The organism is Methyloversatilis discipulorum, assembly GCF_018780585.1.
Classification (GTDB): domain Bacteria; phylum Pseudomonadota; class Gammaproteobacteria; order Burkholderiales; family Rhodocyclaceae; genus Methyloversatilis; species Methyloversatilis discipulorum_B.
This window is the reverse complement of record NZ_JADMJL010000012.1, coordinates 1-114,437: the sequence shown is the minus strand read 5'-3', so window position 1 is coordinate 114,437 and position 114,437 is coordinate 1. Positions and strand designations below refer to the sequence as shown.

Annotated in this window: 103 protein-coding genes (1 of these 103 running past the window's edge); 48 read left to right on the top strand and 55 right to left on the bottom strand. The window is 67.1% G+C overall.

The window, feature by feature from the left end:
• The 12 genes from IV112_RS05195 to IV112_RS05140 all read left to right on the top strand — a co-directional run.
• Positions 1-311, top strand: partial view of an aliphatic sulfonate ABC transporter substrate-binding protein gene (locus tag IV112_RS05195; protein WP_020164551.1) — the 3' end only. Its footprint begins 682 nt before the window's first position; only the last 311 of its 993 coding nucleotides appear in the window; its start codon lies off the left edge, out of view; it ends in the stop codon at positions 309-311.
• Positions 312-315: 4 nt separating this feature from the next.
• Positions 316-1,155 carry an ABC transporter permease gene (locus IV112_RS05190; RefSeq protein WP_020164550.1) on the top strand — a complete coding sequence of 280 codons (840 nt, stop codon included), beginning with the start codon at positions 316-318 and terminating at the stop codon, positions 1,153-1,155.
• Between the two features lie 10 nt (positions 1,156-1,165).
• Entirely contained in the window at positions 1,166-1,894 is a 729-nt protein-coding gene (locus IV112_RS05185) for an ABC transporter ATP-binding protein (protein ID WP_020164549.1), read from the top strand.
• 38 nt (positions 1,895-1,932) lie between these two features.
• Entirely contained in the window at positions 1,933-2,904 is a 972-nt protein-coding gene (locus IV112_RS05180; protein WP_304001486.1) for an aliphatic sulfonate ABC transporter substrate-binding protein, read from the top strand.
• Between the two features lie 10 nt (positions 2,905-2,914).
• A complete protein-coding gene (locus IV112_RS05175) occupies positions 2,915-4,144 on the top strand; it encodes an acyl-CoA dehydrogenase family protein (RefSeq protein WP_304001484.1) in 1,230 nt (409 codons plus the stop codon).
• 9 nt (positions 4,145-4,153) lie between these two features.
• A complete protein-coding gene (gene ssuC / locus IV112_RS05170; protein WP_304001481.1) occupies positions 4,154-4,945 on the top strand; it encodes an aliphatic sulfonate ABC transporter permease SsuC in 792 nt (263 codons plus the stop codon).
• 11 nt (positions 4,946-4,956) lie between these two features.
• Positions 4,957-5,781, top strand: a complete 825-nt coding sequence (locus IV112_RS05165) for an ATP-binding cassette domain-containing protein (protein WP_304001479.1) — start codon at positions 4,957-4,959, stop codon at positions 5,779-5,781.
• 11 nt (positions 5,782-5,792) lie between these two features.
• Positions 5,793-6,014 carry a TOBE domain-containing protein gene (locus tag IV112_RS05160; RefSeq protein WP_304001477.1) on the top strand — a complete coding sequence of 74 codons (222 nt, stop codon included), beginning with the start codon at positions 5,793-5,795 and terminating at the stop codon, positions 6,012-6,014.
• 19 nt (positions 6,015-6,033) lie between these two features.
• Positions 6,034-6,702, top strand: a complete 669-nt coding sequence (locus tag IV112_RS05155; RefSeq protein ID WP_029143675.1) for an RBBP9/YdeN family alpha/beta hydrolase — start codon at positions 6,034-6,036, stop codon at positions 6,700-6,702.
• A gap of 114 nt (positions 6,703-6,816) precedes the next feature.
• Complete coding sequence (locus IV112_RS05150) at positions 6,817-7,452, top strand: peroxiredoxin (RefSeq protein WP_020164543.1); 636 nt, start codon at positions 6,817-6,819, stop codon at positions 7,450-7,452.
• 180 nt (positions 7,453-7,632) lie between these two features.
• Positions 7,633-7,914 carry a DUF2325 domain-containing protein gene (locus IV112_RS05145; RefSeq protein WP_020164542.1) on the top strand — a complete coding sequence of 94 codons (282 nt, stop codon included), beginning with the start codon at positions 7,633-7,635 and terminating at the stop codon, positions 7,912-7,914.
• Positions 7,915-8,036: 122 nt separating this feature from the next.
• On the top strand, positions 8,037-9,413 hold the full coding sequence (locus IV112_RS05140) for an FAD/NAD(P)-binding protein (protein ID WP_304001470.1): 1,377 nt from the start codon (positions 8,037-8,039) through the stop codon (positions 9,411-9,413).
• A gap of 17 nt (positions 9,414-9,430) precedes the next feature.
• Here the strand turns inward: IV112_RS05140 and IV112_RS05135 are convergent, their stop codons facing one another.
• The 9 genes from IV112_RS05135 to IV112_RS05095 form a co-directional block, all read right to left on the bottom strand.
• Complete coding sequence (locus IV112_RS05135; RefSeq protein WP_304001467.1) at positions 9,431-10,387, bottom strand: PEP-CTERM sorting domain-containing protein; 957 nt, start codon at positions 10,385-10,387, stop codon at positions 9,431-9,433.
• Between the two features lie 120 nt (positions 10,388-10,507).
• Positions 10,508-10,654: a hypothetical protein gene (locus tag IV112_RS05130; RefSeq protein ID WP_304001466.1), complete on the bottom strand. Its 147-nt coding sequence runs from the start codon at positions 10,652-10,654 to the stop codon at positions 10,508-10,510.
• A gap of 84 nt (positions 10,655-10,738) precedes the next feature.
• Entirely contained in the window at positions 10,739-11,707 is a 969-nt protein-coding gene (locus tag IV112_RS05125; RefSeq protein ID WP_304001464.1) for a HEAT repeat domain-containing protein, read from the bottom strand.
• Positions 11,708-11,710: 3 nt separating this feature from the next.
• Positions 11,711-12,559, bottom strand: coding sequence for an ABC transporter ATP-binding protein (locus tag IV112_RS05120; RefSeq protein WP_304001462.1), 849 nt, complete (start codon positions 12,557-12,559; stop codon positions 11,711-11,713).
• On the bottom strand, positions 12,556-13,425 hold the full coding sequence (locus IV112_RS05115; protein ID WP_304001460.1) for an ABC transporter permease: 870 nt from the start codon (positions 13,423-13,425) through the stop codon (positions 12,556-12,558). Before IV112_RS05115 ends, IV112_RS05120 begins: the two co-directional genes overlap by 4 nt.
• 17 nt (positions 13,426-13,442) lie before the next feature.
• On the bottom strand, positions 13,443-14,861 hold the full coding sequence (locus IV112_RS05110; RefSeq protein WP_304001458.1) for an ABC transporter substrate-binding protein: 1,419 nt from the start codon (positions 14,859-14,861) through the stop codon (positions 13,443-13,445).
• Between the two features lie 73 nt (positions 14,862-14,934).
• Positions 14,935-15,180, bottom strand: coding sequence for a 4Fe-4S dicluster domain-containing protein (locus tag IV112_RS05105; protein WP_008059591.1), 246 nt, complete (start codon positions 15,178-15,180; stop codon positions 14,935-14,937).
• An 11-nt stretch (positions 15,181-15,191) separates the two neighbouring features.
• Entirely contained in the window at positions 15,192-16,931 is a 1,740-nt protein-coding gene (locus IV112_RS05100; protein ID WP_304001454.1) for a fumarate reductase/succinate dehydrogenase flavoprotein subunit, read from the bottom strand.
• A complete protein-coding gene (locus tag IV112_RS05095) occupies positions 16,924-17,706 on the bottom strand; it encodes a GntR family transcriptional regulator (RefSeq protein WP_304001451.1) in 783 nt (260 codons plus the stop codon). Before IV112_RS05095 ends, IV112_RS05100 begins: the two co-directional genes overlap by 8 nt.
• 300 nt (positions 17,707-18,006) lie before the next feature.
• On the opposite strand from IV112_RS05095, the gene IV112_RS05090 reads away from it, so the two are divergent.
• The gene (locus tag IV112_RS05090) at positions 18,007-18,843 is read left to right on the top strand and encodes a hypothetical protein (RefSeq protein WP_304001449.1); all 837 of its coding nucleotides are present in this window, start codon (positions 18,007-18,009) and stop codon (positions 18,841-18,843) included.
• 25 nt (positions 18,844-18,868) lie between these two features.
• On the opposite strand, the gene IV112_RS05085 is transcribed toward IV112_RS05090, so the two are convergent.
• From IV112_RS05085 to IV112_RS04995, 19 genes are all read right to left on the bottom strand, one after another.
• Positions 18,869-20,647 (bottom strand): ABC transporter ATP-binding protein, encoded by a 1,779-nt coding sequence (locus IV112_RS05085; RefSeq protein WP_304001447.1) that lies wholly within the window; start codon positions 20,645-20,647, stop codon positions 18,869-18,871.
• Positions 20,648-20,765: 118 nt separating this feature from the next.
• Positions 20,766-21,512, bottom strand: a complete 747-nt coding sequence (locus tag IV112_RS05080) for an ABC transporter permease (RefSeq protein ID WP_020647621.1) — start codon at positions 21,510-21,512, stop codon at positions 20,766-20,768.
• A complete protein-coding gene (locus IV112_RS05075; RefSeq protein WP_020164537.1) occupies positions 21,512-22,744 on the bottom strand; it encodes an ABC transporter substrate-binding protein in 1,233 nt (410 codons plus the stop codon). Before IV112_RS05075 ends, IV112_RS05080 begins: the two co-directional genes overlap by 1 nt.
• 28 nt (positions 22,745-22,772) lie before the next feature.
• Entirely contained in the window at positions 22,773-23,588 is an 816-nt protein-coding gene (locus IV112_RS05070) for an ABC transporter ATP-binding protein (RefSeq protein ID WP_304001444.1), read from the bottom strand.
• The gene (locus IV112_RS05065; protein WP_304001441.1) at positions 23,585-24,682 is read right to left on the bottom strand and encodes an acyl-CoA dehydrogenase family protein; all 1,098 of its coding nucleotides are present in this window, start codon (positions 24,680-24,682) and stop codon (positions 23,585-23,587) included. Before IV112_RS05065 ends, IV112_RS05070 begins: the two co-directional genes overlap by 4 nt.
• Positions 24,679-25,239: a carboxymuconolactone decarboxylase family protein gene (locus IV112_RS05060; RefSeq protein ID WP_304001439.1), complete on the bottom strand. Its 561-nt coding sequence runs from the start codon at positions 25,237-25,239 to the stop codon at positions 24,679-24,681. The genes IV112_RS05065 and IV112_RS05060 overlap by 4 nt, the downstream gene beginning before the upstream one ends.
• Positions 25,240-25,388: 149 nt before the next feature.
• Positions 25,389-26,681 (bottom strand): lipase family protein, encoded by a 1,293-nt coding sequence (locus tag IV112_RS05055; protein ID WP_304001437.1) that lies wholly within the window; start codon positions 26,679-26,681, stop codon positions 25,389-25,391.
• A 69-nt stretch (positions 26,682-26,750) separates the two neighbouring features.
• A complete protein-coding gene (locus IV112_RS05050; protein WP_304001435.1) occupies positions 26,751-28,103 on the bottom strand; it encodes a metal-dependent hydrolase family protein in 1,353 nt (450 codons plus the stop codon).
• A 46-nt stretch (positions 28,104-28,149) separates the two neighbouring features.
• Positions 28,150-30,630 carry a TonB-dependent receptor plug domain-containing protein gene (locus tag IV112_RS05045; RefSeq protein ID WP_304001432.1) on the bottom strand — a complete coding sequence of 827 codons (2,481 nt, stop codon included), beginning with the start codon at positions 30,628-30,630 and terminating at the stop codon, positions 28,150-28,152.
• Between the two features lie 62 nt (positions 30,631-30,692).
• Positions 30,693-31,964: an acyl-CoA dehydrogenase family protein gene (locus tag IV112_RS05040; RefSeq protein ID WP_304001430.1), complete on the bottom strand. Its 1,272-nt coding sequence runs from the start codon at positions 31,962-31,964 to the stop codon at positions 30,693-30,695.
• A 125-nt stretch (positions 31,965-32,089) separates the two neighbouring features.
• Complete coding sequence (locus tag IV112_RS05035; protein WP_304001428.1) at positions 32,090-34,018, bottom strand: dipeptide ABC transporter ATP-binding protein; 1,929 nt, start codon at positions 34,016-34,018, stop codon at positions 32,090-32,092.
• Positions 34,015-34,875, bottom strand: a complete 861-nt coding sequence (locus tag IV112_RS05030; protein WP_304001426.1) for an ABC transporter permease — start codon at positions 34,873-34,875, stop codon at positions 34,015-34,017. The genes IV112_RS05035 and IV112_RS05030 overlap by 4 nt, the downstream gene beginning before the upstream one ends.
• Complete coding sequence (locus IV112_RS05025; RefSeq protein ID WP_304001424.1) at positions 34,872-35,984, bottom strand: ABC transporter permease; 1,113 nt, start codon at positions 35,982-35,984, stop codon at positions 34,872-34,874. The genes IV112_RS05030 and IV112_RS05025 overlap by 4 nt, the downstream gene beginning before the upstream one ends.
• On the bottom strand, positions 35,984-37,534 hold the full coding sequence (locus tag IV112_RS05020) for an ABC transporter substrate-binding protein (RefSeq protein ID WP_304001422.1): 1,551 nt from the start codon (positions 37,532-37,534) through the stop codon (positions 35,984-35,986). The genes IV112_RS05025 and IV112_RS05020 overlap by 1 nt, the downstream gene beginning before the upstream one ends.
• 431 nt (positions 37,535-37,965) lie before the next feature.
• Positions 37,966-39,522 carry an ABC transporter substrate-binding protein gene (locus IV112_RS05015; RefSeq protein ID WP_304001420.1) on the bottom strand — a complete coding sequence of 519 codons (1,557 nt, stop codon included), beginning with the start codon at positions 39,520-39,522 and terminating at the stop codon, positions 37,966-37,968.
• Complete coding sequence (locus IV112_RS05010; RefSeq protein ID WP_304001418.1) at positions 39,519-41,084, bottom strand: ABC transporter substrate-binding protein; 1,566 nt, start codon at positions 41,082-41,084, stop codon at positions 39,519-39,521. Before IV112_RS05010 ends, IV112_RS05015 begins: the two co-directional genes overlap by 4 nt.
• 14 nt (positions 41,085-41,098) lie before the next feature.
• The gene (locus IV112_RS05005) at positions 41,099-42,295 is read right to left on the bottom strand and encodes an LLM class flavin-dependent oxidoreductase (protein WP_304001416.1); all 1,197 of its coding nucleotides are present in this window, start codon (positions 42,293-42,295) and stop codon (positions 41,099-41,101) included.
• Between the two features lie 42 nt (positions 42,296-42,337).
• Positions 42,338-44,965 carry a TonB-dependent receptor gene (locus IV112_RS05000; protein WP_304001414.1) on the bottom strand — a complete coding sequence of 876 codons (2,628 nt, stop codon included), beginning with the start codon at positions 44,963-44,965 and terminating at the stop codon, positions 42,338-42,340.
• Between the two features lie 306 nt (positions 44,966-45,271).
• Complete coding sequence (locus tag IV112_RS04995; protein ID WP_304001411.1) at positions 45,272-46,468, bottom strand: LLM class flavin-dependent oxidoreductase; 1,197 nt, start codon at positions 46,466-46,468, stop codon at positions 45,272-45,274.
• A 361-nt stretch (positions 46,469-46,829) separates the two neighbouring features.
• Here IV112_RS04995 and IV112_RS04990 point away from each other — a divergent pair, with 361 nt between their 5' ends.
• Both IV112_RS04990 and IV112_RS04985 read left to right on the top strand, forming a co-directional pair.
• Positions 46,830-49,070: a TonB-dependent receptor gene (locus IV112_RS04990; protein WP_304001410.1), complete on the top strand. Its 2,241-nt coding sequence runs from the start codon at positions 46,830-46,832 to the stop codon at positions 49,068-49,070.
• A gap of 82 nt (positions 49,071-49,152) precedes the next feature.
• Complete coding sequence (locus tag IV112_RS04985; RefSeq protein WP_304001408.1) at positions 49,153-50,406, top strand: acyl-CoA dehydrogenase family protein; 1,254 nt, start codon at positions 49,153-49,155, stop codon at positions 50,404-50,406.
• A gap of 235 nt (positions 50,407-50,641) precedes the next feature.
• On the opposite strand, the gene IV112_RS04980 is transcribed toward IV112_RS04985, so the two are convergent.
• From IV112_RS04980 to IV112_RS04930, 11 genes are all read right to left on the bottom strand, one after another.
• Positions 50,642-51,808, bottom strand: a complete 1,167-nt coding sequence (locus IV112_RS04980) for an LLM class flavin-dependent oxidoreductase (protein ID WP_304001406.1) — start codon at positions 51,806-51,808, stop codon at positions 50,642-50,644.
• 4 nt (positions 51,809-51,812) lie between these two features.
• The gene (locus IV112_RS04975) at positions 51,813-52,784 is read right to left on the bottom strand and encodes an LLM class flavin-dependent oxidoreductase (protein ID WP_304001405.1); all 972 of its coding nucleotides are present in this window, start codon (positions 52,782-52,784) and stop codon (positions 51,813-51,815) included.
• A 38-nt stretch (positions 52,785-52,822) separates the two neighbouring features.
• Positions 52,823-53,686, bottom strand: coding sequence for an ABC transporter ATP-binding protein (locus IV112_RS04970; RefSeq protein WP_304001403.1), 864 nt, complete (start codon positions 53,684-53,686; stop codon positions 52,823-52,825).
• Positions 53,687-53,726: 40 nt separating this feature from the next.
• Positions 53,727-54,509, bottom strand: coding sequence for an ABC transporter permease (locus tag IV112_RS04965; RefSeq protein ID WP_304001401.1), 783 nt, complete (start codon positions 54,507-54,509; stop codon positions 53,727-53,729).
• The gene (locus IV112_RS04960; RefSeq protein ID WP_304001399.1) at positions 54,506-55,249 is read right to left on the bottom strand and encodes an ABC transporter permease; all 744 of its coding nucleotides are present in this window, start codon (positions 55,247-55,249) and stop codon (positions 54,506-54,508) included. Before IV112_RS04960 ends, IV112_RS04965 begins: the two co-directional genes overlap by 4 nt.
• A 35-nt stretch (positions 55,250-55,284) precedes the next feature.
• Positions 55,285-56,427 (bottom strand): ABC transporter substrate-binding protein, encoded by a 1,143-nt coding sequence (locus IV112_RS04955; protein WP_304001397.1) that lies wholly within the window; start codon positions 56,425-56,427, stop codon positions 55,285-55,287.
• Positions 56,428-56,928: 501 nt separating this feature from the next.
• Complete coding sequence (locus IV112_RS04950; RefSeq protein ID WP_304001394.1) at positions 56,929-57,270, bottom strand: thioredoxin family protein; 342 nt, start codon at positions 57,268-57,270, stop codon at positions 56,929-56,931.
• Between the two features lie 143 nt (positions 57,271-57,413).
• Complete coding sequence (locus tag IV112_RS04945; protein ID WP_304001392.1) at positions 57,414-58,505, bottom strand: LLM class flavin-dependent oxidoreductase; 1,092 nt, start codon at positions 58,503-58,505, stop codon at positions 57,414-57,416.
• Positions 58,506-58,539: 34 nt separating this feature from the next.
• The gene (locus IV112_RS04940) at positions 58,540-59,664 is read right to left on the bottom strand and encodes an LLM class flavin-dependent oxidoreductase (RefSeq protein WP_304001390.1); all 1,125 of its coding nucleotides are present in this window, start codon (positions 59,662-59,664) and stop codon (positions 58,540-58,542) included.
• Positions 59,665-59,880: 216 nt separating this feature from the next.
• Positions 59,881-62,415, bottom strand: a complete 2,535-nt coding sequence (locus IV112_RS04935) for a TonB-dependent receptor plug domain-containing protein (protein WP_304001388.1) — start codon at positions 62,413-62,415, stop codon at positions 59,881-59,883.
• 448 nt (positions 62,416-62,863) lie between these two features.
• Positions 62,864-64,120, bottom strand: a complete 1,257-nt coding sequence (locus tag IV112_RS04930) for an LLM class flavin-dependent oxidoreductase (protein WP_304001386.1) — start codon at positions 64,118-64,120, stop codon at positions 62,864-62,866.
• A 294-nt stretch (positions 64,121-64,414) separates the two neighbouring features.
• On the opposite strand from IV112_RS04930, the gene IV112_RS04925 reads away from it, so the two are divergent.
• Both IV112_RS04925 and IV112_RS04920 read left to right on the top strand, forming a co-directional pair.
• Positions 64,415-65,482: an ABC transporter substrate-binding protein gene (locus IV112_RS04925; protein WP_304001384.1), complete on the top strand. Its 1,068-nt coding sequence runs from the start codon at positions 64,415-64,417 to the stop codon at positions 65,480-65,482.
• An 89-nt stretch (positions 65,483-65,571) separates the two neighbouring features.
• Entirely contained in the window at positions 65,572-66,798 is a 1,227-nt protein-coding gene (locus IV112_RS04920; RefSeq protein WP_304001381.1) for a sigma-54 interaction domain-containing protein, read from the top strand.
• A 152-nt stretch (positions 66,799-66,950) separates the two neighbouring features.
• On the opposite strand, the gene IV112_RS04915 is transcribed toward IV112_RS04920, so the two are convergent.
• Together IV112_RS04915 and IV112_RS04910 are read right to left on the bottom strand one after the other, a co-directional pair.
• Positions 66,951-68,042 (bottom strand): ABC transporter substrate-binding protein, encoded by a 1,092-nt coding sequence (locus IV112_RS04915; RefSeq protein WP_304001378.1) that lies wholly within the window; start codon positions 68,040-68,042, stop codon positions 66,951-66,953.
• Between the two features lie 75 nt (positions 68,043-68,117).
• On the bottom strand, positions 68,118-68,849 hold the full coding sequence (locus IV112_RS04910) for a class II aldolase/adducin family protein (protein WP_304001376.1): 732 nt from the start codon (positions 68,847-68,849) through the stop codon (positions 68,118-68,120).
• A gap of 523 nt (positions 68,850-69,372) precedes the next feature.
• Here IV112_RS04910 and IV112_RS04905 point away from each other — a divergent pair.
• The 11 genes from IV112_RS04905 to IV112_RS04855 all read left to right on the top strand — a co-directional run bounded on the left by IV112_RS04905 (position 69,373) and on the right by IV112_RS04855 (position 80,622).
• Complete coding sequence (locus IV112_RS04905; protein ID WP_304001373.1) at positions 69,373-70,191, top strand: energy transducer TonB; 819 nt, start codon at positions 69,373-69,375, stop codon at positions 70,189-70,191.
• 27 nt (positions 70,192-70,218) lie between these two features.
• Complete coding sequence (locus IV112_RS04900) at positions 70,219-70,977, top strand: MotA/TolQ/ExbB proton channel family protein (protein WP_304001371.1); 759 nt, start codon at positions 70,219-70,221, stop codon at positions 70,975-70,977.
• Complete coding sequence (locus IV112_RS04895) at positions 70,977-71,393, top strand: ExbD/TolR family protein (RefSeq protein ID WP_304001369.1); 417 nt, start codon at positions 70,977-70,979, stop codon at positions 71,391-71,393. The genes IV112_RS04900 and IV112_RS04895 overlap by 1 nt, the downstream gene beginning before the upstream one ends.
• Positions 71,390-72,652, top strand: a complete 1,263-nt coding sequence (locus IV112_RS04890) for an MFS transporter (RefSeq protein WP_304001366.1) — start codon at positions 71,390-71,392, stop codon at positions 72,650-72,652. The genes IV112_RS04895 and IV112_RS04890 overlap by 4 nt, the downstream gene beginning before the upstream one ends.
• Before the next feature lie 35 nt (positions 72,653-72,687).
• A complete protein-coding gene (locus IV112_RS04885) occupies positions 72,688-73,275 on the top strand; it encodes a malonic semialdehyde reductase (RefSeq protein WP_304001364.1) in 588 nt (195 codons plus the stop codon).
• A 32-nt stretch (positions 73,276-73,307) separates the two neighbouring features.
• A complete protein-coding gene (locus IV112_RS04880) occupies positions 73,308-75,071 on the top strand; it encodes an ABC transporter ATP-binding protein (protein WP_304001362.1) in 1,764 nt (587 codons plus the stop codon).
• Between the two features lie 4 nt (positions 75,072-75,075).
• Positions 75,076-76,956, top strand: coding sequence for an ABC transporter ATP-binding protein (locus tag IV112_RS04875; protein WP_304001360.1), 1,881 nt, complete (start codon positions 75,076-75,078; stop codon positions 76,954-76,956).
• A 404-nt stretch (positions 76,957-77,360) separates the two neighbouring features.
• Positions 77,361-78,389, top strand: coding sequence for an ABC transporter substrate-binding protein (locus IV112_RS04870; RefSeq protein WP_304001355.1), 1,029 nt, complete (start codon positions 77,361-77,363; stop codon positions 78,387-78,389).
• Between the two features lie 69 nt (positions 78,390-78,458).
• Positions 78,459-79,055, top strand: a complete 597-nt coding sequence (msuE, locus tag IV112_RS04865; protein ID WP_304001352.1) for an FMN reductase — start codon at positions 78,459-78,461, stop codon at positions 79,053-79,055.
• 188 nt (positions 79,056-79,243) lie between these two features.
• Positions 79,244-79,924, top strand: a complete 681-nt coding sequence (locus IV112_RS04860) for a class II aldolase/adducin family protein (RefSeq protein ID WP_304001349.1) — start codon at positions 79,244-79,246, stop codon at positions 79,922-79,924.
• Between the two features lie 98 nt (positions 79,925-80,022).
• Positions 80,023-80,622, top strand: coding sequence for a nitroreductase family protein (locus tag IV112_RS04855; protein WP_304001346.1), 600 nt, complete (start codon positions 80,023-80,025; stop codon positions 80,620-80,622).
• A gap of 194 nt (positions 80,623-80,816) precedes the next feature.
• On the opposite strand, the gene IV112_RS04850 is transcribed toward IV112_RS04855, so the two are convergent.
• The 5 genes from IV112_RS04850 to IV112_RS04830 all read right to left on the bottom strand — a co-directional run bounded on the left by IV112_RS04850 (position 80,817) and on the right by IV112_RS04830 (position 85,577).
• Positions 80,817-82,718 (bottom strand): family 2A encapsulin nanocompartment cargo protein cysteine desulfurase, encoded by a 1,902-nt coding sequence (locus tag IV112_RS04850; protein WP_304001343.1) that lies wholly within the window; start codon positions 82,716-82,718, stop codon positions 80,817-80,819.
• A 1-nt stretch (position 82,719) separates the two neighbouring features.
• Entirely contained in the window at positions 82,720-83,649 is a 930-nt protein-coding gene (locus tag IV112_RS04845; protein ID WP_019918395.1) for a family 2A encapsulin nanocompartment shell protein, read from the bottom strand.
• A gap of 118 nt (positions 83,650-83,767) precedes the next feature.
• Entirely contained in the window at positions 83,768-84,061 is a 294-nt protein-coding gene (locus IV112_RS04840) for a helix-turn-helix domain-containing protein (protein ID WP_304001340.1), read from the bottom strand.
• Positions 84,058-85,023 carry a serine O-acetyltransferase EpsC gene (gene epsC / locus IV112_RS04835; RefSeq protein ID WP_304001338.1) on the bottom strand — a complete coding sequence of 322 codons (966 nt, stop codon included), beginning with the start codon at positions 85,021-85,023 and terminating at the stop codon, positions 84,058-84,060. Before epsC ends, IV112_RS04840 begins: the two co-directional genes overlap by 4 nt.
• A 59-nt stretch (positions 85,024-85,082) precedes the next feature.
• Positions 85,083-85,577: a rhodanese-like domain-containing protein gene (locus IV112_RS04830; RefSeq protein WP_304001336.1), complete on the bottom strand. Its 495-nt coding sequence runs from the start codon at positions 85,575-85,577 to the stop codon at positions 85,083-85,085.
• Positions 85,578-85,880: 303 nt separating this feature from the next.
• Here IV112_RS04830 and IV112_RS04825 point away from each other — a divergent pair, with 303 nt between their 5' ends.
• From IV112_RS04825 to IV112_RS04775, 11 genes are all read left to right on the top strand, one after another.
• Positions 85,881-86,030, top strand: coding sequence for a hypothetical protein (locus IV112_RS04825; RefSeq protein WP_304001334.1), 150 nt, complete (start codon positions 85,881-85,883; stop codon positions 86,028-86,030).
• A 34-nt stretch (positions 86,031-86,064) separates the two neighbouring features.
• Positions 86,065-86,871 carry an EAL domain-containing protein gene (locus IV112_RS04820; protein WP_304001332.1) on the top strand — a complete coding sequence of 269 codons (807 nt, stop codon included), beginning with the start codon at positions 86,065-86,067 and terminating at the stop codon, positions 86,869-86,871.
• Between the two features lie 79 nt (positions 86,872-86,950).
• Complete coding sequence (locus tag IV112_RS04815) at positions 86,951-87,955, top strand: sulfate ABC transporter substrate-binding protein (protein WP_304001330.1); 1,005 nt, start codon at positions 86,951-86,953, stop codon at positions 87,953-87,955.
• Positions 87,956-87,975: 20 nt separating this feature from the next.
• The gene (locus IV112_RS04810; RefSeq protein WP_304001328.1) at positions 87,976-89,091 is read left to right on the top strand and encodes a sigma-54 interaction domain-containing protein; all 1,116 of its coding nucleotides are present in this window, start codon (positions 87,976-87,978) and stop codon (positions 89,089-89,091) included.
• Positions 89,092-89,424: 333 nt separating this feature from the next.
• Positions 89,425-91,617, top strand: coding sequence for a pyruvate kinase (locus IV112_RS04805; RefSeq protein WP_304001327.1), 2,193 nt, complete (start codon positions 89,425-89,427; stop codon positions 91,615-91,617).
• On the top strand, positions 91,614-92,585 hold the full coding sequence (locus IV112_RS04800; protein ID WP_304001326.1) for a sulfotransferase family protein: 972 nt from the start codon (positions 91,614-91,616) through the stop codon (positions 92,583-92,585). The genes IV112_RS04805 and IV112_RS04800 overlap by 4 nt, the downstream gene beginning before the upstream one ends.
• Positions 92,582-93,313, top strand: coding sequence for a TSUP family transporter (locus tag IV112_RS04795; RefSeq protein ID WP_304001324.1), 732 nt, complete (start codon positions 92,582-92,584; stop codon positions 93,311-93,313). The genes IV112_RS04800 and IV112_RS04795 overlap by 4 nt, the downstream gene beginning before the upstream one ends.
• Positions 93,314-93,325: 12 nt before the next feature.
• Complete coding sequence (locus IV112_RS04790; protein ID WP_304001321.1) at positions 93,326-93,937, top strand: HD domain-containing protein; 612 nt, start codon at positions 93,326-93,328, stop codon at positions 93,935-93,937.
• 2 nt (positions 93,938-93,939) lie between these two features.
• Positions 93,940-94,878, top strand: a complete 939-nt coding sequence (locus IV112_RS04785) for a hypothetical protein (protein ID WP_304001320.1) — start codon at positions 93,940-93,942, stop codon at positions 94,876-94,878.
• A 385-nt stretch (positions 94,879-95,263) separates the two neighbouring features.
• Positions 95,264-97,387: a carboxy terminal-processing peptidase gene (locus IV112_RS04780; RefSeq protein ID WP_304001318.1), complete on the top strand. Its 2,124-nt coding sequence runs from the start codon at positions 95,264-95,266 to the stop codon at positions 97,385-97,387.
• Between the two features lie 31 nt (positions 97,388-97,418).
• The gene (locus tag IV112_RS04775; RefSeq protein WP_304001317.1) at positions 97,419-97,958 is read left to right on the top strand and encodes an RBBP9/YdeN family alpha/beta hydrolase; all 540 of its coding nucleotides are present in this window, start codon (positions 97,419-97,421) and stop codon (positions 97,956-97,958) included.
• A 12-nt stretch (positions 97,959-97,970) separates the two neighbouring features.
• On the opposite strand, the gene IV112_RS04770 is transcribed toward IV112_RS04775, so the two are convergent.
• Positions 97,971-98,978 (bottom strand): methyl-accepting chemotaxis protein, encoded by a 1,008-nt coding sequence (locus tag IV112_RS04770; protein WP_304001315.1) that lies wholly within the window; start codon positions 98,976-98,978, stop codon positions 97,971-97,973.
• A gap of 288 nt (positions 98,979-99,266) precedes the next feature.
• Here IV112_RS04770 and cysT point away from each other — a divergent pair, with 288 nt between their 5' ends.
• The 4 genes from cysT to IV112_RS04750 are packed head-to-tail and all read left to right on the top strand — an operon-like array spanning position 99,267 to position 103,018.
• Positions 99,267-100,100, top strand: a complete 834-nt coding sequence (gene cysT / locus IV112_RS04765; RefSeq protein WP_020164505.1) for a sulfate ABC transporter permease subunit CysT — start codon at positions 99,267-99,269, stop codon at positions 100,098-100,100.
• Positions 100,100-100,987 (top strand): sulfate ABC transporter permease subunit CysW, encoded by an 888-nt coding sequence (gene cysW / locus IV112_RS04760; RefSeq protein ID WP_304001313.1) that lies wholly within the window; start codon positions 100,100-100,102, stop codon positions 100,985-100,987. The genes cysT and cysW overlap by 1 nt, the downstream gene beginning before the upstream one ends.
• Positions 100,984-102,048: a sulfate/molybdate ABC transporter ATP-binding protein gene (locus IV112_RS04755; RefSeq protein WP_304001311.1), complete on the top strand. Its 1,065-nt coding sequence runs from the start codon at positions 100,984-100,986 to the stop codon at positions 102,046-102,048. The genes cysW and IV112_RS04755 overlap by 4 nt, the downstream gene beginning before the upstream one ends.
• A 37-nt stretch (positions 102,049-102,085) precedes the next feature.
• Positions 102,086-103,018 (top strand): CysB family HTH-type transcriptional regulator, encoded by a 933-nt coding sequence (locus IV112_RS04750; protein WP_304001309.1) that lies wholly within the window; start codon positions 102,086-102,088, stop codon positions 103,016-103,018.
• A 344-nt stretch (positions 103,019-103,362) separates the two neighbouring features.
• Here the strand turns inward: IV112_RS04750 and IV112_RS04745 are convergent, their stop codons facing one another.
• On the bottom strand, positions 103,363-104,307 hold the full coding sequence (locus tag IV112_RS04745) for an AEC family transporter (protein ID WP_304001308.1): 945 nt from the start codon (positions 104,305-104,307) through the stop codon (positions 103,363-103,365).
• Positions 104,304-105,656 carry a DNA recombination protein RmuC gene (locus IV112_RS04740; RefSeq protein WP_304001306.1) on the bottom strand — a complete coding sequence of 451 codons (1,353 nt, stop codon included), beginning with the start codon at positions 105,654-105,656 and terminating at the stop codon, positions 104,304-104,306. Before IV112_RS04740 ends, IV112_RS04745 begins: the two co-directional genes overlap by 4 nt.
• Positions 105,657-105,840: 184 nt before the next feature.
• On the opposite strand from IV112_RS04740, the gene IV112_RS04735 reads away from it, so the two are divergent.
• The 5 genes from IV112_RS04735 to IV112_RS04715 are packed head-to-tail and all read left to right on the top strand — an operon-like array spanning position 105,841 to position 108,986.
• Complete coding sequence (locus IV112_RS04735) at positions 105,841-107,124, top strand: sensor domain-containing phosphodiesterase (protein WP_304001305.1); 1,284 nt, start codon at positions 105,841-105,843, stop codon at positions 107,122-107,124.
• A gap of 52 nt (positions 107,125-107,176) precedes the next feature.
• Positions 107,177-107,506 carry a hypothetical protein gene (locus IV112_RS04730; RefSeq protein ID WP_304001303.1) on the top strand — a complete coding sequence of 110 codons (330 nt, stop codon included), beginning with the start codon at positions 107,177-107,179 and terminating at the stop codon, positions 107,504-107,506.
• Between the two features lie 41 nt (positions 107,507-107,547).
• Positions 107,548-108,246 (top strand): hypothetical protein, encoded by a 699-nt coding sequence (locus tag IV112_RS04725; RefSeq protein ID WP_304001302.1) that lies wholly within the window; start codon positions 107,548-107,550, stop codon positions 108,244-108,246.
• Between the two features lie 40 nt (positions 108,247-108,286).
• Positions 108,287-108,595, top strand: a complete 309-nt coding sequence (locus IV112_RS04720) for a heavy-metal-associated domain-containing protein (protein WP_232416012.1) — start codon at positions 108,287-108,289, stop codon at positions 108,593-108,595.
• Between the two features lies 1 nt (position 108,596).
• Positions 108,597-108,986 carry a hypothetical protein gene (locus IV112_RS04715; protein ID WP_304001299.1) on the top strand — a complete coding sequence of 130 codons (390 nt, stop codon included), beginning with the start codon at positions 108,597-108,599 and terminating at the stop codon, positions 108,984-108,986.
• An 18-nt stretch (positions 108,987-109,004) separates the two neighbouring features.
• Here IV112_RS04715 and IV112_RS04710 read toward each other — a convergent pair whose 3' ends face one another.
• The 6 genes from IV112_RS04710 to mbhE form a co-directional block, all read right to left on the bottom strand.
• A complete protein-coding gene (locus IV112_RS04710) occupies positions 109,005-109,397 on the bottom strand; it encodes a Na+/H+ antiporter subunit G (RefSeq protein WP_304001298.1) in 393 nt (130 codons plus the stop codon).
• Between the two features lie 28 nt (positions 109,398-109,425).
• Positions 109,426-109,704 carry a K+/H+ antiporter subunit F gene (locus IV112_RS04705; protein ID WP_304001296.1) on the bottom strand — a complete coding sequence of 93 codons (279 nt, stop codon included), beginning with the start codon at positions 109,702-109,704 and terminating at the stop codon, positions 109,426-109,428.
• Positions 109,701-110,195 (bottom strand): Na+/H+ antiporter subunit E, encoded by a 495-nt coding sequence (locus IV112_RS04700; RefSeq protein WP_304001294.1) that lies wholly within the window; start codon positions 110,193-110,195, stop codon positions 109,701-109,703. Before IV112_RS04700 ends, IV112_RS04705 begins: the two co-directional genes overlap by 4 nt.
• Positions 110,192-111,904 carry a monovalent cation/H+ antiporter subunit D gene (locus IV112_RS04695; RefSeq protein ID WP_304001292.1) on the bottom strand — a complete coding sequence of 571 codons (1,713 nt, stop codon included), beginning with the start codon at positions 111,902-111,904 and terminating at the stop codon, positions 110,192-110,194. The genes IV112_RS04700 and IV112_RS04695 overlap by 4 nt, the downstream gene beginning before the upstream one ends.
• Positions 111,901-112,245 carry a Na+/H+ antiporter subunit C gene (locus IV112_RS04690; protein ID WP_008059261.1) on the bottom strand — a complete coding sequence of 115 codons (345 nt, stop codon included), beginning with the start codon at positions 112,243-112,245 and terminating at the stop codon, positions 111,901-111,903. Before IV112_RS04690 ends, IV112_RS04695 begins: the two co-directional genes overlap by 4 nt.
• Positions 112,245-114,437: hydrogen gas-evolving membrane-bound hydrogenase subunit E (mbhE, locus tag IV112_RS04685; RefSeq protein ID WP_304001289.1), on the bottom strand; the 2,193-nt coding region annotated here is incomplete at its 5' end. The genes IV112_RS04690 and mbhE, both read right to left, overlap by 1 nt.

Below are 114,437 nucleotides of genomic sequence, written 5' to 3'. Positions count from 1 at the left end.
ACCCGCAGCAGGTGAAGACGGTGATCGCTGCCTACGAGCGCGCCCGCCGCTGGGTCATCGCCAATCCGGACGACGCCGCAAAGCTGCTGGCCGAGGAAGCAAAGCTGAACCTGGCCGTGGCCCAGGCGCAACTGAAGCGCACCGATTTTTCGAACCCGCGCATCGGCCGCGAACACCACGACGCGCTGCGCGCCGCAGCACCCATCCTGGTCGAGGAGGAACTGGTGCGCAAAGGCACCGACGTCGCCAAGGTGGTGACCGAACTGATCGACCCGACCCATGCCGCCGCCGTGGTCGCGGCCAAGGACTGATGCCATGAACACCGCTGCCCGCACCTCCTCCCTTCAGGCGACGGTGTCGTCCGCGCGGCCGGCCGTCCCCGCCGGTCGCGCCGGGCGTCCCCACCCGGCCCTGGGCTGGGTCCTGCCCGCACTCGCGCTGCTCGCCTTCGAGGTGCTGGTGCGCAGCGGCGTGCTGGCCGCCCACCTGTTCCCTGCGCCGAGCGAGATCGTGCGCACGCTGTTCGACCTGGGCAGCGGCCTGGCATCGCATATCGGCGTCAGCATTGCCCGCGTCGCCGGTGGTTTCGCGATCGGCGCCTCGCTGGCGGTGGTTGCCGCAGTCGTGGTCGGGCTGGACCGTCGCGCCGAAGCGCTGCTCGATCCGACCTTCCAGGCACTGCGCGCCGTGCCCAGTCTGGCCTGGGTGCCGCTGCTGCTGCTGTGGCTGGGCATAGACGAAACGCCCAAGATCACGCTGATCGCGATCGGCGCCTTCTTTCCGGTCTATCTGAATCTGCTGTCGGGCCTGCGCAATGTCGACCGCAAGCTGGTGGAACTGGGCGAGGTATATGGCCTGAGCCGCTCCGCGCTGGTGCGTCGCATCCTGCTGCCGGCTTCGCTGCCCAGCCTCTACACCGGCCTGCGCGTCGGCCTGAGCCTGGCCTGGATGTTCCTGGTCGCCGCCGAACTGATCGCCGCCACCCGCGGCCTGGGTTACCTGCTGACGGACGGCCGTGAAACCTCACGACCGGACATCGTGCTCGCCGCCATCCTGCTGCTGGCCGTACTCGGCAAGCTGTCGGACAGCGTCCTCAAATCACTCGAGAGGCGCGCGCTGGCCTGGCGCGACGCGCTAGAGAGCCGGCTGGCCTGAGGAGCGCACGATGACTGCATTGCTCGATGTGCATGTGCGTGCCAAACGCTTCGGCGACCGGCTCGTGCTGGACAACTTCTCGCTCGAACTGGAGGCCGGCGAAATCGTCAGCCTGGTCGGCGCCAGCGGCTGCGGCAAGAGCACGCTGCTGCGCATCGTCGCCGGCCTGGACCGCGAACACGATGGACAGGTGCGGCTCGACGGTCAGGCGCAGCACGGCATCCACCGCGACATCGGTTTCATCTTCCAGGAGCCGCGACTGCTGCCCTGGCTCACCGTCGCGCAGAACGTCGGTTTCGACGCCGACGCCCGGCGCGCCAGTGACCCGCACGTGTTCACGCTGCTGGAGGAAGTAGGCCTTGCACAGGTGGCCGACGCGCTGCCGAAGGCGCTGTCCGGCGGCATGGCGCAGCGGGTGGCGATCGCCCGCGGTCTGTTCAACCGGCCGCGCCTGCTGTTGCTCGACGAGCCCTTCAGCGCGGTCGATGCCTTCACGCGGATGAAGCTGCAGGAGCTGCTGCTGGCCATCGCCCGCGAACACGGAACCACGCTGCTGCTGGTGACGCACGACGTCGACGAGGCAGCCTGGCTGTCCGACCGCGTCGTGGTGATGGGCAACGGCCGCGCGCTGGACGAAGTGACCATCACGGAACAACGACCGCGCCACCGCCGCTCACCGGCGCTGGCCGATGCCCGCAACACGATTCTCGAAATTCTCGAAGGCGCTCACGTCGTCTGACGTGCGCCACACCCCACACACAGAAAGAGGGCTTCGCCATGAGCACACATTTCACTCTTCGCCGTAACGCCTTGAAGGCATTCATCGCCCTGCTGCCGGCGCTTGCACTCGGCAGCGCCGCCGCACAGGACAAGCCGACTACCGTACGCATCGGCTACCAGAAGTCATCGACACTGATCACCGTGCTGAAGACCCGCAGCACGCTGGAACAGAAGCTTGCGCCGCTGGGCGTCAAGGTGAGCTGGCACGAGTTCGCCAGCGGTCTTCCGCTGCTCGAGGCGCTGAACGTCGGCAGCGTCGACGTGTCGGCCGACGTCGCAGACACCGTGCCGGTGTTCGCACTGGCCGCCGGTGCCAACCTGACCTATGTCGCGCAGGAGGCGCCCTCGCCCACCGCGCAGGCCATCGTGGTCAAGGCCGATTCGCCGATCAAGAGCGTGGCCGACCTGAAGGGCAAGCGCGTCGCCTTCGCCAAGGCCGCCGGCGTGCACTACCTGCTGATCGCCGCGCTGGAGAAGAACGGACTGAGCTTCAAGGACATCCAGCCCGCCTATCTCGCGCCGGCCGACGGCCGCGCCGCCTTCGAACGCGACAGCGTCGACGCCTGGGTGGTGTGGGACCCCTTCCTGTCCGCGGTGCAGCGCCAGGCCAAGGTGCGCGTGCTGGCCGACGGCACGAATCTGGCGCAGTACCAGCGCTACTACCTCGCCTCCACGCCCTTCGCGCAGGCGCGGCCGGACGTGATCAAGGTGATTCACGACGCGCTCACCGAAACCGGCAAATGGGTCAAGCAGAGCCCAAAGGACGCTGCCGCCCTGCTGGCGCCGGTGTGGGGTCTGGATGAAGCCACGGTCGAACAGGCCAACGGCCGTCGCAGCTACGACGTGCGTCTGGTGCAGCCGGAGCGGCTGCAGGAGCAGCAGGCCATCGCCGACACCTTCACCCGCGAGGGCCTGCTGCCGCGCAAGGTGAATGCCACTGCGGTGCCGGTCTGGAAACCGTCTCTGTAAGGCGACCGCAATGAATGCTCCGGACACCACACGCCAGCTCGAACGCCGCGAGGCCGCGCACCTGTTCGACCGCGACTTCGGCCACCATACCGACGCGGTCGAGCGCACCGCACGCGGGCTCGAAGCCACCGCCGCCGAGCGAGACCGCGCCGGCGGTACCGCCTGGGCCGAACGCCAGCTGCTGCGCGACAGCGGCCTGCTCACGCTCGCGGTACCGGCGGAATTCGGCGGCGCCGAACTGCCCTGGCCGCAGATCTACGCCATCATCCGCCGCTTTGCCGAAGCCGACAGTTCGCTCGCCCACCTGTTCGGCTTCCAGCACCTGCAAGTGGCCAGCGTACGGCTGTTCGCCAACCCGGCGCAGCAGGCCCGCCTGCTCGGCGACACGGTGGAGAAAGGCTGGTTCTGGGGCAATGCCACCAACGGTCTGGACACCCGCATCCGGCTCACGCCGGAGGGCGACCACTTCGTGCTCAACGGCGTGAAGTCCTTCTGCTCCGGTGCCACCGGCGCCGACATGCTGAACGTGACCGCACCGCGCGGCGATGACCCGGCCGACCGGGTGTTCATCAGTCTGCCGTCCGACCGCGCCGGCATCACGGTGCACGACGACTGGGACAACCTCGGCCAGCGCCAGACCGACAGCGGCACCGTCACCTTCGATAACGTGCGCGTCGAGGCGGACGAGATACTCGGGCCGCCGGGCACCCGCGGCACGCCGCGGGCGACGCTGCGCACGCTGGTGTCGCAGCTCATCCTGACCGAGATCTATCTCGGCAACACGCAGGGTGCGCTGCGCGCCGCGTGGAACTACGTGCAGCACGAAGCGCGCCCCTGGTTCTCCAGCGGCGTGGCCCGCGCCGCCGACGACCCCTACGGCCAAGTGCGCTTCGCTGAACTGTGGATCGCCTATCGCGGCGCGCTGGCGCTGGCCGTCCAGGCGGAGCAGGCGCTGCAGCAGGCATGGGAACATGGCGACGCACTGACCGCGCGCGAACGCGGCGAGGTCGCGCTGCTGATCTGGCAGGCCAAGATCGCCGCCGGCCGCGCCGCACTCGACGTGACGTCGCGCGTGTTCGAGCTGATGGGCGCACGCGCCACCGCCGCCCGCTACGGCCACGACCGCTACTGGCGCAACGTGCGCGTGCACACGCTGCACGACAACCTCGACTACAAGCTGCAGGACATCGGCCGCTGGGTGCTGGACGACCGCGTGCCCGAGCCCTCCATCTATTCCTGAAGACATGACATGAGTATCCGGAAAAATACCTCGCTGCCGCATCTGTGGCAGAAACTGCTGCCGTGGAGCCTGCCGCTCGCGCTGGTCGTGCTGTGGCAGATCGCTGCGCAGACTGGCTGGCTGTCCAGCCGCGTGCTGCCGGCGCCGCTCGACGTGCTGAAGGCCTTCTGGACGCTGGCGGTCAGCGGCGAACTGTGGCGCCACGTGCTGGTGAGCGCGCAGCGTGCTCTGAGCGGCTTCGCCATCGGCGGCGGCCTGGGCCTGCTGCTTGGCCTCGCCACCGGCTCGTGGAAACGGGTCGAAACCCTGCTCGACACCACCGTGCAGATGATCCGCAACATCCCGCCGCTGGCGCTGATCCCGCTGGTCATTCTGTGGTTCGGCATCGACGAGACGGCCAAACTTTTCCTGGTGTCGCTGGGCGTGTTCTTCCCGGTCTATATCAACACCTTCCACGGCATCCGCTCGGTGGACGCCGGTCTGATAGAGATGGGCCGCTCCTACGGTCTGCGCGGCTGGGCGCTTTACCGCGACATCATCCTGCCGGGCGCGCTGCCCTCCATCCTGGTTGGTGTGCGGTTCTCTCTCGGTTTCATGTGGGTCATCCTGATCGTGGCGGAAACCATTTCGGCGCAGGAAGGCATCGGCTACATGACGATGAATGCGCGTGAATTCCTGATGACCGACGTGGTGCTGGTGGGCATCCTGCTGTACGCCCTGCTCGGCAAGCTGGCCGACCTGCTGGCCCGCTCGCTGGAACGCGTATGGCTGTCCTGGCACCCGAACTACCAGACGCGCTGAGGAGGCCGACCATGTACTTCTCACCGGAAGAGAACAGCAAAGTGAGCGCCGCCGAACGCGTGATCAACGGCGCGGCCGTCACGCTGCGCGGCATCGGCAAGGCCTTCGGCGACCGCCAGGTGCTGCACGGCATAGACCTCGATATCCGTCCGGGCGAATTCGTTGCCATCGTCGGCCGCAGCGGCTGCGGCAAGAGCACGCTGCTGCGCCTGCTGGCCGGCCTCGACCAGGCCAGCGAAGGCGAACTGTCGATAGACGGTAGCGCCGACGACGTGCGCATCATGTTCCAGGAAGCGCGTCTGCTGCCGTGGAAGCGCGTGCTCGACAACGTGTCACTGGGCCTCACGCCAGCCTTCCGCCGCCGTGCCCGAGAAGTGCTGGCGCGTGTCGGCCTGGCCGACCGCGAACGCGACTGGCCGTCCCAGCTGTCCGGCGGCCAGCGCCAGCGTATCGCGCTGTCCCGCGCACTGGTGCATTCGCCGCGCCTGCTGCTGCTCGATGAACCGCTGGGCGCGCTCGACGCGCTCACTCGCATCGAAATGCAGCAATTGATCGAGTCGCTGTGGCTGGAACAAGGCTTCACCGCCATCCTGGTCACGCACGACGTACAGGAGGCGGTGGCGCTGGCCGACCGCGTGCTGCTGATCGAGGACGGCGCCATCGCGCTCGACCTTGACGTCCGTCTCGCCCGCCCGCGCGAGCGCGCCAGCAACGGCTTCTCTGCCTACGAGGCGCGCATCCTGTCGCGCGTGCTCAGTGCGCCGCCCATTGAATCCTCCGCGGCGTCGACCGACGCCTGGACACCGGGCATTGCCCATATTTCGTTCGCAATCTGAAAGGAAACAGCATGGCCATCACCGCAATCAACGTACGCAACCAGTTCAAGGGAAAGGTAAGGGAGATCGTCCGCGGCGACGTGGTCAGCGAGGTCGATGTCGACACGCCGGCCGGCATCGTCACCTCGGTCATCACCACCCGTTCGGTCGATGAGTTGGGCCTGAAGCCGGGCGTCGAAGTGGTCGCGCTGGTGAAATCCACCGAAGTGTCGATCGCCCGCATCGGCAGCTGATCGCGAGCAGCGCATCGCCATGACGTCCACCGTCCTCATTATTCCCGGGCTACAGGGCATGCCACCGGGACACTGGCTGTCATGGCTCGAAGGCGAACTTCCGGAGGCGCGCCGCGTGCCGCACGACGAGTGGAGTTCGCCGGTGCTGGCACACCGGACGGGTCGCGTGAAGCAGGCAATCGCCCGCTCGGCCGGCCCGGTCTGGCTCATCGCGCATGGCTTCGGTTGCCTTGCGGCCATCATGGCCGCCTCCGACCGGACCGATCGCGTCGCCGGCGCGCTGCTGGTGACACCCGTCGACCCCGAACGCTACGGTGCCGACGGTCCGCTGATCGAGGGTGAAGAGACGATACCCCGCAAGCCGTCGATCTCGGGACTGCTGCCGCAGACGACATTGGGCTTCACCTCCTTGGTGATCGCCAGCGCCGACGATCCGGACATGCGTCTGGTCACCGCCAGCCAGTGGGCCGACAGGTGGGGCAGCCGACTGCTGCTGACCAGCGCACTGGGCAATATCGACCCGACCGTTCATCAGGGCGCCTGGCCGCAATGCCTGCGCCTGTTCCGACTGATGCATCATGCACAACGTGACCTTCCGCTGGGCAGCTTCGCGGAAGGAAACGAACCGGCCCCGCGCCGGCACGGCTGGTTGGCAAAGCTTCGACGCCAGTCGCGGGCGACGCTCTGATGCCGCTGCACGCCGAAGTATCCGGACTAGCATTGATGCTCGCAGTCCCCCGACGACCGCGACAGACTCCCGACGCCAGCAGACCCTGCACTTCTTGAATGAAAGGACCACATCATGACTCTCAGACTGGGCGACATCGCCCCCGACTTCGAACAGGACTCCAGCGCGGGCCGCATTCGTTTTCATGAATGGCTCGGCAACAGCTGGGGTGTGCTGTTCTCGCATCCGGCGGACTTCACGCCCGTATGCACCACCGAACTGGGCCTCACCGCCAAGCTCAAGAGCGAATTCGACAAGCGCGGCGTCAAGGCCATCGCACTGTCGGTCGACCCGGTGGAATCGCACACGCGCTGGATCGCCGACATCAACGACACGCAGAACACCACGGTGAACTTCCCCATCATCGCCGACGGCGACCGCAAGGTGAGCGAGCTGTACGACATGATCCATCCGAACGCGAATGCCACGCTGACCGTGCGCTCGCTGTTCATCATCGATCCGAACAAGAAGGTGCGCCTCATCATCACCTACCCGGCGAGCACCGGTCGCAACTTCGACGAGGTGCTGCGCGTGATCGACTCGCTGCAGCTCACCGACAAGCACTCGGTCGCTACGCCGGGCAACTGGAAGCACGGCGACGACGTGGTCATCGTGCCCTCGCTGCAGGACCCGGACGAGATCGCGCGCCGCTTCCCCGCCGGGTACAAGGCCGTACGGCCCTATCTGCGCCTGACGCCGCAGCCGAAGTAAACAAACGGCCACTCCGGCATCGAAACGCCCGGCTCCGGCCGGGCTTTTTTTCGTCCACCGTCGGGCTGCACATAGGCTTCATCCGGCAAAGCTGTGCAGAAGAAGCTGCGCAGAACAATTCAGTTCCCCCGGCTGCGGGCAGTCCGTAAGGTCGAGCCATCGCAATCCGGAGTACATCAGATGGCCATCCTTGTCGTCGGCGGTGACCACCCCAACCAGTTCGCTGACTCGGCACGCGAGGCCGGCATAGACCGCCTGCATCACTGGAGCGGCCGACGCGCCGCCGACCACCATCAACCGCTGCCGCGCGACCTGCGCGGCATCGTGCTGCTGATCGATCACGTCAATCACGGCATGGCCGCGCGCGTGCGCAGGCTTGCCAGCCAGCACGGACTGCCGGTCGTCTACAGCGCGCGCAGCCGCTCGCAGATACGCAACGCACTGTCGCAGCTGGCGGCCTGAGCCCGGTCGGGAACTGCATCACGGCCGCGGCCTGCGCCGCGGTTCCGAGTCACGGAAACGCAAGGCGGCGGGCGCTATAGTCGCCGGGTACGCCGGAGCATCCATCTGCTTCGGCCCTCCTGGTGAAAGGTTTCCGCGTGCGCACGCTCGTCATCATCGGTGCCGGCTTCAGCGGCACGGCCTGCGCCTGTCAGTTCCTCGCCCGCTGCGGCGATGGCTGGCAGGTCAGCCTGATCAACGCCTCCGGTCCGGTCGCCCGTGGTCTGGCCTACGGCACCCGTTCGCCGCTGCACCTGCTCAACGTGCCGGCCGGCCGCCTCGGCATGGATCCGGCGCAGGAAGGCGATTTCGTCCGCTACCTCGACGAGACGGGGCATCGCTACCGCGCCAGCGCCTTCGTGCCGCGCATGCTGTACGGCGAGTATCTGGAACAGCGCCTGCGCCAGGCCGCCGACGCCCATCCGGGCCGCCTCGACATCCGAACGGCGCGGGTCGATGCCATCGAGCGGCGCCTTGCCGGCGGCTTCCGTCTTCACCTGTCAGGCGACGCGACGCTGGATGCCGATGCCGTCATCCTCGCGATGGGACACCTGAGTCCGGTCGCGCCACTGCCGGGTGTGGATGCGCTGGGCGCCGCCTACATCAACGACCCGTGGTCGGGCGCCGTCGAGCACATCGGCACCGACGAGCGCGTGCTGATACTCGGCAGCGGCCTGACCATGCTCGATGTGGTGGTCGACCTCGCGCGGCGCGGCCATCGCGGTCCGATCACCGCGCTGTCGCGCCGCGGCCTGCTGCCGCGCTCGCACCGCGCGCAGGACGCACCTCCGGCCACCATCCCGCTCGACCGCGAAGCGCTGCTGCAGGCGCGCAGTGCGCGTGCGCTCACTCGCCTGGTGCGCGCCGCGGTCGCCCAGGCCGAGCGAGCCTGCGTCGACTGGCGCGACGTGATCGGCTCGCTGCGTGCCCTGACGCCGGCGCTGTGGCAGAGCCTGGACGAGCGCGAGAAGCGGCGCTTCGTGCGCCACGTACGGCCGCACTGGGAGGTGCTGCGCCACCGCACCGCTCCCGAGCCCTTCAACGCGATGAACGCGCTGCTGCAGGACGGTCGCCTCACCGTCGGCGCCGGACGGCTGCGCGCTGCCGCAGCTGATGAGGGCGGAGTGACCGTACGCTGGGATGACGCCCGCCGCGGTCCGCAGGCACAGCAGTTCGACCGCGTCGTCAACTGCACCGGCCCGGGTCACCGCATCGACGCCCAGCGCGCACCGTTGCTGCACCGTCTGCTGGAAAGTGGTCTGATGACGCAGGACCCGCTCAAGCTCGGCCTGATGGTCGACGCCAGCTGCCGGGCCACCGACGCGCGCGGCCGCAGCGTGGACGGGCTGTACTACGTGGGCCCGCTGCTGCGAGCCCAGTTCTGGGAAGCCACCGCGATCCCCGAGTTGCGCAAGCACGCCGCGGTGGCAGTGGACAGCCTGCTCGCCGCTGGCGGTTGAGCGTCAGCCGCGATCGATCAGTCGACTTCACGGCGGCGCACGCGGCCGAGGACAGCCACCATTCCCAGTCCCGCCGCCATCAGCGCCCAGACATCAGGTTCCGGCACCGGGCCAACGACCGCGCGTCCGCCGCTGCCATAGAGCGCGGCACCGGCCTCCGGTGTCCAGGTGGAATGGAAGGAATTGAATGAATCGAAGAACTGACCGTCGGGCGTGCCGTAGACGTAGGCGGACATGAACAGATCCTCCCTCAGGTCAACGCCCTGGGTGGCGGCCGTGAAACTGAGGTCATAGGCGAAGTTGTATACGCCGTCCTGATCGTCGTCCTCCCACACCAGGTTGAACAAGGGATTGAACACCGGCTGGTCGGACGGCCCGGCAATCATCAGCGGTTCCAGCGTCGACTGCCCGGTCACCAGATTCTCGGTGGAGAACGCGCCATAGGGTGCCAGCGGCCCCTCACCCTGTTGCACCGCGAAGTGGAAACTGTGGAAGGCGCCTGCCGACCACAGTGCGTAGGACACGCTGAAATTGGCGCTGCCCGCGGTGAACTGCCCGTCCTGGTGCAGATTCACGGTGAACGACGCCGCGGAGGGCACGGCCATTCCGCACGCATCGGCATCGCAGACGAAACCCTGATCGCGATAGAACAGTTCTGAGTAGACGTGGCCATTGACCGGCGACCGGGCACTGACCTCGATCTTCGCCGCGAGCTGGCCATTCTCGAAACCGATCTGCGAACGCGCGTGGCTGTCGGCGTCGAGCCAGGCCGAGCTGGCGCCGCTCCACAAGGCGGTATCGCCGTTCCACGGCTGGCCATCGGACAGCAGGCCGCCACCGGGCAGGCTCACATAGCTCCAGCTGCGGAAGGTGTCGTTCGGGACCGCCTGAGCAGCGCCGCTCAGACAGGCGGTACCCAGCAGCGCAGCGAGGCTGGCACGGATGCGGAACGGGACAGGGTGTTTGGACGTCATGGCAGGCTCCATCGACAGTGGACCGGATCACGGCCTCGCATGCGGCCGTGACGGGCGGTGCATCAGCGCACCACCTGTCGTCTTTCTATGCCTGCCGTGCCCGGTGCGATCTGACCTCGATCAAGGAAGCCGGCAGGCCCGCCGCTCCCCGGTCTGCAGCCGCCACTGCGAGGCGTAGATGCCGTCGAGCGCAAGCAGCTGGTCGTGCGTGCCGCATTCCACGATGCGTCCGCCGTCGATCACGTGGATGGCGTCGGCGCGGCGCACCGTGCACAGCCGATGTGAAACGATCAGCGTCGCTCCCCCGGAAGAGATCGCGCGGAGGTTCGCCGCGGACGACTGAACGCGGCCTCAGGCGGCGTCGATCTGCGCCAGCGCGATGCGCACCGCCTTGCGCACCTCCGGATCGGCATCGGCGCCGGCCTGCTGCAATGGCAGCCGGGCGGCCGGGTCGCCCAGCTCGCCGAGCGACAGCGCGACCTCCTTGCGCAGGTTGCTGATCGGGTGCGCCAGCAGCGTGACCAGCGCAGGCAGCGCCTGCCGGGCACGTAGCCGCCCAAGCGCACGGGCGGCCTGCAGCCTGACCTGCCAGTAGTCGTCGCCAAGTGCCGCGATCAGTGCGTCGGCTGCGCCCGCCACACGCAGCTTGCCCAAGGTGACGGCCGCCTCTTCCCTGACCTGCCAGGCGATGTCCCGCAGGGCCGCCAGCAGGGCATCGACCGGCGCACCATCGACGCCCAGCGCGCCGGTAGCGACGCGGCGCACGCCAGCGTCCGGATCGGCGACGGCCAGCGCGGCAAGCGTCGGCAGCGCGTCGGCTGCCTTCAACCAGCCGAGCACGCTGGCCGCCTCGCGTCGCACGTTGGCATCGCTGTCTGCGCAGGCCCGGAGCGCCGGAGGCAGCGCATCTGGCAGCCGCAGTTCGCGCAGTGCGCGCAGCACGGCCGCCCGCACGAAAGGATGCGAATGGTCCAGCCGGGCCAGCAGCGTGGCGCCGACGGCGCCCGACTTGAGACCGGACAGCGTCTGCGCGGCCGCGCCGCGCACCGTCTCGTCCTCATCGGCCAGTGCGGCACAGAGCGCACCGACCACCGCCGCGTCCTCCCAGCCCGACAGCAGCAGCGCCGCTTCGCGCCGCACGACGGCGGAAACGTCATCGCGCAGCGCGGCGACGACCAGCGGCAGCAGATCCGGATCTTCGAGGTCGGCGATCTCCCTGACGGCGATGCGTCGCACCGCATCGTCGCGACTGTTTAGGCGTGCCGTCCAGTCGGCTGCGTCGTCGCCGGTGGGAGACTGTGTTTGCAGTGAAAAGCTCATGGTTCAGATCGCAAAGTGTGCTTCGGACAGGACGGAATCGCCCAGCGGAGAGAGACGGTCGAGCGGCGCCGGCCCATTCTGCGGATGCAGCAGTTCGAGGCAGTGCCGCTTCAGCGAGTTGAAGGCGTGCGTCGTCGTCAGCTGCGCTTCGCGCGGTCGCGCGAACGGTACGCGGATGTCGTCGATGATGCGGCCCGGGCGCGCGCTCATGACCAGAATCCGGTCGGCCAGGAAGAGCGCCTCGTCGATGTCGTGAGTGACGAAAAGCACCGTGGTGCGTATGCGTGCCCACACGTCGAGCAGCAGTTGCTGCATCTTCAGCCGGGTCTGAGCGTCGAGCGCGCCGAAGGGCTCGTCCATCAGCAGCACCCGCGGCTGGTTGATCAGTACGCGCGCGATTTCCACCCGCTGCTGCATGCCGCCCGACAGCTGCGACGGGTAGTGGCGTTCGAAGCCCTTCAGGCCTACCAGCTCGATCAGCTCGCGCGCACGCCAGGTGCGCTCCGGTCCCGGCACGCCCTGCATCTTCAGACCGAAGGCCACGTTGTCGAGCACGCTCTTCCAAGGGAACAGCGTGTGCTGCTGGAACACCAGACCGCGGTCCGGATGCGGGCCGTTTATTGCCTCGCCATCGAGCAGCAGACGCCCGGCGCTCGGCACGATGTGGCCGGCCAGCGCGCCCAGCACCGTCGATTTGCCACAGCCCGAAGGGCCGAGCAGGCAGATGAATTCGCCTGTGCTGGCGGCCAGCGACACGTCGCTGACCGCCTTGAAGCGCGAGGTGCCCTGACCGAATTCGATGTCCAGATGCTGGATGTCGACCCGGCCGCGCAGATGGACGACAGTGGTCATGCCTTCTTCTCCTGCAGCCGGTACCAGGGCGTAGCGAAATGACCCAGCCAGCGCACCAACGCGCTGCTGGCCATGCCGAAGGCGCCGATGAACAGCATGCCGACGACGATGCCGGCGTAGTTCTGCAAGGTGTAGGACTCCCAGGTGTAGTAGCCGATGCCGAACTGGCCGGAAATCATTTCCGCGGACACCAAGCAGAACCAGCAGGTCCCCATGCCGATGGACAGCCCGGTAAAGATGCCGGGTGCGGCCGACGGCAGGATGACTTCGGCGAACAGCCGCGGACCGCGCGTACCCAGGCTGCGCGCCGACGCCACCAGCCGCGGATCGACCGCCTCGACGCCGTGTATGGTGTTCAGCAGGATGGGAAAGATCGCACCGGTGAAGGTGATGAACATCATCGACACCTCGGTCGACGGAAACATCAGGATGGCGAGCGGAATCCAGGCCACCGCCGGTATCGGGCGCAGCACTTCCAGCGGCGGCAGCAACGCACGTGCGGCCCAGCGGAAGCGCCCGATCAGTAGCCCCAGGCCGACACCGGCCAGCGCCGCCGACAGATAGCCGGCGCCGATGCGCGCGAGGCTGTGGCCGACGTGCAGCGACAGCTTGGGCGAACTCAGCAGTTCGATGCCGGCCTCCAGCACTTCGGACGGCGGCGGCACGTGGGCGAAGGTGATGAAGCCCAGATGGGCGCGCGAAGTCGCCAGCGCATGCCAGAGCAGCAGGCTGGCCAGCAGCGACAGCGCGCCCACGGCGAAAGCCGTCAGCCGCCCTGCCGGCCAGCGCGGCAGGCGCCGCGGCTGACCGGCCACCGGTGCCGCCGGGCCCGCCAGCCCGGCCGCCAGCGTGTCAGGCAGAGACATGGTCGGCCGCCCTCCGCTTACTGTGCCGAAGCCAACGTGGCGGCCTGCCCGCGCACCGCCGCGAAATCCAGCACCTTGCCCTTGTTGGCCTGCGCCCACGCGGTCGCGGCGTCCTTGAGCAGGAAGGCGTTGATCTGCCCCTTTGCGTCGGTCGCGAACCAGGCCTGACTGGCCAGCAGCTTGATGCCCAGATTGCGGTCGTGCGCGAACACCACGCGCACCTTCTTGCCGGCGGCCTCGATCTTCTTCACGTCGGCGAAGGCGTTTTCCGGCGATGCGTAATGACGCACCAGCGGCTCGCCCTGCACCCACACCTGCGCCACGCGCTTCGGATCGTCGATGGCCTTGCCGGTCAGCGCATCCTTCGCCTTCAGCGCCAGCTTGTCGTAATTCTTCAGCTGGGCGTCGTAGTCCAGACCAGCGGCCTTGAACGCGGCGCGCACGTACTGGTCGTCGATGAAGGTGTCGGCGGTCAGATCGGAGTCGTGACGCTTGAGCAGGCGCAGCGTGTCGATCGAAGTGGCCAGCGCCTGGCGGTATTCCGGCTTCCACGACAGATCGCGCGTCTGCAGGCCCAGCGGACCGTGGAACAGGTAGCTCACTTCGGCTTCGATGCCGGTCACCTTGGCGATCAGCTCGCTGTACTTTTCCGGCTCGGCGGCGATCAGGCGGTCCGCTTCGATGCTCGCGCGCAGATAGGCGACCACGATTTCCGGGTACTTCTTCGCGTAGTCGGCATTGACCAGCGAACCGTGGAAGGTGGCTGCGTTCGACTGCGCACCGTCGTAGATCTTGCGAGCGAAGCCGCGGTACGGGAACAGGTCGGCGAAGGGCACGAAGTTGGCGTGCGCGTCGATCTTGTTCGCCTGCAGCGCGCTGCCGGCCACTTCCGGCGCCTGGGTGACGATGGTCACGTCGCGCTCAACGTCCCAGCCCTGCGCGTTAAGCGCGCGCAGCAGCAGGCCGTGCGCGGTCGAGGCGAAGGGCACCGAAATCTGCTTGCCCCTCAGTTCGGCCACCGACTGCACGGCGGAGCCGCTCGGCACGACGATGCCGTTGCCGCTGCCTATGGTGCTGCCCGACAGCACCGACAGGAAGATGCTCTTCTTGCCCGCCTTCAGATGGGCGGCGCCGTTCAGCGAGCCCGGGAAGTCGGCCATGGCGCCGAAGTCCAGCTTGTCCGCCACCATTTCATTGGTGAGCGGCGCGCCCGACGTGAAGTTGCGCCACTGGATGTCGTACTGCACATCCTTGTACCTGCCATCGCGCGGCAGGTATTTCTCGAGTAGCTTCAGTTCGCGCACCAGCAGGCCGCCAGTGGCGCAATTGATGGTGGTGTCCTGGGTGCCGATGGCGATGCGTATGGTTTCGGCGGCCGAAGCGGCGCCCGCCGTGAATGCCAGCGCAAGGCCGGCGAGAAGCGAAGTGATCTTCATCTGTTGTTTCTCCTGCAATCGTGATGTGAATGAACGCTGACCGGACCGTCCGGCCGGCACCGGCGGGCGGGATTCAGCGCAGCAGATAGGGAATCTCGACCCGCACGGCGCCGGTCGGACAGTCCTTCGCGCACGGCATGCAGTACCAGCACTCGTCGAACTTCATGTAGGCCTTGCCGGTGTCCGGGTCGATGGCGAGAAGGTCCAGCGGGCACACGTCGACGCAGACGGTGCAGCCCTTGTCGGCGATGCACTTGTCGTGGTCTACGGTGACCGGTGCGGCACTGCGCTGGGTGGTTTCGCGGAAGGTGAAGGTCATGGCGTGTCTTTTCAGGCTGGAACGGGCTGCTCTGCGCCAGCAACGCGCAGCCGGTCGTAGGCGGAGCGCTCCTGGCTGTCGATGGGCACGATGTAGGGCTCGACCGCGCGCTTGAAGCTGGTCATGCGGCCGGCGTCGTCCTTCTTCAGATGGGCGTGGCAGAACCAGTCGGCGTCGTTGCGCTGCGGATGGTCCACCCGGTAGTGATAGAGGCCCCAGCGGCTTTCGGTGCGGAACAGCGAGGCGCGGGCGGCCATTTCGGCGCAGTCGCGGATCACCGACACCTCCGCCGCGCGCATCAGTTCGTGTGCGCTGGTGGCGTGGAGCTGCTCCAGGTCGTCGCGGATGGCGTCGAAGCGCTCGAGCCCGATTTCCATCTTGCGGGTGACCTTGGGCGGCTGCAGATAGTCATTCACGAAGCGGCGCAGCTTGTACTCGACCTGACTGGGCGCCAGGCCGTTCTCGCGCAGCAGCGGCGCGAACACGCGTGCCTGTTCGCGCTCGACCTGCGCGCCATCGATCGCGGCCAGACTTCGGCCAGCGATGTAGTCGGCCGCATTCTCGCCGGCGAACCAGCCGTAGGTGAAGGCGCCCAGCATGTAGTTGTGCGGCACCGCTGCCATGTCGCCAGCCGAGTACAGACCCTGGACCGACGTTTCGGCGCGCTCGTTCACCCACACGCCGGACGCGCTGTGGCCGCTGCAGAAGCCGATTTCCGATATGTGCATCTCGACCATGTCGCGCCGGTAGTCGGTGCCGCGGCCGGCGTGGAACTCGCCGCGGCTGGGCCGCTCGTTCGAATGCAGGATGGTTTCTATGGTCTGTATGGTTTCCTCGGCCAGGTGGTCCAGCTTCAGGAATACCGGGCCGTTGCCGCCCTGCAGCTCCTGCCAGAACTCCCACATCATCTGGCCGCTCCAGTAGTCGCACTCGATGAAGCGCTGGCCACGGCTGTTGGCGGTGAAGCCGCCCAGCGGTCCGGTCACGTAGGCGCAGGCCGGACCGTTGTAGTCCTTGATCAGCGGATTGATCTGGAAGCACTCGAGGTTGGCGAGTTCGGCGCCGGCGTGATACGCCATCGCGTAGCCGTCGCCCGCATTGGTCGGGTTCTCGTAGGTGCCCATCAGGTAGCCGGAGGCCGGCAGGCCCAGCCGGCCCGCAGCGCCGCAGGCCAGCACCACCGCCTTGGCGCGGATCACGTGGAACGCCGCGGTGCGGCAGTCGAAGCCCATCACGCCCGAGATGGCGCCGTCGTCGCCCTGCAGCAGCCGGGTGGCGACGATGCGATTGGTGATGGCGACGCGGGCGCGCTTGAGCTGGCGGTACAGCACCTTCTTCACGTCGTGCCCTTCCGGCATGGGCAGCACGTAGGCGCCCATGTGGTGCACCTTCTTCACCGCATAGTCGCCGGTTTCGTCGCGCTCGAAGCGCACGCCCCAGCGGTCAAGCTGTTCGATGGTGGCGAAGCTGTTGCGGGCATAGGCGTACACCGCCGCCTGATTGACGATGCCGTCATTGGCGATGGTGATTTCCTTGGTGTACTGCTCGGGCGTCGCGTGACCGGGGATGACGGCGTTGTTCAGGCCATCCATGCCCATCGAAATCGCGCCGCTGCGCTTCACGTGCGCCTTGTCCAGCAGCAGCACGCGCAGCGCCGGGTTGCGTTCCTTCGCCTTGATCGCGGCCATCGGTCCGGCGGTGCCGCCACCGACCACGACCAGGTCGTATTCACTGACCAGGGCATCATTCATGGACTGCTCCTCTCTGCGCGCTGCGCGCGCGGTCGATGCGCAGCCGGTACTGGAAGGCATCGCCACGGAAGTACAGGTGTTCGTAATCGACCGGCCGGCCGTCTGCAGCGTGGGTCAGGCGTTCGATGTGCATGACCGGCGCCCCCTCCTCGATCTGCAGTGCCTGCATCAGGTCCTCGTCGGCCAGCACGGCGTCCATCGCGACGTCGGCGTGGCCCAGCGGCACGCCGCAGTCGTTCTCCAGCATCAGGAAGATGTCGCGCGTGACCAGTTCGTGCCGGCTCAGCCGCTCACCGAGAGGCGCCGGCAACCAGGTCAGCTCGAGCGACACCGGCTCGCGGTTGAGCAGACGCACGCGGCGGATCTCTACCACCTGGTCACCCGCCACCAGCCCCAGCCGCTCAGCGACGCGCGCATCGGCCGGCGCGGTGCGCAGGTAGTCGACGCGATTGATGATTTCGTAACCCATCCGGGACATCGCTTCGCCGAAACCCTCGAGCGCGGTCACGTTCTGGAAGGCTTTGGGGCGCGACACGAAAGTGCCCTTGCCGTGGATGCGGAAGATGAGGCCCGCCTTCTGCAGGTCGCCCAGCGCCTGGCGCACGGTGATGCGACTGACACCGAACATCGAACACAGCTCGCTTTCGGACGGCATGCGGCCGTGCGGCGGATAGGTGCCATCGAGGATGCGCAGCCTCAGGAGCTCGGTCAGCCGCGCGTAAAGCGGCGACGGCAGATCGGGCAACAGCACCAGCGCGGGATTGCTTTTCGACATTTGGAATAACTTGTTATGACAAGTCCGCGCAGACTAGGGATGCCATTGCTCGAAGGGAACCAAGCTTTTTTCCGAAGCAATCCCTGGCAAGTGATTTGCAACGCAACAACACCGACGCGGAATGGGCACATACCCTCGAAGCAGCGCACGACGTCCAAGGCCGCAGCCATGGTTTCCGGCTGCGAAGCCCCGATTGCTCCATCGTCTCCATGTACACCCTCTTCAACGCGCTGGCGTCCGCGCGCGAATTCCGCGACCGCATCTACCGCGGTGACGTCTTCGAGATCGCCGGCACGAGCCATGGCACCACTGGTGAGTCACGCGCGAGGCTTGGCGGAAGAGGCACTGCGTCCGCGCGATCCGCAGCGACTGCACGAGCACCTGTCGTCAGCGCAGCAGATCGACACGCTGAGTGCAATACAGCGTGCGTTTAGCGCTCCGGCCGATACGCGGCGCCCTTGGCGCACACAGCTCGAAACACTGGGGCTGGACCCTGCGCGCATCGCCTGCGACCGGCTGCACCTGCGCTTTCAGCCGCATTGGGCGCCGGACAGCGTGTGCAGGCGCCACGCGAGCACCGCCACGGTCGCCCTCCACCGCGACACCTGGGGCTGCAATCTGTACGCGCAGACCAACTGTTGGGCACCCGTCTATCCGGACAGCGCGGGCCGCACGGTTGCACTCTACCCGGCGCTGTGGTCACGCCCGCTGAAGAACAGCAGCGCGACTTTCGACATGCCGGCGCTGCTCGAAAGGTCGGCCGCCGGTGGCCGCACCGCCGTCGATGCCGATCAAGCCATCCCGCACCTGCAGGAAGCCGTCGATCCGGCAGAAGCGCGGCCGGTGCAGGTACCACCGGCCACGCCGGTCGCGTTCTCCGGCGCGCATGCCCATGCAGGCGTCGGCGATGACACCGGCCTCACGCGCATTTCGTTCGAAACGCGCACCGTGTGGCGGGACGACCTGCTGGCCGGAGGCAGTGCGCCGAATGTCGACGGCCACGCGCCGTGGGCCGCGCCCGGTCTGTTCCGCATGCTGGATGACCGGATGCCCCTGAACGAGGTGCCGGGCTGTGCGCGTACCGTGCGCCGCGACGACTGGGCCCTGGCTGCGACCGTCGGACTGCAGGCGCGCTGACCGCGGGCGCCCCGACCAACCCCTCTCAAACGTGCGGCCGGGCCCGCCGCTCGCCGGTCTGCAGCCGCCACAGCGAGGCGTAGATGCCGTCAAGCGCAAGCAGCTGGTCGTGCGTACCGGATTCGGCGATGCGTCCGCCGTCGATCACGTGGATGGTGTCGGCGTGGCGCACCGTGGACAGCCGGTGCGCCACGATGAGCGTCGTGCGGCCGACCACCAGACGCTCCAGCGAGCGCTGGATGGCTGCCTCGGTTTCGTTGTCCACCGCCGAAGTCGCCTCGTCCAGAACCAGTATCGGCGGGTCCTTCAGGATCGCGCGCGCCAGCGCCAGCCGCTGCCGCTGGCCGCCCGACAGACGCAGGCCGCGTTCGCCGACCGGCGTGTCGTAACCCTGCGGAAGTGCAACGATGAAGTCGTGCGCCTCGGCCGATTTCGCCGCCTCGATCACCGCCTCGCGTGTGGCGTCCGGCATGCCGTAGGCGATGTTCTGTGCGACCGAGGCGTCGGCGAGGAAGGTGTCCTGCGCGACATAGCCAATGGCGCGGCGCAGGTCCTGCAGGTTCAGTTCACCGATCGGCATGCCGTCGAGCAGCACCCTGCCCTGCTGCGGCTCGTAGAAGCGCAGCAGCAGCTTGATCAGCGTGCTCTTGCCGCCACCGGTGCTGCCGACGAAGGCCGCGCTGCGGCCGGCGTCGATGCGCAGGTCGACGCGATCCAACGCGGGCCGGGTCGTTCCGTCGTAGGCAAAGGACACCTCGTCAAAAACCAGTTCGCCGCGCACCTCGGCGCGCGACAGCGCCCGCCCTTCGTAGGCGATGTTCACCGGCGTCTGCAGCAGGTTCATCACCCGCTCGATCGACGACATCGAGCGCTGATACAGATCGGTCAGGTCGGCCAGCCGCGTCAGCGGCCAGAGCAGGCGCTGGGTCAGATACACCAGCACCGAATAGCTGCCGACGCCGATGTCGCCGTTCAGCGCCATGAAGCCACCATAAAGTAGGGTCACCGTGAAGCCAGCCAGGATGGCCATGCGGATGACCGGCGTGATCGCCGCCGACAGCCGGATCGCCTCGCCGTTGCGTGCGCGGTAGTCATCCGATCCCTGTTCGATGTGGCCGGCCTCGTAATCCTCGGCGGCGTAGGCCTTCACCGTAGCGATGCCCTGGATGTTGTTGTTCAGCCGAGCCGCCAGCGCGCCGGCCGCCTCGCGCACCGCGCCGTAGCGCGGTGCGAGCCGGCGCTGAAACCAGAAAGCGCCGTACAGGATGAGCGGCACAGGCACCAGCGCGAGGAAGGCCAGCTCGTGCGTCAGCACGAAGAACACGCCGCCCACCATCAGCGAACCGACGAACACCTGGATCAGGTCGTTGGCGCCGCCGTTCAGGAAGCGCTCCATCTGGTTGATGTCCTCGTTCAGCACCGCCAGCAGATTGCCGCTGCGGTTGCGCTCGAAATAGGCCATGTCCAGCTTCTGCACGTGGCGGTAGGCCTCCATGCGCAGGTCGTGCTGCAGGTTCTGCGCAAGGTCGCGCCAGCGCACGTCGTACAGGTACTGGAACAGCGATTCGCCGACCCACACGACGACCGTGATCAGCGCCAGCAGCACCAGCTGGTCCTTCGGATCGACGATGCCGACGCGCGCGAGGAAGCTGGCCTTCTGGTTCACGACCACATCGACCGCGACGCCGATCAGCACCTCCGGCAGCACGTCGAAGAACTTGTTGAGGACGGAATACAGCGAGGCGATGCGCACGTCACGGCGGTAGTTGCGCGCGTGCGAGAACAGGCGGGAAAGCGGATGCATGGCGGGCTCGGGGAAGATTTCGGGCGGGCCGCTCATCGATGCCGGCGGCGTGCCGCCATCATGACAGACGGCCGCCCCTCCGGGCGGCCGCAGGTGTACGGCACAGCACCGCGTGTGCTCAGCGGTGCAGCCAGCGGGCGTGCGCGCTGCGCGCCAGGTGATCGAGCGCGTAACCGAGCGCACCGACCAGCACGATGACGGCCATCAGCTCCGAGTAGGCGAGGCGGTCGCGTGTGTCGAGGATGAAATAGCCGAGCCCGGCCGACACGCCCAGCATTTCGGCCGGCACCAGCACGATCCAGATGATGCCGATCGCCAGTCGCACGCCAGTCAGGATGTGCGCGGTGATGCCGGGCAGCACCACGCGCAGCACCGTCTCGCGCCGGGTGGCCGACAGGCTGCGTGCCAGCAGCAGCCAGTTCGGATCGAGCTGCGCGACGCCGGACGCGGTATTGAGCAGGATGGGCCACACCGCGGCGAAGGCGAGCAGGAAGTACACCGGCGCGTCGCCCACGCCCAGCACCATAACCGCGAGCGGCATCCAGGACAGCGGCGACACCATGCGCAGGAACTGGAACAGCGGTGTCGTGCCCTGGGCGAAACGGCGCGACAGCCCGGTCAGCACACCCAGCGGCACACCGATGGCAATGGCCAGCAGCAGGCCGACCGCGACCCGCTTCAGGCTCACCAGCACGTGCGGCCACAGCTCGCCGCTGCCGAGCAGCTGCCACAGCGCGTCGGCCGACGGCGCCGGCGCGAAATCGGCCGCGATCGGCATGCCGTGCGCCAGCCAGGCCGAACCGGCCAGCCACAGCAGCAGCGCGCCCAGCAGGCCGGCCAGCGGGAGGATGAAACGCGCGCTCATCACACCCGCACGACTTCCTTGCGCCGCAGGTCGGCCGGCAGGCCGAACACCGAGGGTCCACCGACCAGGTCGATGGCCCGGCGCACGAAACGGTCATCGACCAGGTCGCGCGCGACGAAGGCCGGATCGAGCGCATCGAGGAACTTCGTGTCGCCCTCGACCCGGGTCTGCTTCACCGCGCGCACCAGCTCTTCGGTGTAGGACGGGAAGGGATAGGGCTGGAAGTCGATGCGGCGCTGGTACCAGCCCTTGTTCTTCACCACGCCCGACGCTTCGTAGCTGGCGTAGTCGGTCGCCGCCAGCACCTTGGAAAGAACCGGCAGCGCGTGCGGTGTGTACTTGCCCTCGCCTGCCGCCGACAGCAGCTTGGCGGTATCCAGCTGGTTGCTGCGCGTCCACAGCTGGGCACGCACGATGGCGTTAGTGACGCGCTGCGCCCACTCCGGCCGCTCGCTGGTGTCGCGCTCGGACAGGAAGGTGACGCAGCACGCGTGGTTCTGCCACACGTCACCCGAGAAGCGCAGCACCTTGCCCACGCCCTTGGTTTCGGCCAACGCGTTGAAGGGGTCGGCCACGATGTAGCCGGCAATGGACTTGCCGGCCAGTGCCGACACCATTTCGGCAGGCGGCAGCACGATGAGGTTCACTTCGTTCGCGGCCAGCTGCGCCTCCTTGGCCTTGGTCACCGCCGTCAGACCGTTCGCGCGCAGCACCTGCTGCAGCAGGATGTTGTGGATCGAGTACCAGAAAGGCACGGCCACCGTGCGGCCGCCCAGATCGGCGACGGTCGAGATCGACGGATCGACGGTCAGCGCCGAGCCGTTCACATGGTTCCAGGCGACGATCTTCGCCGGGAATTTCGAGCCGTAGCGCACCCACAGCGCGGCGGGCGTCAGCAGGTGGATCACGTTCACCTGCCCGGCAACGAAGGCCTCGACGATCTGCGCCCAGCTGCGGAACAGCCGCGGCGACTCGGTCTTCAGGCCTTCCGCCTCGAACAGCTTGCGCGCGTGCGCCACCAGCAGCGGTGTCGCATCGGTAATCGGCAGGTAGCCGATCTTCACCGGCTGGTCGTCGCCCTTGAAGGCCTGCGCACGCGCGTCACCCGCACGCAGCAGCGGCGCCGCCACACCGGCAAGCGTCAGTGCGCCAAGCTTCAGCATGTCGCGGCGCGTCAGCCCGCAACCGCAATCGGACGAAGCGCAGATATGCAGCTTCCCATCCTTGTTCATGTCATGTCCTCTTCTGATGGTCTTGGTTTCAATGCGCGCGCAGCACCTGCAGCGCGTTCAGGATGTCCAGCCGCAAGGCGGTCACGGCCGCAGGCTGCGCCTCACGCGGGCGCTCGATATCCACTGTCCATTCGCGGACGATGCGGCCAGGCGTGCCACCCATTAGCAGGATGCGGTCGGCCACCAGGATGGCTTCGTCGATGTCGTGCGTAACCAGCAGCGCCGCGGTGTGCCAGCGATGCACCAGCTCCACCAGCAGCGCCTGCATTTCGGCACGCGTGATGGCGTCGAGTGCGGAGAACGGTTCGTCGGCAAACAGCAGCTGCGGCTCGCGCGCCAGCGCGCGGGCAAGGGCCACGCGCTGCGCCATGCCGCCGGACAGCTGTGCCGGATAGCGATGTCCGTGTCCCGCCAGCCCCACCGCGGACAGCGCATGCTCGACGCGCGCGGCGCGCTCGCTGCGCGCCAGTCGAGGTTGATGCTCGAAGTCGAGTCCGAAACCGACATTGCCCGCCGCATCAAGCCAGGGCAGCAGCCCTGGCTGCTGGAAAACGAGTGCGGCGCGCGGATGCGGCGCCTGCAGCGGCTCGCCGAGGAAGTGGATGTCACCCGAGGCGGGCGCCTCCAGCCGTGCCAGCACGCGCAGCAACGAAGACTTGCCGCACCCGCTGCCACCCAGCAGGCAGACGATCTCGCGCGGCCGGACCTCGAGCGACACGCCGCTGAACACCGGCCTGCCGCCGTCATAGGCGTAGGCCAGATCACGTGCCCGCAGCGTGGACACCGGCGCGGCGGGCGCCGCCGGCTCCGGGCGCAGCAGCGACCTGGGCACCACTGCGTTCACGCCGCCCTCGCCTGCGCCTGTGCGCGCTTCTGCAATTCGCCCTGCAGTTGGGTGACGCTGGGCGTGATGACCGGCACGAAGGCCGATTCCTGCAGGCGGCGCGCGAAACCGAACGGCGGATCGACCAGGTAGGCGCGACCGCCGCTCGCCTGCAGTTCGAGCTGCACCGCACGCTGCACCGTGTCGGCCAGCGCAATGCGCAGCCGGAACAGCGCCGCCGCGTCGCTGACGAAGCGTTGTGCGGCCAGTCCGTCGAGCAGCGCCACCACCTGCTTGGCCAGCGCGTCGCCAACCGCGTCGAGTTCGTCCTGCAGCGTGGCGCGGGCGCTGTTGCAGCGCGCCTGCGCGGCGGCCAGTGCGGCGCGCGCCAGGCCGATGGACAGGCCGCACTGCAGGCCGAGAAAGCCGGGGCGCACGCGCGGCAACCAGTCACGCGCGTCCGGCGCGATCACGTCGGACGCGTCGATCAGCGCACCGTCTATGTTCAGCGCCGCGGTATTGCTGCCGCGCATCGCGATCAGGTCGAGATCGGCCGTACGCGATACGCCGGCGTGGCGACCGTCGAGCGCAACGACGAAGGGTGGCTCGCCTTCGCGCGACGATACCGCCGCCGCGAACACGAAACCCGACTTGCGCAGATTGGTCACCCAGGGCAGCTTGCCGTCCAGACGCCAGCCCTCGCCGGTGCGGCTGGACTCGATCTGCAGCGATTCAATGCCGCAAAGGAATTTCATCGCGTTGGACAGGCCAGTCGCGCCGGCGTGCTTGCCGGCCAGCAAGGCCGGCAGCCGGCGTTCGCGCAGCGCCGCGTTCGGGCTGGCGAGCAGATATTCAATGAAGGCGCGATGACCCCAGAACACGAAGGCAGCCGTCAGCGAGTGCTCGGCCACCGCGGCGATGGCCTCGACCGCGTCTCCGGTGCTGCCTCCGGTTCCGCCCATCGACTGCGGCACGCCGATGGCGAACAGCCCGGCGGTGGCCAGCGCGGGCAGCAGCGCCTCGTCGTCGGAGGTGCCGTCGTTCAGTGCCGGCGCCTGTTGCTGCAGCCAGTCGCGCAGGCCGTCCGGCAGCCGTTCGTGAGTGTTCGTGTTCATGCCGTCAGCACACCGGCACGGAAGGGTTCGAGCTGCGGATTGACCGGGCTCTGCGCCAGATTGTTGGCGAAGTTGCACAGCGTCGCCAGGCTGATGCCGAGGATGACTTCGAGCGCCTGCGCGGGCAGGAAACCGGCGCCGGTGAACTCCGCCAGCGCGCTGTCACTGACGGCGCCGCGGGTGGCGATGACCTCTCGCGCAAACGCGGCCAGCGCATCGAGCCGTCCATCGCCGACCGGACGCCCGTGCTGCAACGCGACCACCGCCGCCTTGTCGAAGCCGGCCTTCTTCAGCGCAATCGCGCTGTGGCCGGCCACGCAGAAGTCGCAGCCGTGAATGCTGGCGGCCGTGATCTGCACCACCTCGCGCTCGGCCAGCGACAGGCTGGCACGCCCGTTGATCTCGCCGACCGTCAGATAGGTTTCGAGCGCGACCGGCGCGTTCGACAGCGCGGCGATCAGGTTGGGCAGGAAGCCGTTGTTGGCGATCACGCGCTCGACGAGAGCACGGCTTCCTTCGGGTGCGGTATCGGCGGTGTGCAGGGTGAGGCGGGTCATGACGCTGGCCGGTGTTGAAGATGGCCGCACTCTAGCGACGCCCCCGGCGCAACCCAACCAATCGAAAGTGCACAGCAATCCAGAAAATGCTTTGCACGAAACACCCCTGTCGGGACCTCGGCCCCGACCGCACTCCGCCTGCCTTCAGACTACTCCAGCACCGGTGCGCACACCGGCGTGACCTGCTCGCCGGCGATCACCTTCCTCGCGAACGGGATCGAATCCTTCAGCGATCCATTCACCGTCGCGCTGTGACCCAGCCCGGCGTACAGATGACCTTCGACCACGGTGCCGGCGGCGCATGCGTCGCGCATCAGCGCCAGCTGGCTGATCGCTGACGGCGTGACATCCTCGGCGCCGGTGCCGATGAACACCGGGTGGTTCAGCTTCAGCGTCGGATACACGCTGTAGCGGCGGGCCCGTTCGTCGGCGCCCTGCTGGTAGCGCCGGTAGCGCTCGCCGACCTCGCCCTCCGGCTTGCGGGTATTGGCCAGCGTCAGGCCGGCGCCGACCACGTCGCCCATCAGTTGGGACAGACACACGTTGCGCGCCTGATCGACCACCGGCGCGGCGAACTCGGTGAATACATCGCCCGCCTGCAACGACGGCTCGTGCTGCTGGTCGACGATGAAGCCGTAGAAGCCGTAGGACAGCGCGTCATCCACCTTGTGCGGATTGCGCGGCGTCGCGTTGCCCGAGGTCGCCGGATTGTTGCTGCGGTAGATGACGCCGGTGGCCACCGTGCCCTTCACGCCCAGTTCCGGCGCGTAGCCGGGCTGGTGAGCCGCCGCCGCGAAGGCACCGATGCCGCCCTGCGACTGGCCGACGATGAGCACCTTGTTTGCCAGCCCCGGCACCTCGCGCACCACAGCGCGCGCGCTGTCGAGGATAGAGTAGGCCAGCGACGGCACGTTGATCAGCGGGTGCGGGCCCGCAACGCCCAGGCCTTCGTAGTCGCTGGCCACGATTGCATAGCCTTCGGCCAACCAGCGCTGCAGGTAGCGCACATCGCGGTAGGAACGACCTGCCCAGGACGGCGCGCAGATGTCGGCCAGACCGACCGTGCCATGGCCCCACGCGAGCACCGGCCAGCCGCCGGCCGGCGGCGTGCCGGCCGGAACGAACAGCGCACCGGACACGACAATGGGGGTCCTTCCGTCGAAGCCACTGGTCGAGGTGTACAGGATGCGCAACTGCTTCGCGGTGCCGGCCAGACCGAGCGATGGCGGCAGCGGCTCGCTGCGCAGCAGCTTGCCCGGCGTGGCCGGAATGACGTCCTTCCAGACATAGAAGTCGGACACCCGGCCGTCGCCCTGCAGCGGATCGGGCGCAGGCGCGCGGGTACCGGGGGCGGCGGACAGTCCGGCCGACAGCGCGAGAGCAAGCGCGCCTGCGACCAGCTTACGGGTCAGCGCGCGGGATGATGAATCGGAGTGGTGCATGGATGCGTCCTCTATGGATGGAAAACACCGGCGGCCCTGTCGCCGGCGGGATGACGGGTCATGGAACGTTCAGTGCGCGTGATCGTGGCTGTGGCCGTGGTCTTCTCGATCAGCGCTCTCCCCGGTCGCAGCCAGCGCCGCGCGGCGCAGCAGCGGCGTCGGCGCCAGGTCGTTGCGCACCAGCTCGCCGTTCTTCACCACGACCACCACTTTTTCCAGAGCGCGCACGTTGCGCAGCGGGTCGTCCTGCACCGCGATGAAGTCGGCGAAGTAGCCCGGCGCCACCTTGCCGATGCGCTCCGACAGGCCGAGCAATTGCGCGGCATGCACGGTGGCGGTCTGGATCGCCTGCAAGGGAGTGAGTCCGAGCTCGAGCAGCGCGGAGAACTCGGTGGCGTTGCTGCCGTCCTGCGTGAAGTCGGTGCCGAAGGCGAACACCACGCCCCGCGCGTACGCCTTCGCAAGATTCCGCTTCTGCGCGTCGCGGGCAGCCGCCAGCGCGGCCAGCGTGCCCTCCGAAGCCCCGGCCTTCTTCGCCTTCTCGACCGAGCTCGCCATCACCTTGACCGTCGGCACGATGAACACGCTGCCTTTCTTCACCGCGGCAATGCCCTCGTCGTCGATCAGCGTGCCGTGCTCGATCGAGTCCGCGCCCAGCCGCGCCGCAAGTCGGATGCCGTCGGCGCCGTGCGCGTGGATGGCCACTTTGCGACCTAGACCGTGCGCCGTATCGATCACCGCCCTCACCTCGTCCTCGGCGAACTGCACCTGGTTGGGATCGGTGCCGGACACGAAGCCCCCAGTGATGCATGCCTTGATGAAGTCCGCCCCGTACTTGATGAGCTTGCGCGTGGTCCTGCGCAGTTCGTCCGGACCGTCGGCCACGCCCTCGGCGGTCGACGCGATTTCCGGCCGATAGACGCGCGGCCCCGAACAATGGCCACCGGTCACCGCAACCAGCGCACCGGCGTCGAGAATGCGCGGCCCGACGATGTCGCCGTCGTTGATCGCATCGCGCAGCGCGATGACCGAATAGGCCGGCCCGCCCATGCTGCGCAAGGTCGTGAAGCCGGCGTACAGGCTGTGCTGCGCCGCTCGCGCGGCGTGCAGCACATTGCGAGTCTGCGAACGCGTCGCGGCGTCCGGTCCGCCGCCCAGGTGGACGTGGGCATCGATCAGTCCGGGCAGCAGGATGGCGTCGCCGAAGTCGACCAGTGGAATGCCGTCAGGCACGGCGAGGCCGCTGCCCACGCGGACGATGCGACCACCCTCGACCACGATGACCGGGTCGTACACATAGCGGCCGCTGTCCACATCGAGCAGCTTCGCCGCTCGGTAGGCGGTACGGGGCGCCTCGGCGGCGGCCGGCGCCGGGGATGCGAACACGCCGGATGCAAGGAGCGCGGCAAGCAGTCGTTTCATCGGGGTCCTCCGTCCGGCCACGCACAGGTGGCCGAATGCATGTGGATCAGAAGCTGTAGTTCAGGCTGGTGTAGTAGAAGGCGCCAAGGCCGCCCTCGGGCGCGTTGAAGCTGTACTTGGTCACCCCGCCCACACTGGCCAGTGCGCCGCTGCTGTTGAGCAGCCGCCGGGTCTTGTCCGGGTAGCTGTCGAAAAGGTTGATCGCGCCGACCGAGGCCTTCAGTCCTTTGAGCGGGCCGCTGAAGTGGTAGGCGACGTCGAGGTCGAACACCCATTGCACGTCGAAGGTCTGATCATCCACCGGCAGCGTGGCACGGCTCGTCCATTTGCCGTAGCGACGGGCCGCCGAACTGATTTCCCACTGCGCGATGCGCCACACGGCCCCCAGCGTGAGCTTGTTGTTCGGTGTGATGTCCTCGACCAGCCCGCGGGTGGCGCGGCCGACGATGCGCGCGCTCGGAATCACCGTGCCGTTCGGCGTCACTACGTCACGCGCCTTGGTGATTTCGGTGTCGGTCGCCGCGAAGCCGGCGCTCAGATCGAGGCGACCCCGGCTCTGCAGTTCGAGCCGGTACTTGCCCGACAGCTCGAAGCCGCGCGTGCGGGTATCGAGCACATTGGTGAAGAAGGCCGCGTTGTTGATGCCGAAAGGCGCCAGGATGGGTGCCAGTGCGGGAATCGTCGTGGTGGACAGGTTCTCCGACAGCAGCACGCGGTTCTTGATGTCGATCTGGTAGGCGTCAAAGGTGAGCGAGGCATTGCTCACCGGCCGCCAGACGAAGCCTAGCGAAACGTTCTCCGACTCTTCCGGCTTCAGCGCCTTGCCGCCCAGCAGCTCCGCGATCGGGCTGCCCGGCAGCAGCGTGCGCTGCTGGACGTCGGTGAACACGCCGCCGATATTGGCGGTCTGCACGCTGAAGGCGGAGTAGCCGAGCTGCACGATGGAGGGCGCGCGATAGCCCGTGCTGGCGGTCGTCCGCACTGCGAATTCCGGCGTGAAATCGTAGCGCAGCGAACCCTTGCCGGTCGTGGTGCCACCGAAGTCCGAGTAATGCTCGGAGCGCAGGGCCAGCCCCAGGTTGAGCTTCTCGGTCACATTGCTCTCAAAGCCAACGTAGCCACCCACCACGTTGCGCGAAATGGTGCGTGCGTCCTGATCGGTGATGCCCGAATAGATCTCAGGCACCGCCACGCCCGGCGCCCCGACCTGATAGAACGGGCCGCGCGTATAGGCGATGGGATCGCCGGCGCTCAGGTCGTACTCCTCCCAGCGGTAGGCCAGCCCGGCGGACAGGGTCAGCGGCCCGGCGAAGGCGTCCACCGTCAGGTCGCGTACGTAGTCAAGGCCGAGATTGGCCTGCGTGTTCCTGCGTTCGCCGGTGTCGTAGGTGGAGGGCGAATCGATACCGTAACTGGGATTCAGGCCGTTCCTGTCAATCGACTTGACCGTGTTCTGACCCAGGTTTGCGTACAGGTCGAAGCGGCCGAGGTCCTTGTCGCCGAAACGCGCACCGACATTGAGTGCAGCGTCCTCCAGCTCGTAGACGGTGATCGGAATGCGGCCGAATGGGTAGCGCTGCTGGAAGGCGGCGGAGCGCACCAGCGTCGAGTTCGCGGTGTTCGATTCGTAGAAGCCCTCGCCGACGCTTTCGCGCCGCGACAGCGTGGCGAAGGCGTACAACGAAAGGTCGGCATTCACCGGCACTTCGGCATTGGCCAGCAGATTGAACTGGTCCTTCACCTTGGGCGCTCCAAACTTCCAGTCCTTGTACGGATGGTCGTCGGCGAGCCGGACGTCGGGGTTGGTGTTGTTCGCGAAGTCGCGCACACCGGCGTCGAAGCTCAGCGTCAGGAAGCCGTCATTGGCCAGCGAAATGCCCTTCCAGCCGCTGAGCGTGTGCTGTTCGCCGCCGTAACCGTTGCCGTACTCGCCGTAGCGATAGCCGATCGCGCCGCCGTTGTCGCGCCCCTTCAGGACGATGTTGATGACGCCGGCAATGGCGTCGGAACCGTACTGAGCAGCGGCTCCATCACGCAGGATTTCGACGCGCTCGATGGCCGCCACCGGGATCAGGCTGAGGTCGACCGCGGCCGACCCGCGGCCACCGGCCAGTGCCTGGCGCGTGAAGTTGGCGCCGACGTGGCGGCGCTTGCCGTTGACCAGCACCAATACCTGGTCGGCGGACAGCCCACGCAGCGAGGCGCCGGACGGGATCGACGAGGCGAAGGAACCATTGGGCGTCGACGGAAAGGTGGCCGACGGCGACAGGCTGATCAGCGCGCGCGACAGATCGGCAGCGCCGGTCGCCTCCAGATCCTTGCCGCTGATGACGTCGACCGGTGCCGACGCCTGAAGGCTGGTGGTGTTGCTACGTCGCGTACCGGTGACGACGACGGCGTCGAGCGGGCCGGCGGACGTCGCGTCCGCCGTCGCGTCCTGCGCCTGGATGCCGCTGCTCAGACTCGCCAGTGCGCCGGCGACGAGTGCGCTGGTCCTTGCCAGCTTGAAGCGGTGAAGAACGATCATGAACGAGCCTCTCTGTATGTGATCGAGTGGGTAAATGCGGATGCGGGTGAAGGTGTGCGAGCTCACGCGACGCGGCGACCGGCCTCCGCCTGCTGCAGGCGCTGCTGACGCGCCTGGCGCTGGGCGGCGCCGTACTCGACCGGGTCGACGTCGTTCAGGTAGTAGTTACCGACGTGGTGCAGCCGCCAGCGGATCGGGTCGTGCGTGGTGTGCACGCGGGCGTTGCGCCAGAAGCGGTCGAGGTTCCACTTCGTGTAAGAGGCGCTGGCGCCGAGCAGCGAGAACATGTCGCTGGCGACGAACAGCGAGGCGTAGTCGGACTGGGCGCGCGCAGAGGCGACAGCGAGGATCAGTTCGTCCTGCAGCGGCTTGTCATCCGGCTCGGCCTTGTGCCGGTCGAACAGGTGCGCCGCGTCCTTCAGCAGCGATTCGGCGGCACGCACGGCGACGGCGTACTCGCCGATGCGCTTGATGATGTGATGCTCCTGCGCCGCCACATCGACGTCCGAATCCACCCACGGTCGCGCCTCATCGCGCAGGTAGCGGGTGGCGGCCTGCAGCGCACCGCGGGCAATGCCGGTGTCGATTGCGGCGTGCAGGATCTGCGGCCAGGTCAGGCCTGTTCGTCCGGGCAAGCTGCTGTCGGAGCCGCGCCGCGGCACGAAGCGCTCGTCGACCACGACCTGGTCGAAGGTGATCGAGCCGCTGACCGAATTCGTCTGCCCGAAGGCATGCCAGTCGTCGTGCAGCGTCAGCCCCGGCGTATCGCGATGCACCAGTACATTCACCGGGCCATCGTCGGAATCGGCGCTGACCGACACCCACTCGGCGAGGTAGGCACCGGTGGCGAAAATCTTGCGGCCGTTCAGCAACAATCGGCCGTCCGGCTGGCGTTCGACGCGGGTGATGCTGGTCTTGCGCTTCTTGCCGCCGGTTTCGGCCAGCGCATTGCCCAGCCGCCGGCCGGCCAGCACGTCCTGCACCAGCCGGTCGCGCACGTCGTCGGCGAAACCGTTGAAGAGGCCACGCAGCATGACGTTGTGAATCTGCAGTATCTGGCCGACGCCGCCGTCGGCAACCGATACGACACGCACCGTCTCGACCACAGTCGCCACCGAGGCGCCAAGGCCGCCGAAGGCGCGCGGCACACCGATGGCGGTCAGCCCGTGTTCCGACAGCAGACCCGCCTGGCGGCGAGGAATCGTGCCGTTGTTCGCCGGATCGCGCGCAATGGTCTCGATTTCTTCCGCCGCCTCGGCTGCAGCATCGAGCGCTTCCGCTTCGCTGCGCAGCCGGCGTACGCCGGCCGCGGTCCTTTCATGCTTCGACGACATCATTGATTCCTTTTGTTATTTCTTCCGGCTTCGCGAATCGGGAGCCGAAGCCCGCCCCTGGCGTGCGTTTCCGGCACGGCCATGGGCAGGGGTGATCGGGGATTTACGCGGGCGAGCCGCCAGCGTCAGCGCGCGTAGCGGACTATCCTTGGCGCCTTGTCCGGACGCTGCGCACGCTCGATCAGGCTGGGTGAGTGATCGACGAGCTGTCGCGTGTAGGCGGCGAACGGGTGATCCAGCACGTCGTCCACCGCGCCGTGCTCGACCACACGGCCGTCGCGCAGCACGACCACGCGGTCAGCCAGCGCGCGCACGACACCGAGGTCGTGCGTGACGAACAGGATGGACAGCCCGCCGGCCTGCAGCTCGCGCAGCAGCGCCAGGATGGTCGCCTGCACCGACACGTCGAGCGCCGATGTGATCTCGTCGCATATCAGCAGCTGAGGCTCGCACACCAGCGCACGCGCGATGGCGACGCGCTGGCGCTCACCGCCCGACAGCTCGCGCGGATAGGCGTCCAGCAGCGTCGGCTGCAGCGACACCCGCGCCAGCACCGCCTCCGCCCGCCTTCGCGCCTCGGCCCGATCAACGGCGAAGAAGTGCCGCACGGCGGTGATCAGCGTGTCGCCCACCGTATGGCGCGGATTCAGCGCGCGGTACGGGTTCTGGAAGATGTACTGGATCTGGTGACGCACATCCGGAGATCGTTCGCGCGCGCGCAGCGACAGGGCCTTGCCGCGATAGCGCACGGTGCCGTTCGCGTGCTCGCCCAAGCCGGCGAGCGCCCGCGCCAGCGTGGTCTTGCCCGAGCCGGACTCACCGACCACCGCCACGCATTCGCCTGCGTCAAGACTCAGTGCGACGTTGTGCAACACCTGACGTTCACCGTACCAGGCATCGATCTGCGCGACTTCGAGCAAGGCGTCACCGGACGAGCGCACCACTGCGCGAGCCGCCCCGGCCGGCTCGATGCGGAAGGCGGGACCGGCGTCGAGACGCAGGCAGGCGGCCCGCTGCTGTGCCCCGACGCGGACGAGCCCGGGCACTTGCATGGCGCATGCATCGCTGCGCAGCGGGCAGCGCGGCGCGAAGGCGCATCCCGCCGGGCGCGTGCCCGGGGCAGGCGCCTGTCCCGGAATTGGCTGCAGCGCGCGCCGCTCGGCCACGTCGGGAATGGCGGCCAGCAATCCCTGGCTGTAGGGGTGGGCCGGGGCCGCGAACAGGGCCGTCAGCGGCGCGGCTTCGACGATGCGGCCGGCGTACAGCACGATCACGTCATCGACCAGTTCCCGCACCACCGCCAGATCGTGCGACACATAGACGGCCGCCACACCGTGCTGGCCGCACAGCGTGCGTATGGTTGTCAGCACCTTTGCCTGCGTGCTCACGTCGAGCGCGGTGGTCGGCTCATCCAGCACGATGAGCTGCGGCTTCAGCACGAAGGCCTGCGCCAGCAGCACGCGTTGCTGCTGGCCGCCGGACAGCTGGTGCGGAAAGCGCTTGAGGAAGCCGGACTCCGCCGGCAGCCCGACCTCGGCGAACACCTCCAGAATGCGCGCCTCGCGCTCGCGCCGGCCGAGTGCAGGCTCGTGCACCTCCAGCACCTCGTGCATATGGGTGCCGATGCGCAGCAGGGGATTGAGCGTGGTCGCGGGGTCCTGCGCTACATGGGCAACCACGCGGCCCCGGACGGCCCGCAGTGCGCTCTCCGGCAGAGACAGCAGATCGGTACCCGCCACCTCGATACGACCCTCGACGATGCGTGCACCGTGGCGCACGTGCCCCAGCAGCGCAGACGCTACGGTCGTCTTGCCGGAACCGGATTCACCGACCAGACCCACGATGCGACCGGCGGCGACGTCGAAGCTGACGTCCGACACCACATCGACCCCGCCGGCAATCTGCACCCGCAAACCGCGTACGCTCAGCCGCGCGGATGCCGCCTGCGGGACGACACCGTCACACGCCCTGCCCGCCCCTGCGTGATCGACCGCACCGCCGTAATGAAGATCGGTCTGCCGGAACACCGGTCGGTCCACTGCAATCGCGCTCACGTCGTTTTCTCCTCGATCCGCGAAGTGACCCGCCCGACGCCCTCGGCGAGCAGGTTGGTGCCCAGTGCGAACAGCGCGATCAGCAGCACCGGGCCGAACACGGCAGCCGGCTGTATCAGCAGCCCGGCCCGGTTCTCGTTGATCATCAGTCCCCAGTCGGCAGCCGGCGGCGCGACGCCGTAGCCGAGGAAGGCCAGGCCCGACAGCATGCCGATGGCCCAGGTGAGCATGATTCCGAGATGCACCAGCAGCGGCGTCAGGATGCTGGGCAGGATTTCGCGGAACAGGATGCGACCGCGCGGGTAACCCATCATTTCGGCCGCCTCGACGAATTCCTGGTTCACCACGCCCAGCGCGATGCCGCGCGACAGCCGCACCACGCCCGGCGCGAAGGCGACGGCTACGGTGAGCACGATGATCCAGTGCTCACGACCGAGCATGGACACGATGAGAAGCACCAGGATGAGATCGGGAAAAGCGAGGAACACGTCGGTGAACCAGACGATGGTCTGGTCGACGCGCCGCCGCGCAAACGCCGCCAGCAACCCGAGCGCGGTGCCGGCTGTCAGCGCCAGCACGGCTGAGACGAGCGACATCCAGACCACCGATACGCCGCCGGCCAGCACGCGGGACCACACGTCGTGCCCTATGTAGTCGTGACCGAGCGGCGCGTCGAGCGAGGGCGGACCGTAGGTGATGCCGACCAGATCGGTCGGCGCGTGCGGTGCGAACAGCGGCCCCAGCAGGGCGAACGCGACAACCAGTACGCTGAGCACCAGTCCGAAACGAACCTGACGAGCGCGCAGCAGGTCGAGCAGCGGGTTCGGCTTGCGGAACGACGACGGCGGCCGACTCATACCGACACCCTCCAGCTCTTGCCGGTGCGCCACAGCGACGCAGCGTTGCGCAGACCGGGCGAACGGGCACGGATGCGGGTCGCAGTTCGCAGGCGCGGTGTAAGAAGCACGGTGATCAGGTCGGCCGCGAGATTGATCGCGACGACGCCCACGGTGACGACCAGGACGATGCCCTGGATCAGCGGCAGATCGCGCATTTCTATCGCGGCATTCAGCGTATTGCCGATGCCCGGGTAGCTGAAGATGACTTCGGCCAGCACCGCGCCGCCGAACAGCACGCGAAAGGTCATCGCCACGCCCTGGATCGCAGGGATGAGCGCGTTCGGCACCGCGTGCCGCCAGATGATGCGGCGCTCCGGCACGCCACGCAGGCGGGCAGCCGTCACGTACTCCGAGTCCATCGCTTCGATCATCGAGGCACGCACTAGGCGCAGCAGATAGGTGGCCACCGACAGTGCCAGCGTCGCCGTCGGCAGGATCAGGTATTGCGGCTGCCGCCATGCCGGCAGTGCCGGATCGAGCAGCGAAGCAGCGGGCAGGATGTTGAACACCGAGGTGGAGAAGATCATCACCAGGCAGATGCCGATGACGAAGCCGGGGACCGCCTTGAACAGCACGACCGAGGACAGCACGGCCCGGTCGAACAGGCTGTCGCGGCGCAGGGCGAGTGCGATGCCCAGCACCAGCGCGAGCGGGAAGGCCACCGCCGCGACGGCCAGCGTCAGCGTCAGAGAGTTGGCGAAACGCCCGGCCATCAGTTCGGCGACCGGCACATTGGAATCGATGGATCGCCCCAGATTGCCCGACACCACCTGCCCGGCCCAATCGACGTACTGCAGCACCAGCGGGCGATCCAGGCCGAGCTGGCGACGCAGCGTCTCGATCGTGTGTTCGGGTGCCTCCGGGCCGAGAATCATGCGGGCCGGATCGGAAGGCAGTGCCTGCGTCGCGCCGAACACGATGAATGAAATAACCAGCACGACGCCGACACCGGACAGCAGGCGGCCGATGAACCAAGGCAGCCAGGCCGGCGCGCGCGCACGCAGCGCGGCGGCCGTGCGTCGCAGTTGCGGCAACAGGTGCTGCGGACCTATGGACAGCGTCGTCATCACGCGATGCTCCGGCGCCAGATGCGATCGGTGCGCCAGCCGGCGAAGCCGGTGCGATCGGGTGTGACGCCGCCGATATCCTTCGACACTGCGTCGAGCACGTTGGAATAGCCCCAGATGAGCATGCCGCCGCTTTCATGCTGGATGCGCTGCGCCTCGCCGACCAGCGCGCGGCGCCTGTCGAGATCCGGCTGACCCAGCGCCTGCGTGATCAGTTCGGCGAAGCGAGGATCCTTGAAGTGGGTCTTGTTGCCGACCGCGCGAGGGCCGTCGTGCTGCTGCACCGTAAGCAGGAAGGGGCGCGATACGCTGCCGCCCGTGCTGAAGGTCCAGTCGTTACGCTTCGGGCCGGTGAAGATGGAGCCATCGACCTTGCTCACCGTCACGTTCACGCCAGCCTTCTTCGCCTGTTGGGCGAACACCAGCGCCGCGTTCGCGCCGGCGCCGCCTGACGTGACCAGCTCGACATCCAGCCCGTTGCCGTGACCGGCTTCCTTCAGCAGACGGGTTGCTTCGGCCAGATCCTGCCGGCGCTGCGGAATGTCGTGGTTGAAGGCGGGGTCGCTCGGCGAATAGAGGTCGTTGGCCACCCTCCCCTGTCCCTGCAGCACGCGCGCTACCAGTTCCTCACGGTCGGCGATCAGGCGGAATGCTTTGCGCACGCGCGGGTCGTCAAAAGGCGCCTTTTCCAGGTTCATGTCGAACGAGTGCCACACGTCCGTCTCGGACGACACCACCTCGAAGCGCGGATCGGCCTTCAGGAAGGCCTGCTGTTCGAACGGCAGGTTCGGAGCGATATCGATCTGACCGGCCTGCAGCGCCTGCAGGCGGCCGGTCTGGTCACTGAAGTCGAGAATCTCGACCTCGTCGAAATACGGCTGGCCGGACTTGAAGTAGTTGTCGAATCGGGTGAACACCGAGCGCTGGCCCGGCGTGAAGCTCTTGAGCCGGTAGGGCCCCGCGCCGACCACATTGTTCACCGGGTCGTAGTCGGTCGGCACGATGCCGCCCCAGCTCATCCAGCACTCGGCCAGCGCCACCAGGCCAGCGCCCTTCTCGAACGGAATGCGCACCGTGCGCTCGTCCAGCTTCTTCACGTCATTGCGCAGCAGCGAATACAGGTAGCCGGCATACGGCGACGCGAGCTGCGGGTCGGTCAGGCGCAGCAGCGAGAAGATGACGTCGTCGGCGGAAATGGTCTTGCCGTGGTGGAACTCGAGATCCTTGTGCAGGCGGATCGTCCATTCGGTGGCATCGGCATTTACCTCGGCCTCTTCGGCCAGCGCGAGCTTGGGGCGGGCATCGAGGCCCCATTCCCACAGCTTGCTGTAAAGCGCCCAGCCGCGGAAGGCGCCGCTGCCCACCGGCTTGTGTGCGTCCAGGTTGCCAGCCTGGCTGCCCTCGATCACGCCGAAGCGGACGGTGCCACCGCGACGCGGCTCGTCGCCGTTCGCGCCAGAGGCCACCTCTGTGGTCCTGCCGCCCTCGGAGCACGCGGGCAGCAGGCCGCCCAGCACAAGACCACCGCCGGCCGCGAGGCCGGCGCGCATGAATGACCGCCGCGCTTGAAAACTCATTGAGACCTTCCGTATGAATCTGTGTATCGATGCCGCAGAGATCCATGTCCATGCGGCGTGTAGCCGTGGTTAGCAGGACTTGTGCCACCGTGAGCGGCTGGAATCCATATGCAGATTTGCTTTGCCGACTGCTTGCATCGGGCCGCGCCGTGGGCGGCGGTGACGACGCAAGCGCTTGTTTTGACGTGGGTCAACTTCGATGGCCGCAGCGCACGTCGGCATACGATCTGCAAGCGCCTTGTGCGCATGGCGTCGCATATGTGGACCGCCGGACAAGCGCAGCGGCGATTGCGACACCCGCTTGAGCGGATGTGCGCATCGAGGGTCATGCTGTGGTGATTGCGACAAGGACGGTGAAAGAAGCGCGCATCGCGACGGGTGGTCACGGAGAGGAAGCGCAGGCGTCAGGCTTTCAGCCAGAGCTTCTCGAAGCGCCAGGTGGGGAAGTGGGAGTGTTCGGCTTCGGCCCCGCCGACCCGGGTGGACAGCGCGTCCAGCGTGTTGGCGAAGCCCCAGATGAGCAGGCCGCCGCGTTCGTGCTGGATGCGCTGTGCCTCATGCACCAGCGGTTGGCGCGCCTCGACGTCCGGTAGCTGCACCGCCTGGTCGAACAGTTCGTTGAAGCGTGCATCGCGGAACTGGGTCTTGTTGGCCACCGCCTGATCCGAATCTACAGAAAAGGCGGTGGCCAGCCAGGAGCGGCCGAGCGATGAGCCGGTGCTGATCTGCCACAGCTTGCGCTGCGGGCCGGTGAAGGTCGCGGCGTCCACCTTGCGCAGGTTCACGGTGACGCCGGCACGGCGCGCCTGTTCGGCGAACACCAGTGCCGCGTTGTTGCCCACCGTATCGGTCACCAGTTCGACCGACAGCGCCTCGTGGCCGGCGGTACGCAGCAGTGCGCGGGCGCGTTCGACGTCGTGCGGACGCTGCGGGATGTCGCGGTTGTAGTTCGGGTCCTGCGGCGCATACAGGTCATTGGCAACCCTGCCCTGCCCGTTCAGCGCGCGCTTCACCAGCTCTTCGCGATCGGCGATCAGCCGGAAGGCCTCACGCACACGGACGTCGTCGAACGGCGGCTTCGACAGGTTCATGTCGAAGGACTGCCAGCCATAGGTTTCCGAAACCAGCAGCGACAGTCGTGGATCGCGCGTGATCAGCGGCGACTGTTCGGGCGCCACCGCGTTCGCCATGTCGATCTGGCCGTTCTGCAATGCTGCCAGTCGCGCGGTCTGGTCCTTGAAGTCGATGATTTCCAGCTCGTCGGCGTAAGGCTTGCCCGACTTGAAGTAGTTGTCGAAGCGCACGAACAGCGAGCGGCGCCCGGGCAGGAATTCCTTCAGCCGGTAAGGCCCGGCGCCGACCGGATTGGTGACCGGGTGATAGTCGGTCGGCACGATGCCACCGAAGTTGACCCAGGTGTCCGGCAGCAGCACGAAGCCGCGTCCGTCCTTCGTGTGCAGGCGCACCGTGCGTTCGTCGAGCTTGTAGATGCGGCTGCGGTCGATGGCGCCGACCAGCGCGGTGTAGGGCGAATTGAGCGCCGGGTCACTGAGCCGCAGGATGGAGAACAGCAGATCGTCGGCGGAAATGGTCTTGCCGTGGTGAAACTCCAGACCTGGCCGGAGCCGCAGTGTCCAGGTGGTCGCGTCTGCGCTCACCTCGGTCTCTTCGGCCAACGCCAGCGCCGGCGTCATGTCGGCGCTCCATTCCCAGAGCTTCGAGTACAGCGCGAAGCCGCGGATGATGCTGCCCATGCCGGCCGGCTTGTGCGCGTCGAGATTGCCGGTCTGGTCACCATCGACGATGCCCAGCCGCAACCGGCCGCCGCGGCGCGGCCCGTCCTCGCCCGCGATCGCCGTGACGGCGGGGTCGCTGCCCGGCGCACAGCCGGCCAGAAACGTAGCGCCGCCCAGCGCAGCCGCCTGACGCAGGAAAGCGCGACGAGCGCCGCCCGCACTCATGCAGCGTCCCCACGCAGCCACAGCTTGTCGAAACGCCAGGTCGGGAAGTGCGAATGTTCGGCTTCGGCCCCGCCGACCCGGCGAGAAATGCCGTCCAGCGTGTTGGCGAAGCCCCAGATGAGCAGACCGCCACGCTCGTGCTGGATGCGCTGCGCCTCGTGGATCAGCGGACGGCGCCGTTCGAGGTCCGGCTGCGCCAGCGCCTGCGTGAACAGCTCTCCGAAGCGGCTGTCGTAGAACTGCGTCTTGTTCGACACCGCGCTCGGCGCATCGATGTGCAGCGCGGTAGAGAGGAAAGACTGGCCCAGCGTGCCGCCGGTGCTGATCGGCCACTGCAGCCGCTGCGGGCTGCCGAAGGTGGCGGCATCGACCTTCTTCACGTTCAGCGTAACGCCCGCACGCTTCGCCTGCTCGGCGAACACCAGCGCCGCATTGGTGCCGGCGGCGTTGGCAATCAGGTCCACCGTCAGGTTCTCGTGCCCAGCCGCCTTCAGCAGCGAACGCGCCTGTTCGAGGTCCTGCGTGCGCTGCGGAATGTCGCGGTTGAAGGCCGGGTCCTGCGGAGAGTACAGGTCGTTGGCGACGCGTCCCTGCCCGTTAAGCGCGCGCCTGACCAGGTCCTCGCGATCAACGAGAAGCCTGAAGGCCTGACGTACCCTTACGTCGTCGAAAGGAGCCTTTGACAGATTCATGTCGAAGGACTGCCAGCCATAGGTTTCCGACACCAGCACCGAAGCGCGCGGATCGCGGGTCAGCAATGGCACGTGCTCCGGCGCGATCGCGTTGGCGAGATCGATCTGGCCATTCTGCAGCGCGCCCAGACGCGAGGTCTGATCCTTGAAATCGATGATTTCGAGCTCGTCCGCGTAGGGCCTGCCGTTCTTGAAGTAGTTGTCGAAGCGTACGAACAGCGAGCGCCGGCCGGGCAGGAATTCCTTCAGCCTGTAGGGGCCGGCACCGACCGGGTTGGTGACCGGGTGGTAGTCGGTGGGCACGATGCCGCCGAAATTGACCCAGGTGTCGGGCAGCGCGACAAAGCCACGACCCTCCTTGAAATGCACGCGCACCGTCCGCTCGTCGAGCTTGACCACGCGACTGCGGTCGACCGCCGACACCAGCCCGGCGTAGGGTGAAGCCAGTTCCGGATCGGTCAGCCGCAGGATGGAAAACACCACGTCATCGGCCGAAATGGTCTTGCCGTGATGAAACTCCAGGCCCGGTTTCAGTCGCAATGTCCACGACGTGGCGTCCGGACTGACTTCGGCCTCCTCGGCCAGCGCCAGTACAGGCGTCATGTCGGCGCTCCACTCCCACAGTTTCGAGTACAGCGCAAAGCCGCGAATGATGCTGCCAGAACTGGTCGGCTTGTGCACATCGAGGGTGCCCGCCTGGTCACCGTCGATGATGCCCAGACGCAGGCGGCCGCCGTGCCGGGGCGGCGCATCGAACGTCGCCGGTTGCGGAGCAATTTCCCCACTTTCCTTGCCGCAGCCCACGAGCAGCGATGCCCCGATGGCGGCGGATCCGGTCAGGAAGCGACGGCGGTCGATGCGATCGAACATGCGGGCCTCCGTGTTCAGGCGACGCTGCGCAGCGACGTGGTCACGTCGCGACGGCGAGATGGGTTGAGTACCGGCACCTCGAAGCCGTGATCGAGGTCGAGCAGCGGGAACAGCAGGTCGGCCACCCGGTGCGCTTCCTCGATCAGGGGCCAGCCGGACAGGATGAAGGCACTGGTGCCCTGCTCCTGGAACTCGCGGATGCGCGCCGCCACGTTCTCCGCGCTGCCGACCAGCGTGGTGCCGGACAGCGGGCCGAGCACGTTGAAGCCGTGCAGCGCCGGGCCGGTCCAGATGTTCGGATAGATCTCGTAATCGCGTGCCGGCGGCAGGCGGCCCGCCTTGATCGCCTCCAGGTTCTTCTGCACCTGCGGGTTGTCGCTCCTGTAGCTCTCCAGGGTTTCACCCGGCGGCAGCTGGCGCTGGATGGACTGGATGGCGTACTCGACCGAGGTGTTATCGACGAGGTACTGGGCGTATTCCCACGCCTCTTCCTCGGTTTCGCGCACGATGATCTGCAGCCGCGTGCCGAACTCCAGTGTGCGGCCCAGCTTGGCCGCCTCGGCGCCGACCCGGCGGAACTTGTCACCCAGGCGCTGCGGCGTGTCGGCAAAGCTGAGATAGAGATCGAGCAGCTTTACCGAATGCGCCACGCCGGCCGGCGAGGTGCCGGCGCCCCACACCGGGAAGTGTCCGAGACTGGCGGGCGCCGGGCCGCCGCGCGTACTGCCGGCGGCGATGGCCGGGCGCGGCGCGATCTTGATGTACTTGCCGTCATAGCCGGTGGTGCTGCCTGCGTACTGCTGACGGAAGGCGTCCCAGTATTCCCAGCTGTAGTCGTAGCGCTCGTCGTGCGGGTAATGCACGCCCTGCGCCGCCAGTCCGGCGTCATTGCCATTGACCGCGTTGTAGACGAGGCGTCCGCCGGAAAAGCGCTGGATGGTCTGGGCGATCTGCGCCAGCTTGGACGGCTGGATGAGTCCGGGATAGATGGCGGCGACGAACTTCATCCGCTTGGTGGCCGTAAGGACCGACGAGGCCAGCACATTCACCTCGTCGCCACCGGTGGCCAGCAGCGCGCCGTAGTAGCCCAGCTTGTCGATGGACTGCGCGAGCTGGACCAGATGGTCATGGCCGGTCGCCCAGCGGCCGTGCGGTTCCCACGGCACGGTGCCGTCCGGCGCGGTCAGATACCACAAAACTTTGATGCCCATGATTTTTCCTTCCGTTGCGTTGTACGTGTCGGCACGTGTTGATCAGAGCGAGTAAGCGAAGGTCGCCAGCACGCTGAAGGGACGAGTCGGCTGCAGGAATTCGCTGGTGGAGCCCGCCAGACCGTTGGAGAAATTCACCTGGTCGGTCACGTTCAGGAAGCGAAGTGCGGCATTCCATTTCGGTGCGCGGTAATGCAGCGCGACGTCGACGTTGTACTGATCGGGCACCGTCACCGTCTTGCTCAGATTGGTGTACCACTTGCTGGTCCACCACGCGGTCACCTCGATGCCGAAGCCATTGTCGAAGCGGTAGTCGAAGAAGCCGGTGATCGAATAGGCGGGAATGCCCGCAGCGTCGTAGCGGCCCGCGGTGCGGCCATTCAGCCGGTTGCTGTCGCCCCACACGGTCGCGTTGTCGGCGTAGAAGCCGAAGGGCGAGAACCCGGCCGGCACGATGGACGTGAACCATGCGTCGAGCCAGGTCAGGTTTACACCCGAACTGATGTTGCGCTCGGGCTGGAAGCGGATCGCCGATTCGACGCCACGCACCTTCAGCTGGTGCATGTTGCCGTTGGTATCCGGCGCGGTGTCGCGCGTCTGATAGAAGGTCGCCAAAGACGCGTACAGCTTGTTCGGGATCAGATCGGCCTTGACGCCCAGCTCCTTCAGTTCGCTCTTGGAATCGAAGGCGAGCGGATTGAGCTGGTTGCGGTAATCGCCGGCAGCCGACAGGCCGCCCCAGGTGAGCACGTTGGCAAAGCCGCCCGTGTTCAGTGCCGTGGAACGGTCGATGGTGAAGTAGATCGAGCTGTCGGGCGTCGGCTTGTAGTACGCGCTGGCCTGATAGCTTGGCAGGTAGAAACCGTTCGAATCCTTGCGTTCCGGGCCCAGGGGGTTGCGGATGCGCGCGTCGATGAAGCTTGCGTTGCCGCCGATGTTCAGACCGAAGCGCTCGTTGAACAGCAGGTTGTGCTGGGTGAAGAAGCTGACCGTGGTCCAGCGTCCTTCCGAGGTGTAGGTCGCCCCCGGTGTGCCGCCGATCTCGGCATACAGTCCGTTGCCGGCAGGGAACATGGCAGGAATGTTGAGCAGACCGAAGTAAGGCGAATTGACGACGATGTTGGCTGGGTTGGCTCCGGACTGCGCCTGCGTTGAACCTATCCACGAGCCCGATGCCCCTGTCTGCAGCGGCAGGCCGTAAAGTCCGGCCGGGGTCTTCAGGCTGGGATCCAGCGTCAGATCGTAGGGGTTGATGTTGAAGCTGTTGTTGGCCGCCTTGGTCGAATAGCTCTCGCGCCGATAGGTGAAGCCGGTGTTGCTGTCGTTGGTCGCCTTGACGCCGCCCAGGTCGAAGGCGTGACGACCACGCAGTTCGACCCTGTTCTCGAAAATCTTGTCGTCGAACTGCGACAAGAAGGAACCGACCGAATCCCCTGTGTCGGCGGACCGCTCGTAGAAGCTGCTGTTGCGCAGCGTCCATTTCGGCGACAGGTCCCACGCCACGCGCAGCTGCGACGTTAGGCGGGTAGCCGTGTTTCGGTCCTCGGCGCGACCGGACGTGGCGGGCGAAATGCTGGCCAGCCCGTTGCCCGGCGAATTCGGGTCATACACCCATCCCACCACGCTGCCGGCACCGCCGGGTCGTGCAACGAGACCCGGATTGGCGACGTACTGACCCTGTGCATTGCGGGTGCGGGTCTGCCAGCCGGCGACGCCGCCGGAGTTGTAAACCGGTGAGTAAATCGTATTGCCGATGCGGACCAGCGGTGTCGCGCGGCCCGCCGCGTACTGCTTGCCCTCGCTGTCCACCAGCTGCTGGGTCACGCGGTTCCAGCCGTGGGTCACGTTGAAATCGTAGTAGTCGTCGTAGCTCGCGTTCCAGTCGATGCGCAGGTCGTTGCGCGGCTTGAACGCCAGCGCGCCATAGAAGGCGTTGAAGTTGTTCTTGACGTTGTCGAAGTAGTCGTCGGCACGCTGGCCGGTAATGCTGACGCGATAGGCCGCGCGATCGTTGATCGGTGCCGTGGTATCGAAGGTCAGTCGCGTCTGCTTCCACGACTCGCCGCGCGGCGCCCAGGTGCCGAGCAGGCCGCTCACCGTGGTGACCGGCTTGTCGAAGTTCGGCAGCTTGCTCAGGTAGTTGATGTAGCCGCCGCTCGAACTGCTGGGGCCGAACACCACGGACGACGGGCCGGCAACGATGTCGGCGCCCTCGTAGGCGTTGAAGTTGGTCGGATGGCGCACGTTGTAGGCACGCTGTCCGTCCTGGAAGACCTCCGTGTTCTGACCGCGGATCTGCGGCGCGATCGACACGTTCTGGCCGCCGCCGCGGGTGACACCGGGCGCGTACTTCACCAGATCGTCGGCCGTGCGTATCGGGTCGCTGGCGATCTGTTCCGCGTTGATCAGGTTGACCGACCGCGGCGTATCCACCACCGATGTTTCCGTGCCGTAGATCGCGCCCTGCGGTCGCTTGGGCAGCACGTCGTTGGCATTGACGCGGTTCGCGCCCTTGACCGTCACGGTGGGCAGCGCGCTGTCCTGCACCGCGTCGGCGCTCGGTACTGCATCGGTGGCCTGCGCAACCGCCGCGGTCGACACGAAGGCCAGTGAGGCGATGAGCGCCGGCAAGGGCTTGATGCGCCCGGGAATCTCTCTGTTGTCGTTCATGATCGGACGTTTTCCTCTGCATCCGCCCCTCGGCGGACCGCATTCATGCCGCTCTACGACGGCGTTTTCCTACCTGCCTGGACAGGACCCGGACACTCATCAGCAGAACCCATGCCACCCTCAGAACCCGCGTCAACAAACGGTTATGGCGTCTGCAGCCATCACCGGCTGCGGAATATTCGGCACCGTTCACGCTGGCTGCGCAAAACCGTCGGCATCCGGCTGTTGTGAATTCGGCACCGCACCACAAAGAAAAACGGCGCCCCCTGATGCAGGTGGGCGCCGTCAAGTCCGGAGCTGCGGCAATCAGGCGGCGGCAGCCCTCGGCGGTGTCGCCAGGTGCGGCTTCGCCTGCACGCCCAAAGACGGAATGTCGAAGCCGTGATCGAGGTCGAGCAGCGGGAACAGAAGATCGGCAACGCGGTGCGCCTCGTCGATCAACGGCCAGCCGGAGAGGATGAAGGCCCCTGTTCCCTGCGCTTCGTACTCGCGCAAGCGCGCCGCGACATTCTCGGCACTGCCCACCAGCGTCGTGCCGGACGAAGGACCAAGGATGTCGAAGCCGAACCAGGCCGGCCCCACCCACACGTTCGGATAGATCTCCAGATCCCTCGCGCTGGGCAGCCTGCCGGACAGCAGCGTGTCGACGTTCTTCTGGATGATGGGGTTGTCGCTACGGAAGGTCTCGAGTGTCTGGCCCGGCGGCAGCTGGCGCTCGGCGGAACGGCGCGCATGCTCGATCGACGACTTGCTGAGGAACCACTCGGCCTGCGCCCACGCCTCCTCTTCGGTTTCGCGCACGATCACCTGCAGACGGGTGCCGTATTCGAGCGTGCGGCCGATTTTTGCCGCCTCTGCGCCGACGCGGCGGAACTTGTCGCCGAGCAGCGGCGGCGTATTGGCGAAGCTCAGATAGACATCCAGCAGTTCGACCGAGTGCTTCACGCCGGCCGGTGAGGTGCCTGCGCCCCACAGCGGAATGCCCGGCAACTGGGTCGGCGGGTTCCACGTACCCATCGGACTCGGGCCGCTGGCGCGCGGTGACAGCTTCACGAACTTGCCGTCGTAGCCGCCGGTGTCGCCAGCGTAGACGCGGCGGAAGGCATCCCAGTACTCGCGGCTGAAGTCGTAGCGCTCGTCGTGCGGGTAATGCACGCCCAGAGCGGCCAGACCAGCGTCATTGCCGTTTATCACGTTGAACAGCAGGCGGCCATTCGAGAAAGCGTCGAAGGTCTGCGCGTACTTGGCCAGTACCGCCGGCGACAGCTCGCCCGGATGCTGGGCCACCAGGAAGCGCATGCGCTCGGTCGCCGAAATGAGCGCAGAGGCGACGACCAGGCTTTCGTTTGCGCTGGTGCCGAGCAGCGCGCCGTAGTAGCCGAGGCGGTCTATGGTGACCGCGAGCTGTTCGAGATGACGGAAATCGGTTTTCCAGCGGCCTTTCGGATCCCAGGGATAAGGGCCGTCGGGCGCGGTGAGATACCAGAGCAGCTTGATGGACATATCGGGGCAACTTCCTTAGATGATGGTGGGGCACCCCGCATTCAGCAGCATTCATGCCAACTGGCTGCGTAGTCCGGCACGGCGCTCATGACAGCGCCACGCCGCATGCAGGCGTGCCCCCCCCTGCTTCGCGTCCACGACCGCCAGCGGTGCGTCCAAGTCGGCAGCGCTGCCGAAATTTCCACCCGCGCACCTCGCCCGCTGCGTGCCTCTGCGCAGATTCACCCCCGAGACCGTCATGCGGGCGGTTTTTCGGCATGGCACGAGAACTGCAATGAAGGCTTCGCGTCCTGCGCGCACGCCGAGCTTGTCGGCCTCCGCGGTGCAGGACATGAAACCCCATGACAGGACTGAGCTCTCCATGCACAAACCAAAAAAACTACCCGCCCTGCTTCTGCTCGCCTTTCCGCTGGTCGGCAACGCGCAGCAGGCGACAGACAACGCACAGAACACCGCTGCCGATGCCGGTGAACCGGCATTGCAGAAACTCGTGGTGACCGCGCAACGCCGCGAACAGACCGCGCAGGAAGTACCGGCCGCGCTGTCGGTGATCAAGGGCCAGGACCTCGGCGGCAACGGCGACACCTTCCTCGGCGACGCGATCAAGTTCGTGCCGAACGCCGCCGCACAGAAGGCCGACGGCGACACCCGCCCGCGCTGGTACATCCGCGGCCTGGGCACCGGCGACGTCGGCGTCGCCACCGTGTTCCCGACCGGCATCTACGCCGACGACGTCTACCTGAATGCGCCGATCGCCGGCGGCGTCGCGCTGTTCGACCTGAACCGCATCGAAGTGCTGCGCGGCCCGCAGGGCACGCTATACGGCAAGAACACCACCGCCGGCGCGGTGAACATCCTGTCCAACAAACCCGTGTTCGAGAACGGCGGCTATCTCACGCTGGGTGCCGGCACGAAGAAGCTGCGCACCATCGAGGGCGCGGTCAACGGCAAGGTGTCGGACACGCTGGCAATACGCGCCTCCTTCTACAACGAGGAACGCGACGGATTCACGCGCAACCCTCTGCTCGGCGAACGGGTCGGCGACGTCGACAAGCAGGCTTATCGTCTTCAGTTCCTGTTCAAGCCGACGCAGGACTTCGACGCGCTGCTGAAGATTCACTCGCGCACTTACGACGGCGACGGCAACAACGGCTCACTACCGATCGGCACCTATGCAGGCGGCTATCAGCGCCCGTCCGGTCGCATCCTCGAAGCCAACTATCCGGGCAGCAGCGAACTCGAGCACGACGGCGCCTCGGCCACGCTGAACTACCGCTTCGGCGGCGGCTATCAGTTCACGTCGATCACCGCCTTCGACACGATCAAGAACAAGACCTTCGCCGACGGCGACAACACGCCGTCGGTGGCCCCGCTCGCCGACCAGCGCACCTTCGGCGACGCGAAGTATGAACAGGCATCGCAGGAATTCCGGCTCGCCTCGCCGAAGGAGGAACTGCTGCGCTGGATCGTCGGAGCCCACTACTTCCAGGAAGACATCGACTCGGTCGCCGCCACCAGCAACCTGACCACAGGTGCGCCGCGCTACCAGCAGACGACGATCGCGCACGACACCCGCAGCTTCGCGCTGTTCGGCAACCTCACCTATGACTTCACCGAGAAGTTCTCGACCACCGCCGGCCTGCGCTGGACACGCGAGAAGAAGGATCTGGACATCAGCCTGCTGACCTACCAGACGGCGACCGGCTTCAACACGCTGCCCTGGTGGCGCCCTGACGCACTGATCAATCCGGTGCTGTCCGGCGCGGCCACGGCCAACGGCACGCGCAGCCCGGATGACACCTGGAGCGCCTGGACCTTCGACATCACGCCCGAGTACCGCGTGACCGACAAGATCCTGACCTTCTTCCGCTACGCCCGCGGCTTCCGCTCCGGCGGCTTCAACACCGGCATCGGCGGCAACCTTGACACCGCCAGCACGGTGAAGCCGGAATTCCTGGATTCGTACGAGATCGGCGTCAAGACCGAGTGGCTCAACGGCCGCCTGTTCGCCAATGCCAACGTCTTCTACTACGACTACTCCGATATCCAGGTCAATCAGCTGATCCAGAACCCGTTCGGCATCGGCGTCGTGTCGGCCCTGACCAACGGTGCCAAGGGCAAGGTGACCGGCTTCGAACTGGACGTGACCGCGCGCCCGATCGACGCGCTGGTGCTGCGCGGCACGCTCGGTCTGCTCGACACCGAGTACACCGATTTCGGCGCCAACACCGGCAATGTGTTCGTCCGCTCGCCCAAGCTCAATGCCGCGCTCGGCGCCGAATACACCTTCGGTCTCGCCAACGGCGGCCGGCTGATCGCAGCGGCCGACGCGAGCTACCGCAGCCGCGAGTACTTCCTGGTCGATCGGCAGAGCCAGACCGAGTTTCCGGACCTGACGCAGGAGGGCTTCAGCCTCTTCAACGCGCGTCTGAGCTACCTGACGCCGGATCAGAAGATCCGCGTCACCGGCTATGTCGACAACATCACCGACGAGCTCTACCAGAACCACGGGCGCCCCAACGGCCCGAACGGCAGCGGGCGCTTCATCCACACCTACGGCTCGCCGCGCACGGTGGGCCTGACGGTCACCACGCGCTTCTGATGCCACCACTCCGGGCGCGGCACTGCCACGCCCGGAGGTCGCTGGCACAGGGCATTCCGCCACCCCACGATCAGGATTCCAGATGAGCCACGTTTCCGTCCCCCCGGCCGCCGGCACGCAGCAGTCGCGCAGCGGCACGGCCACCGTCATCACGAGTGACGATGAAGCCATCCGCGCCGCGCACGCGGCCGCCGAAATCATCGCCGAGCTCGCACGCGACCCGGCCAACGAACGACAGCTTCCGGTGCGCCAGGCCGACCTGCTGTCCACTTCCGGCCTGACCGGCATCTGCGTCACGCGCGAGCACGGCGGCCTCGGCGCCTCGGTCAAGACCATCGTCGACACCGTGCGCATCGTTTCGTCCGCCGACGGCGGCGTCGGCCAGATCCTGCAGATCCATCACGTGATGGCACGCGGGCTGGTCACCTCAGACGACGAATCCATCCGCGCCTTCTTCTCGCGCGAACTGCTGGCCGGCAAGCGGCTGGGCAACGCGCTGGCCGAAGTTGGCGGCAAGAACAAGTTCGACCAGAAGACGCGGATTGAAACCGACGCCGAAGGAAAGCTGCGGCTGAACGGCTCGAAGTTCTATGCCACCGGCTCCTACCTCGCCGACTGGATTTCCGTGTCCGCCCGCGGCGCCGACGGCACTCCGGGCGGCGCACTGGTGGCGCGCAACGCGCCGGGCGTGACCGCGCTCGACGACTGGCACGCCTTCGGCCAGCGCCATTCGGTCAGCGGCACCATCCTGTTCGACAATGTCGAGGTCGACCCGTCGATACAGTCGCCGCGCCGCGGCCCACCGACGCGCACTGGCCTCACCTTCCCGCAGATCCTGCACGCCGCCATCGACACCGGCATCGCCGCCGGCGCGCTGGCCGCCGCCATCGACTACCTGAACACGCATTCGCGCGCCTGGGTCGAGAGCGGTGTCGAGCATCCGAACCAGGAGCCGCTCATCATCAACCGCATCGGCCAGTACGCCGTCGCCGTGCGCACCGCCGAAGTCGCGCTGCGCTACGCCGCCGACGTGTTCGACCAGCACAATGCGCGGCCGGACGACCACGACCTGGCGACCGAACTGATCCTCGCCGTAGCCACGGCGCGCGCGAAGTCGGATGAAGCATCCCTGTTCATCGGCAGCGACCTGTTCTCGCTGCTCGGCGCGAGCAGCTCGCTGGAGAAGTGGAACCTCGATCGCTTCTGGCGCGACGCCCGCGTACATACCACGCACGATCCGATACGCTGGCGCCTGCAGCACGTCGGCAACTTCTACCTGAACGGCGTGGATCCTGGCGAATACAACCAGATCACCCAGGCACGCCAGGGCGTCTGATCCGGTCGTTGCACCGGACCGAAGGCCGGGGCTTGCCCCGGCTTTTTTTCGCTTGAGGGCGGACCGACAGGCGTGTTCGGAACAGACGAAACCGTCGACCGCGGCGCACCCGCTGGGCGCACTGGTCATCAGCGGCAGCGACGGCGTGGGTACCACACACCTGCCCTTCGAGCCGGGTCGCGCAATGCACGGCGAGGACGGGGACGAATGAGACCTCCCCGCCTCTCCTGAGGGCTCACCCGACCGCGCGCAGTCCCGCCCTCTCCGCCTGCCCCCTGCCTCTGACCAGCGGCAGTACCTCCTCGCCGATCCGGTAGGCTTCCTCCAGATGCGGCGTACCGGCAAGGATGAAGCCGTCGGCGCCGAGCGCGATCAGTTCGTCCAGCTTCTGCGCGGCCTGTTCGTAGGAGCCGACGATACCGATGGCAGGTCCGCCGCGCAGCAGACTGAATCCCGCCCACAGGTTGGGGGCGATGATGAGGTCTTCGTAGCGACGGGCGTCGGCCGGGCGGTAGCCTGCCTGACGGCTCACGCCGACCGAGTCACCGCCGCTCTGGCGGAAGGCGTCGCGGCGCTCCGGGCCCAGCGACTCGAAACCGGCCTTGACGTCGGCCCACGCCTCTTCCTCGGTCGGGCGGGCGATGATGTCGACGCGGATGGCACACTTGATGCGCCGGCCCAGCGCGGCGGTGCGCTCCTTCACGCGCGCGAATTTCTCGGCCACCTGGTCGAAGGGCTCGAGCCACGACAGGTAGAAGTCGGCATGCTTTGAAGCTGACGCGAGCGCGGCGTCGGACGAGCCGGAGAAGTAGATCTCCGGCAGATCGGTGGCCGCCAGCGAAGGCGGCAGCAGGCCGTTCTCCACCTTGTAGAAGCGTCCGTCGTAGCTGAGCGGCGCACTGCCCTTCCACACCCCTTTGAAGATGTCGAGAAACTCGGTGGTACGGCCGTAGCGGTCATCATGGGCGAAGCTGTCGCCCCACCACAGCTGCGCCGGGCCGCCACCGCCGGTGATGATGTTGAACAGCATGCGGTTGCCACTCACTCGCTGCAGCGTCGCCGACAGGCGCGCCGCCTCGACCGGGTTCACGAAACCCGGCTGGAAGGCGAGCATGAAGCGGAAGGTCTTGGTTTCGCGCGCGAGATGGGCGGCGATGACCCAGGGATCGTCGGTCATCGGGAAGGACGGGATCAGCCCGCCCTGGAAGCCGGATATCTCGGCCGCCTTGGCGATCTGGGCCAGATGGTCGACATAGGACGTGCCGTCCGGTTCGCCGTGCAGCAGCCCAGGAGCCTGATTGCCGTCGCGCAGCGGCGACCAGTCGCCGCGGGTCGAGTGCGGATCGCGTACCGTAGTGATGTCGCCATGCGTTGGCAGGCGCCAGAAGAAGTCGATTGCCATGGGATTAAGCGGCCTCCTTGCCGATCAGGCGTCGCACGCGCGGCAGCACGTGTTCGCCGGTGCGATAGACCTCGTCGAGCGAACGCGGCGCCGACAGTTCGAAACGCTGCACGCCAAGCCCATGCAGCGCCTCGATGCGGGCGGCCACCTCGTCATAGCTGCCGGTGATCAAGTCCGGCGCGTCGGCAATGCCTGCGCGCGCCGCTTCGAGTCGTGCGCGCTGCCCGTCCGGATGCGAAACGATGCGCGCGCGCAGCGCCACCTCGACCGTACGGCCATGCGAACGCGCCTGCGCGTGCAGCGCGCCGATGCGAGCGGCCAGATCGGTGGTGCCTAGATTGAAGGCATGCACGTCGGCCAGGCGGGCTGACTGAGCGAGTGCGGCGTCGCTGTCACCGGACAGCGTGAGCTCGGGGAAGGGACGGCCGGACAGCGGCCCCTGGAAACCGCCGTCGAGCACGCCGAAGAAGCGGCCGTCGTAGCTGAATCGTTCCGACTCGACGACACCGCGCGCAACGACGAGGAACTCTTCCAGTCGGGTCGCCAGATCGGCATCGGTGACGAAGTCACCCAGGCTGCGACGGCGAGCGGCGTCGGGTGCCGACTGCAGTGCCCAGCCGAAGCGGTTGCCAGTGTAGCGCTGGAAACTCACCGCCTTTTTCGCCGCATAGACGGCGGAGCCGATACCCGGACTGAAGGTGGCGATCAGGCGCACGCGGCGCACTTCGCGCGCCAGCGCGCCGAGGGTGATCAGCGAGGCGTCGCCGCCGGGATCGTCAGCGGCGATGATGCCGTCGAAGGCCGCCAGTTCCGCTGCACGCGCCACCTGCGCCACGTGGTCGAAGCTGCCGTAGCGACCGTTGCGTATGTCGTGCACGGCCGGCAGCCGCGCCGGGCTGCCGCCGGCCAGCGCGTCGAAGGCGCGGTTGCGGACGTCATCCGGCCCGGGCAGTCGCCAATAGAAGGAAACGGACATCGAAGTGCTCCTGTGTTCGTCGTTACGGAGAGTGAAGGTCAGCCTGCCGCAGCATCGCCACGGCGGTGCGCGAGATGCACGACCGAATCGCCGCGGCCAGCCTGCGTCGCGGTCAGTTCGGCCAGGATGTCGTCCTTGAGCCGGTGCAGCAGCGGCGAGGCTCGGTCGCGCGGATGCGGCAGATCGACATCGACGATGTGCGTAATGCGGCCCGGGTGCGCCTGCATCACCGCCACCCGGTCGCCGAGGTAGAGCGCCTCTTCGACGTCGTGCGTGATCATGATCATGGTCGAACCCTGCGCCATCCAGATGCGCTGCAACTCGGTCTGCATGTGCACGCGGGTCAGTGCGTCGAGCGCGCCGAAGGGTTCGTCGAGCAGCAGCACCTTGGGTTCATTCACCAGCGCACGGGCGATCGCCGCGCGCTGCGTCATGCCGCCCGACAGCTGATGCGGGTAAGCCTTCTCGAAGCCGTCGAGCCCGACCAGCGCGATGTGATCGCGCACCAGCCGATTACGCGCAACCTTTGACAGATCGCGGCGGATCAGCGCGAAGCCAATGTTGTCTTCCAGCGTCATCCAAGGGAAAAGGCGGTGGTCCTGGAACACCAGCCCGCGCTCGAGCGAAGTGCCGGCCACGCGCGTGCCGTCGAGCGTGATGCTCCCCTCATAGGCGTCGTCGAGGCCCGAGATGAGGCGCAGCAGGGTCGACTTGCCGCAGCCCGAGGGGCCGACGATGCTGAGGAACTCGCCCGGCCTCACGTCGAGATTGAATCCGGTCAGCACGGTCAGTGCGCGGTCCTTGAAGTCGAAGTGCTTGCGCACGTCCTTCAGCGACAGCGCGCCGGTCTGGCGCAGAGGCGACTGTGCCGGCGGCGCGGAGTGGCGGGGGTCGATGCTCATGGGGAATGGGCTTTCAGTTTCGTGTTTCGGCCACGGGCCGTCAGCTGCGTACGGCGCGCCAGCGCAGTGCGTGACGGCTCAGCCGCGACACGAGAAGATTGATCAGGAAGCCGGTCAGACCGACGACGACGATGCAGACGACGACGATGTCCAGCCGCGCCTGCAGCTGGCCGTGCTGCATGACGGTGCCGAGGCCGAAGCCGCTCGGGAACAGCAGTTCGACACCGATGGTGGCGATCCAGGCAAAGGCCAGCGATTGCAGCAGACCGGTGAAGATCGACGGCAGCGCCGACGGCCAGCGTATGGTCCAGAACGTCTGCCAGGCCGTCAGCCGGTAAAGCTGCCCCACTTCAAGCATGCGCGCCTCGACGCCCTTCAGCCCCTCGTAGGTGTAGAGCACCGCCGGATAGAAGGCGGAGAGGCCGATGACGATGAGCTTGGACAGGTCGCCACTGCCGAACCACAGTCCGATCAGCGGCAGCCATCCGAGCAGCGGCACCTGGCGGAAGCTGTGATAGATCGGCGTCAACGCCCAGTCCACCGGTCGCACCAGTGCCATCGCGGCGCCGGTCAGCAGGCCGGCAAGGCTGCCCCAGAACAGGCCGCCGAACGCGTTCTTGAGGCTCGAGCCATAGGCCAGCGCCAGATCACCCGAGTGCAGCAGCTCGCGCAGCGCCCTGCCGACCTGCGCGGCCGACACGAAGGCGAATGCGTTCGCACCACCGTTGCGCGCCTGATGGTCCCATAGCGCGAACAGCGCCAGCGGCACGATAAGACCGAGTGCGAGGCGTCCGGCCGCGCCGTACAGTGCGTGCGCCTTCATGCGGCCGCTCCCGTCGCAGGAGGCCGCCAGCGCTGCATGCGCGCCTGCAGCAGCACGAAGCCGCGGTCGAGCGCGAAGCCGATGACGCCGGCAACGATGACGCCGACCATCACCACGTCGAGCCGGAACATCTGTCGGCCCATTTCCATCATCTGCCCGATACCACTGTCGGCGACGATCAGTTCCGCAGCCACCAGCACCAGCCACGCGCGTGTCAGGCTCAGACGCACGCCGGACAGCACCGCCGGTACGGTGGCTGGAATCAGCACGCGCCACACCAGCGCCGGCAGCGGCGTGCGATAGATCCGCGCCACCTCGAACCACGCTTTAGGCACGCCGCGCACACCGTCCAGCGTGGACAGCGCTGTCGGGAAAAAGGCGGCCTTGGCGATGATGACGATCTTGAACACCTCGTCGATGCCGAACACCAGGATGAGCAACGGGATGAATGCCAGCACCGGCACCTGGCGCAGCGCCTGGAACAGCGGATCGAACAGGCGAGAGAACGTGACCGACAGCGCCATCGCCAGCCCGAACAGCAGGCCACTGCCGCTGCCGATGCCGAAGCCCCAAAGCAGGCGCTGCAGACTTTCGCCCAGATGGCGCGCCAGTTCACCGGTGCGGATCAGGCTGTCAAAGGCCGCCAGCACCGCCTGCGGCGACACCAGCACCTCCGGTGGAAACACGCGCGCGGCGGTCAGCCCGTGCCACAGCAGCAGAACGCATAGCGGCGAAGCCATCGTCACGACGGTCTTCGCAGACGGGGTCCCGCCGCTCACTTCGCCGCCACCTGCTGTTCGGACTGGGCGCTCCAGTAGCCCTCGAACGACAGTTCTTTGAGCGCCGCATTGAGAAAGCGGTCATCGATGATGTCCTCGACCGGCACGTGCTTCTGCACCAGGCCGTTGTCGTGGATGTAGGCTGCAACGTCACGGAAGTGCTGGCGGTAGAAGCCGTCGAGCAGTGGCGAGAAACGGTCCTTCCAGCCCAGGCGCGGATCGTCATAGTCGCGCGCGATCAGTTCCACCGGCAGGTTGCCGCGCGAAGCCATCTGCAGCACCGCATCGCGGTTGGCCTCCTGGGACTGCCAGTGCGCCGCCTTTACGTAGGCCGCCACCACCAGTTGCGTGATGTCCGGATGCTGTTCCGTGAAGTCGTGCCGCGCCCACAGGCCGGTGCGCATCTTCCAGTGCAGCGGCGCGTCCTTGGTGGACCAGATGATGGTGCCGGCGCCCTGCTGTTCGGTCACCAGCGCCTCGCTCAAGGTGAAGGTCGCATCGACCTTGCCGGACGCCAGCGCCGCGTGGCCCGCCTGCGGGTTCAGGTTGTACACCTTGAAGTCATTCAGTGTCAGGCCGTTGGCGTCGAGCAGCTTGGCCAGCGTCAGCTCCCACGGACGGCCACGGTGAATGGCGATGGACCTGCCCTTCAGGTCCTTGATCGACTTCACGTCCAGACCCCTGCGCACCACCAGATAGGCGTTGTTGCCCTGCCCCGGCGACAGCACCGAGCGGATGTCCACGCCACCGGCCTTGGCGATCAACGCCGGGAAGTCGCCGTAGGCGGCAAAGTCGATGCGCTTGGCGGCGAAGCCCTCATTGATCTGCGGGCCGCCAACCGCCGGCGACACCGGCTCGATCTTCAGCGTCACGCCGCGCTTGGCGAGCTCGGCTTCCAGCCAGCCCTGTTCGAGCACGATCTGGGTGGCGCCGCTATAGACCTGCTTGCCCTGGAAGGGCGTCGAGATGGTGGCAATGGTGAGCGTGCTTGCCTCAGGCGTACCCGCCGTCACTGTGGCCTGCTGTTCCAATGCCACTTGAGGCCGTCCAGCCTCCTCCGACGGACGCAATGCGAGATAGCCGCCAAACGCGAATGCGACGGCAAGTGCCCAACCGAACAGTCGGGGAGAGAGCGACATGATGACCTTCCTGCTGCGTTGAATGGGGGCAGACAGGATGTCCGCCCCGGATCTGTTCGCTGCATTGCAAGAAGGATGCCGAAACGCGAGCAGCCGGCGCAGATCCTTCACCGGCGGACTTTTGCGCAAGACGAACCGATCTTGTTCGAGCTCCGGTGCGGCGTCGGACTGCAACGGCTGCCGATCCGCGCACAGCGCGCTGCGCCGATCCGCGCAGTCTCGGCTCGGCAATGGTCGCAATGCGAACCGGATCAACAGCCACCTCGGCATCCTCGCCACGAACGGTCACGCAAACCCACACTGCATCGCGATGTGGCCAGGCGCCCACACGTGTCACGGCTCCCGCCGCGGACCGGATCCAGAAGGACTGCCTGGATGAAGCACCTAGCAGATCACACACCTGCCGCCCGGGTTCTCGAACGGGGGGTCATGGGTCGCGCTCGGGGCCGCAGCAACCGACGGCGCCCAGCCATCGGGCCAGAGCGCGACCGGTGCTCGCGTCTACATCCGGATCAGTGTGGTCAGCAGCGTCTTCCAGGTCGACGCCTGGCTTGTCGGAAGGTCGCCGGCTGCGGCTGTGCGGCAGAGCCGCTGCAGCGTGTCGGCAAAGGGCGTGATCGGGCCGGCGAAATGAAGGGCGCTGCCGGCGCCGGAGGCGATCAGCACGGTGGGGAAGTTCTCGATCTCTATGCCCAGCTCATCCAGCAGCTCTTCGTGCGTCTCGATGTCGGCCCAGACAAAGCCGGCGTCGGGCCATTGACGGGCGACGTCGTCGAAGGCAGCACGGAAATCACGACAGGTACCGCACCATTCGGCGCAGAGACAGACGACGGCAAGACTCATGGCAGGCGGGGGCAGACGACACGGGCGACGGCAACAGTGCACAACGATACCGCCTTCCGCCTGTCCGGCTCTGCTTATGCCCTCATGCCCTGCAGGCATGAGGATGCATGACCCGGTGCAGTGACCTGCGCCGGGCCTGCCGATCACGCAGCTGCCGACTGGCGCCGTGCTGCTTCCTGTTCGCGGCGGGCCACTTCCTCACGCACCGCCGGGATGATCCAGCGGCCGTAGTCGATGGCGTCGTACAGCGGATCGTAGCCACGGTTCAGGAAGGTGGTGACGCCGAGGTCGTAGTAGGCGAGCAGTGACTCGACGATGGTGTCCGGCGTGCCGACCAGCGAGGTCGAGTCGGTGCCGAAGCCAATTGCGCTCGACGTACCGTAGTACAGCGCCTTGTCGTGCACCTCGCCGCGTTCGGCCACGTCGACCTGGCGCTGGGCGCCACCGCTGTGGCCGCGGTCTATGCGCGCCACGTTGGCGTCGTGGTTGCGCTTGAGCGTGGCGGCGATGTCCTTCGCCTTGGTCCAGGCCAGATCCTCGGTCTCGCCGATGATCAGGCGCACCGACAGGCTGACGCGCGGCGCCTCGACGCCGGCTTCGGCGGCGATCGCTTTCAGCTTGTCGATGCGCGCCTTGATGTCGACCCGCGGCTCGGCCCACAGCGCGTACAGGTCGGTGTGCTTGACCGCGACGCGGTAGGCAGCGTCGCTCGATCCGCCGAGCGAGATCGGTACGTGCGGCTTCTGCAGCGGCTTGAGCGCCGAGTATGCCCCTTTCACGTTGAAGAACTTGCCTTCGTAGTCGAAGGGCGCGTCTTCGGTCCACGTGCGGCGCACGATGTCGAGGTACTCGTCGGCCTGCGCGTAGCGCTCGTTCTTGTCGGTGATGGTGTCGCCGTGCTCGGGTTCGGCTGCGTGGCCTGTGATGGCGTGCAGCCGGATGCGGCCACCGGTGATGTGATCCAGCGTGGCGAAGGCGCGCGCCGCCACGGTGGGCGCGACCAGGCCGGGGCGATGCGCAATCATGAAGCCCAGTCGCTCGGTCTGCGACGCGGCATAGGCGGCCAGCACAGCCGGATCCGGCCCGCCGTTGGCGATCAGCACGCGGTCGAAGCCGGCGTGTTCGTGCGCGCGCGCCAGATCGCGCAGGTAGTTCAGGTCGGGCTTCTGCCCGTAGGCGCCGCGCGGCGCCAACTGGTTACGGGGGAACAGCCCCCCGACGAATTCGACGGTCATTGTCGTGTCCTCTCCGTGATGGGTCGTGGCGGTATCAGGCGGCGCTGCGGCGCGCCTGTTCGGCTTTCTGCTGCGCACGACGACGCGCTTCCTCGCGCACCACCGGAATGATCCAGCGGCCATAGTCGAGTGTGTCGTGCAACGGGTCGTAGCCGCGGTTCAGGAAGGTGGTGACGCCGATGTCGTGGTAGTCGAGCAGCGCCTGCACGATGGTGTCCGGCGTGCCGACCAGAGCAGTCGAATCGTGCGTGCCGCCGACCGCAGTGGCGGTCGGCATCCACAGCGCGCGGTCATGCCGCTCGCCGCGCTCGGCGGCTGCCAGCAGGCGTTTGGTGCCGGTGCCTTGCACCCGGCCTGGCACCGCCTGGTAGTTCTTCTTCAGCGCGCCGACGATGTCGTTCGCGCGCTGCCAGGCGATCTCCTCGGTCGGGCCGACGATGAGCCGCACTGACAGGCTGATGCGTGGCGACGCGACGCCGGCGGCCGCTGCCGCCGCGTGCAGCTTGGCCACCTGCTCCTTCGAGTCGACCAGCGGCTCGCCCCAGAAGGCGTACAGGTCGGCGTGGCGCACCGCGATGTGATAAGCCGCGTCGGACGAACCGCCGAAAGAGATCGGAATGTGCGGCGCCTGCAGCGGCTTGACCGGCGAGAAGCCGCCCTTGATCGTGAAGTACTTGCCTTCGTAGTCGAAGGGTTCATCCGAGGTCCAGGTGCGACGGACGATGTCGAGGTACTCGCCAGTGCGCGCGTAGCGCTCGTCCTTATCGACCAGATAGTCGCCGTACTGCGGCTCGGCGGTGATGCCGGTGATGGCATGCAGACGGATGCGGCCGCCGGTGACGTGGTCCAGCGTGGCAAAGCTGCGTGCCGCCAGCGTCGGCGCCTGCAGCGCCGGACGATGGGCGATCATGAAGCCAAGCCGCTCGGTCTGCGCGGCGGCGTAGGCGGCGATCCACTGCGCGTCGATGCCGTTGGCGATCAGCACGCGGTCGAAGCCTGCGTGTTCGTGCGCGCGCGCCAGATCGCGCAACCATGCGAGATCGAAGCCGGTCTGCTGGCCGCCACCGGGGCCGGCCAGCTGATTGCGGGGGAACAGCCCGCCGACGAATTCGACTTCGCCGGCGTCAAGGGCAACGGTGCCCGATTCGGATGTGCTCATGTGCGGCTCCTGTGGTGTTCTGCGCAGCCGCGCGATGCGGCCGGCCGGTGGGCAGCGGTTCAGCAACCGCCGTGCCACATGCGCCCAGGAAAACACCCTGCCCCGCAGACCGGCCACCCGAAAGGCCGGGCGACTGGTGCACGGATGACGATCAGGGCGGAACGGCGATGCGCTGCGTTCATCTGCGCAGCGCATCGCCGAAAACTCGGCAGCGCTCTACCAGCGATAGCTCACCGTGGCGGAGTAGAAGCCGCCGGCGCCCGTGATCGGGCCGTTATTCACATAGGCCGCGCTCTGGAAGGGCAGCAGCAGTTCACGCGGCAGCTTGTTCGGCTTTTCGTTGAACAGGTTGCTGGCGCTCAGCGTGAGATTCAGGTTGTCGTTGAAGTCGTAGCCCACGCTGAGGTCCGTTACCCAGATCTTGCCGATGTCGTATTCGATCTCGCGCACCGGAGGGCTGATCGACGCCGATGTGAAGGCGATGCGCTTGATTTCGCCGAACCAGGTCTGACGCAGCTGCGCCGACCAGCGCTCCTTCTTCCAGTTCACGGTGAAGATGGCTTTCTGCCGTGGCGCCAGATAGCGCAGCGTGTTCTGCGCCGCCTCGCTGAACACCGGCACGTTCAGCGCAGCGAGCACGCTGGGCGTACCGGCGATATCGGTCACTTCGGTGCTGTTGTGGTTCCAGGCGGCCGACCAGCGGAACAGGCCCGCGTCCTTGAGCCGGAAGTTTCCATCCAGCGTCACGTCGAAGCCGCGGGTGCGGCTGTCGGCCGCATTGATGAAGTAGGACACGGCGTCGTTTGCATTCAGCCCGGCCGCCGCGACAAGTGCGCCGGCGCCCGGATACAACGCCTCGCGGATGGTGGTCGAGCGCGCAATGCGGTCCTTCACGTCGATCTGGTAGGCATCGACCGCCAGGTTCACCTTGTCGGTCAGCCGCGCGGTAAAGCCCACGCTCACGTTCACCGACGTTTCCGGTTTCAGGTCTTTGGCACCCAACGCGCGCGCTTCGGGCGAATCAACCTGGAAGGTGTAGCTGGTGAAGTCGTTGGTCACACTGATGCTGCGGAAGGACTGCGCTGCCAGTGCCGGCGCGTGGAAGCCGGTGCTCACGGTGCCGCGCAGCGCGAAGAGAGGCGTCACGTCCCAGCGCGAAGAGAGGCGGCCGGTCTCGGTGCCGCCGAAATCAGAGTAATCCTCGACCCGCCCTGCCACGTCGACCACCCAGTTCTGCGTCGGCTTCAACGTCAGGCCGCCATAGACCGAACGACTGTTGCGCGCGGCGTCGACTACGTCTTCGGGACGTATGCCGGAATCCGCCTGCGAGCCGGAGAAGCCCAGTCCCAGGGCGGTGCCGGCGCGCGGGCCGTCCAGCACCGGCTGGCCGCCGTGGCCCCAGGACTGGAAGTCACCCGCCTTGTTCTCGAAGGTTTCGCGACGGTACTCGGCACCGACCGACACGTCGGCCGGCAGGCTGAACAGCCCGTCCTTCAGCGTGCGTCGCAGATCGACGTTGGTGGTCCATGCGCCGTAGCGGCGCTCGCCAAGGAAGAAATCGGTCTGGCTCTGCAGACCGAAGGTCGGACTCACCGAGTTGTAGACATAGCTTTCGATATTGCTGCGCCCATAGCCCGAACTGAGATCCCAGCCCCATCCGAACAGGTCTTCGCCACGCAGGCCGGCGGTGACCGCGTAGTCGTTCTCCTTGATGCCGGAGAAAGGCGTAAAGCCGTCCGGGTAGATGGCACGCACATTCTCGTCGCGCGACGGATGGCGGAAGTACTGCGGCGAGCGGCCGGTGCGATGGGCGTAGGTGAATACGCCATACAGCTCGACATCACTGTTGATCGGCAGGCCGATATCGACCAGGCCGGAATACAGCGTGGACTCCTGGATGCCGCCAATGCCGAACACCGGATTGTTGTTGCGCGTCGCCTCGCGCGGGTCGGGCGTGGCACCCGCCGGCAGCCGTGGATTCGACGCCAGGCTGCCAGCCGGCGCCACCGGGACGCCGCCGACGGTGGGAAAGTAATAGAGGAAGGTCGACGGCACTGGGAAGTCGCGGAAGGCGGGCTGCTGGTCGTCGATCTGGCCGGCGATGTGCACGTGGCCGCCGTTGCCGATGGCGAAGCCGGCGTCGCCGCGCACCTGCCAGGTCGTGCCGTCACCCTTGTAGTACTCGCCGCCGCGTATCGACAGGCTGCCGCCCTCCGGCTGTTTCTTGGTGATGATGTTGATGACGCCGGCAATGGCGTCCGAGCCGTAGATGGCGGAGGCGCCATCGCGCAGCACCTCGATGCGCTCGACCGCGCCGCTCGGAATCAGCGCCAGATCGGCACCGGCCGAGGTGGCGAAACCGCCGGCCCCGAGCAGCGCAGTGCCGTGGCGGCGCTTGCCGTTGATCAGCACCAGCGTGTGGTCAGGATTCAGGCCGCGCAGCTGCGGCCCGCGCACCAGTACCGGCCCGCCAAAGCTGTTCTGCACCGGCAGGTTGAGCGACGGCAGCAAGGTGGCCAGCGTTTCCAGCAGATTGGGCTTGTTGGCCAGTTCGATGTCGGTGGTGGTGAGCACGTCGATCGGCGTCGGGCTGCTGTCTACCGTGCGAGCGACACCGCGCGCGCCGGTCACGATGACCGCCCCCAGTCCCGGTTCGCTGTCGTCGGCCGCGAATGCCGCGGCGACCTGAGCCGCCAGCACGCCGACCGCCGACCAGCGCAGTGCACGCCGCCTTCTTCCTGTTTCTTGCATCTGACTTCCCCGATCTGATTGAGTTATGGCGCCCTCCACACAGCGCTTTGCGCACAAAACGACGATGCAGCCATCAATTCGCGCGCAAATCGGCAGAGCGGAATGCGGCGGAGCCATGTCGGCATCCGCAGCGGCCTGGACAGCGAAACACATGCCAAACCGCTGCGCTGGCGCGCCTCATTTACATTTCAGAAGGGATATGAAAGCGCTTGAATAACAATGCACTGGGCGCGCATTGGCGGTCGCGCGGAAGGCGCCGCGCAGAAAGAAAAAGCCCCGCAGTATCCTGCGGGGCTTTCGCTGTTCGATACATCAGATCATGCGTTCGGGATGGCGAACACGACAGGTGGCAATCCGCCAGCACCCGACCCACCGCCACGATCTCGACCGGTGGTCGCTCCTGCAGAACCGGCGCCTTCCGCACTGAGGTGTTGCGCCGGGTCCGGGATCAGCCGTTGGCGCCGCTGTGCCGCTGCTTCGTATCCAGGCCGCTGGCGAAGGCGAGCGGGCGTTCGAAGCTGTCTCCCGACGCCGCATCGTCATCGGCCGGCACACGCGCGCCGACGCGCTCGCTGCCGAAGTGCGGCAGGATGTGTTCGCCGATGCGATAGGCCTCTTCCAGGTGTGGATAGCCGGCGATGAAGAACAGCGAAATGCCCAGTGCCTGGAAATCCCGGATGCGCTCGACGATGGCGGCGTAATCGCCAACCAGCGCAAAGCCCGGCGGAATGCCGATGTAGCCGTAACCGGCCCACAGATTGGGCGCGATGAACAGGTCGTCGTAGTCGTGCACTTCCTTGTCGTGATAGAGCTTGCGGCGCTTCTGGAAGGTGGGCGACAGCTGTTCGGTGATCGATGCGACCACATCGACCACGCCTGCCGCCACGCCTTCGTCGAAGATGCGCTTCGCCTCCGCCCGGGCTTCGGCGTCGGTGGCGCGCGCGATCACGTCGACGGACAGGCCGAACTGGATGTCGGTGCGACCATACTTCAGCGCGCGTTCGCGCACGTCGCGGATGTGTTCGGCGACGATGGCCGGGTCCTCCGCCAGCAGCAGGTAGTAGTCGGCGTGCTGTGCGGCGAATTCCTTGGCCGCGTCCGAAGCGCCCGCGGTGCAGATACGCGGGATCGGTGCCTTGCGCAGCGGACCGCGCAGGCCGCCACCGCCGGCGTTGTAGTACTTGCCCTGGTAGGAGAAGGATTCGGAGCCGAAGTAGCCGCGCACCAGATGCACGAACTCGCCGGCCCGCTCGTAGCGCTCGTCGTGCGGGAGATCGTCGCCGATGGCGCGCTGCGCCGCTTCCGAACTGCCCTGGATGATGTTCCACACCAGCCGTCCGCCGGTCGCGCGCTGGTAGGTGGCGGCCGCCTGGGCCGCGTTCCACGGGCTCGTCGAACTGGGGTGAAAGGCGGCGACGAACTTCAGGCGCTTCGTTTCGCGCGCCAGCAGCGAGGACACGATCCACGGCTCTTCGCCGAACTGGGTGTTCACCATCAGCACGCCGTCGAAGCCGGCGATCTCGGCGCCGCGCGCGATTTGCGACAGATAGTCGATATAGGTGAAGTCATCGCCGACGGCGAAGTTCGATACCGCGCCGGTGCCCGGGCGCGACGGGTTGTTCCAGTCTCCGCGGTTGCGCGGGTCGCCCGGCAGGTGGAAGGTTTCGCCGTGCAGCGGCAGGCGGGTGAAGAATTCGATGGTCATGTCGCGTTCCCGTTCACGATGGAAGTGCGCCACCGCATACAGGCGTGGCCAGTCACTTCAGCAGCATCCATGCCATGAGGAGAACGGCCGATCCGGTGCCAGGATGGCTCTGACCGGACGTGGCAATGCGCAAATCCGCGCGGCACCCTGGCAGATCACGCCAGCACTGCTGCAAATGCGGCAGCCGCCTTTCAGACCATGAGCATTTTCTGACGTCATCCGCAGCCGGCGCACCTGGCACGCATCGTGCTGACCGCAAGGCCTGCACAGAACGGACAACACACCTGCACACCCATGAGCTCACATCGCGTTCCGCCTGCCCGGGCAGCCCGCCCCCACACCCTCTGGTATACCCGCGGACCGGTACCGACACCGCTGGGCATCGCTGCCCAGCAGGGCTGGCTCGATCAGGCCTTCAGCCAGTTCGGCACCGAAGCGCACTCGCTGTCCGAGTCCGGCGATCCGACCGTGCGCAACTCCTTCTACGATCACTCGCTGCCGAATTCCATCCGCCAGAGCGGCAGCATCGCTGCCCTGTGGGCGATTGCACAGGGCAGCGACACGCGGCTGATCGGACTGACATGGACCGACGAATACCAGGCGGTGATCGCACTGCCGGAGTCCGGCATCCGCTCGGTGGCTGACCTGCGGGGACGGCGCATCGGCCTGCCGCGCCATCTCGGCAAGACGGTCGACATCTTCCATATCTCGGCCTTGCGCGGCTGTCTGAATGCGCTGACGACCGAGGCCATCAGCGAGCGCGAGGTCGACTTCATCGACCTGGAGGTCGCCGCCGGCTCACTCGCGCCCGACGTCTTCTCACCGCAGGAGCCCCATCCCTACAGCGCTGAATCGCGGGCGCTGCTGCGCGGCGAGGTTGACGCCGTGTTCGTGAAGGGCGCCCAGGGCGCCGAAGTGACGAACTGGCTGGCGGCGCATACGGTGATCGACATCGGCCGCCACCCCGACCCGGCCCTGCGCTGCAACAACGGCACGCCGCGCACGCTCACCGTCGATCGCGCGCTGCTTGAACAGTTTCCGGAACTGGTGGGCGGCGTGCTGCACCAGGTACAGCGCGCAGCGCAGTGGGCGGAGCGCAATCCGCTGCTGACCCGGCAGTTCATTGCGCGCGAGACGCGCAGCAGCGAGTTCTGGGTCGGCCAGGCCTATGGCGAGGACGTGCATCGCCACATGCACACCACGCTCGACCCGGTCTATGTCGACGCGCTCCAGCGTTACGCCGACTTCCTCGCCGAGCGCAGCTTCATCGCCCGACGCATCGACGTTGCCGGCTGGATAGACGCGGTGCCGCTGGACACGCTGCGCGGCAACGCGCGGCCACGCATCGCCTACGCACGCTGACTGGCCGGCAGGCGCTTTTCTATTGAGTGAATAATCAGCGCAGAGATTCTTGGTTCGCATCTGTTGCAGCGCAAACTAGGATCCGCCCAATGAATGACATCACTCACACCCCGCAGGATCCGGACTCGCCGACGCTGATCGCGTTCGAGAATCCGCAGGAGCTGAGCCTGCTGATCCGCGCGACTGCGGTCGTCTTCGCCGATCCGAAGTCGAAGGCACTGCTGTCTCGCATCGAGCGCATCGCACCGAGCGATGCCACCGTACTCATCACCGGCGAGACCGGCACCGGCAAGGAACTGGTCGCCCGTCACGTCCACGCGCTGAGCCACCGCCGCAACGCACCCTTCGTGGCGATCAACTGCGGTGCGTTCTCGGAAACGCTGATCGAGAGCGAGCTGTTCGGCTACGAGCGCGGCGCCTTTACCGGCGCGATGCAGAGCCGCGCCGGCTGGTTCGAAACGGCACACGGCGGCACGCTCTTCCTCGACGAGATCGGCGACCTGCCGCTGCCAATGCAGGTGAAGCTGCTGCGCGTGCTGCAGGAGCGCGAGGTGGTCCGTGTCGGTTCGCGCAAGCCCATCCCGATCGACGTGCGACTGATCGCGGCAACCAATGTGAAGCTGCAGCAGGCGGTCGAGGCCGGCCACTTCCGTGAGGACCTCTACTACCGCCTGCAGGTGATTTCGCTGCCGCTGGTGCCGTTGCGTGACCGTCCGCTGGACATCCTGCCGCTGACCCAGCACTTCATGAAGCTGTACAGCCGGCAGCTGCGCCTGCACAACGTGAAGCTGTCGGACGAGGCGCTGCGTGCGCTGCAGGCCTATCCCTGGCCGGGCAACATCCGCGAGCTGGAGAACGTCGTACACCGCGCGCTGCTGGTGTGCCACAACAGCGAGGTCAGCGAAGCCGACCTGCAGCTGCCGCAGCTCGGCCAATCACCGCTGGTGCGGCGCATCGAGGCACTGGCCCAGTCGGCACCGGTGGCGGCCAGCACGGTCGCGCCGGCCTCTCCAGGCGGCGGGTCGGCCACGTCGGACGATGCAGGCGACCCGCTCGAACGTGGCTTCCGCAGCGCGCTGCAGGCCCTGCTCGACGAAGGCCGGCCAGACCTGCTCGGCACGCTGATGGACTGGATCGTGCGCGACGCCTACGCCTTCGGCGCCAGCAATCAGATCCGCACCGCCCAGGTCCTCGGCATCAGCCGCCACGTGCTACGCACGCACCTGCGCCGCAGTGGCCTGCTCGCGTCCCAAACCGACGCCGGCGAGGAAGACGAAGGCGCCGAAAGCGGCGACGCGCTTGCGGCACCCATGTAAGCGCTGCAGCGCTCCACCGCTCCGATCGCGACGGGTGATCTCTCCCACCCGCGTCGCGCAGCATGTCAGCGCCGCGCAGAGGTGAGCGACCCGACACGGAAACACGCGGCAAAAAAGAGGCACCCCTTGAGGTGCCCTTTTTTGGCAGCGGATCAGGCCGCCTTGCGCTCCGTGCGCAGCAGTTCGAGGGCGGCTTCGAGCGGGCGGCGGTCTATCCAGGCGTCGAAATCGAAGTCGCGATCCAGGAAGCCGTACGCAAGCAGGAAGTCGCGCTGGCGGCGGAACAGGTCGACCTTCTCGTCCGACAGGTCCGGATGCAGCGACAGGTGGAAGTCATTGCGATATGCGGCGGCCACGCCGTCATCGCCGGAGCGGGTTTCGGCCTTCAGGATCTCGCGAACCTCCGGCAGGTGGGTGGTGGCCCAGTCGGCGGCGCGCAGCGTCTGCGCGAGGAAGCGCACGACAACGTCGAAGTGCTTGTCCAGCGTGTCCTGATGCACCGTGATCGGACGCGGCGTACCGTTGTTCACGCGGTGACGACGGTCCTCGAAGGCATCGAGATCGATGCCGACCACCACGCCAGCGGCGCGCGCAGAGTCGACTGCCGAAGCGCCCTTCACGTACACGGCGTCGACCTTGCCCTCGACCAGATCGGCGATGCCTTCCCACAGGCGGCTCAGGCCACGCGACGGATCGCTGGTAGCGGTCTCGCGCGCAGGCGAGCCGCCGGAACCGACCTCGACCAGCTTCACGTCGTCGAAGGTGAGGCCGGCCACTGCCAGCGCTCCCTTATAGCCAGCCAGCGACATCGCTCGGGCGATGCTGCGGCCACGCGTGGTCGGCGTGATCGGGAACTCCGTCAGGCGCGGCAGCGCCAGGCGCTTGCCTTTCAGATCCGCCGGCGAGCGGATGCCGGAATCCGGGCGCACCAGGATGGCCTGCGCTTCGTCTATCCAGGTCAGGCCGATCAGCCGCGTCGGCGCACCCTGCGCGCGCGCGGCGATGGCCAGCAGATTGCCCCCCTCGCGGATGAGGCCCGGCAGTTCGTGATCGTAGTGGTGGCGCGCAAGTTCGCGGCTAGCGTTCTCCTGCAGCGTGGACACCGGCAGGTTGTCGCGGGCGAATTCCTCGTCGAGCCAGCCGAGTTTGTAGGCGAGACCGGTGGCGGTCGGTACCGGGCAGCGGGTGAACCAGACGCGTTCGAGCTTGTCGGCCTGCGGCGTCGTCACGGTGGATGCGGTCATTGATTTCTTCCTGAGTGGACGTATATCGGCACCGGCCGGTCGGCCGGTGCCCTTGGGAGCCGCGCGCAGCGCGGCTCAGAGATCACTCGGGCGCAGCAGTCCGAGCGAGGCCGCCTTCTCGTAAAGGCCGGCCATCTTCCATTGCTGCTTCAGCACACCCGGGCCGTACTCGCGCGAACCACCGATGGCTTCCGCCTCAATCTGGATGCGCGCGCCCTCTTCCAGCAGCAGGATGAACTCCGCCGTCTTGCGCAGACCTTCGCGCCCCCACACGGTCGATCCACCATTGGCTTCGAGGATGGCGGTGTGGTGCGGGTTATCCTTCAGCACGTCGAGAATGAAATCGACTTCCTGCTGGCGGCGGTCGATGTAGATCGGGATTTCACGGATCAGGTTGTAGCGCTGCACCGGCACATAGTTGATCGGCAGCGTGCGGTGTGTCTGCGCCCACGCGCCCAGGTAGGGCGAGTGCACGTGCGAGATCGTGGTCACGTCCGGGTGCTGCTCGAACAGCTTCTGATAGCGCTTGACGCCAGCAGCGCTCTTGCCGAGGTAGAGCGTGCCGTCAAAGCCGGCCACCGTAGCGCGCAAAGGCTGACCGCGGTTGAACGGACCAGGGTAGTTCACCGTCACCAGCTTGTCGCCGTCCGGCGTGCGCTCGACAAAACCCACGGTACCGTTGGCGGTGATGGTGCCGGTGTCGCGGAACACCTCGAAGGCGAGCGCCGCCTCTTCCTTCACCTTCTGCACGAACTCTTCCAGTTCGCTGCTCAGGCCGACGCCTGCGTTTGCTTCTGCAACTGTCATGGTGCGATCTCCTGTATGTCGTCTGCACACTCGTCGCGGCATCTGCCGCCGGCGAAGCCGCACATGCATGTGCGGCGCAAGAGCCGGATAGCAATTTCGGCGCCAGTCGCCGCATACGACCGGCACGTCAGCGGCAAGTGCATGACGAGGAACGAGAAAACATATTCCGAAGGCATCGCGCGCGCGTTCGCACCTGAGCTCGCCGCTGCGCGGAATTCCGCGGCGCTGCCGAGACGGCGCACCGGCTGCGGCAATCTGCGCAGCCTGCTCTGTCGCCGACCGCCGCTGTTCGCGATTCGGCAGCCCTGCGTGAGGTGCCGCGCCGGCTGCGCCAATTCGCGCAGCCAGCGCGGCATACGCATACGAACAGTCTCGAAAACACGCGATGGATCAGCGGCTTGCGCTCATTCTCCGAGACAGGCACGGACATTGCACATCAGCCAGCGTCGCGACTTCGGTCGCAGCGAATACGCCTGGAAGGAGAACACGCCATGAACTCACGCCATCGGCACGCGAGGCGCGCATGAGCGCCGCGATACAGGCCATAGACATAGGCTTGCCAGCGCTGCGGCGCGGCAAGGACGACGAAGTGCGTCGTTCCCTCGTGCGCACGCAGCCATCAGCCACCACCACCCGCGTCACACCACTGCTGCCCGAACTACCGGAACGCCCATCGCGAGTTCCTTGGTGGCTGCTGGCGGCCGCTGCGGTGATCGGGGTTCACGCCGTCGTCGTCGGCGCGCGGCTGGGCACGTCGCAGCCGGCGCCGGCACCCCGCAATGAAGTGTTGGTCGAGCTGATCAAGCCGGTCGTGGTGCCGCCGCAGCAGAAGCCGGAACCGCCGAAACCAAAACCTGAGCCCCCCAAGGTGGTGAAGAAGCAGGCGGTGCCACCGCCTCCACAACCGGCTCCCGCCCTGCGCACGCCGGTGGCGAGCGAGGTCATCCCGGCCGACGCCATCGTCATTGCCGAGAACACCACTGCCGCGCCGTCCACCGGTCCGGTGGTCGCAGCACCACCGGCTCCGCCGGCACCTGAGCCGGTGAAGGAAGAGCCGGTGACCGAGCCGAATGCCTACGCCTCCTACCTCAGCAATCCGCCGCCGGAATATCCGTCGTTCGCGCTGCGCCAGGGCTGGGAAGGCAAGGTGATCCTGCGCGTCCGGGTGCTGGCCAGCGGCAAGCCGTCAAGCGTCGAGGTCAAGACCAGCAGCGGCCGCAAGTCGCTCGACGAGGCGGCCGTTGCCGCGGTACGCGGCTGGACCTTCGTACCGTCCAAGCGCGGCAGCACGCCGATAGATGGATGGGCGACGGTGCCCATCGAATTCAAGCTTTCGAACTGAACACGCTTTCAAACCGAGGTATATGTCATGTCACTTTTCAGCTCCGATATCGAAATTCCGACCACGCTGCTGGTCGAATCCACCTTGTGGGTACTGGTCGCCTTCTCGGTCGCGACCTGGACCCTCATCCTGATCAAGGGCATCCAGAACTGGCGCATCGGCCGCCAGAACCGCCTGTTCCGTGCCGACTTCTGGCACGCCCCCAATCTGCAGGCCGCGGCCGAACTGGGTGGTCATACCGGGCCCATTGCACGTCTGGCTCAGGCCGGCTTTGCTTCGCTGGCCGATGCCGACCGTCACAGCGATCTTGAACACAGCGGCGACCGCCAGGACCAGCTGGAGCGCGCACTGCGCCAGCAGTACCAGAAGGAACGCCGCGGCCTCGAGGCCGGCCTCGCCGTGCTCGCCAGCATCGGCAGCACCGCGCCCTTCGTCGGCCTGTTCGGCACCGTCTGGGGCATCATGCAGGCGCTGGTCGACATCGGCAAAACCGGCTCTGCCAGCCTGGAAGTGGTCGCCGGCCCGATTGGCGAAGCGCTGATCGCCACCGGCGTGGGCATCGCCGTCGCGGTGCCCGCCGTGCTCGCCTACAACGTGTTCCTGCGCCGCGTGAAGGCCGTGTCGGCTGACATCGACGACTTTTCCGCCGACCTGATCAACCTGTCGCGCCGGGCGGGTTTCCGCATCGGCCGCTCCGCTGCGGACGCGTCGACGACGGCCCGTCCGGCCGATCCGCGCGCCACCCAGGGGGTCGAGTCGCCAGCACTGCGCGAGGTGTTCGCATAATGGCCATCTCGTCCGCCGCCTCCGATCAGGACGAAGTCCTGAGCGAAATCAATATCACTCCGCTGGTCGACGTGATGCTCGTGCTGCTGGTCGCCTTCATCGTGACCGCGCCGCTGCTGAACAACGCGGTCAAGGTGAACCTGCCGAAGACTGCCGCCACCCAGCCACCGGAACAGAAGGCGCCGCCGGTGACCGTCAGCGTCGATGCCGCCGGCAAGGTGTACATCGACCGCGACGAGATCCAGCAGAGCGCGCTCGAAGGCGCGCTGCGCAGCCGCGTGGCGGCCAATCCAGACCTGACGCTGCACCTGAGTTCCGACGAGGCGGTGGCCTACGGCAACGTGGCCCGCGTGATGGCTTCTATCGAACGGGCCGGCGTCACCAAACTGGCGGTGCTGACCGCGACCGGCGAGTGAGCACGCACCCTCCGCGTCCGCCGGCCTCGCGCCGCGCGGACGTCCGCCTGCCGAAGCCGGGCCGGGACTTTTTCCTGCCCGGCTTCCTGTTTCTGACCGTGCTCGGCGGCATGACGATAGGCATGGGCAAGCTGGCCACCACGCTGTTCGCGCTCGAACTCGGCGCATCGGCGGCGCAGATCGGCCTCATTGCCGCCGCCGAGTCGCTGGGCATGATGCTGGTGACGGTTCCGGCCGGCTTCATCATTGCCCGCTACGGTGCGCCGCGAGTCTACTTCGTCGCCAGCATGGGCCCCGCCCTGCTCTGCCTGCTGCTGCCTTTCGCGCCGCTGTGGTGGCTGCTCGCCGCCGGTCGCGGCATGGTGGGCCTGTGCATTCCCTTCCGCATCGTGTCGATGAACAGCAGTTTCCTGGAGAAGCTGCGCACGCTCGGCCCGGCTCGCACCGGGTGGTACCGCGCGACCAACTCGATCGGCATCGCGATGATCGGTCCCGCCGTTGCGCACGCGCTGATCAGCGCCCAAGGCCCCGCGCTGGCCTTCGGCGTCTGCGCCGGCGCCTTCCTGCTGCTTGCCCTGCTCGGGCGCGCACTGCTGCCCGCGGCCGACGGGGCATCGCCTGCCGCGGCCCTCGATCCGACCGTGGCCGGGACCGGCTTCCTGCAACAGATCCGCGCACTGCTGGCTGACCGTGTGGTCGCCGAGAGCTGCCTGATCGAATACCTGAGCAGCTCCACCTCCTCGCTTCACAGCACCTTCATCGTCGTCGTCGCGATCGCCGGTCTTGGTCTGCAACAAGGCGAGGCGGTGCAACTTGTGATGATCCATGGCGTGTCTTCAGTCTGTGCGCTGTTCCTGCTTGGAGCGCTGCTGCACCGGCTGCCGCGCCCGCTCGCCTACGGCGCGAGTTTCACGCTCGCCTGCAGCGGTCTGCTGCTGCTCGGCACCGGCAGCAGCTTCGTCACTTTGGCCGCGGGCGGCCTCTGTCTGGCGACCGGATCGGCACTGATACACCTGGTGAACATGGACCAGATGAGCCGCCACCCGGTCGCGAAAAGCAAGATTTCCGGGCTCTACAGCCTGGCGCAGATGAGCGGCAGCTTCTCCGGCGCGCTGCTGGGCGGCTTGCTGGCCGGCTTCATCGTGCCGCAACGGATATTCCTCGCCTGGCTGCCGCTGGTGTTGGCCGGCGCGCTGCTGCTTCGCGTCCGTGCACGGCGCATCGCGCCGGTGATCGCGGTGGCCGCGCAGCGGTCCTGATCCTTCCTTCAAACCTGCATTCCGGAGCATCACCCATGTCCCGCATCGACACCGCCGCGCTTGACCAGCTGTTCACGCACGCGCGCTCCATCCACCGCTTTGCCGACCGCGCGGTCGATGACGACACGCTGCGCGCGCTGTACGACCTGCTCAAGCTTGGCCCTACCGGCTTCAACGCCCAGCCCGGCCGCTATCTGTTCATCCGCGGCGCCGACGCCAAGGCGAAGCTGGCCGAAGGCATGTCGTCGGCCAACCGCGAAAAGACACTGGCCGCACCGTTGAACGTGGTGGTCGCCTACGACACCCGTTTCCACGAACACCTGCCGACCCAGTTTCCGGCCTACGATGCGAAAGCCTTCTTCGACCAGTCGCCCGACTGGATAGAACCGACCGCGCGCACGAATGCCACGCTGCAGGCCGCCTACTTGATCTTTGCGGCGCGCGCACTCGGACTGGACGTGGGGCCGATGTCCGGCTTCAAGGCGGACAAGGTCGACTCCGCCTTCTTCCCGGACGGCCGCTACCGCTCGCTGCTGCTTGCCAACATCGGCTACGGCCTGCGCGAAGGCCTGCAGCCGCGCGGCCCGCGCCTGGCTTTCGACGACGCGGTGAGCGTACTGTGAGCGCAGCGACACAACGGGGGAGCGGCTCGCCGATGTGGCGCTGCCTGGCGCTGTACCGGCTGATGCCCGGTCGCTTCGCACTGACCGCCGGGCTGTTCGTGCTGGTCAATGTCGGCGTTGCCCTGCAGCAGTGGATGATAGGTCGCGCAGTCAATGACGTCGAAGCCGGACGCGCGGTCACGCGCGCCGCCGATGGAACCCTGGACTGGACCGTCGCCCTGCACTGGCTGCTCGCCATCGCCGGCATCGCCGCCGCGCGCTCGGTGCTTCAGTATTTCGGCGGCATCATGTCGCTGGTGATCGGCCAGGACCTGCTGACCATCCTGCGCGACCGCATCCTTGCCCAGGTGCAGCGGCTGGACCTCGCCTACCACTGGCAGCACGGCGTCGGTGAGATCGTCACCCGTACCACGCGCGATGCCGACAAGGTACGCGACGCGCTGATCAACTTCTGGCGTCAGGTGTTCGAAAGCGCTCTGGTGCTGATCGCCACCGTCGGCCTGCTGATCTGGTATCACCCGTGGCTGGGCATCGTTCCGCTGGTGATGACGCTGGCCGGACTGGCGCTGTTTGTCACCCAGACCGACCGCCTGGTCTGGCTGGACCGGGCGGTCGGCGAGGCCTACGACCAGGTCAATCAGGAACTGAGCGAAGGGGTAAACGGCGTACGCGTGATCAAGTCCTTCGGCCTGGAGGCGCAGCGCGTCGACATCTTCTCCGCCCACGTCGGCCTGTTCATGACACAGGCACGCACGGCGCTGGCTTACGCCGCATCTCGCATTCCGTTGCCGCAGACCGTGGTGGCGCTGAGCCATGTATGGATACTCGCCTTCGGTGCCCACCTGGTGCAACAGGGCAATATCGGAATCGGAGAGCTCGTGGCGTCGCTGCTGGTGGCCAACATGCTGGTGTTCCGCATCGAGGGCATCGGCCGCGTGATGCAGGTGTTCGCCGACGCCCGTTCGTCGGCCGCCCGCATCTGGGAACTGCTGGATGCCGAACCCGAAATCACCGGCGCTACGGCCCGGCTACCTGATGGCGCACTCGGCGTGCGCCTGCAGGACGTATGCATCAGCACGCCGGGCGGTCACACACCGATACTCGAGGATTGCTCCCTCGATGTGGCGCCCGGCGAAATCGTCGCCGTGATCGGCAGCACCGGTGCCGGCAAAAGCACACTGGCTGGGCTGTTGCCTCGGCTGCTCGACGCTCAGCTGGGCGCGGTACTGATCGGCTCGCCCACCGGTGGCTGGCACGATGTCCGAACGCTTGACCTCGACGACCTGCGTCGTCGCGTACACGTGGTTCCGCAGGAGAGCTTCCTGTTCTCAGACACGCTGGAAGCCAATCTCCGCCTCGCCCGCCCGGACGCAACCCACGCCGAACTGCTGGAGGCGCTCGAACTGGCCTCCGCCAGCGAGGTACTGGAACGGCTCGAACACGGCCTGCAGACGCGGCTTGGCGACCGTGGCGTCACGCTGTCCGGCGGCCAGCGTCAGCGCATCAGCCTCGCGCGCGCGCTGGTCGCGCGTCCTGCCGTGCTGGTGCTGGACGACGCCACCAGCGCGCTCGACGCGCTGACCGAAAGACGCGTGCTCGACAACATCCGCCGACTGAAGGACACGCGCGGTCAGCACATCACCGTGCTGCTGATCGCCAGCAAGCTGTCGACCATCCTTCTGGCCGACCGCGTCTGCCTTCTGGCGCGCAGGCGCATCGTCGCCGAGGGCTCCCACCACGCGCTGGCCGCAGTCAGCGCCGAATACCGCGATCTGCTCGGCATGGACAGGAAATAGCGCGATGGCCGCCAACAACTTCCGGGGCCAGTCGGCCCTCAACGACATCGAACTGGAACAGGCGCTGGCGAAGAAGGCGCTGGACCGCAGCATGTTCTGGCGCCTGCTGCCGCTGCTCGCGCCGGTGCGCGGCCGCATCGCCGCCGTGGTGCTGCTGGAGCTGCTGCTCGTGGGCGCCATCTTCGTGCGACCGTGGTTCCTGCGCGAAGTGATCGACCACGGCTTCGTAAAGACGGCCACCGGTCTGGTACTGGACGGCGACGTGATCACGTGGATGTCGCTCGGCATCGCGGCGAGCTGGGTGGTGCGCTTCGTGCTGTCCGGCCTGTCGCAGTACCTGGCCGGTTCGGCCGCCATCGCCATCCTGAACGAGCTGCGCATACGCGTGTTCCGCCACGTGCAGGCGCTGTCCGTGCGCTACTTCGACCAGACCAAGGCCGGCCGCATCATCTCGCGCGCCGACCGCGACGTCGATGCGCTCGAACCGCTGCTGATACAGGGCCCGCCGGAACTGTTGTCCGCGCTGCTGCGCTTTGTCGTTGCCGCGGTCGCGCTATGGTGGCTGTCGCCGCTGCTGCTGGCGGCACTGGCCAGCGTGGTGCCTGCACTGGTGCTCGGTACCTGGCTGTTCAAGCGGGTGTCGCAGCGCAATTTCGCCAAGGTGGCCGAAGCGCGCGCGCGCTTCACCGCCCATCTGGTCGAGACCGTGTCCGGCGTGCGCATCATCAAGCAGACAGTGAACGAAACGCCGAACGCGCGCCGCTACCACGCGCTGCTCGACGACTTCAACAGCACGCTGGTGCGCGGCTCGATCCGCTCGAACTGGTTCCTACCGCTTACCCAGGTGCTCAACGCAGTCGGCATGGGCTGCCTGCTGCTGGCCGGCGGCATCGGCATCGCCGAAGGAACGCTCACCGTCGGCCAGATGGCTCAGAGCTTGTTCTACGTGTTCCTCTTCCTCGGTCCGTTGCAGGAACTGAACGACCTGTTCGAGCGCTACTCGACCGGTGCCTCGTCAGCGCAGCGCATCTTCCTGATGCTCGATACCGAACCGGAGATCCGCGATCCGGTGCAGCCGAAGATGCCGCTGGTACGCGCCGGTGAAGTGCAGTTTCACAAGGTGGTGTTCAGCTACCAGAAGCAGGCGGGCAAGCCAGTCATTCGCAATCTCGATCTGCACATTCCGGCCGGTCAGGTGCTCGCCATCGTCGGCCCCACCGGCCACGGCAAGAGCACGCTGGTGCAGCTGCTCACCCGCTTCTACGAGGTAGACGAAGGCGCGGTGCGCATCGACGGGCAGGATGTGCGCGACTATGCGCAGCACACGCTGCGCCGCACGGTCGGCGTGGTGCTGCAGGACAACGTGCTGTTCTCTGGCAGCGTGCTCGACAACCTGCGCCTCGCCGCACCCGGCGCCGACGACGACGCGCTGATCGCCGCGGCACGCGAACTGGGCGCCGACGAAGTTCTGGAGCGGCTGAATGACGGCTACCACACGCAGGTGGGCCCGCTCGGCGCCTTCCTGAGCCACGGCCAGCGCCAGCTCGTATGCCTGGTGCGCGCCTACCTCGCCAATCCGTCGGTGCTGGTTCTGGACGAAGCGACGTCGGCGGTGGACATCCACACCGAGCGGCGCATCCAGTCCGCCTTCCGTCGCCTGTGCGAGGGCCGCACGGCCATCGTCATCGCGCACCGCCTCGCCACCATTCGTGACGCCGACCGCATCGCCGTCATCTGGAACGGAGAGGTCGCAGAACTGGGTACGCACGACGAACTGATCCGCGGCGGCGGCGCGTATTCGCGGCTGTACGCCGCCTATGAGGAAGCATCGATCGACGACGCCGTCGTGCCCACATCAGTGGCGGCCGTGCCGGCGCCCGTGTGATCCGGCTCTGCGTCGGCTGCGGATCTTCACCGAGGTAACCATTGGTCGCGACGCCGGCGGTGGATAACCGCCAGCCCGCGGATACCACCCTCCTCGCGACGGGTGGTCGCTCCGACGGGAACGCCAACCGGTTCCCGCTGGCGCGACCACCTCTCGTGCGCCCCACCTTCACACATCGCCCGCGCTGCCGCGTTTTCCACATTCCGGCGACATGCGATGCCGAAATTGCGGCAGCGATGCGGCGCAGCGCCGATCCGATCTCGATTCCGCCCGTCGAATCACTGCCGTTTCAATGACTTGAGATCGCCGCTGCGACTGGCACGAAAGCTGCGAACGATCCACTGCAGCACCGCTGCGCCACGCCCGCGTGGTCATTCCAACAACATGCATCCGAGGACGGGAAGATGAGCGACACGAAAACGATCGATGGTCTGTGGTACACCCGCTGCCCGGTTCCGACGCCGCTGGGTCTGGCTGCGCGTCAGGGCTGGCTCGACGACGAATTCCGCGCGGACGGCCTGACGCTGCGCACGCTGCAGGACACGGTGGATCCGGAACTGCGCGAGTCGCACTACGACCACCGCCTGCCGCACTCCTTTCGCCAGGGCGGTAATGTGCCGGCGATCTGGGCCCGCTCGCGCGGCAGCGATACGCGGGTGATCGGGCTGAACTGGGTCAACGAGGCCCAGCTCATCCTGGTGCGGCCGGACAGCGGCCTGCGCACGCCGGCCGATCTGGCAGGCAAGCGCATCGGCGTGCCGGTGCATGGCAACAGTATCGACCACCAGCGCGCCAGCGCGCTGCGCGGCATCACGGTGGCGCTGAGCGTAGGCGGGCTGAAGCCGGAACATGCGACGCTGCTGGACCTGACCGTGCCGGCACGCCCGCTGACGACCGGCTGGAACACCGGTGGTGGCGGCTACGCGACCGAGTTCGAAGCACTGGAGACGGGCAAGGTCGATGCGATCTTCGTCAAGGGCGCGCGCGGGCTTCAGGCCGCCGTCGAGCGCGGCGCGCACATCCTGTACGACCTGCGCAGCCACCCCGACCTGCGCGTACGTGCCAATAACGGCGCACCGCGCCCGATCACGGTTGATGCGGCGCTGATCGACGCACGCCCCGACCTGGTGGTGCGCTTCCTGCGCCGCATCGTCGACATCGGGGAGTGGGCGAAGGCGCACCCGGCGGAAACCGTCGCCTACATCGCGCGCGAATCAGGTTCGACCGACGACTGGGTACGCGAAGCCTACGGCGCCGACATCCACCTGCACCAGGGAACCGACCTCGATCCGGCCTGGATAGAAGCACTGGACGGCTACAAGAACTTCCTGCTCGAGTGGGGCTTCATCCCGGCTGACTTCGACGTCCAGGCCTGGATAGACCCGGCCCCGCTGGCCGAAGTAGGCCGCCAGCTCGAACTCAAGGTCGCCTGACACCGAACTCCAAGCCGGCGCGCGGCCCCGTGCCGCGCGCCATCCCGCAACGCCTGAAAGGGTTCCACCATGAGTCGTCTCAAAGTTGTCGTCGTGAACGGCAGCCCCACCCGCCCCTCGCGCACGCGCGCACTGGCCGAGAGCATCGTCGCCGAGATCGAACGCGAGGTCGCTGTCGATACCGCCTTCGTTGATCTGGCCGAAGTCGGCACCGCCCTTGGCGCCAGCCTGTTCCGCAAGGGACTGCCGCAGCACCTCGAGGACGCGCTGCTGAGCATAGAAGCAGCCGACCTGCTGGTGGTTGCCTCACCGGTTTACAAGGGTTCCTATCCAGGTCTGTTCAAGCACGTGTTCGACCTGGTCGCACCCGAGGCACTCACCGGCAAGCCGGTACTGCTGGCGGCCACCGGCGGTGGCGACAAGCATGCGCTGGTGATTGAGCACCAGCTGCGCCCGCTGTTCGGTTTCTTCCGTGCACAGACGCTGCCGACCGGAATCTACGGCGCCGAAGCGGATCTCAAGGACTATGTCATCAGCAGCGATACACTGGCCTCGCGGGTCACCGACGCGGCACTCGAAGCCGTCCGCGCGCTGCGCCAGCTCGGAGCCGAGCGTGCACCGGCCGCGCCTTCGCCCACCCGGGTGCGCGACAGCGTCGCCGCCTGAACGCCGGCGCCGATGACCCGGATGATGAAGCGACGTGACGACTGGTGCGCCGCGCCGCGGCAGCCCGCACGTGCCGAACAGACCACGGTGAGCACGGGCCGGCGCGACCGGCCTACCGCACCACGACGGCACACCCCCCGCCCCGTCGGCGACCGCCCCTGACCCATTTCCTCGCGAGGAGCTCCGACATGTCCACAACCCGTTCGCATGACCTGCACGACATCGACCTCGTGTCCTTCGTCGAGGAAGCGAAGCGCGATGCCGTGCACGCCTTCAACTTCCTGCGTGACACCGGCACGCTGTCGGCCAGCCTTACCTTTCACGTGTCGCACCGCATTCCCGGCCACGACCGTTTGCTGACCATCCGTTTCCCCTCGCCATGGGACGGCGACCGCTCGCCACGCGTATCGGTGTCGCGCTTCTCGGATCACCCGGAATCCATCCTGAACGAGGAAAGACTGGACGCCGACACGCTGATCCACGCCCACACGCCCTATCTGGCTGGCTGGTCACTTGCGCACAAGCCCTTCCCCATCCTCTACGTGGCCGCGCAACGTCACCTGCTGGCGCGCGAGATTCCGAACCACCTGGAACGCACGCGCAGCGTGCTCGAGGTGGTGCGCGAGCGGCTGGACCGGCATCCGGAACTGGCACCGCCCCCGGCGCTGCTCGAATCCAATGGCGGCGCCAACTTCTGGGGTCGCGGCATCATCAAGACTGCACAGCTCATCCTGCTGATCGAGGAAGCAGCGCGCTTCCAGGCCATCGCCGAGCAGATCGGCGGCGCCCAGCCCTACACGCCGGGCGCCATCGAGCTGCAGTGGAAGCGCACTGGTCTGCTGGAGAAGGCGCTCGCCTACAAAGGCTGAGCCAACCGGACGAACACTCCTCCTCGTGCGGTCATTGATCGCACCAGGTTTGCCGGGCCAGTCTGCGGCCCGGCTTTTTTATTCCAGCGAGAATGCCCATGACAGACAGCTCCGCACGTCAGGCCGATCACGATATCGACCCACTCTTCGTAAACCGCTGGTCGCCGCGCGCCTACAGCAGCGAGGAAATCAGCGAAGGCGATCTCTTCCGCCTGTTCGAGGCGGCCCGTTGGGCCCCCTCGGCGAACAATGCCCAACCTTGGCGCTTCATCTACGCCCGGCGTGACGCCGGCCGCTGGCCCAATCTGCTTGCGCTGCTGAATCCGGGCAATCGGCAGTGGGCCGAACGCGCGTCGGCGCTGGTCGTACTGGTGTCGAAGACCACGCACCAGCGTCCGGGCGACCTCACGGCCACGCCGCTGCGCAGCCACTCTCTGGACGCCGGCGCGGCTTGGGCCAGTCTCGCCTTCCAGGCCTTGCTCTCCGGCTGGCACACGCACGCGATTGGCGGCTTCAATCGTGAGGCGGCGCCCGGCGTGCTTGGCGTGCCGGACGGGTACGTCGTAGAAACGATGATCGCGATCGGTCGGCGGGCCGCCGCGGACTCTCTGCCCACCGAATTGCAGACCCGCGAGAAGCCGAACGCCCGCAAGCCGCTATCGGAACTGGTGGCCGAAGGGCGGTTCGCGTTCGAGTAGGCGCCCGGCCCGCCCCAGGCACGACCGCGAGTCGCAATGCTGGCGGTGGAGAACGGCCGGTACATCGGTGCATACCCGGTCGCAAAAAATGCCCGATCCTGCCCGCGCGGTACAGACCCACCCGCAAGAAGAACGGCGGAGCGCATGCAGCCGCTCCGCCGTCTCCCGTGCTTCGCTGGCAGGCAGCGCCGACCCTAGGCCCTGCGTTGCCCCGCCAGCCGCCGGACAACGGTGGCGAAGCGGTCGACTTCCTCGCAGGTATTGTAGAAGGCCAGCGAGGGACGCACCGTGGTTTCCAGGCCGAAGCGCCGCAGGATGGGCTGCGCGCAATGGTGACCGGTTCGCACCGCGATGCCTTCCTCGTTCAGCGCCTGGCCGACTTCGTCGGTGGTGTAGCCCTTCAGCACGAAGGACAGCACGCTCGCCTTGTCGGCCGCGGTGCCGATCAGCCGCACGCCCGGTATGTCGCGGATCGCGTGCGTGGCATAGACCAGCAGGTCATGCTCGTAGCGCGCGATGTTCTCGATGCCGACGCGATCGACATAATCCAGCGCCGCACCCAGCCCCACCGCGTCGGCGATGTTGCCGGTACCGGCCTCGAAACGCGCCGGCGGCGGATGGAAGATCGTGCGCTCGAAGGTGACGTCCTGGATCATGTTGCCGCCGCCCTGCCAGGGCGGCATGTCTTCCAGCACATCGCGCTTTCCGTACACCACGCCGATGCCGGTCGGGCCGAAGATCTTGTGGCCGGAGAACACGAAGAAATCGGTATCGAGCGCGCGCACATTCACCCGCATGTGCGACACCGACTGCGCGCCATCGACCAGCGTCTTCGCGCCGGCACGATGCGCCAGCTCCACGATCTCCTGCACCGGCACCACGGTGCCCAGCGCATTCGACACCTGGGTCACCGCGACCAGCTTGGTACGCTCGTTCAACAGGCGCTTGTATTCCTCGAGCAGTACCTGACCGCTGTCGTCGACCGGAATCACGCGGATCTTCGCGCCCTTCTCGGCCGCCAGCTGCTGCCAGGGCACGATGTTGGCGTGGTGTTCCAGGTGCGACACGATGATTTCGTCGCCGGCGCCGATATTCTTCGCACCCCAGCTCTTGGCCACCAGATTGATCGCCTCGGTCGCGCCGCGCACGAAGATGATTTCCTCGACCGAACCGGCGCCGATGAAGCGCGCCACCTTCTGCCGCGCCGCCTCGTAGGCGTCGGTCGCCCGGGCGGCCAGTTCGTGCGCCGCGCGGTGGATGTTCGAGTTCTCGTGCGCGTAGAAGTAGGCCAGCCGGTCGATCACCGCCTGCGGCTTCTGCGTTGTCGCGGCGTTGTCGAACCACACCAGCGGCCTGCCATTCACCCGCTCGGCGAGTATCGGAAAGTCCCGCCGTACCGCATTGACATCGAAAGGCGGATGACGGCCGGCGTCGGCCTTCGGCACCCGGCCGGCGTGACCGACCGTGGGCGCCGCCTGGCTGTCGACGAAGTAGTAGGCCGGCGCCGACGGCGCGGCCGGCTGCACCTCGCGTGACGGCCCGGCCAGCAGCCCGCGCAGCGCGTCGTCACCGGGCAGGCCGAAGGAACGGGCACTGACGCGGTCATCGACATGTGCAGGCGCCGACTGCAGCGCACTCGATTCGCCGAGGAAATAGTACGGCGACGAGAGCGCCGAAGCACCGCCCGGCTGCGGGAAGGCGGACGCGCCACCGAGCGGCGGCAGCGCAGCCGCGTAGGCCTCGGGCACGCCCTGTGCAACGCCCGCGCGCGGCGAGCCGACCGGGTAGGCGTCGGCCGCCACGTCGGGCACATGATTCTGCGCGGTCGCGTGCGGTACCAGCTTGGGCGACGAGGCGCCCAGCGACAGACCATGCTGCGGTGCGACCGGCGCGGCCGCCGCAGCCGTGCTCGACGGGGCGCTGGCCGGGACCGGCGGCACCGGCGATTGCGGTGTCGGCGCCGGCGCAACCGCCAGCGGTGCATCGAACGAAGGCGGCGTCTGTCCGGGCAGCGCAGCGAACAACTCGCTGGCCAGGCGCGACAGCACCGACTCGTCCGGCGCGCCGGGCGGCAGCGGAGAGCTCAGACCGCTCACGTTACTGCTTGTAGGTGTCGGGATACTCATGGTACTTGCCGATCTCCACGTCATCGAGCACAGCCAGCGCGTCTTCGGTCAGCACGGCCAGAGAGCAATACAGCGAGATCAGGTAGGACGCGATCGCGTTGCGGTTGATGCCCATGAAACGGACCGACAGGCCCGGGCTCTGTTCGCCGGCCAGACCCGGCTGGAACAGGCCGACCACGCCCTGACGCTTCTCGCCGGTGCGCAGCAGGATGATCTTGGTCTTGCCGTCCTCGACCGGCACCTTGTCCGACGGAATCAGCGGCAGGCCGCGCCAGGTCAGGAACTGCGAACCGAACAGGCTCACGGTCGGCGGCGGCACGCCGCGGCGGGTGCATTCGCGGCCGAAAGCGGCGATCGCCAGCGGATGGGTCAGGAAGAAGCCGGGCTCCTTCCACACCTTGCCGATCAGGTCGTCCAGATCGTCCGGGGTCGGCGCGCCGGTCAGCGTCGAAATGCGCTGGTCGTCGTGTACGTTCGCCAGCAGGCCGTATTCGGGGTTGTTGATCAGTTCGCTTTCCTGCCGCTCCTTGATCGTTTCGATGGTCAGGCGCAGCTGCTCCTTGATCTGGTCGTGCGGGCTGCTGTACAGGTCGGACACGCGGGTGTGCACGTCGAGCACGGTGGTGACCGCATTCAGGAAGTACTCGCGCGGCTGTTCGTCGTAGTCGACGAAGATCTGCGGCAGTTCCGCTTCGTCGCGCTGCGAGCACGCGACGCGCACGTCCTGCGGGTTCTTCACGCGGTTCACGCGATAGATGCCGGCCTCGACCGGAAGCCATTGCAGCAGGTGAACAAGCCAGCGCGGCGTGATCGTCGACAGCTGCGGGACGGTCTTGGTGGCGTTGGCAAGCTGCCGGGCGGCGTTGTCGCCAAGCGCCAGCTGTTCGGGGGTGTCGGCCATGAAAGGCTCCTTGCGAGGGGTTGGTTTTGTTTATGCGAAAAACTGCTAAGCAAATATCTATTTCTTCTATGCGGCATTCAACCGGCTATAGCCACCAATCGGTTCGTCGTCCGTCCGTTCAGGCGATCGTGTGCTGCACGGCAGCTGGCAGGTCGTCCGCGCGTTCGCAGCCGTCGAGCAGATCGCCGGCCGGCAATTCGAGCGCCAGCGCGAGCTTGACCACCGTGGCGAGCGAGGGCATCGCGCTGCCGCGCTCGACCTCGCCGAGGTAGGAGCGATTGAGTTCGGCGCGCTCCGCCAGTACCTCCTGCGACCAGCCGCGCAATTCGCGCGTCCGCCGCACCGCACGGCCGAAGCGGCGCGTCAGCGCCTCGGCCAGAGGTGGCGTCGGCCTTCCGTGCCGGGCTGTCATGGCTCGACCAGTTCCGCCGCGACCGGCACGTTCTGTGAATTGGCCTGCGTGACCTGGCTGCCGGGCGGCACGCTGCGCGTGAGCCACACATTGCCGCCTATGGTGGAACCGCGTCCTATCGTGACGCGGCCAAGGATGGTCGCACCGGCATAGATGACCACGTCGTCCTCGACCACCGGATGACGCGGCAGCCCTTTCTGCAACGTGCCGGCCTCGTCTGCCGGGAAGCGCTTGGCGCCCAGCGTGACCGCCTGGTAGAGCCGCACGCGCTCGCCGATTACCGCGGTTTCGCCGATCACGACACCGGTGCCGTGATCGATGAAGAAGCCGGCGCCAATCTGCGCTCCCGGGTGGATGTCGATGCCGGTGCTCGAGTGCGCGGCCTCGGAAATGATGCGTGCGACCAGCGGCACGCCCAGCGCGTACAGCTTGTGCGCAATGCGGTGATGAATGACGGCGAGTACGCCCGGGTAGCACAGCAGCACCTCGTCCACGCTGCGCGCGGCCGGGTCGCCCTGGTAGGCCGCCAGCACGTCGGTGTCGAGCAGCGCACGCAGGCCGGGCAGCGACAGTGCGAATTCGGCGACGATGGCTCGCGCCAGCAGGTCGACGTCAGACTGCGGCGATGCCGCGCGGCGCGCGTCGTAGCGCAGTTCCAGCCGCACCTGGTGCAGCAGGGCGTTGAGCGCGGCGTCCAGCGTGTAGCCGATGTAGAAGTCCTCGCTCTCCTGATGCAGATCGGACGGTCCGAGCCGCATCGGGAACAGCGCGCCGCACAGCGCCTCGGCGATGTCGCGCAAGGCCTCGCGCGACGGGAATTCGCGCGCGCCGCACTCGGTCGTGCGCTGCTGCGCGCCACGCCAGCGGGTGCGGATGTCGTGCAGCTCGGACACGATGTGATCGAGCTGCCACGACCCTTCGGAATCGGTCGCCCTCGTGAGGCCGCCCTTCTTGAGTGTCATTCGGGATCTCCGATACGGATTCTGAAAGCGCAGCCGCGACAGCGACCGCACGCAATGCGTCAGTCCTGTTGCCAGGGCAGACCGCTGACCACCCAGCCGCCACTGTTGCGACGCTGGCTCTCGGCGTTCAACTCGCCTTCGAAGCCTTCGAGCACGTTGAACACGTGACGGAAGCCGGCTTTCGCGGCAGCCTCCGCAGCGGCAGCCGAACGCTTGCCGCTGCGACACAGCAGCAGGATGACGGCGTCCTTGCCAACCTTGGCTTCCAGTTCCTTTACGAAGCGCGGATTGCGCGTCATCGACGTGCCCGTCGCCCAGGCGACATGGGTGCTGCCGGGCACGTGACCAACGAACTTGCGCTCCTCTGCGGTCCGTACGTCCACCAGTACGGCGTCGCCCGCCGACACCAGTGCCCAGGCCTGGTCCGGCGTGATGCCGCCGGCGTACAGCAGCGCGTCGTGCTCGGCTCGTTCGCGGGCAATCGAAAGCGGTGGTGCTTGAAGCACCGCCGCACGGGGTGAGGACGCAAGGGCGTCCGCAGTTGCAGCAGTCATGACTTCCTCCTCGGCGTGGCGACACCGGCGATACGCCGCCTCGCGGGCGGTTCCTGCATCGGCCGGAGCGGGGCGGACGCAATGGCATCGCTCCCGGTGACGCCAATCTATCGATCGCACAGGCGCACTCAAACCAATTGAATTTCAGAACGAATGCACGAAATGCTTTGCGCAAAATCAGCTAGCGCATCGACCACGACATGTGGTGGCGGTCGGTCCGCGCTCAGTCAGACCGCTCGCGTGCATAAGCTCAGCAGGATTAATTGGTTTGACCGCTGGCTTCGGCCGCATAGATTCGTGGTCATGAACTACCTTGGACGCCGCCGGCTGCGCCGGCCCGAAAAACGCCCCGACGCCCCCGAACCACTCCCGCTCGGCGACAAACTCCTGGCGGCAGTGATCTTCGCCTTGGGCATTGCCCTGCTCTACCGCACCTGGCTGCTGGTCGAATGACGCTCGCGCACCGCGTGCCCTTTCCGGAGACACCATGAACACCGTCGACACCACCCGGTCGGCGCTCGAGCGCTACCTTTGCGCGCTGCCGCGCATCGCCGACGGCGATCACCCACTGTGGGCGACGCCCGATGGTCGCGTGGCCGGCCGCTTCATGCGCAGCAGCCTGTCCTCCGTGTTCCAGCCGCTGCGTCGGCTGGACGATGGTGCGCTGGCCGGTCATGAGGCCTTCGTCCGCTCCTTCGACGCCACCGGCGGCGATCTGTCGCCGTGGAACCTGTTCGCCAACGCGGCGGAGGACGACGCACTGATAGAGCTCGACCGCCTGTGCCGGACGCTTCATGTGCTGAACTACTTCGGTCGCCCAAGCGACACTGGAAGCCTCTTCCTGAATGTCCACGGCCGCCTGATGCTGGCCGTCGGCGAGGACCACGGCAGCGCCTTCGGACGTGTGCTGTCGGCGCTGAAGATCGAGCGCCGCAAGGTGGTCATCGAATCGCCAGACGCCATGACCAGCGACTTCGCGATGCTGGCCTACGTGATGCTGAACTACCGCTACAACGGCTATCGCATCGGCGTGAATCTGCTGAGCGCAGGGCAGCTGGACGAACTGCTGCGCCACGTCCGGCCGGATTTCGTCAAGCTCGACGCCGGCCGCGACGACACGCTGCGCGATCTGCCGCAGCACGCGAAGACCTGCGCCCGTCACGGCATCGAGCTCATCGTCCGCCGCATCGGCAGCGACGCCGCGCTCGCCCGGGTGCGCGCGGCCGGGGTTCACCTCGGCCAGGGTTATGCGCTCGGTTTTCCCGCGCCGGCCGCTGCATTCCCGAATCACTGATAAGCACATCGTTTCTTGTTGGTTCACGCGCCCTGCCCGACTGCCTAGGCTGCGTGTCTTCGATTCCACCGGAGCCATCATGCACACCCGCCGCACAACCCTGATTTCCGCCGCCCTGCTCGCACTGGTTACCGTTGCACTGCCGGTGCGGGCGCAGACCACGTTGCTCAACGTGAGCTACGACGTGTCGCGCGAGCTGTACAAGGACATCAACCCCGCCTTCGCCGCGCACTGGAAGACCCAGTCGGGCGAGACGCTGACGCTGAATCAGTCGCACGGCGGATCGAGCAAGCAGGCCGGCGCCGTGATCGGCGGGCTGGAAGCCGACGTGGTGACGATGAACCAGTCGCCGGACATCGACATCCTGGTGAAGAACAGCCTGGTGTCGGCCGACTGGCGCAAGCGCCTGCCGAACGACGCCACGCCCTACACGACCACCACCGTTTTCCTGGTGCGCAAGGGCAATCCGAAGGCGATCAAGGACTGGTCCGATCTCACCCGCGCCGGTTTGCAGGTGATCGTGCCCAACCCGAAAACCTCGGGCAACGGCCGCTACACCTACCTCGCCGCCTGGGGCTATGCACTGAACAAGGCGAACGACGAGGCGGCGGCCAAGGACTTCGTCAGCAAGCTGTTCGCCAACGTGCCGGTGCTCGACGGCGGTGGCCGCGGCGCCACCACCACCTTCACCCAGCGCGGCATCGGCGACGTTCTGGTCACCTTCGAGAACGAGGCGGTGCTGCTGGACAAGGAACTCGGCGGCGACCAGTTCGACATCGTCTATCCGTCGCTGTCAATCGAGGCGGCCGCCCCGGTGGCCGTGGTCGACAAGGTGGTCGACAAGCGCGCCACCCGCAGGCAGGCGGAGGCCTATCTGCAGTACCTGTACTCGGCCGAAGGCCAGGACATCATTGCCCGTCACCACTTCCGCCCGCGCAGCGAGGCGGCGCTGAAGAACTACGCCAAGCAGTTCCCGCCGGTGAACACATTCACGGTCGAGGCGAAGCTGGGCGGCTGGGATGCGGTGCAGAAGACGCACTTCGCCGACGGCGGCATCTACGACCAGATCGTCACCCGCCGCTGAATCCGACCACGCCCCGCCCGATGAGCCAGAACGCCGCACTGCAGAACGGAAAGCGCCTCACCTTCGCTCGACCGGAGGAGATGGCGCTGTCCATACGTGCCACCGCGCTGGTGTTCGAGGACCCGGCGTCGACCGCGCTGCTGTCCGACATCGAGCTGATCGCGGCACGCGAAGTGACGGCGATGATCATCGGCGAGACCGGCACCGGCAAGGAACTGGTGGCACGACACATTCACGCGGTCAGCGGTCGCGCCGGTCCCTTCGTCGCCGTCAACTGCGGCGCGCTGAGCGAAGCACTGATCGACGCCGAGCTGTTCGGCCACGAAGCAGGTGCCTACACCGGCGCCTCGCACGCGCGCGCCGGATGGTTCGAGGCGGCCAACGGCGGCACCCTGTTCCTCGACGAGATCGGCGACATGCCGGCGGCGCTGCAGGTGAAGCTGCTGCGCGTACTGCAGGAGCGACAGGTGGTGCGCCTGGGTTCGCGCAGCGCGATACCGGTGGATGTGCGGCTGATCGCTGCCACCAACGTCGATCTGTGGCGGGCGGTGAACGCCGGCCGCTTCCGCGCGGATCTCTACTACCGCCTCAATGTGGCGCCGATCAAGCTGCCGCCGCTGCGCGAACGGCGCGGAGACATCCCGCCGCTGATCGACTATTTCGCCGCGCAATACGCGCGCCGGCTCGACATTGCCGACGTCAGTTTCACACCGCGCGCCCGCGAGGCGCTGGTCGCGCATGACTGGCCGGGCAACATCCGTGAGCTGGAAAACGTCGTCCACTACGCGCTCATCGTCAGCCGCGACGGCCGTGTCGACATCGACGACCTGCGCCTCGCCAACGCCTCGCTCGCGCCCACCGCGCAGCCATCTCCGACATCGTCGGCCGACACACCGACGCAGCTGCTCGAACGCATCGCGGGTGACCTGCGGCGCCTGGTCGAGCTGCACGTACCCGAGCTGCACGACACCCTCGAAAAGCTGCTGGTAAGCACTGCATTCGAAGCCTGCCGGCACAACCAGGTCCATACGGCGGAGGCACTGTCGGTGTCGCGCTACGTGCTGCGCACCCAGCTCAAGCGGCACGGCCTGCTCGACGTCGCGCGTCCCCGCACGACAGCCCACCGCGTCGCCTGAGCTCCGTCATCTTTCGCAGCAGCGCCCGCACCGGCCCGTCCGGTGTGGGCGTTTGCACGTCCGCTCGACACGCATGCGGCGCGGTCCGGAATGACTGCCGCATGGGCATTGCGCACAGTGGCGCGCAGCCGGCGGCGGCCCCACTGTGGCGATCGCCGCAGCGCCGCCCGCACCACTGGGCGCAATCGCACAGCCCGGGCGGTACTTCATCACGCCCACCCGCGCAAATACGCAAATCCGTCACGAAAACGTCATCGCGATGGTGTGGCACGGCTCCTGCTATTCAACAGTCAGGGCCGCATCTTCGGCCGCTGCACGAGACAGGACATCGACATGAGCACCACCGACAAGGAAATCCTCTGCACCCTCGGCCCGGCATCGCTGAACGACCGCGTGCTCGCGCGGCTGGAAGAACTGGGCGTCAATCTGTTCCGCATCAACCTGTCGCACACCAAGCTGCAGGACCTGCCGCGCGTGATCGACTACATCCGCAGCCGCACCGCGGTGCCGATCTGCCTTGACACCGAGGGCGCGCAGATCCGCACCGGCGACATGCTGAACGGCGAGATCGCGGTACGCGAGAACAGCGTCGTGCATGCGCACAAGCTGCGCGTGCCGGGCGACGCGTTCAACTTCAACCTCTACCCGGAAGACGTGATCGACAAGCTGGAAGTCGGCGACTTCATCAGCATCGACTTCAATTCGGTGCTGGTGCAGGTGATTTCGCGCGACGACGCCAAGGTGACGATGCGCGTGCTGCACGGCGGGGTGATCGGCCAGAACAAGGCAGTCACCGTCGAGCGTGACATCCCGCTCGACACGCTGACGGCCAAGGACATCGCGGCGCTCGAATACGGCCGCTCGGTCGGCATCCGCCACGTGGCGCTGTCGTTCGCCAATCGCGGTTCGGACGTCGACCAGGTGCGGGCGCTGGTCGGCGACGACACCTTCCTCATTTCCAAGATCGAATGCCGCAACGGCCTGATCAATCTGGACGAGATCGCCGAAAAGTCGAACGCGCTGCTGATCGACCGCGGCGATCTGTCACGGCAGGAGCCGATCGAACGCATTCCTCGGCTGCAGAAGCTCATCATCGCGCGCGGTCAGGCGCGCAAGCGCAAGGTTTATGTCGCCACCAATCTGCTCGAATCGATGATCACCGCGCCCAAACCGACGCGGGCCGAGGTGAACGACGTGGTGAACACCCTGCTCGACGGGGCCGACGGCCTGGTGCTGGCGGCGGAAACCGCGATCGGCAAGGACCCGGTCGGCTGCGTGGCGATGATCGTCAAGCTCATCCGCGAATTCCGCGTGCTGAACGAACGCCTGCCGGCGGCGCACAAGGACACGCTGGTCTACACGCCGACCGATCCGACCTCGCTGCTGATCGAGCCGCACGGTGGCGTGCTGGTCAATCGCGTCAGCGCGGCGGCGGCCATCGACGATCTTGCCGCGCTGCCGCGGCTGGCGGTGCGCGACACCGAACTGCTCGACTGCCAGCAGATCGGCGTCGGCACCTTCTCGCCGCTGACCGGCTTCATGGACCGCGACATGCTGCACAGCGTGCTGCATCGCAACCGCCTGCCCGACGGCACGGCGTGGACGGTGCCGCTCATCCTGCAGGTCGACGAGGCGCAGGCACGTCGGCTGTCGCCGGGCCAGCGCGTGGTGCTCACCGACGACCGGGGCGAGGCCCACGCGGTACTCGACGTGACGCAGATCTACCGCTACGACCTCGGCGAACTGTCGCAGCTCGCATTCGGCACCACCTCGTCCGCCCACCCGGGTGTGGCGCGCGTGCTGCGCAACGGCGACTGGTTCGTCGGCGGCGACATCACGCTGATCGAGGAGCGTCCGTCGCCCTGGCGAGAATTCGAACTGACGCCGCGGCAAAGCCGCTTCATCTTTGCGCACAAGGGCTGGAGCAAGGTAGTCGCCTTCCACGGCCGCAACATCAGCCACCGCGTGCACGAACACCTGCAGCTGGAAGCGCTGGAGCGCACCAATGCCGACGGCCTGTTCATCAACCCGGTGGTCGGACCGAAGAAGCCGGGCGACTTCCTGCCGCGCCCGCTGATCCGCAGCTACCAGATGCTGATCGACTTCGGCATCTACCCCAACGGCAAGGTGCTGCTCGGCGCACTCGCCACCTACCCGCGCTATGCCGGCCCGCGCGAGGCAGTGTTCAATGCGCTGTGCCGCAAGAATATCGGCTGCAGCCACTTCATCGTCGGCCGCAACCACGCTGGCGTCGGCGACTTCTACGACGACCGCAGCTATCGCGCACTGTTCGACGAACTGGGCGACACCGGTGTCACGCCTGTGTTCTTCGACGCCATCGGCTACAACCCGGCCACCGGCGCCTACGAAAGCGGCGTGACCGACGACGCCCACTCGATCAGCGGAACCCGCGTGCGCGATTCGCTGCTGCGCGGCGAAGCGCTGCCGGACTGGTATGTACGCGGCATCGTGCAGGACATGATCAGCGCCGAACTGAAAGCGGGCCAGCCGCTGTTTCACGCATGAGCAGGCGGGCAACTGACGCGATGGGACAGTTCTGGCTCAAGGTGGACAAGACGGTCCGCCATCACGCGAAGAAGACGCTGACCGACCTGCGCGGCGCCTGGTGGGACCGCACCCGGCTGCGCGCCGAGCGGCCGGTGTTCGTCGTCAGCGGCAGCCGCTCCGGCACGCAGATGCTTTACAAGACGCTGACCGAATCGTCGGCCATCGGCTCGCTGAACCGGGAAATCTATGCCGTATGGGACTCGCTTCACCACCCGTCCGACAGGAACTGGGAAAGCCACGTGCTGGAGGCGGCCGATGCGACGGACGCCGACCGCGACCTGATCACCCGCTACTTCTATGCGCATACCGGGCGCACCCGCTTCGTCGACAAGAACAACCAGCATGGTCTGGCCGTGCCCTATCTGCACGCGCTGTTCCCGGACGCCACTTTCGTCTACATCAAGCGCAATCCGGGTGACACGCTGAACTCGATGATCGAGGGCTGGGGCATGCCGGAACGCTTCGGCAGCTGGGCACGCGATCTGCCGGCCAAGGTCGCGGTCGACGACGGCCGCTACACGCGCTGGTGCCACTACCTGCCGCGCGGCTGGCGCAATTACCTGAAGGCGCCGGTCGAGGAGGTATGCGCCTTCCAGTACGAAGCCATCCATCGCGCCATTCTCGACGCAAAGAGGCAGATCCCGGCTGACCAGTGGATAGAGGTGTTCTACGAGGACATCGTGCGTGAGCCGACCGAGGGCATCTTCGAAATCTTCGACCGGCTCGAACTGCCCTTCGATGCACGCATCGAGCAACACGCGAAAGCGCTGCTCGACAAGCCCTACGACCCGCTGTTCGAGATCCGTCTCGAAAAATGGCGGCAGCACGCGCACCGCGAACGCATCGAACGCGTGCTGCCCTCGCTGCGGAGCATTGCCCGCGACATGGGCTATCCGGAAACCTTTACTGCGGACAAGGCAGCATGAATACGATCGAACCACTGCTGTTCATCCCCATCGTTGCCGTCGCGCTGGTGCAGTCGGTGTTCGGCGTGGGCGTGCTGCTGTTCGGCACGCCCATCCTCATCGTGATGGGCTATGACTACCCGACGGTGCTGGCCACGCTGTTGCCGATCTCGATCGGCATCAGCCTGTCGCAGATCGTGCGCGATGCGCGCAGCGTCGACCTGCACTTCATCCGCGGCATCCTGCTGTGGTCCATCCCCTGCATCGTGCTCTTCCTGATCGTCGCGCTGCGCGCCGGCCAGAGCTTCGGCCTGCTGATCGCCGCTCTGCTTCTTCTGTTCGCGCTGAAGAACCAGTGGCCTGCCCTGCGTGTCGCCATCGACAGCACCGCACGCTACGAGCGGACCTGGCTGGTGTGCATAGGCGTGATGCACGGCCTCACCAATCTGGGCGGCTCGCTGCTCAGCATGCGCGTGCAGCAGATGAACCATGGCAAGGACGTGGCGCGCGCAACCATCGCGGCCGCATACGTGCTGTTCGCCGCCTTCCAGCTGGCGACGCTGACCATCACGCGCCCCGAATCCCGCGCACAGCTGGGCAACAGCCTGATCTACGCCGCCGCCGGTGTCGCGGTGTATCTGTTCGCCAACGAATTCATCTTCAAGCGGATCAGCAATCAGGGCTACGCGAAAGCCTTCAACGGCTTTCTGCTGTGCTCGGGCCTGCTGGTCGCGTTCAAATCGATCTGAGGGCACGCATCCATGGATTCTCCGCCCCCGCTCCCCCGACTGTTCGCCGCGCTGAACTTCGCCGCGCTCAAGCACAGCGGTCAGCTGCGCAAGAGTGCCGACATGTCGCCCTACATCAACCACCCGATTTCGGTGGCTGACATCCTCGCCCGCGAAGGCGGCGTCGCTGACCCGGATACGCTGGTCGCCGCGCTGCTGCACGACACGCTGGAGGACACCGACACCGTTGTCAGCGAGCTGGAAGGCCTGTTCGGCGCGCAGGTTGCCGCCGTCGTGACCGAACTGACGGACGACATGACGCTGCCCAAGCCCGAACGCAAGGCTCTGCAGATCCTGCTTGCACGCGACTACAGCGAGCGCGCACGGCTCGTACGCCTGGCCGACAAGATCGCCAACGTGCGAGATGTCACCCACAACCCGCCGGCTCACTGGTCGCTCGAACGGCGTCTGCGTTACCTGCTGTGGGCGGGCGAAGTGGTCGGCTCGCTGCGCGGCGTGCACGCCGTGCTGGAAAGCCTTTTCGACGAAGCGCTCGAACAGGGCTTCGCCCGGCTGACCGCACTGGCTGAGATCGAAGCCTCCACTCCGTCGGCATCGGCTGCCAATGCACTGACCGGATCCTGACCATGCCTTCACTCCGCGACGCTTCCAGCGCCTACACCGCCCCCGTCCGTGACGACGCACGTACGCTGGTTTCGGGTCTCGCGCGCCGCCTGTCGCGCATAACGCCCGAGCGCCTGCTGCGCCACGGCAACATCCAGCTGGAACGGGCCGGCAAACGCATTGCCCGCACGCTCACGCTGCATCCGGTGCGCACGAAGCGGCCGGTGTTCATCAGTGGCTCGAACCGCTCGGGCACGCAGATGGTGTGCCGCGCGATCGGCAACTCGCCGCACGGCTGGGACTACCCGGAAGCCGATTTCTCGATCGCCTTCGAACGCTACTCGCTGCGCTCGCACGCGGTGATCGACCGGCTGATCGACTTCGCTCCGGCGCCCTACGTGAGTTTCGGCAGCATCCTCGATTCGCAGTTCACCGACGCCCTGCTCGACCGTTTCGACAATTCGCGCGCGATCTGGGTGTACCGCCGCTACGAGGACGCGGTGAATTCGTCGATCCGCAGCTGGGGCAGCCACCAGAAGAACATGATGCGACTGGTGTCGCAGGGCAAGCTGTCCCACCTCGGGCCGCGCGGCCTGCGCATTGCCGACGACACGGTGGCACTGATCCGCAGGCTGTACAGCGAATCGCTGAGCGACGAGGAGTGTGGCTGCCTGTACTGGTACATGCGCAACCGCGTGTTCTTCGACCTCGGCCTGGACCGCGACCCGCGGGTGATCGCGCTGCAGTACGAGGACGCGGTACTGCACCCGGAGCGCAGCTTCCGCTCGGTGTTCCGCTTTCTCGGCGGGCCGTACCACGCCTCGGTGGTGTCCGATGTGTTCGCCACCTCGGTCGGCAAGCAGGGCTGGCGCGGTGCATCAACAGAGATCCGTGCCTTGTGCGACGCGCTGAAGGCGCGTCTGGACGCCGAACACGCGCGCACCCTCAGCGGCTGGGGCTGAACGGGGGCGTCGCTGCGCTACGAATGCACAGCGACACCGATAAGCATTTCACCGGCAGAGAAATAAGCTCAGCAGATTTTACTGGTTCGCGTCGCGCCGGTGCGCGTCTAGAGTAGCGCCGTCCATGCACGCAGACGGAGGCCTCACGATGAAAGCCCGCTTGAATCCGCGGCCACAGCGGCCGCGACACGCAGCAACGGGCCGCCCGACCTGTGTCGGCGCACACGCCCCGCGCTGAGGCGCTGGCGCCCCGCGCACGCCAGACGAGGATGAAAAAACGCCCTGACCCGGACACTTTCACACCGGTCGCCGAACAAATGGCCGCTGTTCGAGGTCGATGGCACATACTTACTTCCTTGTTCGCGCACGCGCCGGAGCACGTCTGATGAAACTGAAATCCCTCTGCCTGTTGATCGGCATCGTCGTCTCGACCAGTTCGACGTTGCACGCTGCAACACCTGCAGCCCCCGCGCCGCTGCTGCGCCCGGTCGAAGCGCACGCGCTGGCGGCCCAGGCCAGCGCCGAACTGCTGTCGCGCTTCCATTACCAGAACGTGCCGCTGGACGACGCCATGTCGTCGAGAATCCTCGACCGCTACCTGAAGACGCTGGACCCTGACCGCGTGTATTTCATGCAGTCTGACATCGACACCTTCAACTCGGTGCGCCTGCTGCTCGACGACGCCATCCGCCAGCAGAACCTGGCGGCGCCGTTCGCCATCTACGCCCGCTATTCGCAGCGCCTGCGCGACCGCCTGACCGAAGCGCGTGCGCTGCTCGACAAGGGCTTCGACTTCGAAAAGAACGAAAGCTATCGCTACGTGCGTACCGACGTGCCGTGGGCGAAGTCGGAGGACGAACTTCGCGACATCTGGCGCAAGCGGGTCAAGAACGACTGGCTGCGGCTGAAGCTGGCCGGCAAGGACGACGCCGCCATCCGCGAAACGCTGGGCAAGCGCTACGACCTGGCGCTGACCAATCTGAACCGGGCGAAGAGCGATGACGTGTTCCAGCTCTTCATGAACGCCTATGCTGAGTCGATCGAGCCGCATACCAGCTACCTCGGACCGCGCGCCGCCGAGGATTTCGCCATCAACATGAAGCTGTCGCTGGTCGGTATCGGCGCCGTGCTGCAGGAACGCGACGAGTACGTGACCATCCGCGAACTGGTGGCCGGCGGCCCCGCCGCGCGTTCAGAACAGATCAAGATCGGCGACCGCATCGTCGGCGTTGCCAAGGACGAAGCGACGCCGATGGCCGACGTGCTCGGCTGGCGCGTCGATGACGTGGTCACGCTGATCCGCGGTACCAAGGACACCACGGTCGTGCTCGACATCCTGCCGGCCGACGCCGGACCGGACGTGAAGCCGAAGCGGATCAAGCTGGTGCGCGACACCATCAAGCTGGAAAAGCAGGCGGCGGCAAAATCGGTGATCGACGCCGGCGGTCAGAAGGTGGGCGTCATCACGCTGCCAACCTTCTACCAGGACGTCGAAGCCAAATCGCGCGCCGACGCCGACTACCGCAGCGCCAGCCGCGACGTGGCGAAGCTGCTGGCCGAACTGAAGGCGGAAAAGGTGGGCGCGGTGCTGATCGATCTGCGCAACAACGGCGGCGGTTCGCTCGATGAAGCGATCCGGCTGACCGGCCTGTTCATCGACAGCGGCCCGGTGGTGCAGCAGCGCAATCCGAAGGGGCAGATCCGGGTCGAGAAGGACAACGACGCCGGCGTTGCCTGGGAGGGCCCGGTCGGCGTGCTGATCAACCGCGCCTCGGCCTCGGCCTCGGAAATCTTCGCCGCCGCGATCCAGGATTACGGCCGCGGCGTCGTGATCGGCGAAACCAGCTTCGGCAAGGGCACGGTGCAGACCCTGCTCGACATGGACGAGATGGCCAAGAGCGAAAAACCGACCTACGGCGAACTGAAAATGACGGTCGCCCAGTTCTTCCGCGTCAATGGCGGCACCACGCAGTTGCGTGGCGTCACGCCGGACATCCCGCTGGCGCAGACGATGGACCACGAGCGCATCGGCGAGTCGAGCTACGACAACCCGCTACCGTGGACGCAGATCGCACCGGCCGACTTCCGCCCGGCCGGCAAGCCGCAGGAACTGCTGCCGCTGCTGTCCGCACGCCATCAGGCGCGCGTCGCCCAGGACAAGGGCTACCGCGAACTGCTGGAAGATCTCGCCGAGAACGAGGCGCTGCGCAAGCGCACCGAAATTTCGCTGAACGCGGCTGAGCGGAAGAAGGAGCGCGAGGCGCAGGAAGCGCGTCTGAAGGCGCGCACGCAGTCGCGCGAAGGCGCCGACGCCGAACCGATCCGCGACGACGGCCTGCAGGCTGGCGAGCGCGCGCTCGGCGCCGAACTGGCCGCCGAACAGTCGCGCAAGGCGGCGCGCGACGTGCTGCTCGACGAAGCGGCCCGCATCATGGGCGACGTGGTCGACATCCTGCGCACCGACACCGCGCTGGCGCGCCGCACCGCGGGCGTGGTGGTCACGCCTTGATCATCGATACAGAGCGTTACTGGATTACCGCATGGACAGCGTACTGGTGGTGCCCGGCCTGAACGGCAGCGGCCCCGAACACTGGCAGAGCTGGATCGAGCCGCTGCTCGGCGCCACCCGCGTCGAGCAGGCGGACTGGTCGCAGCCGGATATCGATCTGTGGTCGGCGCGCGTCGCCGACGCGGTGCGGCAGGCGCCGGGCCGCGTCTGGCTGGTCGCCCACAGCTTCGGCTGCCTCGCCTCGTCGGTCGCCGCGCAGACGGTGGGCGAGCGCATCGCCGGCGCGCTGTTCGTCGCACCGGCCAGCCCGGACAAGTTCGGCATCACCGAACGGATTCCGGCCTCTGCTCTGCCGTTCCCGGCGATTGTGGCCGCCAGTCGCAACGATCCGTGGATGAAGTTTCTGGCGGCCGCCAGCTGGGCCGAGCGCTGGGGCGCGCAACTGGTCGATCTGGGCAATGCCGGTCACGTCAATACCGAATCCGGCCACGACGCCTGGCCGGAAGGGCTCGAACTGTTCCGCCGGCTGCAGCAGAGCACCAGCCTGATCGCGGGCACCGTGCAGGCCTGACGCCGCACCGGCTCAGCTCTCGGCGCCGCTCAGCGCACGCTGGGTTTCCGCCATCTTGACGATTTCGCTGGTCGCGTTCGAGGTCTGCAGCGCCAGCTTGGCCACCTCTTCCGCCACCACGGCGAAGCCGCGCCCCACCTCGCCGGCTCGTGCCGCCTCGATGCTTGCATTGAGCGCCAGCAGATTGGTGCGCTTCGATATCTCGTTGATGACGCCGGAGATGGACAGGATCTGCTGCATGCTGTCCTCCATCTTCGCGCGCTGGTCGCGCTGCAGTTCCTGCGCCTGCTTCTCGTCCGAAATGTCGCGCAGCGCGCCAGCCGACTGCAGCGCTCGACCATTGGCGTCGCGTACCGTGGCGGCGCGCTCGCGGAACCAGATGTAGCCGCGCGTGCGGTGGCGCAGGCGGTATTCGCATACATAGGGCGTGCGGCCGCTGCTGTCGGTCAGGTGGGCGTTGAAGGCGTCGATCACGCGGTTCTTGTCGTCCGGGTGCAGCACGGCGAGCCAGCTGTCCCAGGTGTCGGGAAATTCGTTGCGGCTGGCACCGAGCAGGCCACGCAGCTGATCGGACCAGCGCACGCGATTGTCGGCGTGGTCGGGGTCGCCATCGACGATGTCGTAGGTCCAGGTGCCTTCGGTCAGCGCCGACTGTGCCAGATCGCGCTGCGCCATGTCGGCTTTCAGCGCATCCGCCTGGGCACGCGCCTGAGCCGCCTCGTCGCGCGCCGCGTCCGCATCGCGTCCGGCCCGTTCGGCTTCAGCGCGGACCTGCGCTGTCTCCGCCTCCTGCGCGGCAAGTGCATCGCGCGTCTGCGCGAGCTGCTCGGGCAAGGCGCGCAAGGCATCCAGCTCGGCCTGCAGACGCGCTTCGCGCTCGGCAATCGCGCGCAGCGCCACCGTCAAGGGCTCCGACAGTCCGGCCGGCGGCGTCGCCAGCGCCCGGCTGCTGTCGCGACATCCGGCAAGCAGGCCGGACAAGGTTTCGAAGGCTTTGCGGGAGCGGGACAGACCGAACATGGGCAGCTTCCTTCTTGAAGGGGAATGAACACCTTCTCGGCCTGCGCCACGCTGCCTTTAGACTTTGTATGAAAAAAAGTTGCATGCGGCGTCGATGCACTTTACCCGTGCGCTGCGCTGCACTACGGGGGTGCTGTGACGCAAGCGTTAATTCAGATCGACGCTAAGCAAATCACTTCTTATTATTTCCAGTAATTAAATCCACTCCCTAAGCTCTCGCCTCGACAACATTCTTCCGGGGCGATCCATGTCACCACCTTCACGTCAGTCACCGCAGGAGCGCTTCCAATGAGCCGGCGTTCCTTCCAGGTGCTGCCCGGTTTCAACCTGACGCTGGGTTACACGCTGTTCTACCTGTCCATCATCGTGCTGATCCCGCTGTCGGCGGTCTTCATCAAGACTGCCAGTCTCGGTCTGGCACAGTTCTGGGACGTGGTGACGACGCCGCGCGTGCTCGCCTCGTACCGGCTGTCCTTCGGCGCCTCGCTGCTGGCCGCCGCCATCAATGCGGTGTTCGGACTGGCGCTGGCCTGGGCGCTGGTGCGCTATTCCTTCCCCGGCAAGAAGCTGGTCGATGCGCTGATCGACCTGCCCTTCGCGCTGCCGACCGCCGTGGCCGGCATCGCGCTGACCGCGCTGTACGCGCCGAACGGCTGGCTCGGGTCGGCGCTGGAGCCGCTCGGCATCAAGGTCGCCTTCACCCCGCTGGGCGTGCTGGTGGCACTGGTGTTCATCGGTCTGCCCTTCGTCGTGCGCACCGTGCAGCCCATCCTGGAAGACCTCGACACCGAGCTGGAAGAAGCGGCCGCCAGCCTCGGCGCACGTCGCTGGCAAACCTTCCGCTACGTGACGCTGCCGATACTGCTGCCGGCGCTGCTGACCGGCTTCGCGCTGGCCTTCGCGCGGGCGGTCGGCGAATACGGCTCGGTCATCTTCATCGCCGGCAATATTCCGATGGTGTCGGAAATCACCCCGCTGATGATCATCACCAAGCTGGAGCAGTACGACTACGCCGGTGCCACCGCGATCGCGGTGGTGATGCTGCTGTTCTCCTTCGTGCTGCTGCTGGCCATCAACGGCCTGCAGGCATGGACCGAAAAAGCCACCGGGAGGAATCGCTGATGGCCGCCGCCACCACACTGCACGCCGCCGCCGACGTCGCGGCGCGCTTCGAAGGCCGGGCTGCCACGCGCGAGCCGGCCTGGGTCAAATGGACGATCATCGCCGTCTCGCTCACTTTCTTCGTCCTCTTCCTGCTGATGCCGCTGATCGCGGTGTTCGTCGAGGCGCTGCGCAAGGGCTGGGACACCTATCTGGCCGCGCTGGTGGAGCCGGACGCGCTGTCGGCGATCAAGCTCACGCTGATCGCCGCGGTGATCGCGGTGCCGCTGAATCTGACCTTCGGCGTGTCGGCCGCGTGGGCGATCACCAAGTTCAACTTCCGCGGCAAGCACGTCCTGATCACGCTGATCGACCTGCCCTTCTCGGTGTCACCGGTGGTCGCCGGCCTGATCTACGTGCTGGTGTTCGGCGCGCAGGGCTGGTTCGGGCCCTGGCTGCAGGAACATGACCTGAAGATCATCTTCGCCGTGCCCGGCATCGTGCTGGCCACCGTCTTCGTCACCTTTCCCTTCATCGCGCGCGAGCTGATTCCGCTGATGCAGGCGCAGGGCAAGGAAGAAGAGGAAGCCGCGGTGGTGCTGGGCGCCAACGGCTGGCAGACCTTCTGGCACGTCACCCTGCCCAATATCAAGTGGGGCCTGCTGTACGGCGTCATCCTGACCAATGCGCGGGCGATGGGCGAGTTCGGCGCCGTGTCGGTGGTGTCCGGCCACATCCGCGGCCTGACCAACACGATGCCGCTGCATGTCGAAATTCTCTACAACGAATACCAGTTCGCAGCCGCCTTCGCCGTCGCGTCGCTGCTCGCCCTGCTGGCGCTGGTGACTCTGGGCGTGAAGACCTGGATCGAACACCAGGCATCCAAAGTGAAGGACAACGAAGAATGAGCATCCAGGTCCAGAACATCCACAAGGCCTTCGGCGACTTCGTCGCGCTGGGCGACGTGTCACTCGACTTCCCGACCGGCGAGTTGGTCGCGCTGCTGGGCCCGTCCGGCTGCGGCAAGACCACGCTGCTGCGCATCATCGCCGGACTCGAATCGGCGGACAGCGGCCGCGTGCTGCTCGACGGCGAGGACGCCTCCGACACCCATGTGCGCGAACGCCACGTTGGTTTCGTGTTCCAGCACTACGCGCTGTTCCGCCACATGAGCGTGTTCGACAACGTGGCTTTCGGCCTGCGCATGAAGCCGCGCAGTCAGCGGCCGTCGGAAAAGGTCATCCGTACCAAGGTGCACGACCTGCTGAAGCTGGTGCAGCTGGACTGGCTGGCCGACCGCTTCCCGGCCCAGCTGTCGGGCGGTCAGCGCCAGCGCATCGCGCTGGCCCGCGCGCTCGCGGTCGAGCCGCGCGTGCTGCTGCTGGACGAGCCCTTCGGCGCGCTCGACGCCAAGGTGCGCAAGGAACTGCGCCGCTGGCTGCGCCGGCTGCACGACGAACTGCACATCACCTCCATCTTCGTCACCCACGACCAGGAGGAGGCGCTCGAAGTGGCCGACCGCGTGGTGCTGATGGACCACGGCAAGGTCGAGCAGATCGGCACGCCGGAAGAGGTATACCGTCACCCGGCCACGCCCTTCGTCTATGGCTTCCTCGGCGCGGTGAACCCCTTCCACGCTCACGTGGACGGTGACGCGCTGCGCGTCGGCGACGACCGCCTGCCGCACGTCGCCGACGGCTTCGCGCACGGTGACAAGGTGATCGCCTTCGCCCGACCGCACGAGCTGGACATCCTGACCGACGCCGCCGCGACCGACGGCGTGCCGGCGCGGATCAGTCGCGTGCTGTCCTTCGGCGTCACCGCCCGGGTCGAGCTGGACGGACTGAATGGCGCCACCGGTCAGCACTTCGAAGTGGAACTGACGCGGGAGCGCGTCGCCGCACTGGCGCTGGCGGAAGGCCAGACCGTACGCCTGCAGCCGTCGCGGCTGCGCGTGTTCGCGCGCTGAGCGGCGACCGCGAACTCATGAAACAGGAAGAGCAACAATGAATTTCCAGCAGCTCCGCATCATTCGCGAAACCGTCAGGCGCCAGTTCAACCTGACCGAAGTCGCCAACGCGCTGTTCACGTCGCAGTCCGGCGTGAGCAAGCACATCAAGGATCTGGAGGACGAACTGGGCGTCGAGCTCTTCGTCCGCAAGGGCAAGCGCCTGCTCGGCCTGACCGAGCCGGGCAGCGAACTGGTCGAGATCGTCGAGCGCATGCTGCTCGACGCCGGCAACATCAAGCGGCTGGCCGAGCAGTTCGCCCGCCGCGACGAGGGCCAGCTGCGCATCGCCACCACGCACACGCAGGCGCGCTACGCGCTGCCGCGCGTGGTGACCGAATTCAAGCGCCTCTTCCCCAAGGTGCATCTGGTGCTGCTGCAGGCCAGCCCGACCGAAATCGTCGATCTGCTGAACGACGGCGAGGCGGACATCGGCATTGCGACCGAAACCCTGTCAGGCGCGCCCGAGCTGGTCACCTTCCCCTTCTATTCCTGGCACCACGCCGCCATCGTGCCGGCGGGGCATCCGCTCGAAGCGGTGAAACCGCTGACGCTGGAAGCGCTGGCCGAACACCCGGTGGTGACCTATCACGAAGGCTTCACCGGCCGCGCGCGCATCGACGCCACCTTCGCCCGCGCCGGCCTGCTGCCGGACATCGTCATGTCCGCACTCGACGCCGACGTGATCAAGACCTATGTCGAACTGGGCCTGGGCGCAGGCATCATCGCCTCGGTCGCCTTCGACCCGGTCCGCGACAGCGGCCTGCGCCTGCTCGACAGCGAACACCTGTTCGACTCGAACACCACGCTGATCGCGCTGCGTCGCAAGCACTATCTGCGCAGCTACGCCTACCGCTTCATCGAACTGTGCGAACCGTCGCTGAACGAGGTGACGGTGAAGGCCGCGCTGAAGCCGAGCGCCGAGGACTGAGGTCGGCACCGCGCTCAGCAGGCTTCGATGCAGCGTGCCGTCGGGGTCAAGACCCCTCCCACAGAACCCCGCCCGGGCTTCGGCCGCGGGTCTCGCGCATGCCCCCGTGGGAGCGGCCTTGGCCGCGACGCGGCCGTTGCAGACCGCCGCCTTCGATTCAGGCTGCAATCGCGAGCAAGCTCGCTCCCACCAAACCAGGCTCCGGCGGCGAACGGAGCGCGATCCATGTGGGAGCGCCCTCCGGTCGCGATGCGGCGGCTGCGGTCCGCGGGGCTGGAACGGGCGCTTTCTGAGTCAGAAGCCCGCGCCTGCGTGCGCTCCACCTCGCCAGCCGAAGGAAGGCTTCAGACAGTCGCAGCAACCAGCGCCAGCATCAGCGGCGTGGTCAGCGCGGCGAGCGCGGTGGACATCAGCAGACTGCTGGCCACCGGCCCCTGCATGACGTGGAACTGGCGCGACATCAGGTAAACGTTGGCGCCGACCGACAGCGAGGCGAGCAACACCACCGCCTGCGTCTCCACCGGCGGCAGACCGAGCAGCACCGCCAGCGCCCACACCGCCAGCGGGTGGACGACCAGCTTCAGCACGCTGATGCTGACGCTCTGCTGCCAGCCTTCGCGCACGCCGAATTCCGCCAGCCCCATGCCGAGCGCGATCAGCGACATCGGCAGCGCGGCGTCACCGAGCATCTTCAGCGGCTGGTCGATCAGTGACGGCAGCTGGAAACCGGTCAGACTGAACACGGTGCCTGCCAGGATCGACGCGACCAGCGGATTAGTCAGCACACCGCGCGCGGTCTTGCCGAAGCCGGCCAGCGTCAGCGCACCGGTCTTCGCCCACTCCACCGACACAGTCACCAGCGTCCATAGCGTCAGCGCATTGAACACCACCACCAGCGCCGCCGCCGGCATGGCGTCGTCGCCGAGCAGGATGCGGGTGAGCGGCAGGCCGAGCAGCACATTGTTCGAGAACACGCCGCCCAGCGCGAACACCGACTGCGACACGCCGTCGAGCTGGAACAGTTTCGCCGACACCAGACGACCGAGCAGGAAAACGACGAGACAGCCGCCGAAGAAGGCGGCCAGCAGCCGCACGTCCACCGGCGGCAGGCTGGCGAAGCCGCTCATCAGCCGGAACAGCATGGCGGGCAGCGCGATGGTGAACACGAACTTGGCGAGCGCGTCCGCCGCCGCCTTCGGCCAGCCGCCCCAGTGGACGATGCCGTAGCCGACGAACACCAGTACGAACAGCGGCGCGGCGAGCAGGATCTGCTGGAGCGCGGCGTTCATGCGCCGTCCTCCGGCGCGTCCAGCGACCTCAGTGCGTCGGCCTCGGCGCGCTCGATGCGCACGAACTGGCCGCTGATCTTGCGGCTGGAAATGGCGACTTCCTGCACGTCGTCATGCGCCTGGCGGATGTGGGTGGCGAGCTTTTCCATGCGTTTGTCGAACAGCGTGAAGTCCTTGGCCAGCCGGCCCAGCGCGTCGCGGATCAGGTGGATCTGCTTGCGCGTCTCGACGTCCTTGAGCACAGCGCGTGCGGTGTTCAGCACTGCCATCAGCGTGGTCGGCGACACGATCCACACCCGCTTCGCCTGCGCGTAGGCGATCACCTCCGCGTGGTGGGCGTGCAGTTCGGCGAACACGGCCTCGGCCGGCAGGAACATGACCGCGCCGTCCGAGGTCTCGTCGGCGATGATGTACTTGGCCGCAATGTCGTCGACGTGCTTGCGCACGTCGGCACGGAAGGCCGCCTGCGCCTGTCGGCGGTCGGCTTCGGCCGCGTCGGCGGCGAACATGCGGTGATAGTTTTCCAGCGGGAACTTGGAATCGACCGCCACCCGGCCGGTCGGCTCCGGCAGCCGCAGCAGGCAGTCGACCCGGGCGCCATTCGACAGCGTGGCCTGGAACTCGAAGGCGTCCGGCGGCAGCGCGTTGCGCACCAGCGCCTCCAGCTGCACCTCGCCGAAGGCGCCGCGCGCCTTCTTGTCACCCAGCAGTTCCTTCAGGCTCACCACGCTGGTCGACAGCCCCTCGATCTTCTTCTGCGCCTCGTCGATGGTGGCCAGCCGCGCCATCACGCTGGTGAAGGTTTCGTTGGTCTTGCGGAAGCCCTCTTCCAGCCGTTCGTGCACGCGGCCGCTGAGCAGCTCCAGCCGCTCATTCACCGTGCGGGTGAGCGATTCGATCGATGCGGTGAGCTGCACCGAAGCGTTCTGCAGGCCGTTCTGCAGCGCCTCCTGCTGCACCCGGGTCTGTTCGGCCAGCGTGGCCGCGGTCTGCGTCACCAGTTCGGTGCGCAGGGTTTCCTGGCGGCTGTTCAGCGCCGCCGACAGCTCGGCCAGCCCGACCTGCTGGGCCCGCTGCAGTGCGCCGACCGCGTCGCGCGCCACGCCCAGTTCGAGCGAAATGGCGCGGCGCAGCCGCTCGTTGGCATCGGCCTGCATGCCCACGGTGCGCTCGGTCTGCCGCTGCAGACCTTCGTGCAGCGCGGCCAGCGTCTGCCGCTGGCCCTCCTGCGTGGCGACGTCCAGCCCGCCGCCGAGCGCACGCACGCGCAATACAAGCCAAGCGACTGCACCGAACAGCAGCACCTGGAGCAGACAGATCAGGACGAGCAGCAGCGGGAATTCAGACACGCGAGGTGGGTTGGCCAAAGGTTGAGGGGCGTCGCGCCGCGGGAAGTCGGGGCGGCTGCGAAGTATAGCCGGCGGCCCGCAGCCGGCCGTCACAAGGGAAGAAATCCCGCGAGCGCATCTTGGGTTCAAGAGTCGATGGTGCACTGCCGATAAAGAGCTCAATCATCCATTTCCGAGCGCCCTCATGGCCCACGCATCGTTATCCGTCGTCGCGGAAGCCGAGCAAGCACCCGGCGCCGACATCGTCCACAGCGCGAATGGCGTGCTGGCCCGCTACAAGGGCCTGACGCTGACCAGCCACTTCCAGCCCATCTTCAGCGTTTCGCACTGCCGCGCCATCGGCCACGAAGGGCTGCTGCGCGCCGCCGATGCGGAAGCGAACCCGGTCGCGCCGGCCCGCGTCATCGCCGGCGCCACGCGCTATGAAGACCTGCGCTACCTCGACCAGCTGTGCCGCTACCTGCACGTGAACAACCACGCGGCGCAGGACACGCACGACGGCTGGCTCTTCCTGAACATCCACCCGGAAGTGTTCCGCAGCGGTCCGGACAGCGACCTCAGCGACTTCCTGCCCGAACTGTCGGAACACCCGGACATCGATCCGCGCCGCATCGTCATCGAAGTGATGGAACAGGCGGTGTCCGAACACGCCGGTTTCGCCCGCACCGTCGAGTATCTGCGCGGCCTCGGCTGCATGATCGCGCTCGACGACTTCGGCGCCGGTCATTCGAACTTCGACCGCATCTGGACCATGCAGCCGGAAATCGTCAAGCTCGACCGCTCCTTCGCCGTCAAGTCGGTCGAGGATCCGTCGGCGCGCCGCCTGCTGCCGCAGATCGTCAGTCTGATCCACGAAGCCGGCTCGCTGGTGCTGCTCGAAGGCGTCGAAACAGAGGCGCAGGCGCTGGCCGCGCTCGACGCCGACATCGATTTCGTCCAGGGCTTCTACTTCGCGATGCCGGCGGCCCGCCCGGTCGACACGCGCGAAGTGAGTCCGGTGCTGAACGACCTGTGGGAACGCTTCAACACGACGCGCGGCAGCGGTGCCGCGCGCTACCGCGAGCTGATCGCACCCTACATCCACGCCATGGGCGGCTGCGCCGTGCTGCTGGAGGAAGGCATCCCGATGGAGGAAGCCTGCCGTGGCTTCCTGCAGCTGGAGCGCGCCGACTGCTGCTTCCTGCTCGATGCCGACGGCCGCCAGGTCGGCCGCAATGTGCGGACCTCACAGCCCTTCGGCACCGCCGACAGCCAGTACCGCTCGCTGTCGATCAACCGCCATGCGCGCTGGTCGCGCCGCCCCTACTTCCGCCGCGCCATCGAGCACGTCGGCAAGGTGCAGGTGACGCGCCCCTATCTGTCCATCTCGTCCGGCCTGCTGTGCGTCACGGTGTCCATCGCCTATCGCGGCTGGGACGACCAGTTGCGCGTGCTGTGCGGCGACCTGCACTGGCCGCAGGTGGTCTGAACTCGACGGCTGCGTCCTTGTCTGCGTGACGGATCACTGTCACGATTGCACGATGCACGTCGCCCGTCACCTCCCGTTGCGCCGCCTGATCGCACTCCTGATGCTGTGCGCGCTGCCGCTGCACGCCTACGCGCTTCACTGCAGCACGCACTGCGTGCTGGCCGGGGCAATGATGGAGATCGACATGCCGGGCCACGACTGCGGCAGCTGCGAGGACCAGGGCGCGCAAGCGGCGCTGTGTGCGGTCGCGCAGGCGATCGCCATCACGCAGTCCCCGCCGCCAGCCTCACCTGCCGGCTCGGCGGTCCTTGCGCTGCATCACGACGCCGTCGAGCGTTCGCACATTCCCACGCCGCTGGAAAAACCACCCAGACCGTCCTGAACGTCGCGCTGTTCCACCCTCGCATCGTTCAGGAGTCACTCATGTTCCGTTTCAAGCTGCCGCCCATACGCGGCAGGCGCTGCGCCGTGCCGCGCGGCTGGCTCGCGGCACTGCCGCTGGCCGCGCTGTCGACCCAGGCCGTCGCCGGCTTCTTCATTCCGCGCGACATCACCATGTTCATGTTCACCGCCTCGCCCGACAGCCAGATGGCTGAAGTGGCGCACGGCCTGCGCGCCAACCTGTCGGTTGCCGCCGGGCAGTCGCGCTACGTGTCGGACGACGGACTGACCGAACGCCGCTACACCACCTTGCAGGCGAACTGGCTGGTGCATCGCGCTTACGGCAGCGACGGCATCACCAACGCATATATATATGGTGGACCGCTCGCCGCCCGCGGCAGCGAATTCGCCGGCACCCACAGCGGCGTGCATGGCGGCTTCTGGGCCGACCACGAAACGCGGCGCATCTACGCCCGGCTGTCCACGCATGCCTATCACGCGGCCGGACACACCCAGGTGGTCACGACAGCGCAGGGGCTGTGGGCGCCCTACGCGGCCGACTACGAGGACATCGCCACCTGGATCGGCCTGCAGGCCGAGCGTCGCAGCGGGCTGACCGACGCGACCCAGATCACGCCGCTGCTGCGCCTGTTCCAGCGCCGCTGGTGGGTCGATGTCGGCGTCAGCGTCAATCGCGAGCACCGTGGCGACGCCTTCGTAAACCTCATGCTCCTTTTTTGAATTGAAAGGTAATGCAATGAATAAAATGAAGTTTTACATCATGACCATCGCTCTTTCGCTGACCGCGGTGCCGGTGCTGGCCGCCAGCACGATCAAGATGCAGGTCGAAGGTCTGGTATGCGCCTTCTGCGGTTCGGCGATCGAGAAGAAGCTGCGCAGCAACGCCGCCACCGCCGACGTGCTGGTCAGTCTCGAACACAAGATCGTCGCGCTGAGCCTGAAGGATGGGCAGGACATCGCCGACGACACGCTGCGCACGCAGATCACCGACGCCGGCTATCAGGTGAAGAAGATCGAACGCGTGCCCGACACGCTGGACAGCCTGCGTGCCGCGCTCAAGGGACGCTGACATGGACGCACCTGAACGCGGCCTGCGCGCGTCGCTCGGCGCCAGCGGCCTGTCGCTGCTGGCCAGCGGTTCGACGCTGGTGTGCTGTGCGCTGCCCGCGCTGCTCGTCGCACTCGGCGCCGGCGCCACGCTGGTCACGCTGACCAGCCGGCTGCCGCAGCTGATCTGGCTGTCCGAACACAAGGAGGCGGTGTTCGGCATCGCCGCCGCGATGCTGGCGCTGGCCGGTGCGGCGCAATGGCGCGCCCGCTCGCTGCCCTGCCCGGCCGATCCGGCCGCTGCGCGCGCCTGCGCCCGTGCCCGGCGGACGTCGGCGGCGGTGTATGCCGTGTCGGTCCTGCTTTTCCTGATCGGCGGCTTCTTCGCCTTCGTCGCGCCGCTGCTGCTCTGACCTGGTCGCGGCGCCGGTTCAGCGCGGCGTGGGCGACGAGTCGTCCGCGTCCGCCGACAGCGGCACGCTGGCGCTCAGCGGCGGCGGCATGTCGGGGTCGCCGCTGTTGCGCCGGCGGAACAGCTCCGTGCGCGACAGCAGAATGGTGGTCACCGGCACCGTCAGCGACAGAAAGATGATGATGAGCCAGGCGTGCAGCGACAGCGCGCCATCCTGCGCCGAGAAGTACAGGATGCTGGCCAGTGTCACGCACCAGGCGGAAAAGCTGAAGGCCAGCGCCGGCGGATGCATGCGCTGGAAGAAGCTGCGGAAGCGCACCACACCGATCGCCGCCACCAGCGTGAACACGCCGCTCAGCGCCAGCAGCAGCGCCACCGGAATTTCGACCCACAAGGGCAGCGGCGGAATCATCGCAGTGCCCCCGACATGACAGGCGCGTTCATTCGATCACCTCGCCGCGCAACAGGAATTTCGCCATGGCGGCCGAACTGACGAAGCCGAAGATCGAAACGAGCAGTGCCGCCTCGAAGTACATCGCGCTGCGATAGCGTATCGCCAGCACCATCAGGATCAGCATCGCGATGGTGCAGATCAGGTCCATCGCCAGCACGCGGTCCTGTGCGGACGGACCGCGGACCAGGCGCAGCAGCGCCAGCGCCATCGCCGTGATGTAGCAGCCCATCGTGAACACGATGGCGGAAAACAGCAGCGGGCTCATTCGAATATCTCCATCAGCGGGCGCTCGTAGCGGCGCTTGATCAGTTCGATCTCGGCCGCGGCGTCGTCCAGGTCGAACATGTGGACGAGCAGCGCGCTGCGGTCCAGCGCCAACTCCGACCAGATGGTGCCGGGGATGACGCACATGATGGCCGCCAGCACCGCCAGCCCGTTCGGGTCGCGCATGTCCAGCGGCACGACGACGAAACCGCCACGCGGCATGCGCTTGCCCGTGGCCAGCGTGCCGCGCAGCACGCGCCAGTTCCAGACGATCACGTCGTAACCGACCTGCATGAACAGCCGCAGTGCCACCCACGGACGGCGGAAGCGCACCGGCGTCGGCCGCAGCGACTGCGTCAGCAGCGGCACCAGCACACCAAGGAAGGTGCCGAGCAGCCACTGACCAAGGCCCAGCGACGCATTGTTGAGCAGCAGCCACAGCGCGAGCAGCGCCAGCGACAGCAGCGGAGCGGGAAACATGCGGCGCATCATGGCGCGGACTCCTGCCCGTGCAGGCTGAGGCGTTCGGCATTGGTCGGTGTCGGTCGCGGCCGCGCCGACAGCACCGCGTCGATATAGCCGGCCGGGCTGTATAGCGCGTCGGCGGTCGCCGCCGCGTAGCGCATGACCGGCTCGGCGCGCACCGAAATGAACACGCACACACCGACCAGCACCGCGATCGGCACGAATTCGACCACCCGCAGCAGCGGTGCCTCGCGATCGACCGGTGTCCAGAAGAAGCGGATGCCGACGCGCGACAGTGCCACCAGCGCGCACAGCCCGGACAGCACGATGAGTACCGGCAGCACCCAGGTCAGCAGCGCGTCGATGCGGGCGGTGTCCGCGCTCAGCTCCGGCACCAGCGCCGACAGCAGCACGAACTTGCCGATGAAGCCGGACAGCGGCGGCAGTCCGGCCACCAGCAGCGTGCAGCAGATGAAGGCCAGGCCGAGCAGCGCGGTGGCAGCCGGAATGGCGTGACCGATCAGCATTTCCTCGTCCTCGTCCAGATTGACGTCCTTGTCCAGCTCAAGTTCGGCCAGCGGGAACGGCAGGTGATCCTCCTCGTCCTCCGGCGCGCGCGCGCCGGCGACGTCGGCACTGCGCGAGCGCTCCATCAGCTCGGCCAGCAGGAAGAAGGCGGCCACGCCCAGCGTCGAACTGGGCAGGTAGTACAGCGCGCCGGCGGTCAGTTCCGGGCGGGCCAGACCGAGCACGGCCAGCAGCGTGCCCGAGGACACGATGACGGCGAAGCCTGCCAGCCGGCCCGGCCGCTGCGTCGAGAACATGCCGAAGGCCCCGGCCGCCAGCGTCGCCGTGCCGCCCCACAGCAGCCAGTCGCTGCCGAAGCCGGCGGAAGCGCCCGCCTGGTCCGAGAACATCAGCGTACTGAAGCGCAGCAACACGTAGACGCCCACCTTGGTCAGCAGCGCGAACACCGCGGCCGCCGGCGCGCTGGCGGCGGCATAGGCCGGCACCAGCCAGAAGTTCAGCGGCCACATCGCCGCCTTGGCGAGGAAAGCGACACCGAGCACGGCGAAGCCCGCGTGCAGCAGCGCGCGATCGCCGGCCGCCACCTGCGGGATGCGGGCCGCGATGTCGGCCATGTTCAGCGTGCCGGTGACGCCGTAGATCAGCGCGGCGCCGATCAGGAAGAGTGAGGACGCCAGCAGGTTGATCGCCACGTAGTGCAGCCCGGTGCGCACACGCGACGGACCCGAGCCGTGCAGCAGCAGGCCGTAGGACGCCGCCAGCATCACCTCGAAGAACACGAACAGGTTGAACAGGTCGCCGGTCAGGAAGGCGCCGTTCAGGCCCATGATCTGGATCTGGAACAGCGGATGGAAATGCGCACCCGCCTTGTGCCAGCGCGCCACCGCGAACAACAGCGCCATCAGCGCGACGACGGCGGCGGTGACCAGCAGAAGCACCGAAAGGCGGTCGGCGACCAGCACGATGCCGAAGGGCACGTCCCAGTTCGACGGCAGATAGACGCCATAGGCGGCGGGCTGGTCGCTGCCGACCCAGAACAGCAGCAGCACCGCCACCGCCAGATTGGCCAGCGCGGCCGCCAGACCGATCATGCCGCGGATGCGGTGGCGCCGGCCGTCCAGCAACAGCAGCAGGCAGGCGGTCAGCAGCGGCAGCAGGATGGGAACGATGGTCAGATGCGGCATCAGCGCCTGTGCGAGGGCCCTCATTCGGCGTCCTCCCGCCCATCGACATGGTCATTGCCGAAGAAGCCCCGCTGCGCCAGCAGCACGACCAGGAAGAGCGCGGTCATCGCGAAGCCGATCACGATGGCGGTCAGCACCAGTGCCTGCGGCATCGGGTCGGTGTAGTGCGCAAGGTCGGTCGGCACGCCGGGCGCCAGCACCGGCTCGCTGTCCAGCGCCAGCCGGCCCATGCTGAAGATGAACAGGTTCACGCCATAGCCGAGCAGCGACAGCCCCATGATCACCTGATAGGTACGCGGTCGCAGCAGCAGCCACACGCCGCAGGCGGTGAGCACGCCGATCGCGCAGGCGAGGACGATTTCCATCAGTGCGCTCCCTCTCTTTGTTCGTCGCCGTCACCATCGCTGTCGCGGACACGGCGTCCGCGCACCGACTGGTGACCCAGCGCGGTCAGTATCAGCAGCGTCGCCCCGACCACCAGCAGGAACACGCCAATGTCGTAGAACAGCGCGCTGGCGACGTGGATGTCGCCGATCAGCGGCAGGCTGAGGTGGGCGGTGTGAGTGGTCAGGAAGGGATAGCCCAGTGCGAAGGAACCGAGGCCGGTAGCCGTCGCCGTCAGCAGGCCGAAGGCGATCCAGCGCTGCGGCCGCAGGTCCATGTGCGCTTCGACCCACTGCGTACCCGACACGATGTACTGCACGATGAAGGCGGTCGACAACACCAGCCCGGCGACGAAGCCGCCGCCCGGTTCGTTGTGGCCGCGCATGAACAGGTAGACCGCGATCATCGCCGCCAGCGGCAGCACCAGCCGCACCAGCACCGCCGGTACCATCAGGTAGCCACGCGCGGTGTCCTCGGCTGTCTGGGCATCGACCAGATCGGTCGCCAGGTCGGCCGGCAGCGCCCGCTGCTGCGCCGGCAGTTCCGCACTTTCCGGCGCAGGACGGAAGCGGCGCAGCAGCGCATACACGGTCAGCGCCACCACGCCCAGCACGGTGATTTCGCCCAGCGTATCGAAGCCGCGGAAATCGACCAGCATCACGTTCACCACATTGCTGCCGCCGCCCTCTGGCAGCGCCCGTTCGAGAAAGAAGGGCGAAATGCTCTGCGGAAAGCTGCGCGTCATCATGGCCCACGAAAGCAGCGCCAGCCCCGCCCCGGCCGCGAGTGCGACCGCCAGGTCACGGGCACGCCGCACGCGTGCCCGTGCGCGGACGCGCAGCGACTGATTGCGCCCGACGTCTTCCAGCCGCTTCGGCAGCCAGCGCAGCCCGAGCATGATGAGCACGGTGGTGACCGCCTCGACCGACAGCTGGGTCAGCGCGAGATCGGGCGCCGAGAACCAGGCGAAGGTGATGACGGTGACCAGCCCGGACACGCTCATCAGCGCCAGCGCGGTCAGCCGGTGGTATTTCGCCTGCCATACGGCGCCGATCGCGGCCCCCGCCCCGACCAGCCACATCAGCGCGAACATCGGCGAGAACTCGAGCATGGCGCGGTCACCGCCGGCCAGCAGCGCCTCGCTGCCGAGCTTGCGCAGTGGCACGGCGGCGGCCACCAGCGTCACCAGCACCAGCAGCATCAGCTGCATCTGCAGGCGCCGCGTACCGAACAGCCGCCGGGTGGGGCGGCCGGCCAGCGTGAGCCGGGCCAGCAGCGAGCGGAACACGCGCTTGCCGTTGATGCGGCCGAGCAGCGGCGTCGTCGCCAGATGGCCGCGGCGCATCGGGCTGCGCAGCGCGAAAAAGAGCGCGATGCCGCCGACCAGCGACAGCAGGCTCATCCACAGCGGCAGGTTGAAGCCGTGCCACACCGCCAGGTCGAATGCCGGCAGCACGCCGACCACCGGCTGCGCCGCGGTTTCGAGGATGCGCTGGATGGACCATTGCGGCAGCGTGCCCACCACCAGGCAGGCGAGCACCAGCACCGAGATCGGCGCCCGCATCCAGCGTGGCGGCTCATGCGGCTGGCGCGGCAGCGCGCCGCATTTGTCGCGGCCGAGAAACACCTCGACGGTGAAGCGCAGCGAGTAGGCGACGCTGAACATGCCGGCAACCACCGCGACCGCCGGCAGCGCGCGGTCGATGCCGGGCGAGGCGGCGAGGAACACCGCTTCGCTGAAGAACATTTCCTTCGATATGAAGCCGTTGAGCAATGGCACGCCGGCCATCGCCGCCGCCGCCACCATCGCCAGCGTCGCGGTGATCGGCATGTAGCGCGCCAGACCGCTCAGGCGGCGGATGTCGCGCGTGCCGGTTTCATGGTCGATCACGCCCACCGCCATGAACAGCGAAGCCTTGAAGGTGGCGTGGTTGATGATGTGGAACACCGCCGCCACCGCCGCCAGCGGGCTGTTCAGACCGAGCAGCGTGGTGATCAGGCCGAGATGCGAAATGGTCGAATAGGCGAGCAGGCCCTTCAGGTCGTTCTGGAAGATGGCGGCGAAACCGCCGACCAGCAGCGTCGCCAGACCGGCGCCCGTGACCAGCCAGAACCACTCGTCGGTGCCGGCCAGCACCGGCCACAGCCGCGCCAGCAGGAACACGCCGGCCTT

What these genes read in the sequence shown, in the direction of transcription:
- IV112_RS05190 (WP_020164550.1), top strand. Translation starts at nt 316, where the DNA reads ATGAACACCGCTGCCCGCACCTCCTCCCTTCAGGCGACGGTGTCGTCC.
- IV112_RS05185 (WP_020164549.1), top strand. Translation starts at nt 1,166, where the DNA reads ATGACTGCATTGCTCGATGTGCATGTGCGTGCCAAACGCTTCGGCGAC.
- IV112_RS05180 (WP_304001486.1), top strand. Translation starts at nt 1,933, where the DNA reads ATGAGCACACATTTCACTCTTCGCCGTAACGCCTTGAAGGCATTCATC.
- IV112_RS05175 (WP_304001484.1), top strand. Translation starts at nt 2,915, where the DNA reads ATGAATGCTCCGGACACCACACGCCAGCTCGAACGCCGCGAGGCCGCG.
- ssuC (WP_304001481.1), top strand. Translation starts at nt 4,154, where the DNA reads ATGAGTATCCGGAAAAATACCTCGCTGCCGCATCTGTGGCAGAAACTG.
- IV112_RS05165 (WP_304001479.1), top strand. Translation starts at nt 4,957, where the DNA reads ATGTACTTCTCACCGGAAGAGAACAGCAAAGTGAGCGCCGCCGAACGC.
- IV112_RS05160 (WP_304001477.1), top strand. Translation starts at nt 5,793, where the DNA reads ATGGCCATCACCGCAATCAACGTACGCAACCAGTTCAAGGGAAAGGTA.
- IV112_RS05155 (WP_029143675.1), top strand. Translation starts at nt 6,034, where the DNA reads ATGACGTCCACCGTCCTCATTATTCCCGGGCTACAGGGCATGCCACCG.
- IV112_RS05150 (WP_020164543.1), top strand. Translation starts at nt 6,817, where the DNA reads ATGACTCTCAGACTGGGCGACATCGCCCCCGACTTCGAACAGGACTCC.
- IV112_RS05145 (WP_020164542.1), top strand. Translation starts at nt 7,633, where the DNA reads ATGGCCATCCTTGTCGTCGGCGGTGACCACCCCAACCAGTTCGCTGAC.
- IV112_RS05135 (WP_304001467.1), bottom strand. Translation starts at nt 10,387, where the DNA reads ATGACGTCCAAACACCCTGTCCCGTTCCGCATCCGTGCCAGCCTCGCT.
- IV112_RS05125 (WP_304001464.1), bottom strand. Translation starts at nt 11,707, where the DNA reads ATGAGCTTTTCACTGCAAACACAGTCTCCCACCGGCGACGACGCAGCC.
- IV112_RS05120 (WP_304001462.1), bottom strand. Translation starts at nt 12,559, where the DNA reads ATGACCACTGTCGTCCATCTGCGCGGCCGGGTCGACATCCAGCATCTG.
- IV112_RS05115 (WP_304001460.1), bottom strand. Translation starts at nt 13,425, where the DNA reads ATGTCTCTGCCTGACACGCTGGCGGCCGGGCTGGCGGGCCCGGCGGCA.
- IV112_RS05110 (WP_304001458.1), bottom strand. Translation starts at nt 14,861, where the DNA reads ATGAAGATCACTTCGCTTCTCGCCGGCCTTGCGCTGGCATTCACGGCG.
- IV112_RS05105 (WP_008059591.1), bottom strand. Translation starts at nt 15,180, where the DNA reads ATGACCTTCACCTTCCGCGAAACCACCCAGCGCAGTGCCGCACCGGTC.
- IV112_RS05100 (WP_304001454.1), bottom strand. Translation starts at nt 16,931, where the DNA reads ATGAATGATGCCCTGGTCAGTGAATACGACCTGGTCGTGGTCGGTGGC.
- IV112_RS05095 (WP_304001451.1), bottom strand. Translation starts at nt 17,706, where the DNA reads ATGTCGAAAAGCAATCCCGCGCTGGTGCTGTTGCCCGATCTGCCGTCG.
- IV112_RS05090 (WP_304001449.1), top strand. Translation starts at nt 18,007, where the DNA reads ATGGCACCACTGGTGAGTCACGCGCGAGGCTTGGCGGAAGAGGCACTG.
- IV112_RS05085 (WP_304001447.1), bottom strand. Translation starts at nt 20,647, where the DNA reads ATGCATCCGCTTTCCCGCCTGTTCTCGCACGCGCGCAACTACCGCCGT.
- IV112_RS05080 (WP_020647621.1), bottom strand. Translation starts at nt 21,512, where the DNA reads ATGAGCGCGCGTTTCATCCTCCCGCTGGCCGGCCTGCTGGGCGCGCTG.
- IV112_RS05075 (WP_020164537.1), bottom strand. Translation starts at nt 22,744, where the DNA reads ATGAACAAGGATGGGAAGCTGCATATCTGCGCTTCGTCCGATTGCGGT.
- IV112_RS05065 (WP_304001441.1), bottom strand. Translation starts at nt 24,682, where the DNA reads ATGAACACGAACACTCACGAACGGCTGCCGGACGGCCTGCGCGACTGG.
- IV112_RS05060 (WP_304001439.1), bottom strand. Translation starts at nt 25,239, where the DNA reads ATGACCCGCCTCACCCTGCACACCGCCGATACCGCACCCGAAGGAAGC.
- IV112_RS05055 (WP_304001437.1), bottom strand. Translation starts at nt 26,681, where the DNA reads ATGCACCACTCCGATTCATCATCCCGCGCGCTGACCCGTAAGCTGGTC.
- IV112_RS05050 (WP_304001435.1), bottom strand. Translation starts at nt 28,103, where the DNA reads ATGAAACGACTGCTTGCCGCGCTCCTTGCATCCGGCGTGTTCGCATCC.
- IV112_RS05045 (WP_304001432.1), bottom strand. Translation starts at nt 30,630, where the DNA reads ATGATCGTTCTTCACCGCTTCAAGCTGGCAAGGACCAGCGCACTCGTC.
- IV112_RS05040 (WP_304001430.1), bottom strand. Translation starts at nt 31,964, where the DNA reads ATGTCGTCGAAGCATGAAAGGACCGCGGCCGGCGTACGCCGGCTGCGC.
- IV112_RS05030 (WP_304001426.1), bottom strand. Translation starts at nt 34,875, where the DNA reads ATGAGTCGGCCGCCGTCGTCGTTCCGCAAGCCGAACCCGCTGCTCGAC.
- IV112_RS05025 (WP_304001424.1), bottom strand. Translation starts at nt 35,984, where the DNA reads ATGACGACGCTGTCCATAGGTCCGCAGCACCTGTTGCCGCAACTGCGA.
- IV112_RS05020 (WP_304001422.1), bottom strand. Translation starts at nt 37,534, where the DNA reads ATGCGCGCCGGCCTCGCGGCCGGCGGTGGTCTTGTGCTGGGCGGCCTG.
- IV112_RS05015 (WP_304001420.1), bottom strand. Translation starts at nt 39,522, where the DNA reads ATGAGTGCGGGCGGCGCTCGTCGCGCTTTCCTGCGTCAGGCGGCTGCG.
- IV112_RS05010 (WP_304001418.1), bottom strand. Translation starts at nt 41,084, where the DNA reads ATGTTCGATCGCATCGACCGCCGTCGCTTCCTGACCGGATCCGCCGCC.
- IV112_RS05005 (WP_304001416.1), bottom strand. Translation starts at nt 42,295, where the DNA reads ATGGGCATCAAAGTTTTGTGGTATCTGACCGCGCCGGACGGCACCGTG.
- IV112_RS05000 (WP_304001414.1), bottom strand. Translation starts at nt 44,965, where the DNA reads ATGAACGACAACAGAGAGATTCCCGGGCGCATCAAGCCCTTGCCGGCG.
- IV112_RS04995 (WP_304001411.1), bottom strand. Translation starts at nt 46,468, where the DNA reads ATGTCCATCAAGCTGCTCTGGTATCTCACCGCGCCCGACGGCCCTTAT.
- IV112_RS04990 (WP_304001410.1), top strand. Translation starts at nt 46,830, where the DNA reads ATGCACAAACCAAAAAAACTACCCGCCCTGCTTCTGCTCGCCTTTCCG.
- IV112_RS04985 (WP_304001408.1), top strand. Translation starts at nt 49,153, where the DNA reads ATGAGCCACGTTTCCGTCCCCCCGGCCGCCGGCACGCAGCAGTCGCGC.
- IV112_RS04980 (WP_304001406.1), bottom strand. Translation starts at nt 51,808, where the DNA reads ATGGCAATCGACTTCTTCTGGCGCCTGCCAACGCATGGCGACATCACT.
- IV112_RS04975 (WP_304001405.1), bottom strand. Translation starts at nt 52,784, where the DNA reads ATGTCCGTTTCCTTCTATTGGCGACTGCCCGGGCCGGATGACGTCCGC.
- IV112_RS04970 (WP_304001403.1), bottom strand. Translation starts at nt 53,686, where the DNA reads ATGAGCATCGACCCCCGCCACTCCGCGCCGCCGGCACAGTCGCCTCTG.
- IV112_RS04965 (WP_304001401.1), bottom strand. Translation starts at nt 54,509, where the DNA reads ATGAAGGCGCACGCACTGTACGGCGCGGCCGGACGCCTCGCACTCGGT.
- IV112_RS04960 (WP_304001399.1), bottom strand. Translation starts at nt 55,249, where the DNA reads ATGGCTTCGCCGCTATGCGTTCTGCTGCTGTGGCACGGGCTGACCGCC.
- IV112_RS04955 (WP_304001397.1), bottom strand. Translation starts at nt 56,427, where the DNA reads ATGTCGCTCTCTCCCCGACTGTTCGGTTGGGCACTTGCCGTCGCATTC.
- IV112_RS04950 (WP_304001394.1), bottom strand. Translation starts at nt 57,270, where the DNA reads ATGAGTCTTGCCGTCGTCTGTCTCTGCGCCGAATGGTGCGGTACCTGT.
- IV112_RS04945 (WP_304001392.1), bottom strand. Translation starts at nt 58,505, where the DNA reads ATGACCGTCGAATTCGTCGGGGGGCTGTTCCCCCGTAACCAGTTGGCG.
- IV112_RS04940 (WP_304001390.1), bottom strand. Translation starts at nt 59,664, where the DNA reads ATGAGCACATCCGAATCGGGCACCGTTGCCCTTGACGCCGGCGAAGTC.
- IV112_RS04935 (WP_304001388.1), bottom strand. Translation starts at nt 62,415, where the DNA reads ATGCAAGAAACAGGAAGAAGGCGGCGTGCACTGCGCTGGTCGGCGGTC.
- IV112_RS04930 (WP_304001386.1), bottom strand. Translation starts at nt 64,120, where the DNA reads ATGACCATCGAATTCTTCACCCGCCTGCCGCTGCACGGCGAAACCTTC.
- IV112_RS04925 (WP_304001384.1), top strand. Translation starts at nt 64,415, where the DNA reads ATGAGCTCACATCGCGTTCCGCCTGCCCGGGCAGCCCGCCCCCACACC.
- IV112_RS04920 (WP_304001381.1), top strand. Translation starts at nt 65,572, where the DNA reads ATGAATGACATCACTCACACCCCGCAGGATCCGGACTCGCCGACGCTG.
- IV112_RS04915 (WP_304001378.1), bottom strand. Translation starts at nt 68,042, where the DNA reads ATGACCGCATCCACCGTGACGACGCCGCAGGCCGACAAGCTCGAACGC.
- IV112_RS04910 (WP_304001376.1), bottom strand. Translation starts at nt 68,849, where the DNA reads ATGACAGTTGCAGAAGCAAACGCAGGCGTCGGCCTGAGCAGCGAACTG.
- IV112_RS04905 (WP_304001373.1), top strand. Translation starts at nt 69,373, where the DNA reads ATGAGCGCCGCGATACAGGCCATAGACATAGGCTTGCCAGCGCTGCGG.
- IV112_RS04900 (WP_304001371.1), top strand. Translation starts at nt 70,219, where the DNA reads ATGTCACTTTTCAGCTCCGATATCGAAATTCCGACCACGCTGCTGGTC.
- IV112_RS04895 (WP_304001369.1), top strand. Translation starts at nt 70,977, where the DNA reads ATGGCCATCTCGTCCGCCGCCTCCGATCAGGACGAAGTCCTGAGCGAA.
- IV112_RS04885 (WP_304001364.1), top strand. Translation starts at nt 72,688, where the DNA reads ATGTCCCGCATCGACACCGCCGCGCTTGACCAGCTGTTCACGCACGCG.
- IV112_RS04880 (WP_304001362.1), top strand. Translation starts at nt 73,308, where the DNA reads ATGTGGCGCTGCCTGGCGCTGTACCGGCTGATGCCCGGTCGCTTCGCA.
- IV112_RS04875 (WP_304001360.1), top strand. Translation starts at nt 75,076, where the DNA reads ATGGCCGCCAACAACTTCCGGGGCCAGTCGGCCCTCAACGACATCGAA.
- IV112_RS04870 (WP_304001355.1), top strand. Translation starts at nt 77,361, where the DNA reads ATGAGCGACACGAAAACGATCGATGGTCTGTGGTACACCCGCTGCCCG.
- msuE (WP_304001352.1), top strand. Translation starts at nt 78,459, where the DNA reads ATGAGTCGTCTCAAAGTTGTCGTCGTGAACGGCAGCCCCACCCGCCCC.
- IV112_RS04860 (WP_304001349.1), top strand. Translation starts at nt 79,244, where the DNA reads ATGTCCACAACCCGTTCGCATGACCTGCACGACATCGACCTCGTGTCC.
- IV112_RS04855 (WP_304001346.1), top strand. Translation starts at nt 80,023, where the DNA reads ATGACAGACAGCTCCGCACGTCAGGCCGATCACGATATCGACCCACTC.
- IV112_RS04845 (WP_019918395.1), bottom strand. Translation starts at nt 83,649, where the DNA reads ATGGCCGACACCCCCGAACAGCTGGCGCTTGGCGACAACGCCGCCCGG.
- IV112_RS04840 (WP_304001340.1), bottom strand. Translation starts at nt 84,061, where the DNA reads ATGACAGCCCGGCACGGAAGGCCGACGCCACCTCTGGCCGAGGCGCTG.
- epsC (WP_304001338.1), bottom strand. Translation starts at nt 85,023, where the DNA reads ATGACACTCAAGAAGGGCGGCCTCACGAGGGCGACCGATTCCGAAGGG.
- IV112_RS04830 (WP_304001336.1), bottom strand. Translation starts at nt 85,577, where the DNA reads ATGACTGCTGCAACTGCGGACGCCCTTGCGTCCTCACCCCGTGCGGCG.
- IV112_RS04825 (WP_304001334.1), top strand. Translation starts at nt 85,881, where the DNA reads ATGAACTACCTTGGACGCCGCCGGCTGCGCCGGCCCGAAAAACGCCCC.
- IV112_RS04820 (WP_304001332.1), top strand. Translation starts at nt 86,065, where the DNA reads ATGAACACCGTCGACACCACCCGGTCGGCGCTCGAGCGCTACCTTTGC.
- IV112_RS04815 (WP_304001330.1), top strand. Translation starts at nt 86,951, where the DNA reads ATGCACACCCGCCGCACAACCCTGATTTCCGCCGCCCTGCTCGCACTG.
- IV112_RS04810 (WP_304001328.1), top strand. Translation starts at nt 87,976, where the DNA reads ATGAGCCAGAACGCCGCACTGCAGAACGGAAAGCGCCTCACCTTCGCT.
- IV112_RS04805 (WP_304001327.1), top strand. Translation starts at nt 89,425, where the DNA reads ATGAGCACCACCGACAAGGAAATCCTCTGCACCCTCGGCCCGGCATCG.
- IV112_RS04800 (WP_304001326.1), top strand. Translation starts at nt 91,614, where the DNA reads ATGAGCAGGCGGGCAACTGACGCGATGGGACAGTTCTGGCTCAAGGTG.
- IV112_RS04795 (WP_304001324.1), top strand. Translation starts at nt 92,582, where the DNA reads ATGAATACGATCGAACCACTGCTGTTCATCCCCATCGTTGCCGTCGCG.
- IV112_RS04790 (WP_304001321.1), top strand. Translation starts at nt 93,326, where the DNA reads ATGGATTCTCCGCCCCCGCTCCCCCGACTGTTCGCCGCGCTGAACTTC.
- IV112_RS04785 (WP_304001320.1), top strand. Translation starts at nt 93,940, where the DNA reads ATGCCTTCACTCCGCGACGCTTCCAGCGCCTACACCGCCCCCGTCCGT.
- IV112_RS04780 (WP_304001318.1), top strand. Translation starts at nt 95,264, where the DNA reads ATGAAACTGAAATCCCTCTGCCTGTTGATCGGCATCGTCGTCTCGACC.
- IV112_RS04775 (WP_304001317.1), top strand. Translation starts at nt 97,419, where the DNA reads ATGGACAGCGTACTGGTGGTGCCCGGCCTGAACGGCAGCGGCCCCGAA.
- IV112_RS04770 (WP_304001315.1), bottom strand. Translation starts at nt 98,978, where the DNA reads ATGTTCGGTCTGTCCCGCTCCCGCAAAGCCTTCGAAACCTTGTCCGGC.
- cysT (WP_020164505.1), top strand. Translation starts at nt 99,267, where the DNA reads ATGAGCCGGCGTTCCTTCCAGGTGCTGCCCGGTTTCAACCTGACGCTG.
- cysW (WP_304001313.1), top strand. Translation starts at nt 100,100, where the DNA reads ATGGCCGCCGCCACCACACTGCACGCCGCCGCCGACGTCGCGGCGCGC.
- IV112_RS04755 (WP_304001311.1), top strand. Translation starts at nt 100,984, where the DNA reads ATGAGCATCCAGGTCCAGAACATCCACAAGGCCTTCGGCGACTTCGTC.
- IV112_RS04750 (WP_304001309.1), top strand. Translation starts at nt 102,086, where the DNA reads ATGAATTTCCAGCAGCTCCGCATCATTCGCGAAACCGTCAGGCGCCAG.
- IV112_RS04745 (WP_304001308.1), bottom strand. Translation starts at nt 104,307, where the DNA reads ATGAACGCCGCGCTCCAGCAGATCCTGCTCGCCGCGCCGCTGTTCGTA.
- IV112_RS04735 (WP_304001305.1), top strand. Translation starts at nt 105,841, where the DNA reads ATGGCCCACGCATCGTTATCCGTCGTCGCGGAAGCCGAGCAAGCACCC.
- IV112_RS04730 (WP_304001303.1), top strand. Translation starts at nt 107,177, where the DNA reads ATGCACGTCGCCCGTCACCTCCCGTTGCGCCGCCTGATCGCACTCCTG.
- IV112_RS04725 (WP_304001302.1), top strand. Translation starts at nt 107,548, where the DNA reads ATGTTCCGTTTCAAGCTGCCGCCCATACGCGGCAGGCGCTGCGCCGTG.
- IV112_RS04720 (WP_232416012.1), top strand. Translation starts at nt 108,287, where the DNA reads ATGACCATCGCTCTTTCGCTGACCGCGGTGCCGGTGCTGGCCGCCAGC.
- IV112_RS04715 (WP_304001299.1), top strand. Translation starts at nt 108,597, where the DNA reads ATGGACGCACCTGAACGCGGCCTGCGCGCGTCGCTCGGCGCCAGCGGC.
- IV112_RS04710 (WP_304001298.1), bottom strand. Translation starts at nt 109,397, where the DNA reads ATGATTCCGCCGCTGCCCTTGTGGGTCGAAATTCCGGTGGCGCTGCTG.
- IV112_RS04705 (WP_304001296.1), bottom strand. Translation starts at nt 109,704, where the DNA reads ATGAGCCCGCTGCTGTTTTCCGCCATCGTGTTCACGATGGGCTGCTAC.
- IV112_RS04700 (WP_304001294.1), bottom strand. Translation starts at nt 110,195, where the DNA reads ATGATGCGCCGCATGTTTCCCGCTCCGCTGCTGTCGCTGGCGCTGCTC.
- IV112_RS04695 (WP_304001292.1), bottom strand. Translation starts at nt 111,904, where the DNA reads ATGAGGGCCCTCGCACAGGCGCTGATGCCGCATCTGACCATCGTTCCC.
- IV112_RS04690 (WP_008059261.1), bottom strand. Translation starts at nt 112,245, where the DNA reads ATGGAAATCGTCCTCGCCTGCGCGATCGGCGTGCTCACCGCCTGCGGC.